Raw genomic sequence first — 113773 nt, 5'->3', positions numbered from 1 at the left:
CGCCGCCAGCGGCGACAAGCACGAAATCCTGGCGCGCTGGCACGCGGCGCTACGCGCCATGACCGAACTCAACGCCCAGGACCTGGACTACCCCAACTACGGCTTCAAGCTGCTCGGCGCCACCATCAACAGCAACTCCGCCTTTCGCACTTTTGGCGAACTGATGGGTGTGCCGGTACCAAGTTTCTCCCGCAGGCTGCAACCGGGCATCGGAAATTGCATGTTGCCGCGCGAGCGTATCGAGGCGCTGTGTTATCGCGAGCGGGCGGCGCAGGATCGGCAGCGGGTCGAAGTGACCACATGCGACCTTCCTGTCAGAACCAAACGTCTGCTCGCAGACGGGCAATCGATCACTTGACGGATGGAGCGGCGGCCGGGGCGGCTGTCTTTTTGACCACCTCGACCCTGCTCCAACTCAGCACCTGACTGGCAGGAATCAAGAAGCGCGGCTTGTGCTCATCGCTGAGCCCACCAGGCGGCGCCACATAGAAATCCGACCCCAACCGGGTCAGCACATCGACCGACGGCAGTACATACACGTTCGACGCAGGTTGCGCTCGCTCGCAGCGCGCTTCCGGCCAGGCGGCTTTGACGATCTGGCAGCCCTGCTCCGTCAATTGCAACTGCACGCTCGGCAGCATGCCGATGCCGAGCTTGCGCACGGTGACGTCTACTGTGCCAAGCAGCGCGCCGCTGTATGCCAAAACCATCAGTACCGCTGCACCTAGAACGCGAAAGCGTTTGGAAAAGTGCACACGATGCGTTGCATACACCAGCCAATGCAAAAACACGACGATGAATACTACAACTGCAAGATAGAACCAGTCTGATCCTTTAGTCGGAGGTGCCACATAACCCACGGCAAATGCAGCGAGCGGCCAGAATGCCAAGTACACCAGCAGCATCAACGAAAGGGTGCCGCGAGGCCTACGCAGTACCGGCCAGTACCGCCGCACTCGATCCACGTCCCAGACCACAGTCAATAGCGCCAGAGCAAGCGCACCAAGGCCAAAACCGAAAACAACTCCATATGCCGCGAACCGAACGAATCCCCAGTGCTCGCAAAGCAGCAAAAAAGCGTAGTACATAGCGCTAAGCAGGGCTGCTCCCGCGAACAGCCATAGGCTACCGAAGACACGCTCCCTCCGCCGACCCAATGCAAGCTGTGCGCGGCGGTAGTAAGACTTCAGCCCCTTACGCGGTGCATCGTCCTGTTTCGGCCGCAGTGGGACAACCAGCAGATGCTGATCGACCAGCAACCCTATCACCCACGCCGGCAACGCAAGCACCGCCAGGAAACCTAGCAGCGCGATCGCGCCGAACAGCGCCACGGCGCTCAACACCACGCCAAGATCGCCGAGCGACAGCGACGGCACGTAGCCGATGCGCAGGAAGTGCGCCAGCACCATGCCTCCGCCCCAACACGGCACCAGCCATTTCAGGTCCACCCCGAACGTCTGCCGCAACATGCTCCACAGCGGCACGGCCGGTGTGTTGCGCTTTTCCGACCGCTCGCCCACCTCACCGCCGCCAGCGGCGGCCTCCTCGCTCTGCTGCATCGTGGTTCCTTGGCGCTTGGCCGCACTGATTCCTTGCTGGGGCCAAGCATACGCAAGCTCCGCCGCACGGGGGCAGACACTTTCTTGGGACCGCGTGCCAACCGGCCGGATCGGCACGCCACACGCAGCAGCTAGGCCAAACGCACTATTGCGCCGCGTTCCTCAAAGCCTCTGCTTGATCACCTCATCAAGGACGCCGCGCACCGCATGCGCCGCGTCATAGATCGCTTCGCCAAGCGCAGGCAAGGTCCGGTGATCAAAATTGGCAGCACTGCCCGCGGCGATCACATCGCCATAGCGATCGTCCGCATCAGGTGATCGAGTGCGTCCACCTGCTCCAGGGTCAGGCCGAAGGCAAAGGATGGAGTGGCCATCTCACTCCCTCCCCCGTGTCGAAGCGGCCATGGGGTCACCGCCAAGATCCTGGCCCGAGAGCGGAAACTGACGCTGCGCCGGCCACGAAACCTCGCGCAGCACCATGTCCAGCTGCTCCGCGAGCAGTTCCATGCACACCGCCAGCTCGCCCGCACGCACCTTCGGGGCGGCCTCGCGCTCTTCGGCCACGCTGCGCGGCTCTGCTAGTCTTGCGAGGAACTTGATGAACTCGCTCAGCCGCACCAGCCGGAACTGGCTGTCTTCGGGCAGAAAATAGCCCGCCATTTCAAGATCGTCCGTTCTGTACTCCGACATCGTCGCCTCTCCTTCCATGAAGTGGCCGTCCGCCGCAATGGCGGACGGGAAGTCGGGAGGCTAGAAACCGCACACAGCCGGCGGGCTTATTCCCCTTGCGGGTCTTGTATTCACCGCCCTCCCGACACAGACGTTGCGTCGGTTGCACCTGCGGAAAGCATGCAGGCACAAAAAACCCACCAGTTTGTCGGAGGTGGGTACCGCTGTGTGCGGAGTTTCTAGGCTCCGTTTAGTAATTTTGCTACCACCAGTGCGACGCGTCAAGAGGTTGGGTCGAGCTCGATTCTCACAGGAAGTCAGCGCAAGTCAGCCTTGCCTCGCCGCTGATCCAAGCGGCAGCGATATGCCGCAAGGCAGCACATCTTGGCTCGGTGCTTCAGTACGCGGGGCATCAAGCCTGCAAATGGGAAGACCAAGAACCTAGGACCGAAACGGAAGACGCGCAGGCCATAGCGCATCAGTGAACACCCATGCCTCCGGATCTAGTTCTACAGGCATCCGCCCACCCCATCCAGCCCATACAATCCCCTTTACCAAAGACTTGGCCAATCGGGGGAACGGCATGACGCCAGAAATCAAGGCAAGGCAGCTCATCGACGGCAAGCTGGAAGCGGCGGGCTGGATGGTTCAGGACGCCAAGCAGGTCAACCTTGGGGCTGGCAGAGGCGTCGCGGTCCGCGAGTACCCCACCGATAGCGGCCCGGCAGACTACGTCCTGTTTGTTGACCGCGAGTCGGTCGGCGTCATCGAAGCCAAACGTGATGAAGCTGGTGAAAACCTCACCATGCATGAAGCCCAGACCGAGCGCTATGCCAATGCCACCCTGAAATGGCGCAAGAGCAAAGAGCCTCTGCGCTTCCTGTACGAAAGCACCGGCCAGATCATCCACTTCACGGACGGACGCGATCCCCATCCCCGTGCGCGCGAGCTGTTCCACTTCTTCCAGCCCCAGACCCTTGCGGATTGGGCAGCCGAAGCCGACACCCTGCGCCACCGGCTCGCCGAGCGCATGCCGGCCTTGCCCGAGGAAAACCTTCGCGACTGCCAAGTCAGCGCGGTCACGGGGCTGGAGCGCTCCTTGGCTCAGAACAGGCCGCGCGCACTGGTCCACATGGCAACCGGCGCAGGCAAGACCTTCACCGCCATCACCTCGGTCTACCGCCTGCTCAAGTTTGGCGGGGCCAGGCGTATCCTGTTCCTGGTGGACACGCGCAATCTGGGCAAACAGGCACATCAGGAATTCATGGCCTATACGCCGCCCGATGACGGCCGCAAATTCACCGAGCTGTACAACGTCCAGCGCCTGACGAGCAGCCAGATCGACCCCCATGCCCAGGTGTGCATCAGCACCATCCAGCGCATGTATTCCATCCTGTCCGGACAGCCCATCGACGAATCGGCTGAGGACGTCTCGATGGCTGAACTGCCCTCGGCGATCAAACAGCCCAGGCCGGTCGCGTATAACGCCGCCGTCCCCATCGAGACCTTCGACTTCATCGTCATCGACGAATGCCATCGCAGCATTTACAACCTGTGGAAGCAGGTACTGGATTACTACGATGCCTTCCTGATCGGCCTGACGGCCACCCCGGACAAGCGCACCTTCGGGTTTTTCAACGAAAACATCGTGGCCGAGTACAGCTACGAGCAGTCCGTCGTGGACGGCGTCAATGTCGGTTACGACGTCTACGAGATAGACACCAAGATCACCAAGGCCGGCGCCGAGCTCAAAGCCAAACAGTGGGTGGACCACCGCCATCGCGAGACCCGCAAGAAGCGCTGGGCCGAAACCGATGAAGACGTGGCCTACACCGGCAAGGAGCTCGACCGCTCGGTGGTCAACACCAGCCAGATCCGCAAGGTCGTTCAGACAATGAAGTCCGCAGTAGAGACCAGCATCTTCCCCAACCGCAAGGAAGTCCCCAAGACGCTGATCTTCGCCAAGACCGACAGCCACGCCGACGACATCATCAAGGCTGTCCGGGAGGTCTACGGCCAGGGCAACGCCTTCTGCAAGAAGGTGACCTACAAAGCCGATGAAGATCCCGATACTGTCCTGTCCAATTTCCGCAATGACTACCACCCGCGCATCGCCGTCACCGTGGACATGATCGCCACCGGTACCGATGTGAAGCCATTGGAAGTCTTATTGTTCATGCGCGATGTCCGCAGCAAGGGCTACTACGAGCAGATGAAGGGGCGCGGTGTGCGCAGCCTGGACATGGAATCGCTCAAGAAAGTCAGCAACAGCGTGGACAGCGCCAAGACCCGCTTCGTCCTGATCGACGCGGTGGGCGTGGAGAAGTCGCTGAAGACGGAAACCCGCCCGCTGGAGAAGAAGCCCGGCGTCAGCCTGGACCAGCTGCTCAAGAGCATCGCCGTTGGCGGCCAGGACGAGGACACCGTGCTTAGCCTTGGCAATCGGCTCATACGCCTGAACAAGCAGTTGGATGACAAGGCGCTGGCCCGCATCAAGCAGACCGCCAAGGGTGCCAGCCTGTCCGAACTGGCCCGTGGCCTGGTGAGCGCGGCAAACCCGGACCTGGTCCTGGCCGACGCGCTGGGTGCGGCACAGGCAGCGGGCATCACCCGCAGCGAAGAGACGATCACTCCCGAAGAACTGGACGCCGCTCGCACCAAACGCATCGCCGTCGCCTGTCGCCCCTTCGACGATCCAGCGCTGCGCGATGAGATTGAGTCGGCACGCCGTGAGCGCGAACAGCTGATCGACCATATCAACCTGGATGAGATCACCTTTAGCGGCTACAGCAAACAGGCCGAAGCCCAGGCAAAGACGACCGTCCAGGCCTTCCAGGACTACCTGCAACAGCACAAGGATGAGATCGCCGCGCTGGGCTTCTTCTACGCCCAGCCCTACCAGCGCCGGCCACTCACTTTCGCCATGATCGAGGAACTGCACGAAGCCCTGGAGCGCCCGCCGCTGATGCTGACCACCGATCGGTTGTGGTCGGCTTATGCCCGCGTGCAGGCCAGCAAGGTCACGGGCGCCAATACGCCCCGCCAGCTTACGGATCTTGTTTCGCTTGTGCGCTTTGCGCTCGGCCTGGATGATGAACTGAGCCCGTACGCCAACAGCGTTGACAAGCGCTTCCAAGCATGGATTTTCCGGCACAATGCGCGCCGCACCACGTCCTTCACGGCAGAGCAGACCGAATGGCTGCGCTTGATCAAGGACCATATCGCGTCCAGCTGTGCGATCAGCCGCGAAGCTTTCGACTACGCACAGCTGGCTGGCAAGGGTGGTCTGCAGAAGGCGTGGAATGTGTTTGGTGAGCAGCTCGATGGGCTGCTTGATGAAATGAATGAGGAGTTGGTGGCTTGAACGGTGCTGTTGTTCCGGAAGGGTGGTCGGTCGCGACCATCATGGATATTGCATCTTCTTCTGGAGGAGGAACGCCCTCAAAAGCTGATCCTTCTTATTGGACTGAAGGAACCGTACCTTGGGTATCGCCTAAGGACATGAAACTTTTTCTTATTTCAGGCAGTGAGGACAACGTCACAACCAAAGCACTAGAACACCTGACGCTCATTCCGAAAGATAGTGTCTTGTTGGTCGTGCGCTCCGGGATTCTTTCGCGAACCCTCCCAGTCGCCATCAATCAAGTTCCCGTAACCATTAACCAAGATATGCGAGCATTTTTACCTGCAAGAGGAATCAATGCGCGCTATCTAGCATTGCAACTTATTTACCGTGAACGGGAGATTCTTGATCATTGCTCCAAGGACGGAACCACAGTAGCCAGCATCGAAGGGCCTTCGCTTGCTGCTTTACCCCTAATTTTAGCGCCTTCGGTGGAGCAGGATCGGATCATCGAAAAGCTCGAAGAGCTGCTATCCGACCTCGATGCGGGCGTGGCTGAGTTGAAGGCAGCGCAGCGCAAGCTAGTACGGTATCGCCAATCGCTGCTGAAGGCTGCCGTGGAAGGCACCCTCACCGCTGACTGGCGTGCTGCGCGCGCGCAAAGTGGCGAACCGCAGAAGACAGGCGCGGAGCTACTGCAACGCATCCTCACCGAACGCCGCGCCCGCTGGGAAACCAGACAGCTCGCCAAGTTCGCCGAACAAGGAAAGATGCCGTCGAAGGACTGGAAAGGAAAGTATCCCGAACCTGTCGTGCCTAACATCAGTGACTTGCCCGCGCTACCCGAAGAATGGACATGGGCAACCGTCGATCAGATCGCTCAAGTTGGCACTGGCGTTACGCCGCTGCGCTCCAATCCCCAATATTTCGACGGCGGCACAGTGCCTTGGATAACGAGCGGAGCGCTAAACGATGAAATCATTTCTGAGGCGCTGGAATATGTAACTCCGCTAGCGATGAAAGAGTGCCGCTTGGAACTGTATCCAGCAAAATCACTACTTATTGCTATGTATGGCGAAGGTAAAACACGCGGCAAGTGCTCGGAACTATCCTTCCCGGCCACCATTAATCAGGCAATAGCCTCATTGGTTCTGGAAGGCTGCTCGGAAGCTATTCGTACCCACGTTAAAACCTTCTTGCTTGATGCTTACGAAGCAATGCGAAAAAAAGCATCTGGCGGAGTTCAGCCAAATCTGAATTTACAGATCATCAAGTCGCTAACGCTGCCTCTTCCTCCGTTAGAGGAGCAAACCGAAATCCGCGATCGGCTCGTTGAGCAGCTTATTAGGTACGATGCGCTTCAAAAGATGCTTGAGCACGGAATAAGGCAATCTGCCGCCCAACGAAAAAATATCCTCAAAGCCGCATTCACCGGCCAGCTCGTCCCCCAGGACCCGAACGATGAACCCGCCAGCGTGCTACTAGAACGCATCCGCGCCGAGCGTGTCGCAACCGGTGCGAAGCGCGTAACTAAGAATGCGCGAAAGACCAAGGAGCGCACATGAGTGACAGCCAGGGCGAACTGATCCTGTATCGCACAGAGGACGGCCAGGCTGATATCCAGCTACGGGCAGTAGACGGCACCGTGTGGCTGAATCAGGCCCAGATTGCCGAGCTGTTCGACACCACCAAGCAGAACGTCAGCCTGCATATCCGCAACGTGCTAGACGAGGGGGAGTTGACCGCCGAGGCAACTGTCAAGGAATCCTTGACAGTTCAAATCGAGGGCAAGCGACAGGTCAGCCGGGCGGTTCAGACCTACCGCCTGGAGATGATCCTGGCAGTGGGCTATCGGGTACGCTCTCCGCGCGGCGCCCAGTTCCGACGCTGGGCCAGCACGGTGCTGGCCGAGTACCTCGTCAAGGGTTTCGCTATGAACGACGCCCGTTTGAAGGACGCCGAACGGGTCGATTACTTCGAGGAACTGTTGGCGCGAATCCGCGATATCCGCAGCTCGGAGAAGCGCTTCTACCAGAAGCTGCGCGACCTATTCAAGGAAAGCAGCAGCGATTACGACGGCACGGCGCAGATGGCCAAGACCTTCTTTGCCACCATCCAGAACAAGCTGGTCTTTGCCATCACCGGCAAGACGGCCGCCGACCTGATCGTGAGCCGCGCCAATGCCGAGGCGGAGAACATGGGCCTGACCAATTGGCCGACTCCGCGCATCCGCAAAGCCGACGCCATGGTGTCCAAGAACTACCTGCACGCCGACGAGCTGGATCAGCTCAACCGACTGGTGACGCGGTTCCTGGACTTTGCCGAGGACCGTGCGCTACGCCGCATGGAAACCCGCATGGCGGACTGGATTGCACAGACTGATCGTTTCTTGGCATTCGACGAGCGCGCGATCCTGAGTAATGCGGGCCAGATCTCCCACGACCAGATGGAATCGGTCATCGGCGAACGATTCTCCGCTTTCGATAGCCGCCGGCGCGATGCAGAGCGGCTTGCCGCCGAGCAGGAGGCCGCCGCCGACTTGGCACAACTTGAATCCGAAGCAGCCAAGCTGCTTCCAGGCAAAAAAAATAAAGGCAAGGCGAAGTGATGAACAGCAATACCCTGGTCCAGAAGCTCTGGAATTTCTGTCACACGCTGCGCGATGACGGCGTTGGCTATGGCGATTACCTGGAACAGCTGACTTATCTGCTATTCCTGAAACTCGCCCACGAATACTCGCTTCCGCCCCACAGCCGGGGCACTCACATCCCGCGTAGCTGCAACTGGAACAGCCTGAGGAAACTGACCGGTGAGCCGCTGGAGGCGCACTACATCAAGGTGCTGCACAAGCTAGGCGATGAACCCGGGATGCTGGGCGCCATTTTCTTCAAGGCCCAGAACAAAATCCAGGACCCAGCCAAGCTGGCGCGCTTGGTACAGATGATCGATGCGCAGGAGTGGCTGAGCCTGGACATCGACGTCAAGGGCGAGCTGTACGAAGGCTTGCTGCAGAAGAACGCCGAAGACACCAAGAGCGGCGCCGGCCAGTACTTCACGCCGCGCCCGCTGATCCAGGCGATGGTGGAGTGCGTGCAGCCCGAGCCCAAGAAGACCGTTGCGGATCCGGCCTGTGGAACGGGCGGCTTCTTCCTTGGTGTCCACGAGTGGCTGACACGTCCGGGCAGCCGCCTGAACCCATCACAAGCGAAATTCCTGAGACACGAGACCTTCCATGGCAACGAGATCGTGCCCAGCACACGTCGCATGTGCCTGATGAATCTGTTCCTGCACAACATCGGCGAGTTGGAAGGGACTCCCTCTGTTGAGCGCTCCGATGCATTGGTGAGCGAGCCTTCGCAGCTATTCGATTATGTTTTGGCTAATCCGCCATTCGGCAAAAAGAGCAGCATGACGATCACCAACGAAGATGGTGAGGAAGATCGTGATGCTTTGACGTACGAGCGGCAGGACTTCTGGCAGACCACGTCCAACAAACAGCTGAATTTCCTGCAGCACATTGTTTCGATGCTCAAGGCGACGGGGCAAGCAGCGGTGGTGCTGCCGGACAACGTCCTGTTCGAAGGCGGGGCCGGCGAGAAGATCCGCCGGAAGCTGCTGCAGAGCTGCGACGTGCACACCTTGCTGCGCCTACCAACCGGAATTTTCTATGCGCAGGGCGTCAAGGCGAACGTACTGTTCTTCGACAACAAGCGCAAGGACGGTAAGGTTCATACCAAGGGCGTATGGATCTATGACCTGCGCACCAACAAGCATTTCACCTTGAAGACGCGCCAACTCAAACGCGAGGACCTTCAAGATTTCGTCGACTGCTACAACCCTGCCAACCGGCATGCGCGCAAGGAATCAGAGCGATTCAAGTACTTCGACTATGAAACGCTGACCAAGCGCGACAAGGCCAGCCTGGACATTTTCTGGTTGAAAGACGACAGCTTAGACAACCTTGATGATCTGCCACCACCGGATGTGCTGGCACTTGAGATCATTGACCACCTGGAAGCGGCACTACTGTCTTTCCGTGAAGTCAGTGCGGCACTCCCTCGATCAAGCTCCGAGTAGTTATCGACAGCTGGTATAAAAAAGCTCCGTTTTCGCGGAGCCTTTTGCGTTGTTGCTGTTATCTGGAACTCAGCCCTTAGGCGCCATCAACCAAGACTCAATCCAAGGCAAGCATTCGACGCACAGTTTGACGCAGGTCTGGATGCAAACAAGTCGCCTGGCAGAGCCAGCCACTCACTCGTCCCCAGCAAGGAACCAAACCGGCTTAAGCGGCATGCGGGTACGGGCGACGTCGTCGAGCTGTGCGTAGTGCGCGGTCCACAACCCCAGCAGCTTGCGCGCATCGATCAGGTTGATGCGGCGATGCGACTGCCGCGCCTCGTAGTCCGCATCCTTGGTGAAGCCGGACAGGGCCACGAACAGGCCCACGTCGCCCTCGCCTAGCACGGCCATGAAGCTGCGCAGGTCCCTCACGTCGATGCGCGGGGAGTTGGCGTTGCGCTTGACCTGCACCTTGATGCGCGGTGGGCGGGTGCCGAGCGGGTCGTTGTAAGCGATGATGTCGGTGCCGCCGTCCTTGCCGGGCGGGGCGATCCAGGCCACGTGATAGCCCATCGCCTTCAGCAGCGAGCCGACCAGTTCCTGGAAATCGTAGGGCGGCATCGCTGCCAGATAGGCCTCGATCTCGCTCCACGCCATCTCCTCGGCTTCTTCCAGGGTGATGGTGGCCGAGCCCTCGCCGATCTCTTCCTCGCCCTCTTCGCCTTCAAGGGGGTCGGGCTGGGCGCTCTTCCACTTCTTGTAGAGCTGGCCGACCGCGCGATTGAACTGCTCCGGCTCAGGATAGGCCTGCAGGGCGGCTTCGCCCTCGGGCGTCAGCGTCCAGATGCCCTTGTCCTTGACCAGCCAACCGGCCTTCACCGGCGCCACGGTGCTGAACCGCACGATCTTCTCGAAGCGGCGGCCACCGGTCTCGTAGTTCCCTTCCTCGTACTCGGTCAACGTGGCCTGCTTCGCCAATATCTCCAGCGCTTCGCTGGCCCGCATTCCCTCCGGCTGCGCCTTCAGGATCTGGAACAGCATGCGAATCAGCTCGCCCTTGCGGCGCTTGGTGATGTTGGCCATCGGCTTTTCCATGTCTCCGGTGTCTGGGGTGCGGGACGCATGCTCAATGATAGCCGCCTTCACGCTGGGGCTTACCGCCAGACTCCCGGGTTTAGCCCTTACGCGCCAAGTCCAACCGGGACTGCAGCGCCGCCAACACATCCTTTGCCTCGACATAGACGCCCGATCGGCGGGCCTTGGCGCGGGACGCCAAGCCACGCGCGACGAACGCTTCCTGCCCCTGACGCGGCGACATCTCGCCAAGCACGGACTGCTCGGCGAAGCCGGAGACAGCTTCGCCTTCATGCGACACCGACTCAGGCACTCCGCAAACCGCGGGATCGTGCCTGCGCCGTGGCTGGGAAGGCGACGTCATCGTGCTCGCCAGCATCGGCAGACAGCGCTACGCACTTCGATCCCACCGAAACCAGCCCCCTGGCGCATCAACCCATCCCGCGTTGCTTGGCTCCCTGCTCTTGCGCCAGCGCTTGGTCCTGCGCCTGGCTCTGTGCCAGCGAGCGCGCATCGAGCGCTTGCAGTTGGGCCAATGACTGTTCCACTGGCGTATTGACCGCCACCTCGGTCGGCATGTCGGCACGCAGATGCGCCGGGTTGCTCGGCTCGCCCTGCACGACGAACACGGTTGCCCCCGCCGCGGCACGCGGCGTCTGCTCGCTCAGCAGCACATGGTCGATGCGCTCCAACCCGTACTCCTTTGCCAGGTGCGCGAGGCTGGCGCTCATGCGCTCGCTGTGTTCGTCGCTGGCCCTGCCCAAGCGCGCATCCAATTGCCCGACCAGGGTGCTTGCCTGGGCGTGCAACGGGTGCGGCGCTGCCTGCTGTGCCGGCTCGATCTCCGCCCGGGGCTGCCCGCCGTGCGGCGGCGCTGCGGGCCGGCCCTCGGGGCGATGGTGTTCCGGCGGCCCTCTCCCGTCCTGCTGGGCCGGTCCTGGCCTGGCGCCTTCCTGCTGGTGTCCATGGTCGCGCTGCTGCTCCCTCACCGGACCTGGCGTCGTGCTGGTCAGCACATATTGCCACCGCGTCTGCGCAGGATTGCCCTGAACGGCTTGCATGAACGTGTCGTAGTCGTCCGCATGTATCGTCTGGCAACCAGCCGAATCGGTGCTGCCGCGCGATCCGCGGTGGATCTTGAACGTGTCGTTGAGGTCTTGCACGCCGTTGACGTCGGCCCGATCGAACCAGCCATCGGCGTTGCTGTCGCGCTGCACCATGCCACGCCCTGCCGCGATGGCGGCTTGGCTCGGCCTAAGCGCGTCTTCCAGTGCCCCGCCCGCTATGGGATTGGGATGTTGCGCCATCTGCATCTCGACCGTGCCGTCACGCAGGCGTCCCAGGTCGCGAATGCCGTCTGCGTTTACATCGTCGCCCTCGATCTTCCTGGGCCGCGCAATGTCCTCGAAACCCGGGGATGGATCCAACCTGCGGGTTTCTCGCCCACCGTCGGCAAACGGACGGTTGCCGGTACTGCCGGCGTGGTGATCGTACTGTGCGGTGGGCTCGGTGTTGGCCCGATCGGATTCGACCACGTGCGGCGTGCCGTTGGCATCTTTCCACAATACGACCAGACGGTCGTTGTAGATTCCGCCGCCACCACGCGACTCATCACGTGGCGTGGCTGGATTGTCTGCGCGCCGCTGCGCGGGATGAGCGGCATCCTGCATGGTGTCGAACGTCGAGTTTTCTTGCCGCAGGCCCAGGATGACTCTCTGCCCCGGCGTCGCCAGCGCCTGATCGGCTGCTGCATTTCCACGCGTCTGCGCGATGCTGGCATAGACGTCGTACTTTTGACCGTCGGAGAGCGTCGCAATCTCGGCATGCGCGGGGAAACGCGGCTCGCTCGTTCTGGCATTTTGCAGGCGCTGCAACACCTCTCCCGCATTGGGGCTAGGAGGCGCTGCACTATAGCCCGCAAGACTGCGCTCGGCACTGGTGCCGACATAGCGATCCAGGCTTTCCTGCACCACCTCCGGCTGCCCTTGCCGCTGCCGCTCCAGCAGTGCCAGCGCCTCAGCGGGACGATTGGCGTTGAACAGCGCAGCGACTTCGTCTGCGCGCTCCCTGATATTGAATTCTACTACCCGAGCCATCATTGCTCTCCATGCATCGACTAAGGGGTAACGAACCGATCGCCCATCTTGTCCAGTGAGCCGGAACATTCCGGCTCACCTTCAGGGACCGGACGACACGGCCAGTGCAAGCGGTCGACCTTGTCGGTCAACTCGAACCGTCGGCCTTTCCACACCAGGAAGCCGAAATGCACATAGGCCCAATCGTTGTAGTAACGGGGATCGTCGGCCAGCGGCGCATCAGGATCCAATTCGATCACCCAGCGCAGGACGGGAACCGCCCACAGGCGCGACGTATCTAGCAGCGGAACCGGTTCCGCATAGGGGTCGTAGCGGCGGATCTCTGCCTCGCTCAAGGTGGGCGCGGCAGGAAGAACCTGGTCGCTGACGTCAGCCAGCTTGCCATTTGCAGCGAAGCGGAATGCGCGCACTCCAGTGCCGCCCTGGCACTCCAGCGCATGCGCCGTGCACGCCACGCCCTGCACCAGATAGACGGTATCGCGCGGATCGGGCGCCTCGAACGAACGCACCCAGAACGTTTCGGTGGCCAACATGAAATCCGGACGTTTGCCCAAACCGGGCGAAGCAACATATGCCGCGTCGTCCAACGCCTTGAGCCGCTCCTCCTCGCTTTCGGCCAGGTCGGTTGGCGCGAGCGACAGCACGACCTTGGCCAACGGACGCGGCGCCGGCCCGAGGCACTCGTCGGCCGGCAAGAGGACGCTGCGACCAGAAGAGTTGCGTTGCGCCCGCGTCGAACACGTTGCGCCCATGGCCCGCTCCAGAACGAAACGCGTCCACGGCTGCGGCGAGGACGCCGGCACGGCCGGGTAACGGTCCTCGGCTGCAGCAGAGGCCGGCGGAGGCGGCACAGGCGCCGTTGTCGAACGCGCGCTCTCTTGGGTGCAGCCCATGGTGACCAGCAACAGCGTCCCTGCAAAAAATCCACTGGAGCCAACGCGACGCATGTACTTCCTCCGTGTGTACGCAGCACCGAAGCAAAACGACTGGGCTTGTGGCGAGCAAGACCACTGCCCTGGCACGTGGCCCTGTCACGCTGAACGGCGCGTACCTTGGCGCACTATGGGTCGGGAAAAGACCGCATTGCAAGAGCAGTTGTAGACGAAATGCGCATCGCGCACGGACTAGCGCGGTTTGCCTAGCAGCGCCCCTGCTTGGCCTTGCCCTGTATGGCAAGCAGGCCGGCATCGGCCAGCTTGGCGGGATCCTACTGCACCGCACAGGAGCCCCCGCCCGTGGCGGCGATCGGCTTACGCCCCCGACGCCATTTTGCGGCTGCCGTACAGCACGGCCAGCACGCATTGCTTCGTACGGGAGAGCAAGACACCGGCCAGACCCGATGACGGGCGATAGAGCACATGCGAGGGCTGGGCCTTGTAGTAACGGCGGTGACCTTGTTACCCAGAATGGGTTGGTCATTACCCAATTTGGGTATCAGCGCAGGCTTGCCTGGGCCAGGGAAAGGCTCCCTGGCGGCAGCCAGCCCCACTCAACCAGCAACTGCCCACCCTCACCCCTTCCGCCCCACCAACCACGCCTCGATCTGCGGCACCCGCTGCGCACGCAGCTTCACCCGCGTGCGGATGTCGGCGATGGCCGCGTCCGCATCCCGGCGCGAGGTCGCGGCGAGGTAGCGCTGCGCATACGCCTGGATCTTGTCGACCATCTTCAGGTCGACGGAGCCGGCGCCCAGGCGCGGGTAGTAGCGGGCGCGCGAGGTGGTGTCGATCAGGGTGTCCACCTGGTCGCGGTGGGCCACGGCGAAATCGAAGGCCAGGTCCGGGTGCTCGCCCGCCACCGTCGTGATCATGGAGGCGCTGTTGGTGGCGCCGGGCTCGTCGGTCAGCGCCATGTCCAGGGCGCGTTGCGCGAGGGTGGTGTCCTTGGCGGCGGCCAGCAGCAGGTAGTCCTGGTCGCGGATCATCGAGGACGTCTCCTTCTGCGCCATCCGGTGCAGCGCCTCCCAGGTGGCGGCGTCTGCATTGCGCGCGACGATGCCCAGCACGCTGTAGCGCAGTTCCGGCGACAAGGCGGTCGGGTCGGCCTGGAACGCGGCGAAACGGCGGCGCGCTTCGGCGATCACGGTGGCGTCGCCCATGTCGCCGAGCGTGTCGATCAGGTGCGCACGCAGTTGCTGGACCTGGGCGGAATCGCCTTGGCGGCCGTCCCAACCCAGCGTGGCGAATTCCGGCGCCAGCCGCGACAGCGCGTAGCGGCGCCAGGCCGCCTGCGTCTTGGGATCGCTCTTGAACATGTCGTCGATGCCGGCATAGACCTCGGACACAGTCATCCACAGGTCCGACGCCGCGCCCACCGGCACGGTGTCGGCCAGGCCGAGCAGGTCCGCTTGCGGCTGCAGGCCGACAGTGGCCAGTGCGCTGGTATCCAGCAGCACGCCGAGCTGGTCCACCACCGGCAGCGTGGCGAAGCCGGCGGTCAGCGCCTTGAACTGCGCGGGCGCGTACAGCGTGCGGTAGTAGCCCTTCTGCCCGGCGTTGACCAGCACCGGGGCGGCGCAGCCGGGCAGTTGCAGTTGCGCGCTGCCGTCCACCAGCACGCGCACGTCTTTGTCACCGCTGCGCACCGCCACCGGCACGTGCCAGCGCAACGGTTGTTTGTCGGGGCGGTCGAGGGTGTATTCGCCCTGCTCCAGGCGCACGACGGTGGTGCCGGCGTTGCAACTGGCGGCGACCTTGATCAGCGGCACGCCCGGCTGCAGGGTGAAGTCGTGCGCCACCTGCAGGAACTGCTTGCCCGGCGCGGCGGCGTCGATTTCCTGCCACAGGTCGCCGGTGACGGCGTTGCCGTAGGCGCGCTTGGCGATGTAGCGGCGCACGCCGTCGCGCCATGCGTCGGCGCCGACGTAATCCTCGAGCATGCCGATCACCGCCGAGCCCTTTTCGTAGGTGATGCCGTCGAAGGCCTGGCTGGCCTGTTCGACGGTGGCCACTTTCTGCACCACCGGGTGGGTGGTGGCGTAGGCATCGCTGCCCATGGCGGCGCGGCTGACGTAGGCCGGGCCAGTCTTGTCGATATCCCATTCCGGGTGCAGCTTGGCGGTGGTGCGGCCTTCCAGCCAGGTGGCGAAGCCTTCGTTGAGCCACAGGTCGTCCCACCAGGCCATGGTCACCAGATCGCCGAACCATTGGTGCGCGATCTCGTGCGCGGCGGTGGTGAACACGCGCTGCCGATCGGTCACGTCCGACACCGCCGGGTCCAGCAGCAGGGAATGTTCGAAGGTGAAGATGGCGCCCCAGTTCTCCATGGCGCTGAAGAACTGGCTGCCGCCGGGCGCGGCGATGTTGTCCAGCTTGGGCAGCGGATAGCGCACGCCGAAGTAGTCGTTGTATTCGCGCAGCACGTCGCGGCCGGACTCCAGCGCGAAGCGCGCCTGATCGGCCTTGCCCTGCTGGGCGATCACGCCGATCTCGGTGCCGTTGTCGCCCTTGAGCGCGGTGCGCTCGAACTCGCCCACGCCCAGGAACAGCAGGTAGGTGGACATCTTCGGCGTGGTCTGGAACGCGACGCGCTTTAAGCCATGGCCGAGGTCGGTGGTGGTGGCCACGGGCATGTTGCCGACCACCATCTGCGCGGCCGGTGCGTTCACCGTCAGGTCGAAGGTGGCCTTGAAATCGGGTTCGTCCCAGGACGGCAGGAAGCGGCGCGCGTCGGAGTTCTCGAACTGCGTGTACAGCGCGCGGCGCTGGCCGTGCGCGGTGGCGTAGTCCAGCGCGAACAGGCCGTTGGCCTGGGTGTTGATGACGCCGCTGTAATCGATGGACAGCACGTAGCTGCCCGGCGCCAGCGGCTGGTCGAACACGAAGCTGGCGGTCTGCGCGTCGGCGTCGGTGGCGACCTTGGCCACCAGAGCCGCCTTGGCCTTGCCGCCGGTCAGGGTGCTGCGGCCGAAGCGCAGGTCGGCCGCCTGCAGCACGATGCGGTCGGTGGGCTGCAGCACGTCGAGCGCGATGCGGACCTTGCCGTCGAACGTCATCGTGTCGGCGTGCGGGGTGATCTCCAGCGCGTAATGGCGCGGCCTGGCAGTGCGTGGCAATTGTGTGGTGACCACGGCGGCCGGCGCGGCGGCGACGCTGGGTGCAGGACGTTCCGGCTGGGCGAACGTGCACGGCGAGACGCTGGCCAGGGCCAGGGCGATGGCGGTCGTGAGGATCTGGCGCATGGGGGCTCTTCGAAGGGGCCGGCGCAGGATACAGACGGCACGGCGCGTTCGACGCGGCCGCCTGCAACGCAGACAGCGGGCAATCAGCTCGCGCCTCCAGACCCCACCCTGCCCACAAGAGGGCAGCGGCTAGGTCACGCCAGCTGCCTGAGTTGCGCCTCGCTGGGAAAGTCACGCACGCGAAAGCGCGGCGGATAGAAATCCGGTTCCTGCTCCATCAGTTCGGCGACCACCGCGACGGCCTTGTCCCAGTCCGCGACCACCATGTCCGCGTCGCCCTCGTCCTTCGGCACGACGAAGGCGATGCGATCTGCCTTGGGCAAGGAGGTGTCGACATCGCGGGTCCAGGTCGCCAGCGAGAACTGCCGGCCGCTGCCGTCGTTCTCCTCGAACACGCGGTAGGAGGCGACGAAGATGTCGGTCTGGTTCGCTTCGTGGATCTTTTCCAGCAGTTCCTTCTGCAGGGAATAGGCCGGCGCATCCATCATGCGCTGCAGATCGGCCTGGCGGCGCCGGTGCTCGGGCTGCGGCAGCGCGAACGGCACGATCCGGCGCGCGTCGTCGTAGGCGAAGGCCAGCGAGGAGATGCAGCGGCCGTTCGCGGCCGCGTCCAGGCTCAGTTCCAGCATGCCCGCCATCGCGGTTTCGTCGCGGTCGCCCACTACCAGCAGGCAATCGCGGGTGGGCAGCATGAACACCGGCCGCCCCTTGACCGGGACGCGCTGCAGCACGTCGGGCAGCACCACGCGGCTGGTGTCGTAGGCGTCGTGCCAGGCGCCCTGGAAGATGCCTGGGGCGACCTCGACGAAACGGTCCGGCGTGGCGTCGCGCAGGTTGTCGTGGGCGATGGCCAGGGCTTGCTCGAAGGTGATGCCCCATGCGTCCTTCGGCCCAGCGAGCAGGGTCGAGGTCGAATCGGGGCGGTCGATCGCCAGCAACTCGACGCAGTCCTCGCTCAGTTCGCGCCAGACGGTCGTGAACGGCTTCTCCCAGCCATGCGCGCGGATATGCTCCAGGCGCATTTCCTCGAACATGGCGCGATGGCGCACGACGGGCATCAGCATCGGCCGCGCCTGCTCCAACGTCTCGATCTGGTTGTCTTCGCCGCCCTCCTCCACGAACGCCGCGGCATAGCTGCGCAGCACCTCGGCGCGGCGCTGGCGATCGGCGGTGGTGTAGTCGTGGTAGGCGTTGTGCAGATTGATGATGCGCCCGCGTGGCGCGACAAGGCGGAATTCGTCCGGCCGGTACGTTAGCTCCTCCCGGTAGCCCTGCGCACGCAACGCGCCCTCGAACAACGTGGCGAACGCATCAGGACTGGGTTTGCGATTGAACAGCTTGTCGAACAGGGCTGTGAGCATCAGCGGTCTTCCTTGGTGAAGTGGCGTCATGCTTGTTGCGCGCAGAACGCTAGCACAGCTGCAGCGGCCACCAGGCTTCACCGGCAAGAAAGCCCCGCCGGAGCAGGGCGCGTCTCGGCCGCATTCCTTGTTCCGGAATGTGGAATGCCTCTCCTGCAGCTCGACACACAGACGCAAGAAAGGCCCCTTGCGGGGCCTCTCTGCACCTCAAGTCCCGGCATGCGCCGGGACGCCGGATCAGGCGAACGGATCCTGCAGCACCATCGTGTGGTCGCGGTCCGGGCCGGTGGAGACGATGGAGATCGGACAGCCGGCCAGTTCCTCCAGCGCGCGCAGGTAGGCGCGGGCGGCGGGCGGCAGTTCGTCCCACACGGTGATGCCGTGGGTGTTCTCGGTCCAGCCGGGGAACTCCAGGTACACCGGGGTGCACTCTTCCCAGCCCTGCGCGTCCAGCGGCGCGTATTCGGTGCGCTTGCCGCGGTATTCGTAGGCGATGCAGATCTTCAGCTTCTCCATGCCGTCGAGCACGTCGAGCTTGGTGATGCACAGGCCGGAGATGCCGTTGATGGCGACGGCGCGCTTGAGCGCGACGATGTCCATCCAGCCGCAGCGGCGCGGGCGGCCGGTGGAGGCGCCGTACTCGGCGCCGCGGTCGCGGATGCCCTGGCCGACTTCGTCGTCCAGTTCGGTCGGGAACGGGCCGCCGCCGACGCGGGTGGCGTAGGCCTTGGCGATGCCGAGCACGTAGTCGATCGCATCGGCGCCGACGCCGGTGCCGGCCAGCGCGCCGCCGACGGTGGTGTTGGAGCTGGTGACGTACGGATAGGTGCCGTGGTCGATGTCGAGCAGTGCGCCCTGCGCGCCTTCGAACAGCACCCGCTTGCCCTGCTTGCGCAGCTCGTGAAGGATGCCGGCCACGTCGTACTTCATCGGCTGCACGTACTCGCCGAAGGCCAGGGCCTCGTCGAAGGTCTTCTGGAAATCGACCGCTTCCACGCCCAGGTACTTGGTCAGCACGAAGTTGTGGTAGTCCAGCGCGGTGCGCAGCAGTTCTTCCAGCTGCGGCGGGTAATGCAGGTCGGCGATGCGGATGCCGCGGCGCGCCACCTTGTCTTCGTATGCCGGGCCGATGCCGCGGCCAGTGGTGCCGATGGCCTTGCCGCCGGCGGCCTTCTCGCGGGCCTGATCCAGGGCGATGTGGTACGGCATGATCAGCGGCGCGGCCGGGGAGATCTTCAGGCGCGAACGCACTTCCACGCCCGCCTCCTCCAGCTCGCTGATTTCCTTGATCAGGGCGGCCGGGGAGATCACCACGCCGTTGCCGATCAGGCACAGCGCGTCTTCGCGCAGGATGCCCGACGGGATCAGGTGCAGGACGGTCTTCTTGCCGTTGATGACGAGGGTGTGGCCGGCGTTGTGGCCGCCCTGGAAGCGCACGACGGCCCCGATTTCCTCGGTGAGCAGATCGACGATCTTGCCTTTGCCTTCATCGCCCCACTGGGCGCCGAGCACGACAACTGACTGACCCATGGCTGGGTAACTCCTGGTTTGCTGCGCAGCCATCGGGGCCGCACGGATGTGGTGGCCATGCATGGGTCTTGCCGGCGCCGGTACGGCCGCTCCATCGGGGAGCGTCCAGGCGGCGGCAGGCCCTTACACGGAAAAAGCCGGTCGAGGCGCTCGTGTGGAGCGGGCCCGGCCGGCTTTTGTGCATTATCCGGGTTTTGGGTGGCGGTCACCACCCCTTCCGCGGCCGCGTTCAGCGACGTACCCGGCTGGAGCGAACCGGATGCGGATCAGGCGCGGACCCACAGCAAGGCCAGCAGCCCCACCGCCAGGGCCACGCCGCCGGCGATGCGCAACTGCGCGGCCGGCATGGCCAGCATCTGCTGCACCAGCCGCTTCCAGGCCTCCGGCGCCACCAGCAGGACCAGGCCCTCGAAGATGACGACCAGGCACACCGCGGCGATCAGATCGTGCATGGGGGTCGCTCGGGCAAGGGGGAGGCGCGCCGCGCCGGGACTGGGGCACCGCACTGAAACCTGTGGGAGCGACTTCAGTCGCGACGGGCTTTACCGGGAAGGCCCGTCGCGACTGAAGTCGCTCCCACAACAGTCCGCAGACTGGGACTATTCGAATTGAGAATGTTCCAAGCGCCGGACCGCTAGGCCGTATGCGACCGGCAACCCGTACGTCGTCAGGAACCGGGACCCGCTTTTACGAATCCCGAATCCCGAATCCCCAATCCCGGCTCGATCAGCGCTCGCTCTTCAGGTACTGCAGGAACGGATCGTTCTTGTCCAGCACGATCACCGCGTTGCCGTCGGCCATGGCGCCGCGATAGGCCTCCAGGCTGCGGTAGAACGCGTAGAACGACGGGTCGGCGGAGCCGGCCTTGCCATAGATGCTGGCGGCCTCGGCATCGCCTTCGCCGCGCAGCTTCTGCGCGTCGCGCTCGGCCTCGGCGACCAGCACGGTGCTCTCGCGGTCGGCCTGGGCCCGGATGGTCAGCGCCTGCTCTTCGCCTTCGGCGCGCAGCTTGCTGGCTTCCTGCTTGCGCTGCGCGCGCATGCGCTCGTACACGTCGGTGATCACCTGGCTGTCGGTCGGCAGGTCGATCTGCTTGATGCGCAGGTCGGTGATCTGCATGCCCAGGGTCTTGCCGGCGGCGTTGATCGCGCTCAGCTGCTGCGCGATCAGTTCGCTGCGGTCGCCGGACACCAGCTGTTGCAAGGTGCGCGCGTTGATCTGGTTGCGCAGCGAATCGATGATGATCGGCGCCAGGCGCGCGTTGGCTACCTTCTCGTCGCCGCCGGTGGCGCGGTAGAAGGCGCGCACGTCTGAGATGTAGCCGATGGCGAAGAAGTCGACGCTGACGTCCTTCTGCTCGGCGGTGAAGTAGCGCGCCGGCGGCGTGTCCAGCACCTGGAAGCGGCGATCGAACACGCGCGTGGATTCCACCAGCGGCAGCTTGAAGTGCAGGCCCGGCTTGAGGTCGGCGCGGGCCACGCGGCCCAGGTTCAGCACCATCGCGGTCTGGTCTTCGCGCACCACGAACACCGAGCTCAGCAGCGCGAACAGCGCCACGACCGCAACGCCCGCCCACAGGGAAATTCTCATGGCTGCACCTCCTCACGGCCGTTCGGGCGCGGCGTGCGCTCCGGACTGCGGATACTCTCGGCCGGGCTGCTGGACAGCGACGGCATCAGGACTTCCTGCGGCAGCGTCGGCATGCCGCCGCTGGCGGACGGCGCCGGCGCGGCGCTGGCGCCGCTCTTGCCGCCGTCGGCCGGCATCGGCACGTAGATCAGCTGGCGGCCGTCGCCGCCGATGACCTTGCGGTTCTCCGACAGCACCTTCTGCACCGTCTCCAGCCACAGCCGCTTGCGGGTGACGTCCGGCGCGTTCTGGTACTGCTGCTGCAGCAGGGTGAAGCGCTCGGCATCGCCTTGCGCGCGGGCGATCGACGCTTCCTTGTAGCCCTCGGCGACGGTGCGGGTGCGCGCGGCCTGGCCGCGGGCTTCCGGCACCATCTTGGCGGCATAGGCCTGGGCCTCGTTGATCAGCCGCTCCTTGACCTGCTGGGCGCCGTTGACCTCGTCGAAGGCCGGCTTCACTTCTTCCGGCGGGCGCGCGTCGGGCAGGGTCAGCCCGGTCACGATCAGGCCGGTGCGGTAGGCGCTGAGCGCGGCCTGCAGGCGGTCGCGCGCGGCGGTGGCCATCGGCCCGCGGTTGTTCAGCACCACGTTGAGGTCGGCGCGGCCGACCTGTTCGCGCACCGCGCTCTGCGCCGCCTGCTCCAGCACCTGGTCGGCGTTGCGCGAGCCGAACACGTACATGCGCGGGTCGTCGATGCGGTACTGCACGTTGAGCGAGACGCTGACGATGTTCTCGTCGCGGGTCAGCACCGGCACCTGGTTGCTGAAGGTCTTGATCTCGGTGGCGTTGACCTTGCGCACCGATTCGATCGGCCACGGCAGCTTGAAGTTCGGGCCCGGCTGCAGGATCCGCGAGAACTGGCCGAAGCGCAGCACCACGCCGCGCTGCTGCTCGCCGATCAGCTGGAAGCAACTGAACAGCAGCAGCAGCACCACCGCCGCCAGCACCCAGCGGCCGATGTTGGCGCCGTCGCCGCCGAACAGGTCCTTCAACGGACCGGGCAACCCGCCCCACTTGCCGCCACCATTGCCGCCACGAGGCTTCCAGGGATTGCGCCCGTTATTGTCCGGGCCATCTCCGCCCTTGCCGCCGGGTGTATTCCAGGCCATGCATGCTCCAAGAAGGTAGGTGGCGGCGCGTCGGTCCGCGCCGGTCACCGTAAGTGAGTCGCCGATTCTACAAGATGGGGCAGATCCGACGTTTCGAAAGGGCTATCTTGGTGCATTCCTTCGCGCCGACCAAGGTTTTCGCCATGTCGCTCCCCGCCAGCTTCCCCGCCTTCCGCATCCACCAGGACGATGCCGGCTACCGCGCCGCGGTCGAACCGGTGGAGCTGGACCAGCTCAGTCCCGGCGAAGTGGTGATCCGCGGCGCCTGGTCGTCGGTGAATTTCAAGGACGCGCTGGCCGGCACCGGCCAGGGCAAGATCCTGCGCCGGTTCCCGCTGGTCGGCGGCATCGACGTGGCCGGGCACGTGGTCGCCTCCAGCGATCCGGGCTTCAAGGAAGGCGATGCGGTGCTGGTCACCGGCTGCGGCCTCAGCGAGACCCGCGACGGCGGCTACAGCCAGTACGCGCGGCTGGAGGCCAAGTGGGTGGTGCCGCTGCCGGCCGGGCTGAGCCTGCGCGAGAGTATGGTGCTGGGCACCGCCGGCTTCACCGCGGCGCTGGCGCTGCTGCGCCTGCTCGACAACCGGCAGACCCCGGACCACGGCCCGCTGTGCGTGACCGGCGCCACCGGCGGGGTCGGCTCGCTGGCGATCGACATCTTCAGCCGCGCCGGCTTCGAAGTGCATGCGGTCAGCGGCAAGGCCGACCGCGCCGAGCACCTGAAGGCGCTGGGCGCCAGCCAGGTGCTGGGCCGCGACGCGCTGCAGACCAAGCGCCCGCTGGAGTCGGTGCGCTTCGGCGGCGGCCTGGACAACGTCGGCGGGGCGATGCTGACCAGCCTGCTGGCGCAGACGGCCCCGTACGGCAACGTCGCCAGCGCCGGGCTGGCGGCGACCCCGGAGCTGGACATGACGGTGATGCCGTTCATCCTGCGCGGCGTGTCGCTGCTGGGGATCGGCTCGGCCGGCACCGCGCGCGACCTGCGCGACCTGATCTGGCAGCACCTGGGCAGCGACTGGAAACCGCGCCACCTGGACGCGATCTGCACCCGCGAAGTGGACCTGTCCGGCCTGCCCGAAGTGTTCGCGACGATGCTCGCCGGGCAGTCGTTCGGGCGCACCGTGGTGCGGCTGGATCCGGCGGCGTAGACGTGCCCGGGGGTTTGTGACGCGCACCGCTTTCCGGGTGCGCGCCGCTGCCACTACACTCGTGGCTCCAAGGGGGAAACACATGGCACGCATCCTGATCGTCGACGATTCGCCGTCGCAGTTGCTCGGCATCCAGCGCATCGTGGAGAAGCTGGGCCACGAAACGCTCACCGCCACCGACGGTGCGGCCGGCGTGGAAGCGGCCAAGGCGGCGCTGCCGGACCTGGTGCTGATGGACGTGGTGATGCCCAACCTCAACGGTTTCCAGGCCACCCGCACGCTGCGCCGCGAGCCGAGCACGCAGAACATCCCGGTGATCCTGGTCACCACCAAGGACCAGGACACCGACCGCATGTGGGGCATGCGCCAGGGCGCCCGCGCCTATATCACCAAGCCGTTCTCCGAGGACGAGCTGTCCGAGGTGATCGAGCGGGTGTTCAGCGGCGAGGATCCGCCGAAGGGCTGAGGAGCCGGGATTGGGGATGACCAGCCATTCGGCTGTGGAAGGCCGGGATTAGGGATTGGGATGCAGCCGAGGCCGGCATGCGCTCTCGCCCCGCGCTTTTTGTAGGGGGGGGCTTCAGCCCCGACGCCTTACCGGTAACGCGCCGGGGCTGAAGCCCCTCCTACAGGAAAGCACAAGCTGCGGCAGGCCTGGGAAACTCGAATCCCCAATGCCGAATCCCGAATCCCGGCTTCACACTGCCTCGCCGAACGCCTTGGCCAGACTGCGATAGGCCTTGCGCTGCGCCTCGGTCTCCGGCGCCGGTGCCAGCACTTCCAGTTCCACGATCTGGTCGCCCGCCGGCGTGCCCGGCAGGCCGCGGCCGCGCAGGCGCAGCTTGCGCCCGGCGTCGGACTCCGGCGGGATCTTCAGCTCCACCGCACCGCCCAGGGTCGGCACGCTGATGCTGGTGCCCAGCGCCGCCTGCCACGGCGTCACCGGCAGGGTGTACAGGATGTTGAGCCCGTCCACCTCGAACTGCGGGTGCGCGGCGTATTCGATCTCCAGCAGCAGGTTGCTGCCGCCGTTGCCCTGCCCGCTCAGCCGGATCACCTGGCCGGGGCGCACGCCCTTGGGCACGCGCACGTCCAGCTGCTTGCCGTTGATGGTGATGCGCACGCTGTCGCCGGCATACACCGCCTCCAGCGGCACCGCCAGCTTGGCGCGGGTGTCGCCGCGCGGCGCCGCGCCCGGGCCGGGACCGGGGCCGGCACCGCCCTGGCGCGCGCGCTGCTGGCGCGCGAACAGGCTCTCGAAGAAATCGCTGAAGCCGCCGCCGGCGCCGCCGTTGCCGAACACTTCCTCGAAGTCGTAGCCCTGCGCGCCACCGTAGTTGGGCGGGGCCTGGAACTCTTCGCCGGGCCGGTAGCCCTGCGCGCGCAGCTGGTCGTAGGCGGCGCGCTTGGGCGGATCGCGCAGCGCCTCGTAGGCCTCGTTGATGGCCTTGAACTTGTCCTCGGCGCCGGCCTCCTTGCTGACGTCGGGATGGTACTTGCGCGCCAGCCGCCGGTAGGCGGTCTTGATCTCGGCGTCGCCCGCGCTGGGCTCCACGCCCAGGGTCGCGTAGTAATCCTTGAATTCCATCCATCACCTCAAAAAGAGTCGGCCCGCCGCCTTGCGGCAACGGGCCGGTTGCATGCTGCGCACCATCGCCCGGCCATTCTACTGGCCGGCCGCGAAGGCGCGGCGACGCCGCGGCGTCGCCGGCGCGGGCGGGCGCTTACTGCACGATCGTGGCCCCGGTGTCGACCTGGATCCGGCGCGGCGTGCTCGCCGGGCGCTTGGGGATGCGCACTTCCAGCACCCCATGGTAGCCGGTGGCGGAAATGTTGTCGGGATCGGCGCTGTCGGGCAGCGCGAAGCGGCGGTGGAAGCTGCCGTAGCGGCGCTCGATGCGCGAGAAGCGCTCGCTGTCGGCGGTGGACTCGCTCTTGCGCTCGCCCTTGATCGACAGGATGCCCTTGTCCATCGACACCTCGATCTCGGCCGGGTCGATGCCGGGCAGGTCGGCGTACAGCACGAAACGCTCGGCTTCCTCCTTGATGTCCACGCGCGGCACCCACTGCGCGGTGACGACGGCCGACTCGTCGGTGCCGCCGTTGGGGTCGAAGAAGCGGTCGAACACCTGCTTGATCTCGTTCTGGAAGGCGGCCTGGGCCGGCAACGGGCGATAACGGACGATGCTCATCTCGTAGTCTCCTGCAACGTGAATGGGATAAACCCTGACGGGTGGTTCGCGGCGGCGGGCCAGGCCCGCCGCCATGCCTGCCAGATAGGAATGGCCCTGCGCTTTTCAAGGGGCCTTGACGCTGCCTTCCCATCCCGATTTCTAGACTCGATTCATCCAAGGAGCCCGACATGCCCATCCAGCCCGGCGAACGCATTCCCGAAGTGGTCCTGCAACGCATCCGCGAGGGCGTGGAGCAGGTGGACACCCGCAGTCTGTTCGACGGCCACCGCGTGCTGCTGTTCGCGGTGCCCGGCGCGTTCACCCCGACCTGCTCGGAGAAGCACCTGCCCGGCTATGTCGAGCACTTCGAGGAATTCCGCAAGCGCGGCATCGAGGTGTACTGCATGGCGGTCAACGACCCGTTCGTGATGCAGGCCTGGGGCAAGAGCCAGCTGGTGCCCGACGGCCTGCAGATGCTGTCCGACGGCAACGGCGCACTGGCCAAGGCGCTGGGCCTGGAAATGGACGCCAGCAGCTACGGCATGGGCGTGCGGGCGCGGCGCTTCGCGCTGTACGCCGAGGACGGCGTGGTGCGCGCGCTGTTCGTCGAGGCCCCGGGCGAATTCAAGGTCTCCGCTGCCGACTACGTGCTGCAGCACCTTGCCGACCCGCAGCATCTCCCCACCTAATCTTTCTTTCACCCACCACACAGGAACCGGCCAGCCATGTCCAACAAGCCAGCCAACGACGCCAAGCCGCTGCAGCACACCGCCGGCCTCACCGATACCGCCACGCTGCGCGCCAATGCACGCCAGAGCATCGAGGACGGCGCGATCACCAAGAGCTACAGCGCCGACCGCGAGGCGGTGATCAAGCTGCTCAACGATGCGCTCGCCACCGAGTACGTGTGCGTGCTGCGCTACTACCGCCACTACTTCATGGCCTCGGGCATGATCGCCGACTCGGTCAAGGCCGAGTTCCTGGAGCATGCGCAGCAGGAACAGGAACACGCGCACAAGCTGGCCGAACGCATCGTGCAGTTGGGCGGCGAGCCGGACCTCAATCCCGACACGCTGACCGCGCGCTCGCATGCCGAATACAAGGAAGGCGAAGACCTGCGCGACATGGTCAAGGAAAACCTGATCGCCGAGCGCATCGCCATCGACAGCTACCGCGAGATGATCAATTTCATCGGCGACAAGGACACCACCACCAAGCGCATCCTGGAGCACATCCTGGCCCAGGAAGAAGAGCATGCCGACGAGTTCTCCGACATGCTGGAAGGCTGGATCGGGAAGTAATCCGACCAGTCGCATGCATGACATCAGCGCCCGGCACTGCCGGGCGTTTTTTTCGCGGCAACCGCGGTGGGATTGGCCGGTAACGCGCGGCGCGGCCGGAACAGGATCGTGCGTCCGCGCGACGCGCCGAGCGCCCCGCCTCTTCGGGCGCCCTCCCCGCTCGAAAGGATGCCGCGACAATCTCCGCGACGTTCGCAGGCGCTGGCCTTTTGCAGACAACCGCAGCACACCGTGTAGGAGCGGCTTCAGCCGCGACAGGGACCTTCGGTAAGTTCATGTCGCGGCTGAAGCCGCTCCTACAGAAGGCATGAGCCCGAGGAAGCTCCTTGGAGCATCCCTTCCGATGTAGCCGCAGGGGACGCACATGTTGCGACTGTAAGCGCCAACATCGGGCGTTTCACATCCCGCGTCGCGCGCAATGCGCACTCAATGCAGCACCCGGAACCGCACCTGGGTCCACGCGCCATTGCTGGCCAGCGCCGTCAGGGTGTGGTCGCCGGCATCGGCGAAATCGCGCTGGAAGTTGCGCGCGCCTTCGGTGCGGGCGATCCAGCGGCCGTCCAGCAGCCAATCCACCGGCGCGGTGGTGCCCAGCGCACGCACCTGCAGGCGCACGCTGGGGCTGCCCGGCGCGCGCGCCAGGGTGGCGCGGTCGTTGAGCCCTTCGATGCGCAGCACGTCGTTGCCGCCGCGGCCGTCGTCGCGGCAGTCCGGCGCCAGCGCCGGCAGTTGCCCGGCCTGGCGTTCGCTGGCGTGCAGCCATGGCGTCAGCAACGCCGGCCAGCGCGCGAGTTCGCGCTGCACCGCCTGGTGCGGCCGCGCGCAATCGGGCGACAGGCGCAGGCCGCTGCGCGCGTCCACCTGCACCGTGTCGCGGCCGGCGCTCCATAGCCGCGCGTCGCGCTCGGCGAAGGTCGGCGGCACCGCGCCGTCCAGCGCGTAGGCGGAGAAGCGCCGCTGGCACAGCGCGGGCGGGGTCTGTTCGGCGGCGATGCCCAGCGGCCAGCACACGTCCAGCTGTTGCACGTTGTCCGGCATCGGCCGCGGCGCGTTGTCGCCGCGCGCGCGCGGCAGGCTGTCGATGGTCTCGAACATCAACGGCAGCGCGGTCACCGCGCCGTACTGGCCGGGCAGCGGGGTGCCGTCCGGGCGCCCGACCCAGACCCCGACCGTGTAGCGGCGGGTGCTGCCGATCGCCCAGGCGTCGCGGTAGCCGTAGCTGGTGCCGGTCTTCCACGCCACGCGCGGGCGCGTGCCGACATCGAAGGTGCCGATGCCGTAGCCGGGGCGCGGGTTGGCCTCGAGGATCTCGCGCACGATCCACGCCGCGCCGGGCGACATCAGCCGCCGGTCGATGACCTTGTCGGTGGCGGTGTAGCGCACGTGCCCGGCGATGCCGTCGCGGTTCAGCGCGGCGAAGGCGCCGACCAGTTCTTCCAGCTGCGCGCCGGTGCCGCCGAGGATCAATGCCAGGTTCGGCGTGCTGCCGCGCGGAAACTTCAGGCCGATGCCGGCATTGTTCAGGCGCGCGGCGAAGCGCGCCGGGCCGACCCGCTCAAGCAGGTCCACCGCCGGCACGTTCAACGACAGGCGCAAGGCGCTGGCCGCGCCGACCGGACCGTTGAAGGCCTCGTCGAAATTGCCCGGGCGGTAGTCGCCGAAACTCTGCGGCGCGTCCACCAGCAGGCTTTCGGAGTGGATCAGGCCGTCGTCCAGGGCCATGCCGTACAGGAACGGCTTGAGCGTGGAGCCGGGCGAGCGCCAGGCCTGGACCATGTCCACGTCGCCGAGCCGCTTGCGGTCGCCGAACATCACCGAGCCGATGTAGGCGCGCGCCTGCAGGTCGCGGTTGTCCACCACCAGCAACGCCGCGGAGGTGCGCTCGGGCAGCTGCGAGAAATACGCGCTGACCCGATCCTCCAGGGTGCGCTGCAGATCCGCATCGAGGGTGGAGACGATGTGCGCGGCGCGCGGCGCTTGCCGGCGCAGGCGCTCGGCCAGCAGCGCGGCATGCATCGGCGACTGCAGCGAACGCGCCACCACCGGCTCGATGCGCGCGTCGTCGACCTGCTCGCGCGACCACACGTGCAGGTCGACCATGCGCTCGAGCACCTTGTCGCGCGCGGCGCGCGCGGCCTCCGGATGCCGGTCCGGGCGCAGCCGGCTCGGCGCCTGCGGCAGCACCGCCAGCAGCGCCGCCTCGGCCTGCGACAGGCGCGATGCCGGCTTGCCCAGGTAGGCCCAGCTGGCCGCGTCCACGCCTTCGATGGTGCCGCCGTAGGGCGCGCGCTCCAGGTACAGCTGCAGGATCTGGCGCTTGCTCAGGTGCACTTCCAGCTGCAGCGCGCGCAACAGCTGCTGCAGCTTGCCCAGCGGGCTGCGCGTGCTGACGTCGTCCGGCATCAGGATCCGCGCCACCTGCATGGTCAGGGTGGAACCGCCGGAGACGATGCGGCGCGAGAACACCCACTGCTTGCCGGCGCGCAGCAGCGCCCACGGGTTGACCCCCGGGTGATGCCAGAACCAGCGGTCCTCGTAGTTCAGCAGCGCCTGCAGGTACAGCGGCGACACGCTCTGCGGCGTGGCCGGGTAGCGCCACACGCCGTTGCCGTCGGCGAAGGCGCGCAGCGGGGTGCCGTCGGCGGCCACCACCAGGGTCGAGGTGTCGCGCGATTTCGGCAGCGGCAGCGGGAACGCCAGGTCCAGCAGCAACAGCGTGGCCAGCAACGCCACCGTGCCCCAGCGCAACACGCGCCAATGCAGGCGGCCCCACTGCGGCCGTGGCAGCAGGCGCGTCCAGCGCCGGGTGCGCCGCGCGCGGGGCGTGGCGGCGGAGACGTCCTGTGACATGCGGGCTCCCGATGGAAGCGGCTATTTTGCCCGTTGCGGCGGCGCCGGCGCATCCGCGCGATGCACTTGCACCGCCTGCGCCAGGAACGGCGCGCACCGCGCCTGGGCCGCATCGTGCTCCACCACCAGATGGTCGATCGCCGCCACCGCGGCCACCAGATGCGGCGCATGCGCGCCGAGCTTGTCCACGGTGACTACCACCGCGGTCTCGCCGCTGGCCTCGATCATCGCGCGCTTGAACAGCGCCTCCTCGCCGTCCACGCCCCACAGCCCGCGCTCGGCATCGATCGCGCAGGCGCCGGGAAAGCACAGGTCGGCACGGACCTGGCGCAGTTGCTGCAGCGCCTGCGCGCCGACGGCCGCGCCGATCCGCGGATCGATCCGGCCGCCGATCAGCAGGATCTCGACGCCTTCGCGCGGCATCAGCAGCTGGGCGATGTCCGGCGCATTGGTGATCACGGTCAGGCGCTGCCGCGGCGGCAGCGCGGCGGCGATGGCGCTGTTGGTGGAACCGGCGTCGATCAGCAGCACCTGCCCGGGGCGCACCAGCGCGGCGGCCGCCTGCGCCAGCGCGCGCTTGCGCTCGGCATGTTCCTCGTGCCGCTGCGGCAGCGGCGCGACGTCGGGCGTCGGCGGCAGCGCGCCACCGTAGACGCGGCGGCACAGGCCCTGCGCGGCGAGGTCGCGCAGGTCGCGGCGGATCGAATCCTCCGACACCGCGAACGCCGCGGCCAGCTCCGTGGCCACGACCCGGCCGTGCTCGCGCAGGCGCTGCAGGATCGCCTGCTGGCGTTCCTGCGGCAGCGCGTCGGCGGCGGCCGTCATGCGCCCGACCCGGCGCTGCGCAGCGGCAAGCCCAGCGCGCGCAGCTCGGCACGCAGCGTAGCCGCGTCGCGGAACTGCAACGCGTGCAGTCCCTGCGCGGCGGCGGCGTGGACGTTGCGCGGCGCGTCGTCGATGAACACCGCGCGCGGCGGATCGATGCCGTAGCGCGACAGCAGCAGCGCGAAGATCGCCGGATCCGGCTTCACCAGGCGCTCCTGCCCGGACACCAGGATCCCGGCGAAGCGCTGCAGGAACGCATAGCGCTGCAGCGCGACCGGGAACGTCTCCTGCGACCAGTTGGTCAGCGCGTACAGTCGCACGCCCTGCGCGTGCAGTTCTTCCAGGATCTGCACGCTGGCGTCGAGCGGGCCGCCGAGCGTCTCTTCCCAGCGCAGGTGGTAGGCGGCGATCCGCTCGGCCTGCGCCGGATGCAGGGCGCTCAATTCGGCGACCGCCTCGCGCCACGGCCGGCCGGCGTCCTGGCGCTCGTTCCACTGCGGCGAGCACACCTCGGCGAGGAAGCGCTCCATCTCGGCCTCGTCGTCGAACAGTTGCCGGTACAGATAGCGCGGGTTCCAGTCGATCAGCACGCCGCCAAGGTCGAAGATCACGGTGTGCGGCGCGTGCGCGGGAGTGGATGGCATGGGGCGTGGTGCTCCTAGGTCGGATCAGTGCCGCAGCAGCCGCGACCCCGTCGCCACCAGCAGCAACAGCCCGGCCACCGCCAGCAACGCGGTGGGCAGGCTGCTGGCATGGGCGAGGAAGCCGATCAGCGCCGGGCCGGCGAGCAGGCCGGTATAGCCGAGCGTGGTCAGCGCGGCGATCGCCACCGCCGGCGAGGTGCCGGGCAGGCGTCCGGCCGCACCGAACAGGATCGGCACCAGGTTCGACACGCCCAGGCCAACCAGCGCGTAGCCGAGCAGGCCGCTGGCGACGCCCGGCACCTGCGTGGCCAGCAGCAGGCCGCAGGCGGCCAGCGAGGCGCCGGCCGCCAGCATTGCCGGTTGCCCGATCCGCGCGACGACCCAGTCGCCGCCGAAGCGGCCGGCCGCCATCGCCACCGAGAACAGCGCATAGCCGACGCCCGCGTAACGCGTCTCCACGCCATGGAACTCGCGCAGCAGCACCGCGCTCCAGTCGAGCATCGCGCCTTCGGCGAGCAGGCAGATGAAACACAGCGCCGCCAGCACCAGCACCACGCCGCGCGGCAGGCGCAGCGGAATGCGCTGCGCCGGGTCGCCGGCGGCGACGCGCAGCAGGCCGGAGCGCTGCCACAGCAGCAATGCCAGCAACAGCGCCGACACCGCGAGCGTGGCCGCCAGCAGCGGTGCGCCGAGCGCAAGCAGCGCGCTCATCGCCGCCGCGCCGCTCAGCCCGCCGACGCTGAACACGCCATGGAAACTGGACATCACCGGACGCCCGGCGCGTTTTTCGGTTTCCACGCCGTGCGCGTTCATCGCCACGTCCAGCGCGCCGAGCGCGGCGCCGAAATACAGCAGCGCGGCGACCACGCCCGGCAGGGTCGGCGCCAGCGCCACCAGCGGCAGGCCCAGGCACAGCGCCAGCCCGGAAGCGACCATGACCGCGCGGCTGCCGACCCGGTGGCTAAGCACGCCGGCCAGCGGCATCGCCAGGATCGAGCCGCCGCCGAAGGCGAGCAGCACCAGGCCCAGGGCGGCATCGTCCAGCGCGAAGCGCGCTTTCACGTACGGCACCATCGGCGCCCACGCGGCCATCGCGATCCCGGACAGCAGGAACACCCAGCGGGTGGCGCGGATCGCGGGCCTGGCGGCGGCGTCGGGGACGGCGGAAGTGACGCGATCCGCGGTGGCGATGGGTGGGTCGAAAGGCATGCGGCGACTGTACTGAAACACGCACAATCGTGCAACACAACGCAAAATGACGCATAGACAGGCGCGGACGAAATGCCGTGGCGAAGCCGCGCATTTGGAGACGAGCCGCGGTGCGCGCTGCTGCCCGACGCCGACCATGCAAGAAGAGACTTCAGCCCCGACGCTTCACCGGCAAGGCGTCGAGCTCGAAGAAGCACGCCACGCTTACGGAATCCCCAAGCGCCCACATACGCCTGCATGGCACCGCCCTGCCCGACCGCGCAGGGACGGCGTCTGCGACATCGCCGCCTGCGCTCCCGGACTACAGGGCCGCGCAGCCGGTGTCACTCCCCGCGGCCGTCCGCCGCCAGCGGCAGGCGCAGCGTGGCCACGCTGCCGGCGGCATCCGCGCGCGCTTCGAGGCTCAGGCTGCCGCCTTGCGCCTCCAGGATCTGCCGCGACAGCACCAGGCCGATGCCCGATCCGCCGGGCTTGGTGGTGAAGAACGGCACGAACAGGTTGTCGCTGGGCGGCAGCCCGGCGCCGCTGTCTATAACGTCGATCAACGCACTGGCGCCGTCGCTGCGCGCGCGCAACCTCACCGGCGCGCTGCCGCCGGACTCCAGCGCGTTGCGCAGCAGATTGATCAGGACTTGCTCGAGTTGGTCGGCGTCGGCATGCAACCGCAGCGACGGCTCGATCTCGACCCGCACCCGCGCATCGTCGAGCAGTCGCCGCACCCGCGCGCACAGCGGCGCCAGCTCCACGGTTGCCGGCACCGGCGCCGGCAACCTGGCCAGGCGCGCGTAGCCGCCGAGGAAGCGCTGCAGCGCCGCACTGCGCTGTTCGATCACGCCCAGGCCGTTGCGCAGGTCTTCGTGCAGCTCGGCGTCGAGCGTGTCCGGCGCGGCCGCGAGCAGGCGCCCGAGCGTATCGGCGATCGAGCCGATCGGCGCCAGCGAGTTGTTGATCTCGTGGCCGAGCACGCGCAACAGGCGGCGGAAGGCCTGCGCCTCCTCCTCGCGCAACGCGCGCTCCATCGGCTGCACCAGCAGCAGCTGTCCGGCCTGGCTGCGGCTGCGCAACGCGGCGTGGCCGATCTGCCAGCGCCCTTGCTGGCCGGCGAAGGCATGCGCGTGGATGCTGCCCGACGGCAACGCAAACAAGCCGGCCAGGCCCAGCGCCTGCGCCGACTGCCCGATCAGGTGCTCGGCGGCGGCGCCGAGCAGGCGCTCGCCGGCCGGGTTGATCAGGCGCAGGCGCTGGTCCTGTTCGAACGCGAACACCGCCCCGTCCAGCGCCGCCAGGGTCTTGCTCAGCAACTGCAGGCTCTCGTGCGAATCGCGCTGCTCGTCCTGCAGCCGCTGCGCCAAGGCATTGAAGCGCTGCAGCAGGCCCTCGGTGTCGCGATCGCGTGCGTCCTGCGCCACACGCACGCTGTAGTCGCCCTCGCGCAGCGCCTCGAGCAGGCCGCCGAGGGTGCGCAGGCGCTGGCCGGCATCGCGCTGCTGCCAGCGCCATACCGCCGCGGTCAGCGCCAGCACGCACAGCATCAGCACCGCCGCCTCGGGTGGCCGCGGCGTGCCGACCACGAGCACCAGCGCCAACGCCAGCAAGGCCGGCACCGCCAGCCACAGCGGTCGCCGCCGTTGCCGCTCAGCCGCCGTCATCGCTGCGCAGGCCGTGCTTGCCCAGGCGCCGGTACAGGCTCTGCCGGGTGATGCCGAGCTGGTCGGCGGCGCGCTGCAGATTGCCCTGCTGCTGCGCCAATGCCTGGCGCAGCAGCAGCGCCTCGGCTTCTTCGAGGGTCAGCTGGGTCGACAAGGCGGGCGCGGCGGTCGCCGCCGGCTGCAGGCGCAGGTCGTCGCTGCCCAGCGTCGCGCCATCGGCGAGCAGCGCGGCGCGTTCCATCGCATGCGCCAGTTCGCGCACGTTGCCGGGCCAGGCGTAGCCGAGCAAGGCGCGCTCGGCGTCGCGCGCCAGCGCCGGCAGCGGCCGCCGGTAGCGCGTGCAGGCGGCGGCCAGGTAATGCCGCGCCAGCGGCAGGATGTCGGCGCCGCGCTCGCGCAGCGGCGGCACCCGCAACTGGAAGGTGTTGAGGCGGTACAGCAGATCCTGGCGGAAATTCCCCGCCGCCACTTCCGCATCCAGGTCGGCATTGGTCGCCGCGACGATGCGCACGTCCACGCGCTGCGTGCGCGAGGACCCGAGCCGCTCGAACTCGCCATCCTCGATAGCGCGCAGCAGCTTGGGCTGCTGCTGCAGCGGCAGGTTGCCGATCTCGTCCAGGAACAGGGTGCCGCCGTCGGCCAGTTCGAAGCGGCCGGCGCGGTCCTGCCGCGCGTCGGTGTAGGCGCCGCGCACATGGCCGAACAGTTCGGCTTCGAACAGGGTCGGCGCCAGTCCGCCGATGTTGACCTTGACGAAGGCCTGCGCGCGGCGCGGCGACCACTGGTGCAGCAGTTGCGCGAGCAGGCTCTTGCCGGTGCCGTTCTCGCCCAGCAGCAACACGTTGGCGCCGCTGCCGGCGATGCGCAGCAGATCCTCGACCAGGCGCTGCATCGGCGCCGATTCGGCGACGAAGCCGGCGGCGCCGTCCTGCAGCAGCAAGGCCTGCGCCTCGCCGAGCCGTTGCGCGTTGCGGCGGCTGCGGTCCAGCGCGATGCGGCTGTCCAGCACCGCGAGCACGCGCGCGTTCTGCCACGGCTTCTCGATGAAATCCACCGCGCCGTCGCGCATCGCCGCCACCGCCAGTTCGATGCTGGCCCAGGCGGTCATCGCGATCACCGGCAACCCCGGCCACTGCGCGGCGATCTGCGCGATCAGCGCCAGTCCTTCCGCGCCGGAGGTGGTGTCGCGGGCGTAGTTCATGTCCACCAGCACCGCGGCGAAGTCGTCGCCGCGCAGGCACGCCAGCGCCAGCTCCGGCGACTCGGCACCGACCATGCCGTAGCCGGCACTCTTGAGCAGCATGCGCAAAGCCTCGCGCACGTCCGCCTGGTCGTCGACGACGAGGATGCGCGGCGATGGCGGCGTGCGAGTGTCGTTCATGGCGCAGAGTCTAGCGGCTGGGCACCTGCGGCATGCGCCAGTACCGCCGCGCGCACGGTGCCGATCCGTTGTGTGTGCATCGACTGCCTCATTCGGCGCGCAACGCCTGCATCGGCGGCACTCTGGCCGCACGCTGCGCCGGCGCCAGCGCCGCGAGCAGGCCGGCCGCGGCGAGCACCAGCAACACCGCGCCGATCGCCAGCGGATCGGCCACCCGCACCTCGAACAGGAAGCGCTGCAGCAGCCGCGACAGCGCCATCGCCACGCCCAGGCCCAGCAGCAGCCCGATTCCGATCTGCAGGCCGGCCTCGCGCAGCACCTGCCGCCGCAGCCGCGCCGGCGGCGCGCCGAGCGCGGCGCGCACGCCGAATTCGTGCTGGCGCGCGGCCACCGCCACCGCCATCACCGCGTACAGGCCGACCGCGGCCAGCAGCAGCGCCAGCGCCGCGAACAGGCCGACCAGCAGCAGGTTGAGCTTCTGCTCGCCGGTGGTGCTGGCGACCAGCGCCTGCATCGGCTGCAGGTCGGCGATCGGCTGCTGCGGCGCCACTTCGTCGATCGCCGCGCGCAGCGCGCGCTCGTCGGCGCCCAGCGCACCGGCATGCAGGCGCACCGCATAGGTCAACGCGCCGAAGCTGCGCATGATCTGCCACATCGGCTCGCTCATCTGCGCCAACGGCTGGTACACCATCGGCTCCGGCGCCTGCGCCGGGCCGGCGTGGCGCACGTCGCCGACCACGCCGACCACGCGCATCGGCAGGCGGTTGTTGCCGCCATCGTCGGGCACGGTGACGATCTTGCCGAGCGCATGGCCGTGCAGGTAACGCTCGGCGAAGATGGCACTGACCACGCAGACCTTCTCGGCCCCGGCCACGTCGCCCTCGGCGATGCCGCGCCCGGCCAGCAGCGGGATGCGGAACACCTGCAGGAATTGCGGCGTGGCCAGACGGTACTGGCTGTTGACGGAAGGCATGCCGTCCACCTCCACGCTCCAGCTCAGCTGCGTGGTGGCCGGCGGATTGGTCGACACACCGACGCGTTCGATGCCGGGCACCTGCTGCAGCCGCGCGACGATGCGTCGGGTCTGCTCCACCGCATCGCGCACGGTGGCGTAGCGTTCCTTCACCGGCGCCAGGGTGAACACCACCGCGGAGCGGCTGTCGAACCCCATCGGCACTTCCGCCAGCTTCTGCAGCGTGCGCGTGAACAGCGCCGCGCCGATCAGCAGCATCACGGCGATGGCCACCTGCGCGATCACCAGGGTGCGGCCGAGGCGGCCGGCCTGCAGGCTCCAGCCGCCACGGCCGCCGCCGGCCAGCTCCGCCACCAGATTGCGGCGGCGGCCGCGCACGATGCCCAGCGCTGCAGCCAGCAGCGCCGTGGCGCCGCCGGCGAGCAGCGCGAACAGCGCGCTGGCACCGGTCAGGTGCGCGGCCTCGCCGCGCATCCACAGCAACGGCACCCAACCGCCGAGCAGGCGCAGGCCGAGCCAGGCCAGGGCCAGTCCGACCAGACTGCCGAGTGCGCCGATCAGCACGCCTTCGGCCAGCGCCGGCAGGCTCAGCCGCAACCATGGCGCACCGAGCGCGGCGCGCACCGCGCTGTCGTGACTGCGGCCGAGCGCGCGCAGCAGCATCAGGCTGGTCAGGTTGATCGCCGCGATCAGCAGCACGCAGGCCGCCGCGGCGAAGAACAGCCACAGCGTGTTGCCGCTGTAGGAGGTGTACAGGCTGTCCTGCAACAGCAAGGCGTTCGGCGGCTCCCGTTGCAAGCTCCGCCACCACGATTCGTCCATGTACGGGCTGTTGCGCAGCAAGCCCTTGATCACCACCGCGGTCTGCGCGGACGCGGCGGCCACGCCAACGCCCGGCCGCAACCGCGCCACCACGATCTCGTTGGTGGACAGGTTGGTCGCCGCCAGGTCCGGCTGCATGTTGCGGATCAGGTCGAACGGCTCGGCCCAGGGAAAGTCCGCGGGCAGCACACCGACGATCTGCACCGGCTTGCCCTCGACCTGCAAGGTACGCCCAACCGCTGCCGGATCGCCGCCGACATAACGCTGCCAGAAGCGATGCGCAAGGATCACCGCCTGCGGCCCGCCGGGCCGGCTTTCCTCGGCCGTGAAGTTGCGCCCTGCCGCCATCGGCATGCCCAGCGTGCGCAGAAATCCCTCGTCGGCGCTGATCGCAGCGACCACCTCGCTGGCATCGCCGCGGGCGATGTTGGTCGGCACCGGAAACCCACGCACGATACCGACGGCCTGCATGCTCGGCATGCGCCGCAACACCGGGTAATAGCCGGGCGCGGCGACGTTGTGGCCGCCAGAGGGCAGGCCAAGGGTGACCAGACGCTGCGGCTGCGGGAACGGCAGCGGCTTCAGCAAGGCCTGGTCGAGCAACGCGAACACCGCGGTGGTGGTGGCCACGCCCAGTGCCAGGGTCAGCACCGCCAGCAGCAGGTAACCGGGCTTGCGCGCCAGCGCGCGCCAGGATTGGCGCGCCTCGGCCAGGCACATGGCGGCGCTCATCGCGCCTGCTCCGCGGCGCGCGCCGGCAACGCCACGTCCTGTTCGTGGCGCAGGCGCTCGAAGGTGTCCTCGTCGACGATGCGCCCGTCGAGCATGTGCACGATGCGCTGCGCGCGCCGCGCGAACGCCGCATCGTGGGTGACCATGCACAAGGTGGTGCCGTTGTCGTGCAGCTGTTCCAGCAGCTGCATCACCGCTTCGCCGTTGCGCGTATCGAGATTGCCGGTGGGTTCGTCGGCGAGCAGGATCGACGGGTTGCCGGCCAGCGCGCGCGCCACCGCCACACGCTGCTGCTGGCCGCCGGACAGTTGCCCCGGGTAGTGCTTGTGGCGATGGTGCATGCCGACCAGCTCCAGCACTTCGCGCACGCGCTGGCGGATCCGGCCACGCTCGGCGCCGTCGCGGTAGGTCAGGGGCAGCGCCACGTTCTCTTCCACGGTGAGGTCGGCGATCAGGTTGAAGGCCTGGAAGATGAAGCCGATCTCGGCGTTGCGGATGCGCGCGCGACCGACCGCGTCCAGCTCCGCGACGCTGCGGCCGTTGAGCCGGTACGTGCCGCCGCTGGGCGCATCGAGCAGGCCGAGGATCGACAGCAGGGTCGATTTGCCGCAGCCGGACGGCCCGGTGATGGCGACGAAATCGCCGCGCGCCACGTCCAGCGCGATCTCGGCCAACGCGTGGGTCTCCACCTCGTCGGTATGGAACACCTTGCCCAGCCCATGCAGGCGGATCAGCGGTTCGGTGGAAGGTGCGGGAATTGCGGTCATTCTGGGTCTCCTGGAGCGCTAGCGTAAGCGCAGGGTGGCGTAGGCATTCCACTGGCTGGTGTCGGACAGCACGACTTGCTCGCCGGCGCGCAGCCCGGCACGCACTTCGATGCGGTCGCTGGAGGCGGCGCCGAAGCGCACGCGGATGCGCTGCGCGCGCGCGCCGCCGTCGCGCAGCACGAACAGGCTGCCGGCGGTGTTCGGGGCGGCCAGTGCCGGGCGCGGGATGCTGACCACGTCGCGCAGGGTGCCGAGCACGATGCGCCCGTCCACCGACAGGTCCGGGCGCACGCCCGGCGGCAGCGGCGGCGCCAGGCGCACGTCGACCACCACGCTGCCGCTGCGCACCGCCGGATCGATCCGCGCCACCTGCCCGCGCACCACGCCGTTGTGCGTGTCTACCGCGACCGGCTGGTCGTCGATCACGTCCTTGGCCAGCACCTCGGCCACCTGCAGCCGCGCCAGCAGGTCGTCCGGGCGCGCGACCCGCGCCAGCTTGGCACCGACCTCGACGCGCTGGCCGGGTTCCACGTCCACCTGCTGCAGGATGCCGTCGCTGCCGGCGCGCACCTGCAGCGAGGCGGCCTGTTGCGCGGCGATGGCCAGCGCGCTGGCGGCCTGCGCGCGCCGCGCCTGGGCGGCGCGCAGCTGCGCGGCCATGTTCTGCCGGAACGCGGCCACGCGCTGGGTTTCGATGCCGGCGCGGGCGCGCTGCTGCGCCTCGACGATCTGGCTCTGGGTCAGGTCGATCGCCGAGATCGCGCCGCCGTCGTGGCCGCGCCGGTAGGCCTGCGCCTTGATCTGCGCGATCTGCAGATCGGACGCGGCCTGCGCCTGCAGCGCCTGCTGGTCCAGCAGTTGCGAGGCCAGCGCCGCATGCAGCGCGGCCAGGTCGGCGTCGGCGCCGGCCAGTGCGGCGCGGGCGCGGTCCAGGCCGGCGTCCAGTTCGGGATTGGCCAGTTGCAGGATCAGCGTGTCCGCCTGCACCCGCGCGCCGGCATCGACCAGTTGCTGCTGCACGGTGGCGGTGGCGCCGGCGGTGATCCAGCGGATCTGCCGCGGCACCAGTACGCCGTTGGCGCGGATCTCGCGGCGCATCTCGCCGCGCGTGGCCGCGTCGATCCACAGCTCGCTGCGGCTTACCTGCGGCGCGGCGCGGCCCGTACCGAACAGGACCACGCCGAGCAGCAGCACGGCCGCCACCGCCAGCGCCAGCCAGCGGCGCCGGTGGCGCCAGATCGAACGGTTGGGAGACTTCGCGATATCCATGCCTACTGCAGAGCAGGCCGCATGCCAATCGGCGAAGCGCGATAACCCATTGAAACGACTGCATGGCGCCCGCATCGGGCGCGGCCGCCGCGTCCGCAAGCGGACGATCGGCGACCGATTACGGACAGTTGCGCGGCGAACCGCGCGCGGTCAGGGCTTTTTTTCGAGCGAAGCGCGGTAGCGCAGCAGGGCTTCCGGCTCGTCGGTCTGGAACGCGCCGATCCCGTCGCGGTACAGCCGCCCCCACACCGCATCCGGATCGCGCACCGCGTCGGCGTCGCCACCGTAGCCGGCGACGAACCCTTCCCACAGCGTGTTGACCAGCAGCCGCACGTGCTGCTGCCTGGTCAACGCGGCCAGCGCCGGCAACTGCTCGGCGCGCATCCGCGGCAGTTCGATCGCGACCGGACGGACCTTGCCGCCGATCTGGGTGCGCACGGTCTGCAGCAGGTCGTCGGTGCCCGGCGGGTTGAGCAGCACCGGGGTGAAGTTGATCTGGTCGAACGGCGGCAACGACGCCAGCGGCTGGCTGTACACGCCGGCCTCGGTCTTGAGCACCACCTGGCGCTGCATGCCCGCACGCCGCACCGCGTCCGCCACCTCCGCATAGATCGGCGCCTTGACGTCGAGATTGAGCATGATCCGGCCCTTGGCCGCGGCCAGCATCTGCTCCAGGGTCACGGGATGCTGGTCGGTGAGCGGCGCATCGGCGCCGCCCTCGTCGTCGCGCAGGCGCAGCCGCGACAGCTGCGCCCAGGTCATCTCGGCGACCTTGCCGCTGCCGTCGGTGGTGCGCTCGACGGTGGCGTCGTGGAACATCACCAGGGTGCCGTCGGCGGCGCGGCGGATGTCGGTTTCCAGCATGTCCACGCCCATCGCCACGCAGCGCTCCAGGCCGGACAGCGAGTTCTCCGGCGCGTGGCCGGGGAAGCCGTGCGCGGGCGCCGGATTGTGGCAACCGCGATGGGCGACGACGAAGATGCCGCCGGCGGGATCGGCCAGGCGCGCCTGGCTGGCGGCGCTGCCGGCGGGGGCCGCGGCGACGGGGCCGGTCAGCGCGCTGCCCAGCAGCAGGAGCGGCAACAGAGTGGATTTCATGGCGATGGGCGTCCGAAGGATTGAAAGGGTTTAAAGAGAAGGCGTGAAGCGGATGCCGAACCAGTAGGTGGTCGGCACCGAGTAGGTGTCCTTCAACAGGTTCTCGCCCGGCCCGGTCACGCTGGTGATGCGGCTATGGGTGACGTTGCTGACCTGGCCGACCACGCTGACCTGCTTGTTGACCGCATAGGTCGCCGACAGGTCCAGCTGCGAGCGCGGCGCCCAGTACAGATCCTGCCAGTCGATGTTGCTGACGATGGCGCGCAGCGCCTTGCCCTGGCGGTTGTAGGCCGCGCGCAGCTCCAGCCCGCCGACGCTGTAGAACAGCGAGGCGTTGGCGGTGTAGCCGGGCTGGCCGACCAGGCGATCGACGCTGCGCTGGCGCTGGCTCACGTTCGGCGCGCTGCCGACGCTGTACGGCACGTCCATGCCGCCGTCGAGCAAGGCCAGGTTGGCGCTGGCGCCAAGCCCGGACAGCGCCGGCACGCCGGGCAGCAGGGTGTTGAGCACCGCGCTCAGTTCCAGGCCGCGGATATGCGCCTTTGACGCATTGGCCGGGGTGCTGATCAGCACGTTCGAATAGGTGGTGCCGTTGTAGCTGAACTGGTCGGTGCGCGACAGGGTGAAGATCTCGTCCTGGATGCGCTTGTCGAATACCGCCGCAGCCAACATGCCGTCGACCTCGTCGGGCAGGCGCCATTCCAGCGACAGATCCAGATTGGTCGAGATGCGCGGCTTGATGTCCGGATTGCCCACGGTCACGGTCACGCCCTGCGCGTTGGGATTGCCGGCGTCGGTGCTGTTGACGAAACCGATCGAGGTGCGCGCGGCGTAGGCGTCGTAGGGCGGACGGCCGAGCGTGCGGCTGGCGCCGGCGCGCAGGTCGAGGCGCTCGCTGAGATGGTAGGTCATGATCGCCGACGGCAACAGGTTGGCGTAATGCGAATCGGTCGGCGCATCGACGTAGACGTACTTGCCGCTGGCCGTATCCAGCTGGCGCTGGCGGCCGACAGTGGACTGGTCGGTGTCGTCGTAGTGCAGGCCTGCTTCCACGTTGAACGCCTCGGCACGGTAGCTGACCAGGCCGTAGGCGCCGAAGATCTTTTCGGTATGGGTGAAGTTGTCCTGGTTGCTGAAGGCCGACTGGTCGGTGCTGTTGAACGCGCTCAGCGGCGTGGACTGCAGCACGTGCCGGGCCTTGTCCGGATCGATGGTGATCAGGTTCAGGCCCAGATAGCGCAGCGGCGCGTTGGACTGCGCCAGCACGTCGGCGATGTTCAGTGCCGGCGCGCTGCGGTTGGGCTCGTAGTCGTCGCGGTAGATGTCGAACGACGGCTTGTCGGTGGTGTACGACACGCCGGCGCCGAAGCCCAGGCCGCGGTCCTGCTCGCCCTGGTTGAAGCCGTAGTCCAGGCGTCCGGTGAGGATGCGGTCGCGCGCGCTGCGCTTGTAGTCCGGACGCCAGTACAACAGGCTGTAGTTGTCGTAGTTGGAGTACGCCTGCGGCGCCACCGGGAAGCGCTGGTTCAACGCCGAGGTGTCGTAGGTGAAGGCGTAGTCGGCGCTGGGAACGACGGTAACGCCGGGGCCGGTCTGGCCGACCGGAACCGCCGCCGGGCGCGATGCGCCGGTGACGTACTTGAACATCTGGATCGGCTCGTCGTAGGTCGCATCCGACCACGAACCGCGTGCGGAGAACACCTGGTGGTCGTCCGGCCGCCATTCCATGCCGGCCTGGCCGAGCTTGGTGCGGGTGGTGGTGACCTGGTTGGAATAGCCGACCTCGATGTCGCCGGCCGGATAGCTGCCGGAGGTCGCGGTCTGGTTGGCGACGCGGTTGCGGTTGCGCGGATCGATGATCAGCTCGTTGCGCTGCATGTCGTCCTTGAAATAGTAGTAGCCGGCGGTGACGTAGGCCTGCAGGTCGGCGCTGGGATGCGCCTCGAACTTGCCGGTCAGGCCGTAGCGGTCGCGCTTGTCCATCACGTACCAGTACTTGTCCTGCTGCGGCACCGCCCAGCCGTTGCCGAGATTGCTGCCGCTCTGCAGCATGCCGTTGCCGTCGTAGAACCCGTAGTGCACCGTGTCGGTGGTCATGTGGGTTTCGGTGTAGCTGCTCAGCGTCTGGTAGTTGCCCGACAGGGTCAGGCCGTATTGCCGGTCGCTGCCGAAGGTGGTGCTGCCGGTGGCGCCGAGGCGGTAGCCCGGATCGTCCTGGTCGCGCGGCTTGCCGACGTCGTTGGCATGGCCCAGCGAGGCTTCGCTGGTGAAGAACGGCTTGCCGCCGTTCTCGAACGCGCTGCGCGTGCGCAGGTTGATCGCGCCGCCGGTGGCGTTGGGATCCAGGTCGGGAGTGAAGGTCTTGACCACCTGCAGCTCGCTGACCATCGACGCCGGCAGGATGTCCAGGCGCACGCCGCGGGTGATCGAGCCGAGCGTGCCGTTCGGCGTGCCCGGCGAGGCCACGGTCAGGCCGTCGATGGTGACGTTGTTGTAGGACGGGCCGAGGCCGCGCAGCACCGGCGTAGCGGCCTCGTCGCGCGGATGCTCGTTGTCGGTCGCCGGCAGCACCGACAGGCCGGGGATGCGGCGCAGCGCCTCGACGATGGTGGTGTCCGGCAGCGCGCGCACGTCGGTGGAACTGACCACGTCGGTGATGTTGGTCGCCGCGCGCTTGCTCTCCATCGCCGCGGCATTGGCCTTGCGCACGCCGGTGACGACCACGCTGTCCAGGGTCTTGGCCGCGCCCGCAGCGGCGGCGGCCGGCGGCGATGCGGCGGCCGGCGCAGCGGCGGCGATATCGGTGGTGTCGCCGTCCGCGGCGGAAGGCGGCAACGGCCTCGTGGCCTGCTGCGCGAGGGCGGCCTGGCAACTGGCGGCAAGCAGGCACACCAGCAGCGTGCGCTGGTGGCGGTGGTGCGATCGCGTCATCTCGTATCCCCTGGAAAATTTCAAAATGAATTAATAACTTCAAAGTAGTTAATTTTATCCAGGGGGCGATGACAGGCCCATGTCACCGGGTTGGCAGTTGCGAGAGCGGCGGGTTGGCTGCAGGTCCGCCGCTGCGGGCGCCAGGTGCGGGCGATGGAGTCCAGGGTGTCGAGAGCGCGGCGGAGGGGTTGGGAGTGAGGGGGACGGTGAAACCGATCGCCGGGTGTTGCCGAACGTTCAAGGCTTCGCCGTACCCTCATCCGCCCCTTCGGGGCACCTTCTCCCGCAGGGAGAAGGGAGACGCCGGCAGGTGCGGACGGCGCCGGATGCAGGGACTGCAAGCACCAAGGCCACGAAACATCCGCACAATGCGCCGCTAGCGATTGTCCAGCACGGCACGGCAGCGTCGCGACGGTGGCGCACGGCTCACGGCCGCCCAAAACGACGATAGGGCCGCAAGGGCCCTATCGTCGTCTCCGTTCTACCTGCGGCCGGCACGCTGGCGCGTGCCCGGACCGTCGCCCGCTAGGGCTGCACGACGCTGATCGTGCCCGGGTTGCTGCGCCCCACCCCGCGCAGGTCGGGACGGTACATGTCCTCGACCAGCGGCGGTGGCACCGTGTAGGTCCCCGGGGTCACCGCGCGCACCAGGTAGAACACCTGCGCCTTGCCGCCCTGCGCCAGGCTCAGCGCGGCCACGTAGCGGTCGTCGCGGAACTCCTCGTGCTTGACGTCGGCGGCGTTGGAACGGTCGCTGATCTCAATGCCGTCCACCACCACGTCGGCCCACTGCTTGGCGTCGCCCAGGTTGAAGTTCTCGATCTCCAGGCCGGCCGGCAGCAGGTCGGTCAACAGCGCGTCGGGCATGCCCACGTTGGAGGTGATGGTGACGCGCACGATCAGCGCCTCGCCTTCCTTCAGCGGCCGCGGCGTCCACGGCTTGCCGTCGGTGCCGTACCACTCGCGTTCCACCTTCAGCGTGCTCTCGTCCACCTCCGGCGCCTTGCGTGGGATGCCGGCGATTTCCAGGCTGGCGTACAGCGGCGCCTCGCCCTGCGGCACGAAGCTGACCCCGCGCGCCAGTTCGGCCTCGCCGAACTGGCGGCCGAACGCCTTGGCCGCGCCGATCGCCTCGCTGCTGTCGCCGACCGCCAACTGCCCGGACACCAGCTTGCTCTGGTTGACCAGCAAGGCCTTGCCCATCCGCGCCAGCGCCACCTGCTCCTGGGTGCTCAGCCACAGCCAGCCGCTGCGGCGGCGCGCGTCGATCTCGCGGCCCAGCGCCACCGCGCGCGCGTCGTACTCGGGCTTGGCCAGGCCGCGCTCGTGCAGCAGCGCGATCATCAGCGCATCGTCGCGGATCACGCTGCCGTAGTCGCCGAAGTAAGGCGGGCGGTCGCCGCTGTCCTTGGCGAAGCCGGCCGCGATCGCCGCTTCGCCGCGCTTCTTGTCGCCCTGCAGCGACAACGCCACGCCCAGGTGCACCAGCGACAGGCCGGTCAGCGCCTTGCCGCGGTCGTTGTCGTACAGCGCACGCAACGTGCCCAGCGGCGCACGATTGACGCGGGCCAGCACGTAGCCGGACCAGGCCTGGTTGGCGAACTTCAGGTTCTCGCGGCGGTCCTGGCCGTAGAAGTTGTTGCCGCCGGACAGCAGGTCCTCGCTGAGCCGGTTCAAGGCCTTCTGCAGCACGTTGTCGGGCACCGCGAAACCGGCGTCCTTGGCGTCGAGCAGGAACTCGGCGATGTACGGGGTCAGGCCCGGATTGACGTAGCCGTCGTCGCCCCACATCGAGAAGTGGCCGCTGGAGATCTGCATCGAGGCCAGCCGGCCGAACGCGCCTTCCATGCGCTCGCGGCGGGTCGCCGCGTCCAGGCCCTTGGCGCCGAGCAGCCTGGCGGTGGCGTCGTCGAGCAGCAGCGCGGCATAGCCCTTGCTGGTGGTCTGCTCGGCGCAACCGTACGGGTAGTTCAGCGCGCCCTGCAGCGCGCTGGCGAACGGGATCGGCGGCAACGCGCTGACCAGCATGCGCGCGTTGACCGAACCGGCCATCAGGCCTTCGGCATCGCTCATGCCCAGCGTCACTGGCGCCAGCGGATCCAGCACGCGGGTCTGCGCGCGCAGCACCGACGGCCACGCCGCGCGCACCGGCAGGTCGTAGCGGCGATCGACGCTGAAGCCGTTGCCGTCGACCCGCACCCGCACCTTGGCCACGGTATAGCCCTCCTGCGCCACCAGCGGGAAGCTGAGCGTGGCCTTGCCGTCCTTGCCGAGCTTGGCGCTGCGCGCGTTCTCGGCGATCGCCAGCGGGCCTTCGCCGTCCACCTGCACCTTGAACTCGCCCGCCTGCCCGGTGAAGTTCTGCACGTCCAGGGTGACCGTGCTGCGGTCGCCCGGCGCCATCACCCGCGGCATGCTGGCCTCGGCCACGATCGGCGCGCGCACCAGCGTCTCCACGTCGCGGTTGCCGTAGCGCTCGTCCGAATACACCAGCGCCGAGACCCGCAGCGTGCCGTTGAAGTCCGGCACCGGCAGCTGCACCCGCGCATTGCCCTTGGCGTCGAGCTTCACCGAACCGGAGAACAGGTCCACGGTCTGCACCCGCGCGGTCGGGCGCTTGGCCTGCGGCAATGCCGCCAATGCCATGTCGCCGCCGAAGCGCAGCTTGCCGGTCCCGCCCTCGAAGCTCTCGATCACCCGGCCATAGATGTCGTACGCGTCCACGCCCAGGCGCCGCTGCGCGAAGAACTGCGCGTTGGCGTCGGGCACCGGGAAGCGGGTGATGTTGAGGATGCCCACGTCCACCGCGGAAATGGTCACGTGCGCCTGCTTGCCGGCCAGTTCCGGCACGCTGACCGTCACCGGCAGCGGCTGCTCCGGACGCATCTGCTTGGGCGCGACCAGGCCCACCGCCACGCGCCGGGTCTTGCGCTCCATCGGCACGAAGGCCACGCCGACCGCACGCGCCGGGGTGATCTTGCTCGGCGCCGAACCGCCGCGGAACACCAGCGCGGTGACGTAGACGTCGTGGCGCTCCCAGTCCTTGGTCACCGGGATCTCGAAGCTGCTGCCCGGCTTCACGTCGATGTCCTGCACGTACAGCATCTTGTCGCTCTCGACCATCAGCACGCCGGGACCGGCATGCGGCGGGGTCAGGGTGACCTTGAGCGTGTCGCCGGCCTTGTAGCCGGTCTTGTCCAGCGCCAGCTTGACCTTGTCCGGGCGCGCGTCCAGGCCGCGGTTCTCGTCGTTCCAGCTCCAGCCGGCGCGGAACGGATAGCGCGTGGTCAGGCCGGTGGACGGATCGAACACGTCCACGCGGTACTCGCCCCACTCCACCGGGAAATCGAACTTGGCCGCGCCGCTGCCGGCATCGACGGTGAGGGTCTGCTTGTTCTCGAAGCGGCGGGTGAAATCGTAGTCCCAGCGGTTGTCGGCGAACGCCCAGTGGTAGTCGCGCAGCTCGCGCACCAGGGTCACCTTCAGCCCCTTGGCCGGCTGCGGCTTGCCCTGCGCGTCGACCCGCATCAGCTCGAAGCGCGCGTTGGCGTTGGCATCGGCGCCGTCCTTGTCGTCGAACAGCGGGCGCACGCCGACCAGCGCCGGCGCCGGCCACAGCACGCGCTTGAGCGTGCGGGTGACGGTGCGACCGCCGGTCTCGTACACGCTGGCCGAGACCAGCGCGGCGATGGTGCTGGTCGGCTTGGCTTCGTCCGGCAGCGCCAGGTCCTCGGCGATCTTGCCGTCGGCGCCGAATTCGGTATCGATCACGTCCTTGGCTTCGCGCGGCAGCTGCAGCGTCGAGTCGCCGAAGAAATAACCGGGCAGCGACTCGACCGGATGCTGCTCGACCGCCACCGCCAGCTTGGCGGTGAAGCGGTTGCCGTCGGCCGGCGCGCCGTACAGGTAGGCGGCGGTGGCCTGCAGCTTGAACGGCTCGCCCGGCTTGAGCGTCTTCTGCGCGCTGTCCAGGTCCAGCTTCATGCGCTCGGGCAGGAACTCCTCGATGCGCAGGGTCATGCCCTGCACCGCTTCCTTGCTGGACGGATCGGTGCGGAACTCCACCTGCCAGCGCCCGGTCGGCGCATCGGCGGGAATCAGCTGCTCGAAGCTGAAATAGCCCTGCTCGCCCGGCTGCAGGCGGGTCTCGCGGAAGATCTTGCCGTCGGGCTGCTTCAGCCGCAGGAACACCGGCTGCGCCCCCTTGCCGCTGGTCGCCACCGGCTTGCCGTCGTTGTCGCGCAGCAGCGCCGACACGCGCACCGTCTCGCCGGGGCGGTACAGGTCGCGGCCGGACCAGGCGAACACGTCGAACCAGGCGTTCTCGCGTCCGGCCACGGCGAACTCGCTCAGGTCCAGCGCCGGCTGGTTGAACGGCAGCATCGACAGGTCGGTGCCGCTGCGCGCCACCAGCACCTGGCCGGCGTCGAGGGTGTAGTTCAGCAGCGCGTTGCCGTTGGCGTCGGTCTCGCCCTTCAGGAACAGCTCGCCCTTGGCGTCGAGGATGCGCAGTTCCACCTTCTTCAACGGCTCCCCGCTCTGCAGCGAGGCGGTGTGCACGAACAGCTTGTCCTTGTAGGCGCGCGCGTGCAGGCCGATGTCGCTGACGGTGAAGAACGCGGTGTCGTATTCGTTCTCGAACCGGCCCGGGCGCTTCATCACCGCGAAGTACAGGCCCGGTTCCTGCAGTTCCTTGATGTCCTGGATCGGCAGATAGGTCAGCGCGCGCTCGTTCTTGTCGCCGCCGAGCACGAAGCGGTTGACGTAGACCGACTCGGCCAGCTGCGAGATCGGGGTGTGGTCGCTGTAGTCGCTGTCCATTTCCCAGCTGCCGCGGCGGCCGCCGCGCTGGTACTGGGCGAAGAACGCCGGCAGCGAGCCTTCCTTGACCCGCATGAATTCCACGTCCACTTCCGGCACGTTGAGCGACACCACCGGCAGGCCGCGGCTCTCGCGCGCCGGCAGCACGCTGCCCTGCGAGGCGAAGCCGACCGCCGGCTCCAGTTCGCCGGTGTAGACCTTCTGCTTGAGCGGCTTGCCCAGGCGGCTGCCGTCGGCGGCGAGCAGGTCGGCGGAGATCAGTACGGTGTAGTCCTTGGCCGCCTCCACGTACGGATAGCGCAGGGTCTTGCCGTCGTCGGACAGCGACCAGGCGCTGTCGTCGGTGCCGACTTTTTCCTCGAAGCGCAGCAGCTTGTCGAAGTCCTGGGTGCCGACCAGCGGCCGCGAGAACTCCAGCGCCAGCGACAGCCCGTCGCCCTTCTGGTCGGGATAGGCGCGGACCAGGCCGAAGCCCTTCATCGCCTCCTTCTGGCCCTTGACCGGCTCGCCGCTGGCGTCGGGCAACTGCCCGGATTCGTTGCGCTTGCAGCCGCCCAGTGCCAACGCCAGGCCCAGCAGCAGGAAGGTGCTCAACAGCCCCGCGCGCAGGAGGCGCCACTGCCGCTTCGAATCCGTGTGCATACGTTCGCTCCGTGAAAGTGGCGCGAGTATAGAACGCGGACGCGACCGCCGGAGACTCGGAATCGAGATTGCGGACGCGGCGTTCGCCGGCGCCCGGCAAGGCGGCCGGGGACGGCGGCGGGCACCCGCCGCCGGACCGTGCACGCGGCGATTTCTGTGTATGCGGTGCGGGCTCTGTGGAAGCAGCCGATGAGGCCACAGGTTACCCAGACCGGATGCAGTCGGGACTGAAGTCCCTCCCACAGTGCACCCGACCAATCGGCCGCAAGCCCTTGTAGGAGCGGCTTCAGCCGCGACGAGCGGAGCCTGGAATCGCGACGGTTCGGCCATCGGTCGGGGCTGAAGCCCCTCCTACAGTGCACCCGGTTGGATGGCCGCAAGTCCCTGGAGGAGCGGCTTCAGCCGCGACGAGCGGAACCTGGAATCGCGACGGCTCGGCCATCGGTCGGGCCTGAAGCCTCTCCTACAGTGCAGCCGGTTGGATGACCGCAAGTTCCCTGTAGGAGCGGCTTCAGCCGCGACGAGCGAAGCGGCGGACTCGCCGCCGCCTCAATGCAACAAGCGCTGCATGTACAGCGCGATCAGCCGCGGCCGGTCCAGCGCAAGGCAGACCTGGGCGTTGGCGGCGCCGGGCGCCGCATGGCCGCCATCCGGCGCGTCGTCGACGGCCACAGTGCCGCCAGTTGCCCTCGCGCCAGGCGGCACTTCCCGCGTATACCCCTGGTCGTCGACCGCGATGCGCAACGGCACGGTCGGGCACAGGCTCGGGTCAAGCAGTTGCGCCACCGGCACCACGTCGAACAGGGTCGGCGTGGCGCTGGCCCAGGGCTGGTCGGTGTCGCGCCACTGGTAGTAGAGCTGGGTCAGCGCATCGGTCAGCGGATCGCCATGCGCGAACAGCGCCACCCGCTCCGGTTCCTCCAGGGTCACCTGGGTCGCGTCCAGCGGCAGCATCACGATCGGCACGCCGGCGGCGAACACGCGCTGCGCGGCGCCGATGTCGGAGACGATGTTGTATTCCGGCGCCGGCGCGCTCGGCGGCCGGTAGCGCGACTTGCCGTAGCCCGCCCGCACCGACCCGCCCATCAGCACCACCTGCTTGAGTTGGGCGAAGCCCTGCGGGTCGCGCTGCAACGCGCGCGCCGCGTCGGTCAGCGGTCCGAGCACCAGCAAGGTGACCTGGCCGGGATGGCGCCGCGCCTGCGCCAGGATGAAGTCCGCCGCGTCCGGCGCCTTGCGCGGCCGCGTGCCCTGCGCCGCCCAGCGCGCCTGGCTGAAGGGAATCGTGGAGGGCGTGGCATGGCCGATCGCCAACGGGATCTCGCTGCGCCCGGCCTGTTGCAACAACCGCTGCAGCAACTGCGCACGCAGTGCGGTGTCGCCCCACGCCGAGGCGATGCCAAGCACGTCCAGCTCCGGGCTGCGCAGCAGCAGCGCCAGCGCGAACGCGTCGTCGATGTCGTCGCCGATGTCGGTGGACACCACCACCTTCTGTGCCGGCGGCGCCGCCGCGGCGGCAACCGATGCCAACGCCAGCAGCGCCAGCGCCGCCCACCGTTTCAGACTGCGCATGCGCGCCTCCCATAAAAAGAAACCGCCGGCATGATAGCCGGCGGTCCCTGGTTCATCGCATCGCTGGCACGCCAATCAGAAATTGGCGCGGAACTGCGCGCCGACGATGCGCGGATCGTTGATGAAGCCGGTGAGGTTGTTGAAGTCGATCGCACCGGTGGCGCGGATCTGGTTGGTGCAGTTGCGGCAGAACACCGACACCTCGTACGCGCCGGCGCCCCAGTTGTAGCCGATCTTGGCGCCGCCTTCGAGCAGCGGCTGGCCGACGAATTCGCGCGAGTCGTACAGGAAGAAGTTGATCTCGCTGCGGTAGGACCAGTCGGTGTAGAAGAAGAACTCGGCGTCGTCGCCGACCGGGATGCCGTAGCGCAGCGTGGCGTTGCCCATCCACTTGGCCGCCTGCGGCAGCACGTTGCCGTCGATGATGGCGTTGCCGGCGGCGTTGAGCGGATCGGTCACGGTGCAGGTGCGGCACACGCCGACCGACAGGGTCGGATCCTCGATGCGGGTCCAGTTGTAGGCGCCGCCGAGGGTGAAGCGCAGGTTCTGGGTGAGCAGCGCCTCGAAGTCGAACTCGGCGCCGCGCGCCTTGGACTTGTCGGCGTTGAGCAGGCGCACGTCGTTGGAGGTGCCGCCGACCGCGGTCAGCTGCTGGTTCTTCACCTGGAAATCGTAGATGTCGAAGCTGATCCGCGCGCGCTTGTCGAACAGGTCGGACTTGATGCCGATCTCGTACGAGTCCACGGTCTCCGGCGCTGCCACGGTCAGCGGCGCGGTCGCCGACGGCACGCCGAAGCTGGCGCCGCGGAAACCGCGCGCGGCGCGGGCGTAGACGTTGACGTTGTCGTTGATGGTGTAGGTCGCGCTGACGTCGCCGGTGACCTTGGAGTTGTCGGTGCTGCCGGTGGACGGCTCGAGCAGGGTGACGCGATCCAGCGCCAGCACGTCGAAGGTCTTCTTGTCGTAGGTGTAGCGGATGCCGGCGCGCAGGTTCAGGCGATCGGTGGCCGCATAGTTCAGCGAGCCGAACGCCGCCCACGAGGTGTTGCGCTGGCGGGTCAGCTGGTAGCTGCTGAGGGTGCCGCCGCCGAAGGTGTCGTAGGTGTAGTTCTCGCCTTCCACCGAATCGTGGAAGTAGTACAGGCCGGCCTGCCAGTTGAGCGGGCCGGCGTACTGCGACTCGGCGCGCAGCTCCTGCGAGTACTGGTCCAGGTTCTTGATGCCGCCGGCGGTTTCCACCGGGAACGCGATCACGCCGGGGCCGGACGGCGGCGCGAACACCGCGCCGTAGCCGCCGTCGATGTCGCCGCGGCTGTAGTACTTGCCGATGCCTTCGTAGCCGGTGATCGAGTGCAGCACGATGTCGCCCAGGTCCCAGGTCAGGTTGGCGCTGCCGCCGTAGGTCTGCAGTTCCTGGGTGTTGCCGCCGTCGATGGACACCTTGTCCGGATCGAAGCCGTCGACCAGCTTGTTGCTGCCCGGCTGGAAGATGTTGGCGCGGAACAGGCGCGCGGTGCCGTCGAGATGCCGCGCATGCGCGTTGAACAGCGCGCTGAAGTCCTCGCCCGGCTGGAACAGCAGCTGCACCCGCACCGCCGAGTCGGTGTAGCCCTCGAACGACCGGTTGTCCACGGTGTTGTCAACCCAGTCGTCGCGGCGCTGGCCCAGCGCCGACACGCGCGCGGCCCACTTGTCGCCCATGGCGATGCTCAGGCCGGTTTCCATGGTCATGGTGCCGTAGGTGCCGTAGGACAGACTGGCGTAGCCGTCGTTGGCGCCGATGCTCGGCTTGACCGAGTTGAACTTGACCACGCCGGCGGGGGTGTTGCGGCCGAACAGCGTGCCCTGCGGGCCGCGCAGCACTTCCAGGCCTTCCAGGTCGAAGATCGGGAAGCCCTTCAGGAACGCGTTCTCGGCCACCACGTCGTCGTACACCAGCGACACCGGCTGCGAGGCGTAGGTGTTGAAGTCGGTGTTGCCGTAGCCGCGGATGTAGAAGCGCGGGAACACGCGGCCGTTGGAGGATTCGACATTGAGGCTGGGCGCCTTGCCGGCCAGCACGCGTACGTCCGAGCCGCTGGTGGCGATCGCGTCCAGGTATTCCGGGCGCAGCACGCTGGCGGAGATCGGCACGTCCTTGGAGTCTTCCGAACGCCGTTCGGCGGTGACCTTGACCGTGTCCAGGCGGGCGACCCCGTCCGTGCTGTCCGCCTGCTGTGCGGCGGCGGGGAACGAGAGGGCGGAAACGACGGCTACGGCAAGTGCGCTGGTGCGCAACGACCAACTGGCGGACATGGGGACTCCGGAGTGGAATGGGCAAGAGCGAATGCGCGTCGCCGGCAAGCGATGCCGCGCCGCAACATAATTAACACAAAATACACACGCTTTGCATGTCCCGGTCACTTGAACGTGTTAAGGCTGTACGCGCGCAATGGGCTGCCACATATGCCCTGCAGGTGCACTGTCCAGACGCCCCAGGTCTATCAACATCGCACTGCGGATTTCCGGCTGGCCGGCGCCACTGCGGCCTCGGCCGTGCAACAGCGCACGCCGCTGCGCCCACCCGCCCCCTGCAGGAGCGGCTTCAGCCGCGACAGCAACTGCGGTTAGAACGTGTCGCGGCTGAAGCCGCTCCTACAGGAACAAGACCCGGATTTGCGGCGCCACAGCGATGCGGCCCCGCCGCCGGCGCTGCCGGCTCAGCAAATATCGCCCGGCACCCGCACCCAGCCGTCCATCAGCACCCGCGCGCTGCGGCTCATGATCGCCTTGGTGACGCTCCACTGGCCGTCACCCTGCTGCTGCGCTTCGGCACCGACCCGCAACGTCCCGGAGGGATGGCCGAAGCGCACCGCCTGGCGTGCGCCGCCGCCGGCCGCGCGATTCACCAGCGTGCCCGGGATCGCCGCGGCGGTGCCGATCGCCACCGCGGCGGTGCCCATCATCGCGTGGTGCAGCTTGCCCATCGACATCGCCCGCACCAGCAGGTCGATGTCGGCGGCGGCGACCGGCTTGCCGCTGGAGGCGACGTAGTCGGCCGGCGGCGCGACGAAGGCCACCTTCGGCGTGTGCTGTCGCGTCGCCGCGTCTTCCAGCCTGGCGATCAGGCCCATGCGCAGCGCGCCGTAGGCGCGGATCGTCTCGAACCTGGCCAGCGCCTGCGCATCGCCGTTGATCGCGTCCTGCAGTTCGGTGCCGCGGTAGCCCAGCGCCTGCGCGTCGAGGAAGATGGTCGGGATGCCGGCGTTGATCAGCGTCGCCTCGAACGTCCCGACGCCCGGCACCTCCAGCGTATCGACCAGGTGGCCGGTGGGAAACATCGCCCCGTCCGCGCCGTCCTCGTCCGCGGCCGGATCGAGGAAGTCGAGCTGGATCTCGGCGGCCGGGAAGGTCACCCCGTCCAGCTCGAAATCGCCGCTCTCCTGCACCGCGCCGGCCACGATCGGCACCTGCGCGAGGATGGTCTTGCCGATGTTGGCCTGCCAGATCCGCACCGTGGCCGTGCCGTCGTGCGGAATGCGCGCCGCATCGACCAGCCCGGCGGCGATCGCGAACGGCCCCACCGCCGCCGACAGGTTGCCGCAGTTGCCGCTCCAGTCGACGAACGGGCGGTCGATCGCCACCTGCCCGAACAGGTAGTCCACGTCGTGGTCCGCGCGCGCGCTCGGCGCCACGATCACCGCCTTGCTGGTGCTGGACGTGGCCCCGCCCATGCCGTCGATCTGCTTGGCGTAGGGATCGGGGCTGCCGATCACCCGCAGCAGCAGCGCATCGCGCGCGGCGCCGGGCACCTGTGCGGCAGCGGGCAGGTCCTGCAGGCGGAAGAACACGCCCTTGGAGGTGCCGCCACGCATGTAGGTGGCGGGAATGCGGAGCTGGGGAACGTGGGACATGGCGTTTTTCCGATCGACGCGCAGGCGGCGAGTAGCTCAGGGGTTGGCGGGAATCTCGGCCTCGACCAGCTGCGCCAGCAGGGTCAACGACTCCTGCCAGCCGAGATGGCAGAACTCCACGGGAATCTGCGCGGGGATGCCGTCCTGGACGATGTCCAGCTCGGTACCGCAGGCCACCGTGCGCAGCTTGACCGTCACCATCATCTCGCCGGGCAGGCCCGGGTTGTCGAAGGTGTCGGTGTGGCGGATCAACTCGCCCGGCACCAGTTCCAGATAGGTGCCGCCGAAGGATTCGCTGGTGCCGGCGCCGAAATTGCTGAAGGAGATCCTGAAGCTGCCGCCCACGCGCGCATCCAGGGCGTGCACGGTGGCGGTGTGGCCGTGCGGCGGCAGCCATTTGGCCAGCGCCGCCGGCTCCAGGAACGCGCGGTAGATGCGCTCGGCCGGCGCGCGCAGGACGCGGTGCAGGCGGACGGTACCGGTCTTGCCGTTGCTCATGATGGTGTCCTCAGCGGTGAAGGCGCGCATCAGGATGGCACGCGCCTGATGACACCGACGAACGGGTCAGGCGATTTTCGACATGTCCAGGAAATCCTGCGCGAAGCGCTGCAGCACGCCACCTGCCTCGTAGATCGCCAGTTCCTCGGCGGTGTCCAGGCGGCAGGTCACCGGCACCTCCACGCGGGTACCGTCGGCGCGGGCGATGGACAGGGTCAGCGTCGCGCCAGGGGTGCGCGCGCCGAGCACGTCGAACACCTCGCTGCCGTCGATGCCCAGGGTCTTGCGCGTGGTGCCGGGCCGGAATTCCAGCGGCAGCACGCCCATGCCGACCAGGTTGGTGCGGTGGATGCGCTCGAAGCCCTCGGCGACGATCGCCTCGACCCCGGCCAGGCGCACGCCCTTGGCCGCCCAGTCGCGCGAGGAGCCCTGCCCATAGTCCGCGCCGGCGACGATCAGCAGCGGCTGCTTGCGCGCCATATAGGTCTCGATCGCCTCCCACATGCGCACCACCTGCCCTTCCGGCTCCAGCCGGGTCAGCGAACCGCGCTGCGGCTGGCCATCGACCACGGCCATTTCGTTGAGCAGTTGCGGATTGGCGAAGGTGGCGCGTTGCGCGGTGAGGTGATCGCCGCGGTGGGTGGCGTAGGAATTGAAGTCCTCTTCCGGCACGCCCATCCGCGTCAGGTATTCGCCGGCGGCGCTGTCGGCCAGGATCGCGTTGGACGGCGACAGGTGGTCGGTGGTGATGTTGTCGCCGAGCACCGCCAGCGCGCGCATGCCGCGCAGCGTGCGTTCGCCGGCCAGCGCGCCTTCCCAGTACGGCGGGCGGCGGATGTAAGTGCTTTGCGGACGCCATGCGTACAGCGGCGCCACCTGCGCGGCGGCCAGCCCGCTGCGCGCGAACATCGGCTCGTAGACCTGGCGGAACTGCTCGGGCTTGACGCTGGCGGCGACGATCGCGTCGATCTCCGCGTCGCTGGGCCACAGGTCCTTCAGCGTCACCGGCTGGCCGTCCTTGTCCACGCCGAGCACGTCCTTCTCGATGTCGAAACGGATGGTGCCGGCGATCGCATACGCCACCACCAGCGGCGGCGAGGCCAGGAACGCCTGCTTGGCGTAGGGGTGGATGCGCCCGTCGAAATTGCGGTTGCCCGACAGCACCGCGGTGGCGTACAGGTCGCGTGCGATCACCTCCTGCTGGATCGCCGGATCCAATGCGCCGCTCATGCCGTTGCAGGTGGTGCAGGCGAAACCGACGATGCCGAAACCCAGCTGTTCCAGCTCCGGCAGCAGCCCGGATGCTTCCAGGTACAGCTGCACCGCCTTGGAGCCCGGCGCCAGCGAGGTCTTGACCCACGGCTTGCGCAGCAGCCCGCGTGCGTTGGCGTTGCGCGCCAGCAAACCGGCAGCGATCACGTTGCGCGGATTGCTGGTGTTGGTGCAGCTGGTGATCGCGGCGATGATCACCGCGCCGTCGGGCATCAGGCCTTGCGCCTGTTCGGCCTTGCCGGATGCCAACTTGGCCTCGTCGGCGATGCCGCGCGCGGCCAGCTCGCTGGTCGCCACGCGCTTGTGCGGATTGGACGGGCCGGCCATGTTGCGGGTCACGCTGGACAGGTCGAACTGCAGCACGCGTTCGTACTGCGCCGCGACCAGGTCGTCGGCCCACAGTCCTGCGGCCTTGGCATAGGTTTCCACCAGCGCGACCTGCGTGTCGTCGCGGCCGGTCAGGCGCAGGTAGTCGATGGTCTGCCGGTCGATCGCGAATATCGCCGCAGTGGCGCCGAACTCCGGGGTCATGTTGGAGATCGTGGCGCGATCGCCCAGGGTCAGCGCGGCCGCGCCTTCGCCGTGGAACTCCAGGTAGGCGCCGACCACCTTCTGCGCGCGCAGGAACTCGGTCAGCGCCAGCACCACGTCGGTGGCGGTGATGCCCGGCTGCGGCCGCCCGCGCAGCGCCACGCCGACGATGTCCGGCAGGCGCATCCACGACGCGCGCCCGAGCATCACGCTCTCCGCTTCCAGCCCGCCGACGCCGATCGCCAGCACGCCCAGCGCATCCACGTGCGGGGTGTGGCTGTCGGTGCCCACGCAGGTATCCGGGAACGCCACGCCGTCGCGCACCTGCACCACCGGCGACATCTTCTCCAGATTGATCTGGTGCATGATCCCGTTGCCCGGCGGAATCACGTCGACGTTCTCGAACGCGCGCTTGGTCCAGTCGATGAAGTGGAAGCGGTCGGCGTTGCGGCGGTCTTCCACCGCACGGTTCTTGGCGAACGCGGCCTTGTCGAAGCCGCCGAATTCCACCGCCAGCGAGTGGTCCACGATCAGCTGCGTCGGCACCACCGGATTGACCTGCGCTGGATCCCCGCCGCGCTCGGCGATCGCATCGCGCAGCCCGGCCAGGTCCACCAGCGCGGTCTGGCCGAGGATGTCGTGGCACACCACGCGCGCCGGAAACCATGGGAAATCCAGGTCGCGACGGCATTCGATCAGCTGCATCAGCGAAGCGTCCAGCGTGGCCGGATCGCAGCGCCGCACCAGGTTCTCGGCGAACACGCGCGAGGTGTACGGCAGCGCGGCATAGGCGCCGGGCCGGAGCGCATCGACCGCGGCGCGCGCGTCGAAGTAATCCAGCGAAGTGCCGGGCAGGGAGGTGCGGTAGTGGCTGTTCATGGCTGGCTACACTAGAAATAAAGCGAAGGCTGACCCTTCTCCCATCGGGAGAAGGTGCCCCGAAGGGGCGGATGAGGGTACGGGCGAAGCCTAATGCGAATGAGAGCCCACATGAGGCGGATGAGGGTACGAACGAAGCCTGGTGCGACCAAACGCCACGAGGCTGCGCCCGTACCCTCACCCCCTACCCCTCTCCCGACGGGAGAGGGGAGCAATCAACTGCGCCGGTCGATCGGCACGAACGTCTGATCCTCCGGCCCGGTGTAGTTCGCGCTGGGGCGGATGATCTTGCCGTCGATGCGCTGCTCGATGATGTGGGCGCTCCAGCCGGCGGTGCGCGCGATCACGAACAGCGGGGTGAACATCGCCGTCGGCACGCCCATCATGTGGTAGCTGACCGCGCTGAACCAATCCAGGTTCGGGAACATCTTCTTGATCTCCCACATCACCGCCTCCAGGCGCTCGGCGATGTCGTACATCTTGCGGCTGCCCTGCGCGTCGGACAGCTCGCGCGCCACGTCCTTGATCACCTGGTTGCGCGGATCGGACACGGTATACACCGGGTGGCCGAAGCCGATGATCACTTCCTTGCGCTCGACCCGCGCGCGGATGTCGGCTTCCGCCTCGTCGGGCGTGTCGTAACGCTTCTGCACTTCGAACGCGACCTCGTTGGCGCCGCCGTGCTTGGGCCCGCGCAGCGCGCCGATGCCGCCGGCGATGGCGCTGTACATGTCGCTGCCGGTGCCGGCGATGACCCGGCAGGCGAAGGTGGACGCGTTGAACTCGTGCTCGGCGTACAGGATCAGGCTGGTGTGCATCGCCTGCACCCACTCCTCGTGCGGCTTGAAGCCGTGCAGCAGATGCAGGAAATGGCCGCCGATCGAATCGTCGTCGGTCTCCACCTCGATGCGGCGGCCGTTGTGGCTGTAGTGGTACCAGTACAGCAGCATCGAGCCGAGGCTGGCCATCAGCTTGTCGGCGATGTCGCGCGCGCCGGGATGGTTGTGGTCGTCCTTCTCCGGCTGCACGCAGCCGAGCACCGACACGCCGGTGCGCATCACGTCCATCGGATGCGCCGACGGCGGCAGCTGCTCCAGCGCCGCCTTGACCGCGGCCGGCACCCCGCGCAGCGAGCGCAGCTTGGCCTTGTAGCCGCGCAGCTCGCTGTTGCTGGGCAGCTTGCCGTGCACCAGCAGGTAGGCGATCTCCTCGAACTGGCTGCTGCGCGCCAGGTCCAGGATGTCGTAGCCGCGGTAGTGCAGATCGTTGCCGCTGCGGCCCACCGTGCACAGCGCGGTGTTGCCGGCGGCGGTACCGGACAGGGCCACCGATTTCTTCGGCTTGAAGGCCGGAGCGGCCTGACTGGCGTTGGTGTCGTTCATGCGTTGTCTCCCGGGTAGCGCGGTCGTGTCATCGAGGCGGATCAGGGCGCGGGCGCGGCCGGTGGCGGGGTACCGCCGCGCTCGAGCAATTGCTGCAGCATGGCGATCTGGCGGTTCTGCAGCTCGACCAGCGTCGCCCAGTCCTGCTCGCGCAGCTGGTTGAGCTTCTCGTGCACCTGCAGGATTTCCAGCTCGGATTTGATGTTCACTTCGTAGTCGTTCTGCGCGCGCAGGCGGTCCACCGCGGCCTGGCGGTTCTGGCTCATCATGATCACCGGCGCCTGGATCGCGGCCAGGCACGACAGGCACAGGTTGAGCAGGATGTAGGGATACGGATCGAACGCGTGCGCCAGCACCAGGCTGTTGAGCGCGATCCAGGCCAGCAGCACCAGGCCGAAGCCGATGATGAAGCTCCAACTGCCGCCGATCTCGGCGACCCGGTCGGCGATGCGCTCGCCGAGCGTGCGGTCGCGGTCGGCCTGCTTGACGATGTCGCGCGCCACGTGACGCTTGGCGATGAAGCGCTCCACCACCTCGCGCTCGGCGTCGGGCAGTTTCTCCAGTTCGGTCTGCAGCAGCTGCCGCGCGGTCTGGCGGCGGTCGATGCGGCCGCGTGGCGGCATGGTGCCGACGTGGGTGTTCATGGACATGCTCGGACAGGGGAACCGGCGTGGATCATGCGCCCTTGCCGGCGAACAATGCGTCCAGGCGCTGCTCGAAGGCGTGGTAGCCGATGCGTTCGTACAGCTCCTCGCGGGTCTGCATCGTGTCCACCACGTTCTGCTGGTGGCCGTCGCGGCGGATCGCCGTGTACACCGCCTCGGCGGCCTTGTTGGCGGCGCGGAACGCCGACAGCGGGAACAGCTGGATCGCCACCCCGGCCGATGCCAGTTCCTCGCGGGTGAACAGCGGGGTCTTGCCGAATTCGGTGATGTTGGCCAGCACCGGCACCTTCACCGCGTCGACGAAACGGCGATAGGTGTCCAGGTCGTAGGCGGCCTCGGCGAAGATGCCGTCGGCGCCGGCCTCCACGCAGGCGATGGCGCGCGCGATCGCCGCGTCCACGCCATCCACCTGGATCGCGTCGGTGCGCGCGATCAGGAAGAAGGCGGCATCGGTCCTGGCATCGGCCGCGGCCTTGACCCGGTCGACCATTTCGCCCTGGCTCACGATCTCCTTGCCGGGCCGGTGGCCGCAGCGCTTGGCGCCGACCTGGTCCTCGATATGGCAGGCGGCCGCGCCGGCCTTGATCAGCGACTTGATGGTGCGCTCGATGTTGAACGCGCTCGGGCCGAAGCCGGTGTCGATGTCCACCAGCAGCGGCAGCTCGCAGACGTCGGTGATGCGGCGCACGTCGATCAGCACGTCGTCGAGGGTGTTGATGCCCAGGTCCGGCAGGCCCAGCGACCCGGCGGCGACGCCGCCGCCGGACAGGTAGATCGCCCGGTAGCCGGCGCGTTGCGCCAGCAGCGCGTGGTTGGCGTTGATCGCGCCGATCACCTGCAGCGGCGATTCGGCGGCCAGCGCGGCGCGGAAACGGGCACCGGCAGAAACGTGCGACATGGCGAACTCCTGAGCGAGGGCGGCGGCCCGCACGGCCGTTCCGCGATGGGCGCCAATCTGGCACCATCGCCCGGGCCGATCAATCTTGATTCAATGAATCAACCTATCAGCGGATCCCCATGTCCCCCGAAGCCGACCGCCACCTGATCTCCGCCGCCGAGGCCTGCGCCCTGCTCGGCATCAGCAGTGCCACGCTCTACGCCTACGTGAGCCGCGGCCTGCTCGGTTCCCGCGCCGGCGCCGACCATCGCAGCCGCGCCTACCTGCGCGCGGAAGTGGAACGGCTGGCGCAGCGCAAGCGCGTCGGCCGCGGCGCCGCGCGCGGGGCCGCGCAGAGCCTGGACCGCGGCCTGCCGGTGCTGGAGACGCGCATCTCGCTGATCCGGCCCGACAGCCCCTACTACCGCGGGCGCTCGGCGGTCGCCGCGGTGCGCGAAGGCGCCGGCCTGGAGGACATCGCGCGGCTGCTGTGGGAGTGCCTGGACGAAGACCCGTTCGCCGCGGCCCCGGTCGCGCCATGGCCGCAACGGGTGGCGCCGCTGGCCGGCGACGCCACGCTGCCGCCGCTGGAACGCGCCATGGCCTGCATTCCGCTGCTGGCCCTGGAGCTGCGCCAACCGCTCAACGCCGCGCCGACGGTGCGCCGCGAGATCGCCGCCACCTTGCTGCGGCAGAACGCCGCGCTGCTGGTCGGCACCCAGCCGGACACCCGGCCGGTGCATCGCCTGATCGCCGACCGCTGGCGCCCGGGCGATGCCGACTTCGCCGAACTGGTGCGCGCCACCCTGGTGCTGTGCGCCGATCACGAACTCAACGTCTCCGCCTTCGCCGCGCGCGTGGTCGCCTCCACCGGCGCACCGCTGCACGCCACCGTCAGCGCCGGCCTGGCCGCGCTGTCCGGCCCGCGCCATGGCGGCGCCACCGCCCGCGCCCACGCCCTGCTGCGCGATGCCCAGGACGCCGCCGACCCGGCCGCCTTCATCGCCGAACGCTGGCAGCGCGGCGACGACCTGCCCGGCTTCCACCATGCGCTCTACCCGGATGGCGACCCGCGCGCGGCCGAAGTGCTGCGCCTGCTGCGCGAGCGCTGCGGCCAGCATCCGCAGATGCGGCATGTAGAAACGGTGCTCGCCGCGGCGCAGGACTGCAGCGGCCAGGCGCCCAACATCGACGGCATGCTCGCGGCGCTCTGCCTCATCCACGACCTGCCCTCCGCACACGCCCTGGTCCTGTTCGCCGCCGCCCGGCTGTCCGGCTGGCTGGCGCATGCGCTGGAGCAGCAGGCGCTGGGCAAGCTGATCCGCCCGCGGGCGCGCTATGCCGGGGTCATGCCCGAGGGTTCGACGCCGGGCTGAGGGCGGCAGCTTGCGCGGCAACGCCGCATCGGCGGCGGCGTCCATTGCGCATGTCCTGCTGTTGCTGCGCGGCAATCCGCATCGCAGCCCGCCCCCTCGCACCGCAGAAAAAGGGCTGACCGGATTCAGTGAGCCGCGTCGCCAAACTGGCGAAGAAGGTGTACAAATGTACACCATGGACACCCTCTCCCCACAACGCGCCGCGATCCTCGCCTACGTCCACGACTGCGCCGAGCAGGCCGGACGGCCGCCGAGCCTGGCTGAGATCGCCGAGCGCTTCGGCTTCGCCTCGCGTAACGCGGCGCGCAAGCACGTGCAGGCGCTGGTCGAGGCCGGGCTGCTGGAGCATGTGCCGCAGCAGGCGCGCAGCCTGCGACCGGTGCAGGCACAGCCGCGCAGCGGGCTGCTGCGGCTGCCGGTGCTGGGCCGGGTCGCCGCCGGCGCGCCGATCGGCGCCGATATCGGCCTGGACCAGCAGCTGCGGCTGGACCGCGCCGTGTTCGCGCTGCGTCCGGACTACCTGCTGCGCGTGCAGGGCGATTCGATGATCGACGACGGCATCCTCGACGGCGACCTGGTCGGGGTGCGCCGCGCTGCCGATGCGCGCAACGGGCAGATCGTGGTGGCGCGGCTGGACGGCGAGATCACCATCAAGCGCTACCGGCACGACGGCGAACGCATCCAGTTGCTGCCGCGCAATCCGGCCTATGCGCCGATCGTGGTGCAGCCGGGCCAGGACTTCGCCATCGAAGGGCATTACTGCGGGCTGATCCGGCAAGGCTGATGGCTGCCGTCGTCGCCCTCGACCGCCTGCTGGCCGAACGCCGGGTCTGGCGCGGCCAGCCGACCGCGCTGCCGCCCAGCGCGCAGCCAACCGGCCATGCCGCGCTCGACGCCGCACTGCCGGCGCGCGGCTGGCCGGAGATGGCGCTGACCGAACTGCTGCACGCCGCCGACGGCATCGGCGAACTGCAGCTGCTGTGGCCGACGCTGGCGCGGCTGTCGCAGGGCGGCGGCCGCATCGTGCTGGTCGATCCGCCCTATCTGCCCTACCCCGGCGCCTGGCAACAGGCCGGGGTGGCGCTGCCGCAGTTGCAGATCGTGCGCGCCGGCGCGGACGCGGCCTGGGCCGCCGAGCAATGCCTGCGCTCGGGCAGCTGCGCGGCGGTGCTGTGCTGGCCGGCGCAGGCCAACGACAAGACCCTGCGCCGGCTGCAGGTGGCGGCCGAGACCGGGCGCGCACTGGGCTTCGCCTACCGGCCGCTGAAAGCCGCGGCCAATCCGTCGCCGGCCGCGCTGCGCATCGCCATCGATGCCGCACCGGCGCAGCTGCGCGTGCTCAAGTGCCGCGGCGGCATGCCGCCGGCGCGCGCCATTGCGCTGTCCGCGCTGGCCATGCCGTCGCCGGCTTCGGCTTGAGGACGCGCGCATGCGCTGGGCCTGCATCCTGCTGCCGCAACTGGCGCTCGACACGGTGCTGCGGCGCTGGCCGTCGCCGGACCAACCGCTGGCGCTGCTCGCCGGCCCGCCGCAGCGGCGCACGCTGAAGGCGGTCAACGCCGCCGCGCGCGCGCGCGGCCTGCAGCCCGGGCAATCGCTGGCCACCGCGCAGGCGCTGTGCGACCGCTTCGCCACCGCCCTGCACGATGCCGAGGAAAGCCGCCGCTGCCAGCAGTTCCTGGCGGCGTGGGCGTACCGCTTCAGTTCGCTGGTCAGCACCGACTATCCCGGCGCGCTGCTGCTGGAAATCGAGGCCAGCCTGGGCCTGTTCGGGCCCTGGCCGCGCTTCGAGGCGCGCCTGCGCGAGGAGCTGACCGCGCTGGGCTTCCGCCACCGCATCGTGGTCGCGCCGCATCCGCTGGCCGCGCGCGTGCTGGCCAACGCGCACGACGGCATCGCCCTGCTCGACAATGCCGCGCTGCACGCCGCACTGGGCCAATTGCCGATCGCCCGCGCCGGGCTGGAACCGGGCCTGGCCGACGCCTTCGCGCGGATGGGCCTGCGCACGCTGCGGCAGCTGTTCGCGCTGCCGCGCAGCGGCCTGGCGCGGCGCTATCCGCCCACACTGCTGCAGCACCTGGACGCCTTGCGCGGGCAGGCGCCGCTGCCGCTGCAGTACTACCTGCCGCCGGACCGCTTCGATGCGCGGCTGGAACTGGGCTACGCGGTGGAATCCAGCCAGGCCCTGCTGTTCCCGCTGCGCCGGCTGACTGCCGACCTGGCCGCGTTCCTGGCCGGGCGCGATGGCGGCGTGCAACGCTTCCAACTGCATCTGGAACACGAAGGCCTGGACGACAGCGTGGTGCCGGTCGGCCTGCTCGCCGCCGAGCGCGATGCGGCGATGCTGTTCGAACTGGCGCGCGGCCGCCTGCAACATGCCAGCGTGCCGGCGCCGGTGCAGGCCATGCGTCTGCGCGCCGACGAACTGCCGCCGTTCGTGCCGGCCGCGCGCGAACTGTTCGACGACCGCGCGCAGCAGGCGCTGCCCTGGGAACAGCTGCGCGAACGCCTGCGCGCCCGCCTCGGCGACGACGCGGTGCACGGCCTGCGCGCGCATGCCGACCATCGCCCCGAATGGGCGTGGCGCGCCGAATCCGGCAAGCCCGCGCAGGCAGGCAAGACCAACCAACCGAGCGCGCCCCGCGCGGCTGCGTTCACCACGCTGCCGCGCCCCGGCTGGCTGCTGACCCGGCCGATTCCGCTGCGCGAGCGCAACCCCGAACGCCTGGCCGGCCCGGAACGCATCGAAAGCGGCTGGTGGGACGACGGCGACATCCGCCGCGACTACTACATCGTGCGCACCCGCCAGGGCCAGCGCGCCTGGGTGTTCGCGCCGGCCGATGCGCCGGACGCGCTGATGCTGCACGGCTGGTTCGCATGAGCCACAGCCCGCCACGTCCGCGACTGCGTGCCGTGCCGGCGCCTGCCGCGCAACCACCTGCCGCCTTGCACGACGCCACCTCCATGTCCGCACGCACGCCGCCGCCGGACTACGCCGAACTGCACTGCCTGTCGAACTTCAGCTTCCAGCGCGGCGCCTCGCATGCGCGGGAACTGTTCGAACGCGCCGCACGGCACGGCTACCGCGCGCTGGCGATCACCGACGAATGCACCCTGGCCGGCATCGTGCGCGCCTGGCAGGCGGCCAGGGACACCGGCCTGGCGCTGATCGTCGGCAGCGAATTCCAGCTCGAACACGGCCCCAAGCTGGTGCTGCTGGCCGAGACCCTGCACGGCTACCAGTGCCTGTGCCGGCTGATCACCCTGGCCCGCCGTCGCGCCGACAAGGGCACGTACCGCGCGCTGCGCGCGGACTTCGACGGCGATCTCGACGGCCTGCTGTGCCTGTGGCTGCCGCGCGACGACGATGGCGGCGTCGCAAGCGACGGCGCCTGGCTGCAGGCGCGCTTCGCGCAACGCCTGTGGCTGGCGGTGGAACTGCTGCGCGGCCCAGACGACGACGCCCTGCTGCACGCGCGCCTGGCGCTGGCCCGGCGCCTGCACCTGCCCGCCGTCGCCAGCGGCGACGTGCACATGCACGCCCGCGGCCGCCGCGCGCTGCAGGACACGCTGACCGCGATCCGCCAGCGCCTGCCGCTGAGCGAGGCCGGCGCGCACCTGTTCGCCAACGGCGAGCGCCACCTGCGTCCGCGCGCGACCCTGGCCACGCTGTATCCGCACGCGCTGCTGGCCGAGTCGGTGCGCATCGCGCAGCGCTGCACGTTCGACCTCGGCCAACTGCGCTACCAATACCCGCACGAGCTGGTGCCGCCGGGTCGGACGCCGACGCAATGGCTGCGCACGCTCACCGAGCAAGGCGCGGCCACGCGCTGGCCGCACGGCGTGCCGGAAAAGGCGCGACGCCTGATCGAGCACGAACTGGGCGTGATCCAGCGCCTGGGCTACGAATCGTACTTCCTCACCGTCTACGACCTGGTGCGCTTCGCCAGGTCGCGCGACATCCTGTGCCAGGGCCGCGGCTCGGCGGCGAATTCGGCCGTGTGCTATGCGTTGGGCGTCACCGCGATCGACCCCGACCGCATCGGCATGCTGTTCGAGCGTTTCATCTCCGAAGAGCGCAAGGAACGGCCAGACATCGACGTCGATTTCGAGCACGACCGCCGCGAGGAGGTGATCCAGTACATCTTCAACCACTACGGCCGCGAGCGCGCCGCGTTGACCACGGTGGCGATCCAGTACCACGGCCGCAGCGCGGTACGCGACGTGGCGCGCGCGCTCGGCCTGCCCGGCGACAGCATCGACGCGCTGGCCTCCACGCTGGGCCAGTGGGACGACGACGTCCCGCCGCACGAACGCCTGCGCGAACGCGGTTTCGATCCGGACACCGCGCTGATGCGCCGGCTGCTGGCGCTGAGCGCCGAGCTGATCGGCTTCCCCCGCCACCTGTCGCAGCACCCCGGCGGCTTCGTGATCTCCGAGCACCCGCTGCACACGCTGGTGCCGGTGGAGAACGCGGCGATGGCCGAGCGCACCGTGATCCAGTGGGACAAGGACGACCTGGAACTGGTCGGGCTGATGAAGGTCGACGTGCTCGCGCTGGGCATGCTCAGCGCGCTGCGGCGCACGCTGGACCTGCTGCGTGCGCACCGCGGCCGCGATCTGGACCTGGCCAGCATTCCCGCCGAAGACGAGCAGACCTACCAGATGATCCAGCGCGCCGACACCATCGGCGTGTTCCAGATCGAATCGCGCGCGCAGATGGCGATGCTGCCGCGACTCAAACCGCGCGAGTTCTACGACCTGGTGATCCAGGTGGCGATCGTGCGCCCCGGCCCGATCCAGGGCGGCATGGTGCATCCCTACCTGCGCCGGCGCAGCGGCGAGGAACAACCCGACGACTTGCCGGAGAAATTGAAGGAGGTGTTCAAGCGCACCCTCGGGGTGCCGCTGTTCCAGGAACAGGTGATGCAGCTGGCGATCGTCGCCGCCGACTACTTACCGGGCGAGGCCGACCAGCTGCGCCGCTCGATGGCCGCCTGGAAGCGCCACGGCGGGCTGGAACCGCACCGCGAGAAACTGACCAACGGCATGCTAAAAAACGGCTACAGCGCCGAGTTCGCCGCGCGCATCTTCGAACAGATCAAGGGCTTCGGCAGCTACGGCTTCCCCGAGAGCCACGCCGCCAGTTTCGCCCTGCTCACCTACGCCAGCTGCTGGCTCAAGTGCCATGAACCGGCGGCCTTCACCTGCGCGTTGATCAACAGCTGGCCGATGGGCTTCTACAGCCCCGACCAATTGCTGCAGGACGCGCGCCGCCACGGCCTGCAGGTGCGTCCGGTGGACGTGCGCTACAGCGACTGGGATTGCGGGCTGGAAGCCTACAGCGCCGATCCGACGGTGCAGCCGGCAATCCGCCTGGGCCTGCGCCTGGTCCGCGGCCTGGCCGAAGACGCCGCGTTGCGCCTGCAGCAGGCACGCGCGCAGGCGCCGTTCCGCGACCTCGCCGACCTGTGCCAGCGCGCCGCGCTCGACGACAAGGCGCGCGACAGCCTGGCCGACGCCGGTGCGCTGAAACCGCTGGCCGGGCACCGCCACCGCGCACGCTGGGCGGTGGCCGGCGTCGAAGCGCAACGTCCACTGTTCGAGCCGCTCGCCGCCACGCCGGAACAGCAGGTGGCGCTGCCGCTGCCCAGCCTCGGCGAGGACATCCGCGCCGACTACGCGACCATCGGCACCACCCTCGGCAAACACCCGCTGACCTTGCTGCGCGCGCAACTGCGTGCGCGCCGCTATCGCCACTCCGCCGAACTGCGCGCCCTGCCCCACGCCAGCGCGGTCGCCATCGCCGGCCTGGTGACCATGCGCCAGCGCCCGCAGACCGCCAGCGGCGTCACCTTCCTCACCCTCGAAGACGAACACGGCCTGGTCAACGTCGTGGTCTGGCGACGCCTGGCCGATCGCCAGCGCCAGGCGCTGATCGAATCCAGGCTGCTGGCGGTGCGCGGCCGCCTGGAAACCGCCGACGGCGTGCGCCACCTGATCGCCGGCCACCTCGAAGACCTGACCCCGCTGCTGCTCGGACTGGACATCCGCAGCCGCGATTTCCACTGAACCGATGAGCACGACGCTGCATGCCTTGCGCGTCGAACGGGCCGGCACTGTTATTGCGCGGGCGCATCCGCTGCACGGCCGCATGCCTGCATCGCCCGCTGCACCGCATCCGCTTCGCCCAGGCGTTCGCGGTAGATGGTGGCAGCCAGCTCGCGCCTGGCCTTGCTCGACCCGATCGAACCGTGACTGGCGATGTCCGACAACGGCCCGCCCAACTGGCGATACCTGGCCACGAGCCTGGCCGTCGCGGCCATGCTGTCGCACTCCACCGGTGCCGCCTGCACCGGCGCGCACACCATCAGCAAACACGAAAAACCCAGCGCGGCGAGTGTCTTGTTCATAGCTGCTCCCAAGCGGAGACGAAGACCGCCATCCCCATGCGGCCGCGCAGGGTTGAAGCGCTGCAGCACATCGCTGCACAGCACTGCAGCGCGCGGCGCGGCATCGCCACACCACCACCGAGAGCACCGGCAAACAGGCTGCAGCGGCATCGGGCCGCGCGTATCGCCATCCGCTCAGTGTGGACAGCGCCGATGGAAGATAGCCAAGGCAACTGCCGTCGCCAGCCGTGTTGCGACGAAACCCGGCGGCAGCGGATCGAACAATCGGATCAGCGGCGCGAAGTGCGACAGCAACGTCGCCGCGCGCCGTCCATCGCGCAAGCACGGACGGTGCCCATGTCGGAGCGTGCGCGCAGCCATCCGCTGTTCGGGGCGCGTTCGGGCTGGCTGGCGCAATTCGACGGCAGAAAAGCCGCTGGCGATGCGCGGCAGACTGCAGGCACCGAACGCATGCGCGCTCGACCGTCCACCTGCCAGAAGACCTGGCTACGTCACTGCAGAACGCGACTGTGCGCAACCAGGATTTCAAGCGGGCGAACGCCCGCCTGGACTTCGTCTTCGATCAAGGCGTGCGATGCGTCGAACACACGACCGTGGTCGAGTCTTGCCGAGCATGGCGCGCACGCAGGCAGCCATGCTCTTCAGTCGAACGCCATGGACAGGCCGAATGCATCCGGTTTCTTTATCCGTCAAAACTGCGTGGATCGACTGGCAGAAACCGGCGGTGCGGCAGAGCGTGGAATTGCATCCGGCACGCTCCCCATTGCGAGGTGCCGCGCCCGCGATCAGTGGGCAGGAGCGGCCAGGCGCGCGTACTGGTCGCGGCCGATCCAACCGGTGAACGAACCATTATTGGCATTGATGAATTCGACCTGGGCCCAGCCATCCTTGAACGCCAGCACGCCCACCACATCGCCCTTGACGACATAAGCCCCCTTGGGCGTCTTGGGGCCCGGCGTTTTCTGCAGATACGCCTTGTCGGCGGACACCGTCACCAGGCCGATCCATGTGTTGCTGGCGGTCCGGGTCAGGTCCAGGCCAGTGGCGATTTCCGGCATCAACACACTGAGGCAACCGGGATGCTGACGGCCCTGCTTCACGGTCAGCGTCACGCCGTCGGACGAAGCCGCCACAGTTCCGGGATAGGCCTCGTGCGACCACGTGGTGACCGAGACCGGCGCGTTCCCCTCGGCCTTGCCCTGCAGATAGAACGAACAGCCACGGCTCACGCCCTCGCCCATCTCTTCCGAGTAGAAGCCTTCGATCCGATGCTCGGGCGTCACCGCGAGCATCAGCCCTTCGTACTTGCCCGAATGCAGCGCAGCCGTGCCCGCGAGTGCAGGCGATACGGGGCAAAGCGAGAACAAACCAATAGCCAGAAACCGGGTGATCGCCATCTTTTTCCTTCAAGTGCTTCGCAAGTTCTTTGAAGCGTTTGTCATGGCAACCATCATAACCGTCGCAGGTATGCAGCACGGCCATCAAATCGCGCTCTTGATGGCCTCGCTCCACAGCGGACGCTTGCTGCAAAGCCGGGAACGCCTTCGATCGACTATCGCCAATGGCCGCGTCGCCCACTCGGAACCGAGCGGACGATGGTCGTTGCCAGACCCGATTGCACCGCGCAGCACCGACTATGGCTTCCGGCCCAACCCCGTCAGCAGCGTCTGTACGCCTTTCCAGCCCCAGTACACCCGATGGCACGCGATCAGGCCGCGCGCATCCAGGTCCATGACTTCTACCAGGTCGACCTGATCGCCGTCCGGCGTTTCTCGCGGATATTCCCAGGCCACCTGGCGCTGCGAAGCATGCCAACGACCGCTGCGATACCAGCGGCCGAGGCCGTTTTCGGGCTGGGCGAAGGACGCCGCGAAGAACGTCCTGAGCGCTTCGCGTCCCTGCAGCCTTCCATCCTGCCGCTCTGCGGAGACCACATAGGCCAAGGGCGTTTCCAGCATCGCGTCTTCCGCGTACAACGCCATCAGCGCATCCAGATTCCGCTCGACAACGCTGTGTTGCCATTGCTCGAAGATGCGGCGGGCATCGCCCTCCGATCCGTTCGATCGCGCTTCGATTTCGCTCATGCAGGACACTCCGATACAGTGCACTGCAGTCTAGGAACATGCGCAGGCCGTCGATTCGATGCGTGCCGAAGCGTTCCGGCGAGGCGCGGTCTATGATGGCCGCGCCCGCCAGGAGTGCACACGATGCCGGTCGAACAGCCCAAGCTTGCCGCGACCGCGTTCCTCATCGCCGATCCCGCCCGCGCCGCCATGTTGATGGCGCTCATCGACGGGCGTGCACTGCCTGCCGGCGAGCTCGCCTTCGCCGGCGGCGTCACCCCGCAGACGGCCAGTTCGCACCTGGCGAAACTGCTGGACGGCGGCTTGCTGGCGGTCGAGGTCCAAGGCCGCCACCGCTACTACCGGCTGGCCGGTTCGCACGTCGCGTTCGCACTGGAGAATCTGGCGACGCTCGCCGCGCCCGCCGCACCGCGATGCCGGAAAGCGGGGCGCAAGCAACAATCGCTGACCTTGGCCAGATGCTGTTACGACCACCTGGCGGGGCGACTGGGCATCGCGGTGACCGAAGCGCTGGAGCGGCGCGCGCTGATCGTCCGACAAGACGACAAGCAATACGCGGTATCCGCCGAAGGCAGCGCATGGTTCGCGCGGATGGGCCTGGACGTTTCGCGCCTCGTCCCGACCAGGCTCGGCATCGCACGACAGTGCCTGGACTGGACCGAACGCAAGCACCACCTCGCCGGTCCGCTCGGCGTCGAATTGCTTGCGCTGCTTTGCGCCAAACACTGGCTGCGCCGCGAACAGGGCACGCGTGCGATCCACATTACCGACATCGGCTGGGCCGGCCTGCAGACCGAGCTGGGAATCGGCCGGCTTGCCGGGGACGAACTGCCGCTCGCTTCCTGAGCGGCAAACCATTCCGACGGTTGCAATGCGCTACGCAGGAGTCTCAGCATCGGATCGCGCGACAGCGAGGAGCGCCGCGGCGATCGTATAGGGATCCGAACTCACCGGCCGCGAACGACGTTTTTTTAGAAGGCTCATGCTTCGGAAGCGTCCAGCGCGTACCGGCGCTGGCAATGCTCGCAGAAGAACGCGCGCCGCTGCGCCTTGCCGAGCTGCTTGCGATAGGTCAGCAGATGGCCGTCGCGCGGACAGGTGGTCTTGGTATGCACCTGGTAGTGCTTCTTCAGCACGAAGGCCTTCTTCCAGGTGTAGAAATCGAAGCTGTACTCGCGCGCCTGCGTCACCAGTTCGGCCAGCTTGCGCGGCGGCAATGCCCCGATTTCGCTCTCCGGATGCACGCGGATGCGGAACAGCACTTCGTTCTTGATGATGTTGCCGACCCCGGCGAACACGTCCTGGTCCAGCAACGCATCGGCGGCCAGCGTGCGCGGCCGCAGGCGCAGCTTGCGCCGCGCCTGCGCCGCGTCCCAATCCGGGTTCATCACGTCCCCACGCCAGTCGTAGGCCTCGTCCAGCGCGCCCTCGATGAACTTGACCGAACACGCGTAGAAGTTCAGTTCCTCGCCCTTGGCGAAGCCCAGGCTCAGCCGCGGCGTTGCGTCCTTGCGCGCATTGATCCGGTAGCTGCCGAACAGCAGGAAATGGATGCGCACGCTGAACCCGCCGAACTCGATCAGGAAGTGCTTGCCCCAGCTGCGCAGCGACAAAATCTTGCGGTTACGGATCCGTTCCAGGTCCTGCTTGCTGTTGCCGGACACCCGCAACACCTTGCGCCCCGCGAACGCGGCCGCCTCTTCTTTCAGGATGACGATCGAAGGACCTTCGGGCATGACCGCAGTATCGATGGCGGCCGTGAGCGGTTCGTGATTCCGAAAGCGAACGCTAGTGATCTGCCGTCAGATGCGGAATCCTTCCGGGATCTTGAATGGATCGCCAGACGCCGACGGACACTCATGGAAGATCTTTTCCTTGCGGACATCAATGATTCTGTAAGCCCCGCTTGGGTTGATCAAAAGCAAATGTGCGTTGAGTACGACGCGTACGGACCCATCGTCGTATGACTTGGTCATTTCGTGAGCAAGCGATGGAACTGTCCAGTCGGCGTGAGCACTGGCGGCAGCCTCCCTGAGCGCTTGCACCACGTCCTCTTTGCTTGAACACGCCGGTAGCGTTTTGAGCTTCCCAAGCATGCGCTCGAGCGCAGCCGCGACTTCCGTTTCACTCAGGGACACTTCTTCGATCCTATGCAGCAAGGGCAGACACTGCTCGGCGATTCTTGCTACGAAAACACAGCGCGATCGCCAGCCACCGGACATGCCCGCTTCCGGCATGCGCCTGCGGCAGTCGCAGCAATCGACACGACGACGGCTAGGGCGAGCGTGCCGTACTCATCGGCAACGAAAAAGGCCACCTGCGAGGGTGGCCTTGGTCGTCTGTCGCGTGGTGGGCGGTGCAGGGTTCGAACCTGCGACCCTTGCCGTGTGAAGGCAATGCTCTACCGCTGAGCTAACCGCCCGTGTCGCGAGCCGCACATTATAGGGCTGTCGTGGCTGGCGTCAACGGTCCTACGCGGAGGCCGTGCCGGCGCGGCCGCTACATGGTCTGGGTGGGCTTGTCGGCGTTGAGGGTGCCGGCCAGCTGGGTCTCGATCTTGTTGCGGATGGTCTCGCCTTCGCTGTTGTCCGGCAGCTGCACGCCGATGCCGGCGGTGCGGTTGCCCTGCGCGCCCATCGGGGTCACCCAGATCACCTTGCCGGCCACCGGCAGGCGCTCGCTGGAATCGGGCAGGGTCAGCAGCAGAAACACTTCGTCGCCCAGGAAATAGCGCTTGGGCGTGGGCACGAAGATGCCGCCGTTCTTCACGAACGGCATATACGCGTTGTACAGCGCCGCCTTGTCCTTCACCGCCAGCGACAGGATGCCCTGGCGTCCGCTCATCGCACTCATCGTTGTCCCCCTCTCCGGACCGGGCGATCGCCATCGCGCCAGGCCAACAACAGTTCCGCGATGGCCAGGTCGCCACGGACGGTGGTGCGCAGCAGGTCGCGGGTGCGGTTGGCTGCGTCGAACCAGGTGGCCAGCTTGTGCAATCGCGCCGGGTCGGTCAAGCCGGCCTGCGAGGCCTGCGCCAGCGCCAGGTCGGCGGCATGGCCCAGGCGCTGCTCGGCGAAGCCGTCGGCGCTCCAGCGCTGTGCCGCCTCGACCGTGCCCAGCTTGCCCGCGGCGACCTGCTCCAGGTCCGCGGCCACCTGCCGGCGCAGCTTCAGGCCGTCCTCGCGCAGCCACTGCGCGGCCAGGCCGGGATGGCCGCGCGCGGCGGCCAGCGCTTCGCGCGCGGTCTTTTCCGGGAACTCCTGTGCCAGCAGCCAGGCGATCGCCTCGTCGGCCGGCGGCAGCTTGAATTCCAGGCGCTGGCAGCGGCTGCGGATCGTCGCCGGCAGCCGCGCCGGCTGCGCGCTGATCAGCCACAGGTAGCGGCCGGGCTGCGGCTCCTCCAGGGTCTTGAGCAGGGCGTTGCAGGCGGCGCGGTTGATCGCGTCGGCCGGGTCCACCACCACCACCTGGGCGACGCCGTACTGCGGGGTCAGCGACAGTTTCTGCGAGATCTCGCGCACCTGTTCGATGACGATCTCGGTGCGCAGCTTGTCGCCGGTGCGGTTGGGAATGAACGAGATCAGCTGCAGGTCGGGATGGGTGCCGGCGGCGATCAGCTGCGCGCTGCGCAGGTTGGCGGCCGGCTCGCCCTGGCCGAGCACGTGCGCGGCCAGCTTCAGCGCCACCGCGCGCTTGCCCAGGCCGTCCGGGCCGCAGATCAGCAGGCCGTGGCCGAGCCGGCCGGCGTCGAGCGCGGCCACGGTCTGCTCGTAGGCGCGCTGCTGCCAGGGCGCGAAGGGCAGCTCGCTCATGGCGTGCCCCCCTGCCGCACCCAGGCCGCCAGCGCCGCGGCCACGTCCTGCGCCACCGCCTTCGGCGGCTGGCTGGCGTCGATGGTGCGGAAGCGCTGCGGGTCCTGCGCGGCGCGCTGGCGGAAGCCGGCCCGCACGCGCTGGAAGAAATCGTCCTGCTCGCTCTCGATCCGGTCCGGCCACAGGTCGCGGCCGCTGGTGCGGGCGCGGCCGATCTGCACGTCCAGGTCCAGCAGCAGGGTCAGGCCCGGCTGCAGGCCGACCGCGCGCCGCTCCAGGTCGGCGATCCAGGCTCGGTCCAGGCCGCGGCCTTCGCCCTGGTAGGCGTAGCTGGAATCGGTGAAGCGGTCGCTGACCACGTAGGCGCCGCGCTGCAGCGCCGGACGGATCACCTCGCGCACATGCTGGGCGCGCGCGGCGAACACCAGCAGCAGTTCGGTCTCGGCGGCCAGCGGCTCGGCCGGCTGCAGCGCCGGCGCGTTGTTGAGCAGCAGCTCGCGGATGCGTTCGGCCAGCGGGGTGCCGCCGGGCTCGCGGGTCAGCACCACCTCGTGGCCCTGCGCCTGCAACCAGTCGCGGATCGCGTTGATCGCGGTGGTCTTGCCGGCGCCCTCGCCGCCTTCCAGGCTGACGAAGCGATGGTGGCGCAGCACGGCCTCGCTCATGGCGTCACCGCCGCGCCGCTGCGCGCCTGGCGCAAGCGCTGCAGATAGCGCGCCACCGCCGCGGTGTGCTCGGCATAGCTGGCGGAAAACACGTGCGCGCCGCTGCCGTCGCCGACCGCGACGAAGTACAGGCTGTCGCCGGGCGCCGGATTGGTCGCCGCGCGCAGCGCATCGCGGCCGGGCATGGCGATCGGGGTCGGCGGCAGGCCGCTGCGGGTGTAGGTGTTGTACGGGGTATCGGTTTCCAGGTCGCGTTTGCGGATGTTGCCGTCGTAGGCGCTGCCGATGCCGTAGATCACGGTCGGATCGGTCTGCAGCTTCATGCCCTGCTGCAGGCGGCGCACGAACACGCCGGCGATCTGCGGCCGCTCGGCGGCCAGACCGGTTTCCTTCTCCACGATCGAGGCCAGGGTCAGCGCCTGCTCCGGCGACTGCAGCGGCAGCCCGTCGGCGCGCGCATCCCAGGCCTCGGCCAGCGCCTTGTCCATCGCCGCATGGGCGCGCTGCAGCACGTCCAGATCGCTGTCCTCGCGCTGGTACAGGTAGGTCTCCGGCAGGAAGCGGCCTTCCGGGTGCTGCCCGGGCTGGCCGAGCTTGGCCATCAGTTCGCTGTCGCTGAGCTCGGTGGCGACGTGGCGCAGCGGCGTGGCCGCGTTCAGCGCCGCGCGCAGCTGGCGGATGTTCCAGCCTTCGACGATGGTGAAGCGGTAGTGGATCACCTGGCCCTTGCGCATGCGGATCAGCAGTTCGCGCGGCGTCAGCGCCGGCTGCAGCGCGTATTCGCCGACCTTGAGCTTGCCGGCGGCATCGAGCTGGCGCGCCAGCAGTTGCCACTGCAGGTTGCTGCCCTGTTCGACCCCGGCCGCACGCAACTTGCGCAGCACGCCGTTGAACGAATCGCCGCGTGCCACCTCCACGCTGGGCTGCGCCGCGCGCAGCGGCTGGTCGGAGAAGGCGCGATAGCCCTGCCACCACCACGCGCCGGCCGCGGCGGCCAGCAGCGCAAGCACCAGCAATGCCGCCAGCAGGGTCAGACACCCGCGTTTAGCCCAAGACACGACCACCTCGAAGCGAATTCAACGGGGTGCAGGATACCGCGCGGCCGGCATCGGCCGGTATCGCGACCGTGCCGCTCACGGTTCCAGCGCGCGCAGCAGGCCGCGCGCCTTGGCCCGGGTTTCGTCGAGTTCGCGCTCGGGCTGCGAGTCGACCACGATGCCGGCGCCGGTGCGGAAATGCGCCTGCGCGCCGTCCACTTCGGCGGTGCGGATCAGGATGTTCAGGTCCATGTCGCCGTCGCGGTTGAGCCAGCCGAACGCGCCGGTGTAGGCGCCGCGCGGAGTCTGTTCCAGCTCGGCGATGATCTGCATGCAGCGCACCTTGGGGCAGCCGGTGATGGTGCCGCCGGGGAAGGTGGCGCGGATCACGTCGCCGGGGCTGACCCCGGCGCGCAGCCGCCCGCGCACGTTGCTGACGATGTGGTGCACGTGGGCGTAGCTCTCCACCGTCATCAGCTCGTCGACCTCGACGCTGCCCGGCGCGCAGACCCGGCCCAGGTCGTTGCGCTCCAGGTCGATCAGCATCACGTGCTCGGCGCGTTCCTTGGGGTGCCCGACCAGCTCGCGGATGCGCGCGGCCTCGTCGTCGCCGGGCGCGCGCGGACGGGTGCCGGCGATCGGCCGGGTCTCGACCACGTCGCCGCGCACCGATACCAGCCGTTCCGGCGAGGAACTGACCACCGCGCGGCCGTGGCCGGCGAACAGGCCGGCGAACGGCGCCGGATTGGCGCGGCGCAGCTGCGCGTACAGCGCAGCCGGATCCAGCGCGGCGGCGAAGCGCGCCGACCAGCGCCGCGACAGGTTGACCTGGAACACGTCGCCGGCGCGCAGGTAGTCGAGGATGCGGCGCACGCCATCGACGAAGCGCTGCGGCGGGTCTTCGTCGATCGCCAGCGGCGGGGTCCAGGCCGGCAGCGGCGCGGCGGCCGGCACGGCCTGCAGATCGGCGAGCAGTTGGTCCAGCAGCCCTGCCCGTGCGGTTTCCGCCAGCGCCACGCACTCGCCGCTGGCATGGTCGCGCAGCAGCGCGGCCGGGCAGCGCAACGCCAGCGCGACCGGCGCCGCCGCCTGCCCCTGCGGCAACTGCAGCACCGGCTCGACCTGCGCCGCCAGTTCGTAGTCCAGCAGCAGCGCCCAGCCGCCGCGGAACGGCCAGCGCGGTTCGTCGCGCGCGCAGCGTTCGGCCTGCCAGTGCGCGTCCAGCGCGGCCAGGAAATCGCCCTCGACAACCGCGCCGCGCAGGTCGCGGGTGACGCCATCGCGGTCCAGGCGCAGGCCCTCGCCGCCGGCGATCAGCAACAGGTCCCAGCGGCCCTGCGCGGTCCCCGACGCCGCCGATTCCAGCAGCAACGGATAGCGCTGCGGCGCCAGGCGATGCAGCGCCAGCAGATCGGTGTCGGCCGGCAGGGGAACGGTACGCAGCATCGAAGACCCGGTGGAAGATGGAGGTGATGCGGACGCAGGCGGCGGTGCCCTGCTCCATGCGAACGATCGGCGCCTACAACCCGCTACCGCGCGAAGCGCCTGGCACTGGCGTGCTGCAGCATGCGATAGAACGAACCGGCGCCGTCACCGCAGCAAACCGCCAGGCTACACGACGCCTATCCGGCACCACCGCGACTGCAATTGACCTGGCGACGCGCGCCGCCAGAGCGCTGGCGCGTGCGGACCACGCCTCAGCGCTGCAGGCGCGTCATCGCGCGTACCGGACAACGCGCGACCCCAGAAGCATCCGCACCACCAGGCGTCTTGGCAGACCGACAAACAAACGAAGCGCGGATCGCGAGAGGAACCGGGACGGCTCCAGCTCTTGCCAATCCCGAATCCCCACTCCCCAATCCCGGCTCAATCACATCCGCTTGAACACCAAGGTCCCGTTGGTCCCGCCGAAGCCGAACCCATTGGACATCGCCACGTCGATCTTCTTCTCGCGCGCCACGTTCGGCACGTAGTCCAGGTCGCAGCCTTCGCTCGGCTCTTCCAGGTTGATCGTCGGCGGGATGATGCCGGTGTGCAGCGCCATCACCGAGAAGATCGCCTCGGCGCCGCCGGCCGCGCCGAGCAGGTGCCCGGTCATCGACTTGGTCGAGCTGACCATGGTCTTGTAGGCGTGGTCGCCCAGCGCGCGCTTCATCGCCAGGGTCTCGGCCAGATCGCCCAGCGGCGTGGAGGTGCCGTGCGCGTTGAGGTAGTCGATCTGGTCGGTGTTGAGCTTGGCGTCCTTGATCGCCGCCAGCATGCTGCGCGCGGCGCCTTCGCCGTCCTCGCTCGGGGCGGTCATGTGGAACGCGTCGGAGCTGGCGCCGAAGCCGACCAGTTCGGCATAGATTCGCGCGCCGCGCGCCTTGGCGTGTTCGTACTCTTCCAGCACCAGCACGCCGGCGCCGTCGCCGAGCACGAAGCCGTCGCGGCCCTTGTCCCACGGCCGCGAGGCGGCGGCGGGATCGTCGTTGCGGGTGGACATCGCCTTCATCGAGCAGAAGCCGCCGACCGAGGTCGGCGAGGAGCCGCGCTCGGCGCCGCCGGCCAGCATCACGTCGGCATCGCCGTGCTGGATCATGCGCAGCGCGGTGCCGATCGAATGGTTGGAGGTGGCGCAGGCCGAGACCGCCGAGAAGGTCGGGCCCTTCAGGCCCTTGATCAGGCTCACCTGCCCGGGGAGCATGTTGATGATGGTGCTGGGCACGTAGAACGGCGAGATCTTGCGCGCGCCGCCCTCGTGGAATTTGATGGTCTGCTCCTCGATGCCGAGCAGGCCGCCGATGCCCGAGCCGAGGATCGCACCGATGCGCTCGGCGTTGCTTTCGTCGATCACCAGGCCGGAATCGTCCAGCGCCATGAACGAGGCGCCGACGCCGTAGTGGATGAACGAATCCATCTTCTTGGCGTCCTTGACCGACACGAACTTGGTCGGATCGAAATCCTTGATCTCGCCGGCGATCTTGGTGGTGAACTGCGACGCATCGATCTGGGTGATCGGGCCGATGCCGGAACGCCCGTTGACGATTCCTTCCCAACTGCTGGCCAGGTCATTGCCCAACGGCGATACCAGGCCCATGCCGGTTACGACGACGCGACGGCTCATTGCGAAATCTCCTCGCCGCGATGCGCGCGGCGTTGACGCTGTAAAAACACAGGGCCGCATGCGCGGCCCCATGGGATTGTCACGCGGACCGGACCCACGCAGGCGCCGATCGCGATCGAGAACGGAGCATCAGCTCTTGACGTGCGCCTTGACGTAGTCGATGGCCTGCTGCACCGAGGTGATCTTCTCGGCTTCTTCGTCCGGAATTTCGCACTCGAACTCTTCTTCCAGCGCCATCACCAGCTCGACGGTGTCCAGCGAGTCGGCACCGAGGTCATCGACGAACGATGCGCTGTTGGTGACTTCTTCTTCCTTGACGCCGAGTTGTTCGACGACGATTTTCTTGACGCGTTCTTCGATGGTGCTCATTGGGATATCGCTCCAGATGGAGTAGTGGTGGTTCGAAACGCCATCGGGCTGCGATGGCCGCGTTGGATAGTGTAGTGGAAACCGCCCGGCGCTTGCATCGCTGCACAAACGCCCATCGATCAGCCACTTAGGCGCAGTCCTTGCGCCGCAGGCTTATGGCATGTACATCCCGCCGTTCACATGCAGGGTCTCTCCGGTGATGTAGCCGGCCCCGGGGCCGACCAGGAACGCCACCGCGTTGGCGATGTCGGCCGGCTGGCCGAGCTGGCCCAGCGCGATCTGCTCCAGCAGCGCGGTGCGCTGCGCCTCGGGCAGGGCCTTGGTCATGTCGGTGTCGATGAAGCCCGGCGCGACCACGTTGACGGTGATGCCGCGCGAGCCGATTTCCTTGGCCATCGACTTGGAGAAGGCGATGATCCCGGCCTTGGCCGCGGCGTAGTTGGCCTGGCCCGGATTGCCGGTCACGCCGACCACCGAGGCGATGTTGACGATGCGGCCCTTGCGCGCCTTCATCATGCCGCGCAGCACCGCCTTGGAGGTGCGGAACACGCTGGTCAGGTTGGTGTCGATGATCGCCTGCCAGTCCTCTTCCTTCATCCGCATCAGCAGGTTGTCGCGGGTGATGCCGGCGTTGTTGACCAGGATCGAGACCGCGCCGAATTCCTTGCCGATCGCCTCGATCAGCGCCTCGACCGCGGCCGGGTCGGTGACGTCCAGCGCGCGGCCGTGACCGCCGTTGGCGGCCATCCGCTCGCCGATCGCCTGCGCGCCGGAGGCGGAGGTGGCGGTGCCGATGACGGTGGCGCCCTGCGCGGCCAGGGTGTCGGCGATGGCCGCGCCGATGCCGCGGCTGGCGCCGGTGACCAGGGCGATCTCGCCCTGCAATGGCTTGCTCATCTGCTGTTCCTTGGGGGAAGGACGGCGCGCGAAGCGCCGCGGGAAGGGCCGCCGCCGCGGGCGCAAGCGCCCGCGCGCGGCAGCGGGATCAGGCAGCCCAGGTCTCGAGCGCGGTGGCGAAGTCGGCCGGGGTGGCCAGCGCGCGCCCGTCCAGCGACTTGTCGATGCGCTTGATCAGCCCGGTCAGCACCTTGCCCGGGCCGCATTCGGCCACGCGGGTGGCGCCGCGCGCGGCCAGCGCCTGCACGCAGCCGGTCCAGCGCACCGGCAGGTACAACTGCTCGACCAGCGCCTGGCGGATCGCATCGATGCCGTCGTGCACCTGCGCATCCACGTTCTGCACCACCGGCAGCTGCGGCGCGTGCCAGGCCATGCCGCGCATCGCCTCGGCCAGGCGGTTGGCCGCCTCGCGCATCAGCGGCGTGTGCGAGGGCACGCTGACCGCCAGCTTCACCGTCTTGCGCACGCCGCGCTCGGCCAGCAGCGCCAGCGCGCGGTCGACCGCCGCCGCGTCGCCGCCGATCACCACCTGGCCGGGCGAGTTGTAGTTGGCCGGGACCACCACCTGGCTGCCGGCGGCCTGCGCGCAGACCTCCTCGACCAGCGCGTCCTCGGCGCCGATCACCGCGGCCATCGCGCCGACCCCGGCCGGGGCCGCGTCCTGCATCAACTGGCCGCGCAGGCGCACCAGGTGCGCGCCGTCGTGCAGCGACAGCGCACCGGCCGCGACCAGCGCGCTGTATTCGCCCAGGCTGTGCCCGGCCAGCAACGCCGGCCGCGCGCCGCCCTGGGCCAGCCACAGCCGCCACAGCGCCACGCTCGCCGCCAGCAGCGCCGGCTGGGTGTATTCGGTGCGGTTGAGCATTTCCTCGGGGCCGCCCTGGGTCAGCGCCCACAGGTCGACGCCGGCGCCGTCGGAGGCCTCGACGAAGCTGTCGCGCAGCTGCGGGTGCAGTTCGGACAGTTCGGCCAGCATGCCCAGCGACTGCGAACCCTGGCCGGGGAAAACGAAGGCGAGTGTGGAATCGGTCACTGAAATGCCCAACAGCGAAAAACGAGCGGCGATGATAAGGGCGAAACCGGCCGTGCGTCTGTACCCGGGCGTATGTGCGCCTGCAGCAACGCCGGCGCCGCGCCAGGCGCGGGCGCTGCCGGAAACGCTCAATCGCGGTCGGGCGCGCCGAGCGGGAACAGGCCGCGATACGGCCGCGCCTCGTCCACGGCGCGGGCGAACGCGGCGCGCGCCAGCAAGCACGCGCGATACGCGCGGACATGCGCGAACGAGGCGGCGATGCGATGCGTCCAGTCCGCATAGAACAGGAACGGCGCCGCCGCGCAATCGGCCAGGCTGAAGTCCTCGCCGGCGGCCCAGGTCCGGCCGGCCATGGTCCGATCCAGCCACGCATACGCGGTGTCGAGCGTGGCGCGCGCATCGGCCACGCCGCGCGGATCGCGCTCGCCCTCCGGCTTCAGGCGATCGGCCACGATCTTCTGCTGCGGCGTGGCGAGGTAGTTGTCGAAGAAGCGGTCCATGAAGCGGACCTCCAGCGCCGCGCGCGGATCGGCCGGCAGCAACGGCACCGGCCCGGGATGGTGCAAGGCCAGATGCTCGATGATGATCGTCGCCTCGGCGACGCTGCGGCCGGCGTCCACCAGCAGCGGAAAGCGTTTCAGTGGCCAGCGTGCGCCCAGTTCGGCCATGGGCTGCGGGTCGCCGCCGGCCAGCTGGCGATACGCGAACGGCGTGCCGTTCTCGTACAGCGCGACCAGGACTTTCTGGCAGTAGGACGAGAATGGATGGGCATAGAGCGTCAATGACATCGTCGTACACCTCGAAGTGAAGACCGGAGCAGGCGCGGAGGCGCTGCTGTCCTGACGACGCTCGGCGGAGACGGAAATCGACATGCATGGATGGCGCACACGGCCGCGGGCACGGAACCGCGCGACCACAGCCCCGCGCCCGGCGGAGCGCCGGCCGGGCGCGCAGGTGTCTTGCAGGACAGGAGACGCGGTGGCGCGGGCGGCGGGCGCCCGCGCGACGATCAGTAGCGCAGCAGCGCCGAGCCCCAGGTGAAGCCGCCACCGAAGGCTTCCAGCAGCAGCAGCTGGCCGCGCTGCACGCGGCCGGAACGCACCGCCACGTCCAGCGCCATCGGCACCGAGGCGGACGAGGTGTTGCCGTGCATGTCCACCGTCACCACCACCTGGTCCATCGACAGTTCCAGGCGCTTGGCGGTGGCTTCGATGATGCGTAGGTTGGCCTGGTGCGGGATCAGCCAGTCCAGGTCGCCCTTGTTCAGGCCGTTGGCATCGAGGGTCTCGTCGACCACCGCGTCCAGCGCCTTGACCGCGTACTTGAACACCTCGCTGCCCTTCATCTGGATGCCGCCGGCGGAGGCGTCGCCGGTGCCGTCGCCGAGCCCGGTGGAGATGCCGACCGGATTCCACAGCAGTTCCTTCTTGCTGCCGTCGGCGTGCAGGTGGGTGCTGAGGATGCCGGTGTCTTCGTCGGCGCGCAGGACCACCGCGCCGGCACCGTCGCCGAACAGCACGCAGGTGGTGCGCTCGGTCCAGTCGACGATGCGGCTGAGGGTCTCGGTGCCGATCACCAGCACGGTCTTGGCGTCGCCGCAGCGGATGAACTTGTCGGCCACGCTGAGCGCATAGACGAAGCCCGAACAGGCGGCGTTGACGTCAAGCGCGGCGCAACCGACCGCACCCAGCCGTGCCTGGATCAGGCAGGCGGTGGACGGGAAGATCAGATCCGGGGTGGTGGTGCCGACGACGATCATGTCGAGCGCGGCGACCTCGATACCGGCCGCCTCGATCGCCTTCAACGCGGCTTCGTAGCCGAGGTCGCCGGCGGTCTGGCCCGGCGCGGCGATGTGCCGCTCGCGGATGCCGGTACGGCTGCGGATCCATTCGTCGCTGGTATCGACCATGTGCGACAGATCGTCGTTGGTCAACACTTTTTCAGGCAAATAGCTACCGGTGCCCGCGATCCTGGAATAGATCCGCTTGCTCATGCTGATTCCTGTTGCCTGTTACGCAGGCCGCCCGCACGGGCGCGGCCTGTGAAGATGGGTGACTCCGTCCGCCGCGGCGCGAGGGACGGGCACGGATCAATCTTCTTCGACCTGCGAGGTCTTGGTGGCGATCACCTTCTTGCCGCGGTAGTAGCCGTCGGCGGTGATGTGGTGGCGCAGGTGGATCTCGCCGCTGGTCGGGTCGGTCGACAGCTGCTTGGCGCTGAGGGCGTCGTGCGAACGGCGCTGGCCGCGGCGGGACGGGGTGACACGGGATTTCTGCACAGCCATGGGATTGCTCCAAACTCGGTTCGTTTACATCTGTCGTCATTACGTCGCGCAGGACGCGCGCGTCCGGCAACAACCTTCAAGGCAGCGCGCCGGCGGGCCGACCGCTACTGTTTCTTCAGCGCCGCCAACGCCGCGAACGGGTTGGCCTTGCTCACCTCTTCCTCGGTCGCCGGCCAGTCCTGTTCGACCGCCTCGCTTCCGGGCGCCACCGGCACCAGCGGAACCGCCAGCACCAACTCGTCCTCGACCAGATCGGCGGGCCGCAGCATGCCGTCGTCCGGCACCAGCAAGGCCTCGTAATCCGGCGGCAGCGCGGCCTCTTCGGCCTCGCTGCGGATCAGTCCCAGCCGCTGTACGCTGGACACCGGCAGCAGGAAGCGCTGCAGGCTGCGCTGACAGATCAGCGGCAGCTCGGTTTCGAGCGTCAGTTCGACGTAGGACACTTGCAGTACAGCGTCGCGGCCGAATTCCAGCGTGTAGCGGCATTCGCCTTCGGTATCGGCCAGGCTGCCTTGCAGACGGGTCATCGCCGAGAGCGGCAGGCGGTCTTCGAAGACCCTGCGCGCTGCGACCATCCGCCAGGCATCCAACAGTTCGGGCACGTTCGCGGACATAAGCCGCAGAATGTTAAGGACTAGGACAGGCTCTGTCAAACCGTCCTGTCCTCCTGCTTGCCCGGCCGCACGCAGCGCCGCAGACTGCCGGCCCCGGCGCCCGCGCCGCCCTGCCCGACCGCCGATGCCGCGCCTGATCCTGGCCTCCACCTCCGTCTACCGCCGCGAGCTGCTGCAGCGCCTGCGCCTGCCGTTCGACAGCGCCCGCCCGCAGGTCGAGGAGACGCCACTGCCCGGGGAAGCGCCGCTGGCGCTGGCACAGCGCCTGGCGCGGGCCAAGGCCGCGGCAGTGGCCGCCGGCGCCGCCGATGCCTGGGTGATCGGCTCCGACCAGGTCGCCGAACTCGACGGCCAGCCGCTGGGCAAGCCCGGCCATGCCGAGGCCGCGCAGGCGCAGCTGGCGGCGATGTCCGGGCGCAGCGTGCGCTTCCATACCGCGGTGTGCCTGCTGCACGGCGAGCGGGCGCTGCAGCTGTGCGACCTGACCGAAGTGCGCTTCCGCGTGCTGCAGGCCGAGGAGATCGCCCGCTACGTCGCCGCCGAGCAGCCGCTGGACTGCGCCGGCAGCTTCAAGTGCGAAGGCCTGGGCATCAGCCTGTTCAGCGCGATCCACAGCCAGGACCCGACCGCGCTGGTCGGGCTGCCGCTGATCGGCCTGGCCGGGCTGCTGCGCGAGGCCGGCTACGTGCTGCCCTAGGGCGCGCCATCGATCCCCGAGCAGATCGCGCCGCTCTTGTGGGTGCACGAGGCAAGCAAGAGCGGGAAGGTATGGAGGATGGTTTCGCCCGCGCGATGACGTAGCGCCGAAGGCGCACAAGAGCGGCCCTGCGGGTTGCGCCTGTCAGGCCGCCAGCCGGCGCCGCGCGGCTTGACCTGACCGCCAGTCAGGCGCTGCGCCACGCAGCGCCGGCTGGCGACCTGACAGACCCAACGCGACCTACTCGGGAATCGATGACACGCCCTAGCCCGGCGAGGCCGGCGTCAACGCCGGCCGACGCGGCACCACTGGTAGGGGAAGCGCGCCTGCCCGACCCAGGACTCGTGGACTGCGCAGGTGTCCAGCTGCAAGGCCAGGCCGTAGCGGGCCAGTTGCTGGTCGGCCAGGGCCAGCGCCGCGCGATCGCCCGCGGCGATGTCGATGGCCCGCTCCGGCAGGATCGTCCACTGGCAGCGGCCATCGCGCTCGGTCACCGCCGCGCGTACCGGCCGGTGCGCCAGGCGCCGCATCAGCCGGCAGTCCGGCCCCCGGTCCAGGCCCAGCCGCGCAGCCAGCGCATTGAGCCGCTGCAACCGCGCGACGTTGCGATCCACCGTCGCCGGCAACAGCGCATAGCCCTGGCCGCGTTCGGCCAGCAGCGCCTGCACGCGCTCGGCGTAGGCCGGCGATTCGGGGAAATTGGACGCCACCGACGCGTACGCCGCCTGCGCCGGCAGGAACGGGATGCGCCACGACTGCGGCACGTCGCCGACCAGCAGCACCAGGCTGCGCGCCGGCTGCGGCATGCTCGGCGCCTGCACCCGGAACGCCGCGCGCGCCCAGCGCTCGTGGCCCCAGTCGCCCCAGCCCTGTAGCGCGACCAGCGCGCAGGCGATCAGCGCCCAGCGCGCCGCCGGGGCGGCGATGCGTGCCGGCAGCAAGTGCCGCAGCCCGACCCACAGCACCAGCGGTGCCAGCAACTCCGGCACCACCAGGTAGCGCTGGATGCTGAAGACCGACTGCCAGGCCAGGTAGGCGACCACGAAGAACACCAGCAGCGCGCGCCACGCCGGCGCGACCACGTCGCTGGCCGCCGTGGGCCGGGGTGGCCGGCGCAGCGCGAACCGCAGCAGTGTGGCCAGGCCGACCAGGTACAGCAACGGCCAGACAATCTGCCGCAAGGCGACCTCGCTGACCCGGTTCGGCGCGAACGAAAAGTGCAGCGGCCAGCTCAGCCGCTGCAGCCAACCCTGCGGCAGCCAACGCGTATCGCTGAGCGCCACCGGCTGCGCCAGCGGCGCCAGGAAGTGGCTGTTGAACTGCGGGAACAGCGGGTTGCCGAAGGCCTTCCACACGCCCAGCAACCACGGCCCGGCCAGGACCGCGAAGCCGAGCACGGTGACCGCGGTCAGTACCGCGGCGCCGCCGACGCGTTGCCGCATGCGGCCGCCCGCGGCCAGCGCCGCCACGCCCAGCGCGAGCGCGAACGCCGCATTGGTCAGCTTGCAGGCCAGCGCCAGGCCCAGCAACGCACCGGCCAGCGCCCACCACGCAATCGCCACGCCCTGCCCGGCCGCCTGTTGCCGGCGCTGCGCGTGCAGCGCGGCCAGCAACGCGCCCAGCACCGGCAGCGCACTGCTGTTGTCGGCCATGGTGCCGGCGAATTCGGACAGGAACGCGGCGCTGCACATGCCGGCCAGGGCCAGCCACGGCGCCAGCCGCGCCCGGTCCAGGCGCGGATTCAGCACCTGCCAGGCGATGCCGGCCAGCAGCAGGAACGCCAGCGCGTGCAGCGCGCCCATCGCGAATCCCGCCAGCGGCGCCGGCAGGCCGGTCATCAGCGCGTAGTGCAGCATGTCCAGCAGCGGATTGAAGTAGCTCTGCAGCTGCGCCGGCGCCAGGTCCGTGCCGAGGCGGCCGTGCAGCGCGGCATAGCCGTTGTACAGGTGGTAGTTGCGCAGATCCCAGTTGGCGTCCTGGCCCAGCAGCAGCGACAGCAGGCCGCCGAGCAGCGCGACCGCGATGCCGGCGGCGATCACGTTGCCGCGGCTGTGGAAGGCGAAGCGGCGATCCAGCGCGCGCAGCAGGCGCTGGCGGCGATTCGGATGGGGCACTGCGGCGCTTGCAGCACTCATGCGGCGTCGTCTTCGGCTGCGGGAGACGCCGCCGGCGACCGCAACGGCAGCGCCGGGATCGCCAGATAAGCCAGGCGCTTGGCCTCGACCCGGCCGCGGGTCACCGTGTCCAGGATCAGCCCGCAGGCCAGCAACAGGAAGCCGAGCAGCACCAGCGCCGAGCACAGGATCGCGGTCGGGAAGCGCGGCACCAGGCCGGTGTGCGCGTAGGTGAGCACCAGCGGCACCGCCAGCCCCAGCGCCAGCAGCACGCAGGCGCCGAAGCCCAGCGAGAAGAACAGCAATGGTCGCTCAGCCTTGAACAGGCGCAGGATGGTCAGCAGGATCCGGGTGCCGTCGTGCCAGGTGCGCAGCTTGCTCTGCGAGCCTTGTGGCCGCGCGCCGTAGGCCGTGGCCACTTCCGCCACCGGCATGCGCAGCTGCAGCGCGTGCACCGCCAGTTCGGTCTCGGTCTCGAAGCCGGCGGCATGGGCGGGAAACGACTTCACGTAGCGGCGCGAGAACACCCGGTAGCCGGACAGCATGTCGTCGAAACTGCGCCCGAACAGGAAGCTCACGCAGCGGGTCAGCAGCACGTTGCCGACGCGGTGCCCGGCGCGGTAGGCGGCGGCCTCGTCGCTGCGCCGCGCGCCGACCACCATGTCCAGGCCATCGCGCAGCAGGCGCTCGATCAGCGCCGGCGCCATCGCCGCGTCGTAGGTCGCATCGCCATCGACCAGCACGTACACGTCGGCATCGACATCGGCGAACAGGCGCCGCACCACGTTGCCCTTGCCCTGCAGTGCGACTTCGCGCACCTGCGCGCCGGCCGCGCGCGCCCGCGCGATGGTGGCGTCGCTGGAATTGTTGTCGAACACGTGGATGCTCGCCGTCGGCAACTGCGCGGCGAACGCGGCGACGACCTGGCCGATCGTGGCCGCTTCGTTGTGGCAGGGAACCAGCACCGCGATCCGCGGCATGGCCGCGGCGTGGGCAGCAGAAAGACTCGGCATGGGCGGTGGGCGGTCCTGCGCGGCGGGCGTGGAAAGGCGCGCCATGCTATCAGCGGCGGCGCAGTTCGATCGGCTGCTCCCACCACTGCTCGACGCTGCCGTCGCGGCCATGCAGGCGCAGGCCGAGCCAATGCGTGCCCGGCGCCAATCCGCTGGCATCGAGTTCGGCGCGGAAGCCGACGTTGGGATGGCCCGGATCGGTGGAGATCTTCCAGAACGCGGTGATGTCGTAGTTCTCGCCGTAGCGCGCCTGCGCGGCGACCTTGCCGTCGAGCAGCACCTCGACCCGGGCGATGCCCACGCCGTCCTTGAACGCCCAGCCGGACACCGCGAAATGGGGCGCCACCTTGTCGCCCACCTCCGGCGCATTGAACCAGGCCATCGCCGGCGTCGTGCACGGACCCGGCAGGCGCTGCGCCGGCAGCGCGAACAGCAGGAAGCGCTGGCTGCCGTGATCGCTGGATACCACCTTCGGCGGCGGCAACGGGCCGACCAGCTCGCAGACCGCGTGATAGCGCTGCAGCAGCAGCCGGTATTTCATGTCGCTGGGCGACAGCACCAGCAGCCGCGGCCCATCGCGCCGGCCGTCGCTGAGCAGGCCCCACTGGCGCAGCTGCGCGCTGCGCCCGTGCTTGTCGTTCAGCGGATGCGGCAGCACCTGGATGTCGGCATCGCCCAGCTCGAAACCGAGCTCGGCGCCGACCTTGAAATTGTCGGCCAGCACCTGGGTGCCCGCCGGCATCGCCGCCAGTTCGCGGCGTACCGCCGACGCCAGCGGCTTCCAGCCGGCGAAGTTGCGCGGGTAGTACTTGTCGCCGGCGGCATGCTCGCGCACCGCCGGCACCGACACCGCCAGGTAGTAGCCGAACGCGCCGACCAGGCCCAGCCCGGTCAGCAGCCAGGTCGCGCGGCGCAGCGGCTTCGGCCAGCCGTGGAGGATCACCGGCGCGGCGATCAGCAAGGCCAGGTAGCCCGGCAACGGCCAATGGAAACTGATGCGCTCGGCATCAGTGAAGAAGCCGAGCAGGAAGATGCCCAGCGTGGACACGCCGCCGAGCAGGCCGAAATAGCGCCACTGCACGCGCGCGCCACCGCTGCCGCCGCCGCGCGTGGCCACCAGCGCCACTTTCCACATCGCCACCGCCAGCAGCGGCGTGACCAGCAGGCCCTGGATCAGCACGAAGGCGATGCCGCTGGGCTGGAAACTCCACGGATGCCGGTCGATCAGCTGGAACCTGACCCCGGCCTCGCCGTTGTCGGCGTTCCAGGCCAGCAACGGCAGCCAGGCGACGATGCCCATCGCCAGTGCCACCCACACCTGCGGATCGCGCAGCATGCGCCGGCCCTGCGGGATCAGCAGCAGCGCGATCGCGCCGACCCCGATCACCCCGGCGAAGCGGTAGTGGCTCAACGCACCCAGGGTCAGGCCCAGCGCCAGCTCCACCGCGCTCATCGCATCGATCTGGCGCAGCAGCCGCGCGCTGGCGTCCATGCACAGGATCGTCGCCAGCGCCATCGGCACGTCCGGCAGGGCGAGGATGCCGAGCGTGCCCGACAGCGGCATCAGCAAGGTCAGGCTGCCGGCGCGCCAACCGGCCACCGCACCGAACCAGCGCGTGGCGATGCGCGCGATCAGCCACGGCATCGCCGCCGACACCAGCAGGAACGGCGCGCGCAGCGCCAGCAGGTGCTCGCCGCCCAGCGCCACGCCCAGCCGCGCCAGCCAGGCGGTCAGCCCGGGCAGATCCGAATAGGCGGCGGCCAGGTGCTGGCCTTCCTGCCAATAGAACGCCTCGTCGACGAACAACGGCAGGCGCGCGGCCACCAGCAGCTTGGCTGCGGTGACCAGCATCCACAGCACCATGAAGGTGGTGCGTGCACGTTGTTCGCCTTGCATTGCCTTTAGACTCCCCTAAACCGTTGCGAGAATGCGATGCCTACTCCGCCCCGCTTGCCGGAAATGCTAACCGATACGCTGCGCGAGGCGCTCGCGCAGGCCCAGCAGCAGGTCAATTCGCTGGTCCTGGGCAAGCCACAACAGGTGCGGCTGGCGTTTGTCGCGCTGTTGTCCGGCGGACATCTGCTGATCGAGGATCTGCCCGGGCTGGGCAAGACCACGCTGGCGCATGCGCTGGCCGCGAGCCTGGGATTGAGCTTCCAGCGCGTGCAGTTCACCTCCGACCTGCTGCCGGCCGACGTGCTCGGCGTGTCGGTGTACGACGCGCAATCGCGCCAGTTCCAGTTCCATCCCGGCCCGGTGTTCGCGCACGTGCTGCTCGCCGACGAGATCAACCGCGCGCCGCCGCGCACGCAGAGTGCGCTGCTGGAAGCGATGGCCGAACAGCAGGTCACGCTGGACGGCACCACGCATCCGCTGCCGGCGCCGTTCTTCGTCATCGCCACGCAGAATCCGGTGGACCTGTCGGGCACCTTCCCGCTGCCCGATTCGCAGCTGGACCGCTTCCTGCTGCGGCTGGCGCTGGGCTATCCCAACGCCGAATCCGAACGCGCGCTGCTCAGCGGCAGCGACCGCCGCGACCTGATCGCACAGGCGCGGCCGCTGCTCAGCGACACTGACATGGCCACGCTGCGGCACAGCGCGGAACAGATCCATGCCAGCGACGCGCTGGTCGGCTACGTGCAGGCGCTGCTGGCGCGCAGCCGCCAGCATCCGGGCGTGCGCGTGGGCCTGTCGCCGCGCGCCGGCATCGCGCTGCTGCGCGCGGCCAAGGCGCACGCGCTGCTACTGGGTCGCGCGCATGCGCTGCCCGAGGACGTGCAGGCGCTGTTCGTGGCGGTCGCAGAGCACCGCCTGGTGGCCGAACAGGAATCGGCCTCCGGGCAAGCGCTGGCCAAGGCGATCCTGCACAGCGTCGCGGTGGACTGACCCGAATGCGGGCACGGCTGCGCGAGTGGCGGCAGGCACTGGCACGGCTGGCGCGGCCGCGCGATCCCGAGCCGCTGCCGGCGCGGCTGGACCGGCGCCGGATCTACATCCTGCCCACGCCGTTCGGCGGCTTCCTGGCGCTGCTGCTCGGCGCGATGCTGCTCGGCGCGCTGAACTACAACAACAACCCCGCCTTGCTGCTGGCGATGCTGCTCGGCGCGGCCGCCATCGCCAGCGCGATCGCGGCGCACCTGCAGCTGTCGGGACTGCGCCTGGACGCGCTGTCGGCCGAACCGGTCGCGGCCGGCACCCCGCTGCGGCTGCGCCTGGCGCTGGCCGCCGACGACGCCCGGCACCGCCGCGGCCTGCGCGTGGCGCATGCCGACCGGCACACCTACATCGACCTGCACGACGACGGCGCCAACGAAGCCGATCTGGAGCTGCCCACCGAACGCCGCGGCTGGCTGGACCTGCAGCGCATCCGCGTTTCCACCACCCAGCCGCTGGGCCTGCTGCGCGCCTGGGCCTGGTTCTGGCCGGACGCGCCGCTATTGGTTTACCCGCAACCGGAACACGACGGGCCGCCGCTGCCGCACGGCGACGGCACCCCGACCCAGACCCGCCTGCACGCGCTCGGCGAAGAGCTGCACCAGTTGCGCCCGTACCGCGCCGGCGATGCGCCGCGCGCGATCTCCTGGAAGCACTCGGCGCGCCGCGACACGCTGCTGGTGCGCGAATACGAACGCCCGATCGGCGTGGACGTGGTGCTGGACTGGCGCACCCTGCCGGCGCTGCCCTACGAGCGCCGCATCGCGCGGCTGGCGCGCTGGGTCAACGAGGCCGAGCGCGACGGCCGCCGCTACCGCCTGCTGCTGCCGGGGCAGCCGCCGCTGGGTCCGGGCCGCGGCCCGCAACACCGGCACCTGTGCCTGCGCGCGCTGGCGCTGCTGCCGCATGGCTGAGCCGCGCTCGCCCGCGCTGAGCGACGCCAGCCGCCACTGGGCGCTCGCCGCCGGCCTGCTGGCGCTGCTGCCGCTGCTGCTGCAGTTGCCTGGCGCGCTGGCACTGCTGTTCGCGGCGACCGCGTTGCTGATCGGTGCCAGCTCGGCATGGCGGCCGCTGCCGGCCGCGCTGCGCCTGCTGCTGGTGGCGGCGATGCTGGCGGCGATCTACTGGCAGGTCGGCATGCGCTTCGGCCGCGACACCGGCTGCGCCATGCTCGCGGCGATGCTGGCGATCAAGCCGTCGGAACTGAAGACGCTGCGCGACGCGCGCAGCCTGCTCGGCTTCGCCCTGTTCGCGCCGTTCGCCGCGTTCCTGCTGGACCAGGGACCGGTCACGATGCTGCTCGGACTGGCCGCGGTGATCGCCGCGCTGCTGTGCATGCAGCGCCTGGCCGACCAGGAAGGTCATAGCGCGGCGCCGCCGCTGCGCGGCCAGCTGCGCGGCGTCGGCCGGCTGCTGGCGCTGGGCCTGCCGCTGGCACTGGCCGCGTTCTGGCTGTTCCCGCGGCTGGGCTCGCCGCTGTGGGGCGTACCCGAGCGCGCGCTGGCGCGGCCTGGCCTGTCGGACACGATGAGTCCCGGCCAGTGGCTGGACCTGATGGCCGACGACACCCCGGCGCTGCGCGTGCAGTTCTTCGGCCGCGTGCCCGCGCCGGCGCAGCGATACTGGCGCGGGCCGGTGCTGTGGGATTTCGACGGCCGTACCTGGCGTGCGCAACGCGGCAACGACTACCTGCCGGCGCCGGCGGTGCAGACCGGCGCGAACGCATGGGACTACGAGATCGAGGTCGAGCCGACCGACCGCCGCCAGCTGGTCGCGCTGGACCTGCCGCTGCAGGCACCCGAGGGCACCAGGCTCTCCGCCGACTACGTGCTGCACAGCGAGCGCCCGCTCGGCGCGCTGAGCCGCTGGCGCCTGCGCTCGGCGCCGCCGCTGCGCTTCGAGAGCACGCTGACGCCGGCGCAGCGCCAGCGCGCGCTGGCGCTGCCGCCCGGCTACAACCCGCGCACCCTGGCGCTGGCCCGGCAATGGCGGCAACAGGCCGGCGCCGACGACGCCGCGATCGTGGCGCGCGCGCTGCAATGGATCCGCCGCGATTTCGCCTACACGCTGGAGACGCCGCTGCCCGGCCGCGACGGCGTCGACGAATTCCTGTTCCAGCAGAAGGCCGGCTTCTGCCAGCACTTCAGCTCCGCCTTCGTGGTGCTGATGCGCGGCGCCGGCATCCCCGCACGCGTGGTCACCGGCTACGCCGGCGGCACCCGCAATCCGTTCGGCGACTACTGGGTGGTGCGGCGCATGGACGCCCACGCCTGGGCCGAAGTGTGGCTGCCGCAGCGCGGCTGGGTGCGCGTGGACCCGACCGCCGCGGTCGCCCCGGAACGCATCTACGACACGTTGGAGGACCGCCTCGGCAGCGCTGCCGGCGCCCAGGGCGGCATCGCCGACTGGCAGCTGCGCGACGTCGGCGACTGGCTGCGCCGCGGCTGGAACGACCTGGTGCTGTCCTTCGACGCCAACCGCCAGCAGCGGCTGCTGAGCGAGCTGGGCATCGCCAAGCTGGAGCCGGCGCAACTGGTCGCCCTGTTCGCCGGCTTCGCCGCGTTGCTGCTGGGCTGGATGGCCTGGCTGCTGGCCCGCGGCGAACGCGAGCGCGACCCGCTGCTGCGCGCCTGGCGCCGGCTGGGCCGGCGCTACGCCCGGCTCGGCCTGGGCCGCGAGGCGCACGAACCGGCCTTGGCGTGGGCGCTGCGTGTACACCAGGTGATGGAGGCAAACGCGTTGCTTTCGCTCAGCCAACGTTTCGCTGATTCGCGCTACGCTGGCGCTGATTCGGACAGGGCTTCATTGTTGCGCGACCTGCGCAGGCACCGTCCGCACACCGGAGCATCTCGATGAAGATCCGATTGCTGTTCCCCGTCCTGGCCGTTCTCGCCCTGGGAGCCTGCGCGACCGCGCCCAAGCCGCTGCAAGGCCAATTCGCCACCGTCACCCCGCGCGACTCGGTCGCCGGCCAGCAGGTCGGTACCTCGGTGCGCTGGGGCGGCAAGATCATCCAGACCAAGCCCGGTCAGGGCCAGACCTGCTTCCAGATGCTGTCGCGGCCGTTGAGCGCCAGCGGCCGCCCGGACAGCGACTCGGCCGACGCCAGCGACGGCCGCTTCATCGCCTGCCGCTCCGGCTTCTACGACCCGGCGGTGTTCGAACCCGGTCGCGAGGTGACCTTCATCGGCCACGTCGCCGGCTACGAGAGCACCCGCATCGGCGAGTACGACTACCGCCTGCCGAAGATCGACGCCGACGTGGTTTACCTGTGGCCGGTGGTGCGCCAGGTCGACGTGGTGCCCGCCTACCCGTACGGCCCCTGGGGCCCGTGGGATCCGTGGGGTCCGCGCTGGGGCTGGGGCCGCGGCTGGTGGTAAGCCGCCCGCTGGCACGCGTTGTGCCATGATGGAGAAGAAAACGCCGCTGAAAAGCGGCGTTTTCCGTTTGCCCGGCAGCGCCGCGCGCCGGCCGCTCAGGGCGTGCCGAAGCGGCCCAGCGGCGCGCCGGCCAGCAGGTGCAGGTGCAGGTGGAACACGGTCTGCCCGGCATGCTCGCGGCAGTTCATCACCACCCGGTAGCCGTCCTCGGCCAGGCCCTGTTCGCGCGCATACGCGGCGGCGGCCAGCACCAGCTTGCCGACCAGCGGCGCCTGCTCCGGCGCCAGGTCGTCGAGGGTGGGAATCTCCACCTGCTTGGGAATGAACAGCACGTGCACCGGCGCCTGCGGCGCGATGTCCTTGAAGCCGAGCACGTCGTCGTTCTCGTACACGATGCTCGCGGGAATTTCGCGGCGGATGATCTTGCCGAAGATGGTGTCCATGGGCTGGCTCGCACAGCGGAAAGGGGCAGTCGTTATAGCCGAATTCGGCGGCACGCAGGCACTGCCGCGCGAGGCCCCCGCGTCGTCCTTGCTGGTTCTTGTCCCCGTGCGCGCGCGCAGGAGCGGTGCAACCTGACGACAGGCCCTACTCGCCTGCGCCGCCCCGCGGGACCTCGTTGCGGCTGCCGAACGCATGCGACAGCGTGCCGCGGTCCACGTATTCCAGTTCCCCGCCCAGCGGCAGGCCCTGCGCCAGCCGGCTCGGGCGTACCCCATGGCGGCGCGCCAGCTGCGCCAGATAGTGCGCGGTAGCCTCGCCTTCGACGGTGGAATTGGTGGCGATGATCAATTCGGCGATCTCGCCCTGCGCCAGCCGCGTCCCCAGCCGGTCCAGGCCGAGTTCGCGCGGGCCGACGCCGTCCAGCGGCGACAGCCGCCCCTGCAGGATGAAGTACAGCCCGCGGTAGCCGGTGGCGTGCTCGATCGCCAGGCGGTCGGCGGGCGACTCCACCGCGCACAGCTGCTGGCGGTCGCGTCCGGCGCTGGCGCAGATCGCGCACAGCTCGGTCTCGCTGAAATCGCGGCACTGCGTGCAGTGGCCGACCTTCTCCACCGCCTCGGCCAGCACGTTCGCCAGGCGCAGCCCGCCTTCGCGCTCGCGCTCGAGCACGTGATAGGCCATGCGCTGCGCCGACTTCTGGCCCACGCCCGGCAGGATCCGGAAGGCCTCGATCAGTTGTTCGAGCAGGGAAGACATGAAGTCGGGAGTCGGACGTCGGGATCCGGGATCGGGACGCAGCGGCTTCGCTCTTGCCTTGGCGAATCCCCACTCCCCATTCCCGAATCCCGGCTGCTCAGAACGGCAGCTTCATCCCCGGCGGGATCGGCATGCCGGCGGTGGCCGCGCCCATCCGCGACTTGGACTCGGCGTCGATCTTGTTGGAGGCATCGTTGAAGGCGGCGGCGATCAGATCCTCGGCCATCTCCTGGTCGGAGAGGATGCTCGGATCGATCCGCACCTTGCGGCACTCCTTGGCGCCGGTCAGGGTCACGCTGACCATGCCGCCGCCGGCGCTGCCGGTGACTTCCAGCTGGGCCAGTTCTTCCTGGGCGCGCTGCAGGTTTTCCTGCATCTTCTGCGCCTGCTGCATCAATTGGGCGATGTTCCCACGCATGCTTGATTACTCTTGGTAGGGGCGGATGGAATCGGGCACGACCCGCGCGCCCTGCTGCTGGATCAGCGCTTGCACCGCCGGGTCGTGCAGGAACGCGGTCTCGGCCGCGCTCTGGCGCTCGCCGCGCTGCCGGTGCGAGCGCTCGTGCAGGGTCTCGGCATCGACCGCGATGCCGCTTTCGATCACGATCTTCGGTCGGCTGCCCAGCGCGTCGGCCAGCGCCGCGGCCAGTTCGCCGAGCGAGCGCTCGGACTGCAGGTATTCGAAGCCCGGCGACAGCGACAGCCGCAGCACGCCGTCGGCGTGGCTGACGAAGGCCGAGTTGGCCGCGAGCTGCCGCGACGGTCCGGTCAGGCCGCAATCGGCGACCAGTTCCAGCCAGTCTTCGGCCGCGTGCAGCACGCGCGGCGCGGCGTATTCGGTCGGCGTGCGCGCAGCGACGGCCAGCGGTGGCACCATCGCCATTTCCGGCTCGGCCGCGGGCGCGGGAACCGGCGCGACCGGCGCCATGGTCGCGGCGGGCGGCGTTGCCGGTGCCGGTGCCGCGGTTTCCCACGGCGGGTCGAGCACGGCGGGCGCCGCGACCGGTGCGGGCGCCGGTGCCGGCTTGTCTGCGACCGCGGCCGCTGTCGGCGCTGGCGCCATCATCGGTGCGGCGGGTGCAGGCATCGCGGCGACGGATGGCGTGGCGACACTGGCCGCAGCGGCAGCAGGCGCCGCCGCCGGTGCGGCGGGCGCACGGCCTTCCGTCGTCGTCCCCGACCCGGATGCGGCCGGCAGCGGCGCCGCGCCCGCCGGGCGGAACGCCAGCATGCGCAGCACCGCCATCTCGAACCCGGCGCGCGGACTCGGCGCCAGGTACAGATCGCGGCGGCCGTTCAAGGCCATCTGGTACCACAGCTGCACGATTTCCGGACGCAGGCGCTCGGCGAACGGCGCCGGGTCCAGCCCGTCCAGGCCGGCCGCCGCCGCGCCCGGCACCAGCTGCCGCACCTGGATCCGGTGCAGCGCCTCGGCCAGCGCCTCCAGCACCCCGCCCCAGTCCGGCGAGAACTCGGCCAGCCCGGCGACCACCTGCAACAGGCGCTGTCCGTCGCCATCGGCCAGCGCCTCCAGCATCGCCCCGACCTGGGTGCGGTCGACCGTGCCCAGCATCGCCCGCACCACGTCGTCGCGCAGCGCGCCGCCGGCGTAGGCGATGGCCTGGTCGAGCAGCGACAGGCCGTCGCGCAGGCTGCCGTCGGCGGCCTTGGCCAGCTGCACGATCGCCGAGGCATCGACCTCGATCTGCTCGGCGGCCAGGATCCTGGTCATCTGCCCCTGGATCTGCTCCTCGTCCAGGCGCTTGAGATTGAACTGCAGGCAGCGCGACAGCACCGTCACCGGCAGCTTCTGCGGGTCGGTGGTCGCCAGCAGGAACTTGACGTGCTCCGGCGGCTCTTCCAGCGTCTTCAGCAGCGCGTTGAACGCCGCCTTGGACAGCATGTGCACTTCGTCGATCAGGTACACCTTGTACTTGCCGCGCGAGGGCATGTACTGCGCGTTCTCGATCACCTCGCGCACGTCGTCCACGCCGGTGTTGGACGCGGCGTCGATCTCCAGCAGGTCGATGTAGCGGCCGGCGTCGATGTCCAGGCACGCCGGGCACTGCCCGCACGGGTCGGCGCTGGTGCCCTGCTCGCAGTTCAGCGACTTGGCGAAGATCCGCGCGATGGTGGTCTTGCCGACGCCGCGGGTGCCGGTGAACAGGAACGCGTGGTGCACGCGCCCGCTGTCCAGCGCATTGGTGAGCGCGCGGACCACGTGCTCCTGCCCCACCAGCTCGGCAAAACGCTTGGGGCGCCACTTGCGGGCGAGAACGAGATAGGACATCAGGCAACCGTCTTCATCTGAACCGCCATTGTGCCATGTCGCGCCGCGTCGATCGTTCAGCGGCAGCCGCGACCGGCCCGCCGCCACTGGCCAGGACGGCGGCCGGCCAGCGCGCTTCCGCGACCGGCAGCCGGCACTGGCGGCGCGTCCCCGCTTCCGCAGGCAGCTCTCCTTGTTAACGGGGCCCGCGACGGCTAGAATCCCGCCCCTGCCGTCGGCTACCTCGCGCCGGCAGGTCCGGAGAGGTGTCCGAGTGGTTGAAGGAGCACGCCTGGAAAGTGTGTAAGCGTCTAAACCGCGCTTCGGGGGTTCGAATCCCCCTCTCTCCGCCAGATTCGAATTGCGCTTCCCTCGCAGGGTTCCTTCGCCGCCGGCGAAAGAACTCAAAGGGAAAGACCGCGCCACGGCGCGGTTTCGTCTCTATGGTGGCCCCGTCGGCCCCTCGCGACGCTAGGTCGAAAACTCCGCCAGGGCCGGAAGGCAGCAACGGTATCGATCGACGCGGGCGCCGAGGTCAGCCGGCGGGGTCGCCACCCTAATTCTGAAACGCAGCCGCACGGGTCGATTCGACGCCTGTACAGATGGCGTTGTCCGCGCGAGCTATGGCCATGGATCGCATGGCGGCAATCCGCTCAAGTCCTGGCCAGTCATTGGCACCGGCCGTGGCGACGGCCCGGACATTCCCGCAACGGCAGCGCTCCCTCAGCGCGGTCAGCCGGCGGGGTCGCCACCCTAATTTCGCAGCGCAGCCGCACGGGCCGATTCGACGCCGGCTTGCGCCGTTCGCGCCTGCTGGTCCGCCGCGTCGCGGCCGACACCGCAGGCGCTATGTCTCCGGGTGCAACCAGCCGGCATCGCCTTCGCGGTAGCGCTCGCGCTTCCAGATCGGCACCCGCGCCTTGACCTCGTCGATGACGTAGCGGCAGGCGCCGAAGGCGGCCTCGCGGTGCGCCGCGACCACGCCCACCCAGACCGCCAGGTCGCCAATCGCCAGGTCGCCGACGCGATGCACGCAACGCAGGTCGAGGATGTCGAAGCGGGCCAGGGCTTCGTCGGCGATGCGCCGGCCTTCGGCCTCGGCCAGCGCCGCATAGGCCTCGTAGCGCAGGCCATCGACCGCGCGGCCATCGTTGTGGTCGCGCACCCAGCCTTCGAAACTGGCGTAGGCGCCGGCCTGCGCATGCGCCAGCGGCGCGCGCAGCGCGGCGATGTCGAGGGCGCTGTCGGCAAGATGGAAGCGGTGCGCGTCGGACATCGGTCAGCCTCCCGAGACCGGCGGAATGAACACCACTTCGCTGCCCTCGCGCAGCGCGTCGTCCCAACCCACGAAGGCGCCGTCCACGGCCACGCGCAGGCGCTGCGACGGCCAGCGCAGGCCATGCCGCGCGTCGAGTTCGGCGTACAGCGCGCGCAGATCGGCGGCCGCGGTCTGCACCTGTTCGCGCTCGATGCCCGCCGCCTCGCGCAGGCTGGCGAAATACAGCACGGTCACGCGCACGCTCATGCCGCGCTCCCGACGTCGCGCTTGCCGCCGCGCTTGCCGAGCAGCCGTATCGGGCCGATCGTCATCGCGTGGGTCAGCGCCTTGCACATGTCGTAGACGGTCAGCGCGGCGACGCTGGCGCCGGTCAGCGCCTCCATCTCCACGCCGGTGCGGTGCACGGTGCGCACCGTGCATTCGATCCGCAGCACCTGCGGCGACGCCCAGTCGATCGCGAAGCGGCAGCCGTCGATCGGCAACGGATGGCAGAACGGGATCAGTTCGTGGGTGCGCTTGACCGCCATGGTGCCGGCGATCACCGCGGTGTCGACGATGCCGCCCTTGGCGCTGCGCAGCGCGTCGGCGCGCAATTGCGCGGCCACCGCCGCGGGAAAGCGTACCCGCGACTCGGCCACCGCGACGCGCGCGGTGACGGCCTTGGCCGAGACGTCCACCATCGTCGGCAGCCCCTGCGGGTCCAGATGGGTCAGCCGCTTGCTCGCCGCGACGGCGTAGTTGGCCTTTTCTTCGCTCATAGACTGCGCTGCCGCTCCCACGGCACCTTGCTCAGGCGGCGCCGGGAATCGGCGTGCCCTGGTGGAACAGCATGCGCCATTCGCCGTCGCGGCAGCGCCACAGCGAACTGCGCAGCGCATGCCGCACCGGCGCGCCGTCGCCATCGCGGCGCTCGCTGCGATAGCGCAGCTGCGCCAGATCCGGCGCCGGCAACCACGCCTGCAAATCGAACGCGCGATAGCGGACCGCGCCGGCCTCTGCCGGCAATGCCTGCAGCAGCGCCTGCCTGTCGATGCGTCGCCCGGACGCGCCGAATTCGACGAACGCCTCGTCGAGCAGCGCCGACAACCGCGCCAGCGAGGCGCGCGTCGCCGGCTCCAGCAATTCCAGTTCCAGCGCGAACAACCGCTGCTTCAGCGCCTCGTCCATTCCGCTCATCCGCCGATCAGGAACATCTCGACGTGCTTGCCGCGCGCCGCACGCGCATCGCCGCGCAGTTCGCTGTAGCGGTCGCCGCGCTGGCCCCACAGCGCCCGCACGCGCTCGGCCAGCGCGTCCTCGCCGCCGGCCAGGGCCGGCTTCAGGTCGGTGCCGGCGGCGGCGAACAGGCAGGTGTAGAGCTGGCCGTCGGCCGACACGCGCGCGCGATGGCAATCGCCGCAGAACGGCGCGCTGACCGAACTGACGAAGCCGATCTCGCCGCCGCCATCGACGAAGGCATGGCGCGCGGCGACTTCGCCGACGTAGTGCGGATCGAGCGCGCGCAACGGCCAGCGTGCGGCGATGCGCGCATGCAGTTCGGCCGAAGGCACCACCCGTTCGCGGCGCCAGGCATTGCAGGTGCCCACGTCCATGTATTCGATGAAACGCAGCACGTGGCCGCTGCCGCGGAAGTGCGCCAGCAGCGGCAGCACCTGGTCGTCGTTGATGCCGCGTTGGACCACGCAATTGATCTTCACCGGCCCCAGCCCGGCCGCCACCGCCGCGTCGATGCCGGCCAGCACCTGCGCCACCTCGCCGCGGTCGCCGGACATGCGCCGGAAGGTCGCCGCGTCGATCGCATCCAGGCTCACCGTGACCCGGCGCAATCCCGCATCGCGCAGGGCCTGCGCGTGCCGCGCCAGCAGCGAACCGTTGGTGGTCATGGCCAGGTCGTCGAGACCGGGAATGCGCGCCAGGCGCCGTACCAGTTCGGGCAGGTCGCGGCGCAGCAGCGGCTCGCCGCCGGTCAGGCGCAGCTTGCTGACGCCGTTGCGCACGAAGCCGCGCACCAGCGTCTCGAGTTGTTCGAACGACAACCGCGAGGCCGCATCGAAGCCGTAGTCGTCGGGCACCTTGTCGGCCGGCATGCAGTAGCCGCAGCGGAAATTGCAGGCCTCGATCACCGACAGGCGCAGGTCGCGCAACGGCCGCCCCAGCCGATCCAACGGCGCGATGGGCGCGAGCGGCAGCGGCGGACGCAGGACGGCGCTCATGGCGCCGGCACCTGCGGCGCGCGCGGCGTCTGCAGCGCCACGCACTCGCCCGGCCGCGCGACGCGGTGGCCGCGCGCGCGCAAGGCCTCGGCATCCTCGGCGCTGGCGTAGTGGTACAGCATCATGCGTTGCAGCAACTCGGCGGGATATTCCCGTTCCAGGTCATCCACCCCAGTATGCGACGGATTGCCGTGAAGGCCGCAGTCATGCGCGACCAGCTCGCCGTCGCCGGCATAACGGCTCAGCATTTCCGGGATCGGCCGGGTGTCGCCGCTCCACACCAGCGCACCCTGCAGGCGCAGCCCGTAGGCGGTGTCCGGCCAGTGGTGGCGTACCGGGAACACCTCCAGCCGCACCCCGTCGTGCCAGAACGCATCGCCGACCGCGATCAGCTGGAACGCGTCCCAGAAATTGGCGCCGCCCTCGGCCAGCACGTTCGGGTAGTCGCCGATCCGGCGATGCAGCAGCGGCAGCACCGGCGCCGGCACGTAGACCCGCACCTTGCCGCGCCGCGCCGAGAAATAGGCGTCCACGAACAGCCGTTCGAACCCGGCCACGTGGTCCAGATGCACATGGGTCACGAACAGCGCCTGCGGCATCGCCGCATAGTGCGCCTGGTAGGCGCTCAGGCCTTCGCCGCCGCAGTCGATGCTCAGCCACGGCGCGCCATCGCGCTCGATCGTGGCCATCGGCGACCCCAGTTCCACCGCCGACGCATTGCCGACGCCCTGGAAGCGCAGCGCCCAGGCCATCAGTAGCCCCGGTTCCAGGCCAGGTCGTAGGCGCGGCGCAGGCGCGCGTAGTCCTTGTTGACCTCGTCCACGCTGCGCTCGCCGCGCAGCTTCAGCAGCGAGCGGTGCAGGCGCTTGAGGTTGCGCTCGCGCCAGCGCGTGGCCGGGATGCGCAGCACGCCGCGGTCGAAATCGATCAGCCAGCCGCGGCCGTTGCCGTCGAACAGGATGTTGTGCGCGTTGAGATCGGCGTGATCCAGCCCGGCGCGGTGGAAGCGCGCGACCAGCCGCCCGGTCTCCTCCCACGGCGCGCCGCGCCCGGCGACATGCGCGCGGTCGGCCAGCGAGCGCACCCCTTCCAGCCTTTCCATCAGGATCGCGGCGCGGTAGCGCAGCCCCTGGCGCAGGTAGCAGGCGGCCAGCGGCCGTGGCACCGGCAGCTTGCGCGCGATCAACGCGCGCATCAGCCGGAACTCGGCGAAGCTGCGGGTACGGTCGGCGCCGGACCACAGGTAGCGATCGCGGCTGAGCTTGGCGACCAGGCCGCCGCGCCGGTACTGGCGCAGCACGCTGGCGCCGAACGGGGCATCGACGAACCAGGCGCCGCCGCGGCCGCCCTCGTCCACCGGGCGCGCGCGCTCGGCCCAGTACGCGGCGGAGAACAGCGCCGGCTCGGCTTGCCGCAGCCGTTGGCGGTCGAACAGAATGGCGCCATAGCCGCGGCCCTCGCGGTACGGCGTCAGCGCTTCGGTGGCGTCGAATGCAACCATTCAGCGAGTCTAACAACACCATGGCAGCAACGCTCCCTTCGCTGTGCCTGTTGCGCCTGTCGGCGCTGGGGGACGTGACCCATGTGGTGCCGCTGGTCCGCACCCTGCAGCGCGCCTGGCCCGCCGCGCCGCCGCTGCACTGGATCATCGACAAGGCCGGGCACAGGCTGCTCGACGGCCTGCCCGGAGTGATTTTCCACGACTACGACAAGCGCAGCGGCCTGGCCGGCATGCGCGCGCTGCGCCGCGACCTGCCGGCACAGGGCTTCGATGCGCTGCTGCAGATGCAGGTGGCGCTGCGCGCCAACGTGCTGTCCGCGTTCGTTCGCGCGCGCCGCCGCATCGGCTACGACCGCAGCCGCTCCAAGGACCTGCACGGCCTGTTCGTCAACGAACGCATCCCCGACCGCCCCGGCATCCATGTGCTCGACGCGATCGGCAGCTTCTGCGAACCGCTGGGCCTGCGCCAGACCGAGGTGCGCTGGGACCTGCCGATTCCCGAGGACGCGCACGCCTGGGCGCGGGCGCAATGGCCCGACGACGGCCGCCCGGCGCTGCTGATCTCGCCCTGCTCCAGCCACGTGCGGCGCAACTGGTACGCCGACCGCTACGCCGCGGTCGCCGACCACGCCGCCGCGCAGGGCTGGCGGGTGGTGCTGTGCGGCGGGCGCAGCGAGCTGGAGCGCAGTACCGCCGATGCCATCGTCGCGGCGATGCGCGCGCCGGTGCTGGACCTGGTCGGGCGCGACACGCTCAAGCAGCTGCCGGCGCTGCTGCAGCGCGCCGCGCTGGTGATGACTCCCGACTCCGGCCCGATGCACATCGCCAATGCCGTGGGCAGCAAGGTGCTGGGCCTGCACGCGGCGAGCAACCCGCGCCGCAGCGGCCCGTATTCGGACATCCGCTACTGCGTGGACAAGTACGACGCGGCGGCGCGCAAGTTCCTCGGCAAACCGGCCGAACACCTGAAATGGGGCAGCAAGATCGAAGTCGACGCGGTGATGGCGCTGATCGGCGTGGACGACGCGATCGCCGCGTTCGAGCGCTACCGCACCGACCAGGGCATGTAAGCCGGCTTGTGCGCGGGCCGAGCGCGGCCTTACCATGCGCGAGCGCGTTCGCCACCGTTTCGGTCTGCGGACGCCGCCGTAAGCGTTTACGTCAAGCAACGCGCCAACCGCGCCGGATTCGTCCGGGGCCGTTTCCCGTGAGCGCCCCGGCGCGTGCGGGTGGCGCCTTTGCTTCGACCGGCTTACGGAGTTCGCACCATGTCCCGTTCCCCTCGGTTTTTCCCGCGCAAGCTGCATCCCCGCCATGCCGGCTGGGTGATGCCGCTGTTGTTGTCGATCCTGATGACCTGCGTGGTCTCGATGATCAGTACCCTGCGCACGGTCGGCCTGGCGCCGGGCGTATACGCGCTGTGGCTGGGCGCCTGGGCGTTGTCGTGGCTGATCGCCTTCCCCACCCTGCTGCTGGCGTTGCCGCTGGTGCGCCGGCTGACCGCACTCCTGGTCGCCCGCGCCTGATCCACCCGTCCCTGGCCCGCACGGGCCGCACCGGGAGGCGGCGACGCCTCACGGATGCTTCGCTCAGGACGCCGCGCCGCGGTAGTCCTGGTAGGACTTCTCTTCGACGTAGCTGGAGCCCAGCGCCAGGTTGATTTCCTTCTTGATCCGCGCGCGCTCGTCGTTCTCGTAGTACACGCTGCGGGCGAGCTTGATGAATTCCTCGTCGAAGGCCTGCGCCTTCTCCTTGATCCGGATCTCGTCCTCGATCACCCACAGGCGCTCGTTGACCGCCTTCAGCTCCAGGCGCAGGCGGGCGACGTCGCCGCTGGCGGCCGGATGCGCCATCCAGGTCTTTTCCAGCGCCGACAGCTCCGCGCGCACGTTGGCCAGCTTGGCCACATCGCCGATGCGCTCGGACTTGATCTGCAGGATGGCGATCTTGTCGAGCAGTTCGCCGAAGGACACGGGGACGAGGATTTCGGACATGGGCACACCCAGGCGAGAGTTGAGAGGAAGTGTAACGAGCAGGCCTTAAAGCCATGTCGGCGCGGCGCGGCCGCAGCCGTCAAAAAACAAAAGGCCCCTGACGGGGCCTTCTGCAAAACTGGCGGGAAGGGGGGGATTCGAACCCCCGAGGCGCTATAAACGCCTGCCTGATTTCGAGTCAGGTACATTCAACCGCTCTGCCACCTTCCCGGGTGGTCCCCGGCGGACCGGGGGCGTGCATCATACGGTTCCCGCCGCGCGCGGACAAGCGCCGCGTCGCAAGGCGGCCTGGTCCCCACCCCCACACCGCCATGAACCCCGCCTGCCCCGCGACGCGGCCGGCGATTGCCTGATGTCCGCTTGGCCGCGATGATGCCGTTTGAATGACAGGAAGCCGGGCCAGCCGCGGGCACGCAATGATCGAATTCGGACACCTCACCCACGTCGGCCTGCGCCGCGAACTCAACGAGGACACCTATTACGGCGACAACGAGCTCGGCCTGTGGCTGGTCGCCGACGGCATGGGCGGCCATGCCTGCGGCGAGGTCGCCAGCGCGCTGGCGCGCGAGGCCATCGTCCGCGAGGTGCGCGGCGGCACGCCGCTGGCGCAGGCGATCCGCATCGCCGACGAAGAGATCATCCGCGCCTCGCGCCGGCGCAACGACACCTTGCCGATGGGCACCACCGTGGTCGCCGCGCGCGTGCAGGGCAACCGCTTCGAGGTGGCCTGGGTCGGCGACAGCCGCGCCTACCTGTGGCGCGACGGCAAGCTGGCCCAGCTCAGCCAGGACCACAGCTACGTGCAGGAACTGATCGCGCAGGGCGCGCTGACCGCCGAGCAGGCGCGCGCGCATCCCCACCGCAACGTGGTCACCCAGGCGCTGGGCGTGACCGATCCGCTGCACCTCAACGTGGCCACAATGACCGGCGAACTGCGCCCGGGCATGCAGTTGTTGCTGTGCAGCGACGGGCTGACCGAGGAAGTGGACGACCCCGGCATCGCCGCCACGCTCGGCCACGACGACTGCAGCGCGCAGGAATGCGTGGACACGCTGGTGGCGGCCGCGCTGGACGGCGGCGGCTCGGACAACATCACCGCGATCCTGGTGCGCTGCCACTGAGCGCAGGCAGGCGGCACGACCGGCGCCGGCCGCGAGCGCGGTAGCGGCAGGCCGGCGGCATCGATGCCGCAGCGCGTGCCATCACAAGAAGCCGCGCGCCACCGCTGCGCCAGCGCGCGCGCTCCTACCGGGTCATGTCCCGCTGCACCGACATGCCGAGATGGCCGGGCGGCGTCCCGGGTCACTGCCGCACGGACCGGCTCCGGCACCGGCGTGGCGAACCTCGCCGACGCACGCCGACAAACGCCAGCACCCGGCGCCGCGGCGACTCAGCCGGCGACAGCCTCGGCCAGCGCCGGCTCGGCGGCGTCCCACAGCGCGCGCCCGGCCTTCTTGCGCATCTTTTCCAGCCGCGCCTGGTGCGCCTCCAGCTCCGACGCGGTCGGCAGCACCCGCGGCCGCGGCAGCAACGTCGCCATGTCGAACACCGCGCGTTGACCGTCGGCGTGGTTGCCGCGCTCGTCGGCCAGGGCGAAGCCGATCTCCTCCTGCCCCGAGGTCAGCGCGATGTAGACGTCGCTGAGGATCTGCGCATCGAGCAGCGCGCCGTGCAGTTGCCGGTGCGAGTTGTCCACGCCCAAGCGCTTGCACAGCGCGTCCAGCGAATTGCGCTGGCCCGGGAAGCGCTCGCGCGCCAGCAGCAGCGTGTCGATGACCGTGGCGCGGTCGAGGATGCGCCCGTAAGAGTCGCCCAGCCGCGACAGTTCGTAGTCGAGGAAGCCCAGATCGAACGAGGCGTTGTGGATGATCAGCTCGGCGCCGTCGATGAACGCCAGGAACTCGTCCACCACCTCGTGGAATTCCGGCTTGTCGGCGAGGAACTCCAGGGTCAGGCCGGTGACTTCCTGCGCGCCGGGTTCGAAGTCGCAGTCCGGGCGCAGATAGCGGTGGAAGTTGCGCCCGCTGGGGCGGCGTTCGAGCAGTTCCACCGCGCCGATTTCGACGACGCGGTTGCCCTTCTTCCATTCCAGGCCGGTGGTTTCGGTATCGAGGATGATCTGACGCATGGGGCTCGCTGCAGGATGAGGCGTGGAAAGGATCAGGACGCGACCGCGGCGCCGCCGGCGCGCACCCGCAGCGCCTGGTTGCGCGCCAGCACGTCCACCCGCTCGTTGTCCGGATCGCCGCTGTGGCCCTTGACCCAGCGCCAATCGATGGCGTGCCGCTGCGCGGCGGCATGCAGCCGCTCCCACAGGTCGCGGTTCTTGACCGGGTCGCCGCCGGCGGTCTTCCACTGCCGCCGCACCCAGCCCGGCATCCATTCGGTGATGCCCTGGCGCACGTACTGCGAATCGGTATGCAGCACGATCTGGCACGGCTCGCTGAGCGTTTCCAGCGCCATGATCGCGGCCATCAGCTCCATGCGGTTGTTGGTGGTGTGCGCCTCGGCACCGGCGACTTCCCGCTCCAGGCCCTTGTAGCGCAGCAGCGCGGCCCAGCCGCCGGGGCCGGGATTGCCGAGGCAGGCGCCGTCGGTGTGGATATCAACAGTCTTCATGTACGTCCAGGAATCAAATGGAGGCGGTCGAACCGCGCCAGCGTACCGGCGCGCGCAACGGAATGGGGCCGATGCCGGCGGCGGTGCGCTTTTCCGCCTGCAGCAGGCACACCGCGCGCAGCGGCGCGCCGGAGGTCGCCGAGCCGACGCCGCCGCGGGTCGGCCACACCGGCCCCAGGTAGCGCAGCGGATCGGTGCACGGCAGCCCGGCCTGCTCCAGCAGCCCGCGCCAGCTGCCCGGCGGCCGCGCCACCAGGCCCTGGCGGCGCCAGCGCAGCCGGTACGGGCTCACCGCATTGAGCGCGAACAGCCAGATCCGGCCGCCCGGCAGCAGCACCCGCTCGCATTCTTCCAGCAGCGCCGCGGCGTCGGCGCCGAGCACGTGCTGCAGCACGATCGCGTTGACGCTTTCCGAAGGCAGCGGCAGCGGCAGCGTGCACACCAGGTCGCCGGCGTAGCCGCGCGCGGTGCGGTGCAGGCGCACGCCGCGCCCCGGCAGCTCGCGCGCCAGCGGCGCGAACGGCACCGGCGCCAGCCACAACCAGGGCTGCGCGGGGCGTCCGAGCAAGGCGTCGAGGATCAACGGCTGCTCGGCCTGGAGCAGCTTTTGCGCCACCGCCGTATCAAACCAGGATGAGACGGCGGCTTGACGGGGGAACGGGGTGGCAGGCATGGTGCCAATTCTATGCGACTGATCGCCCTGCCCGCATTCCAGGATAACTACATCTGGGCGATCGCCGCCGCGGATGGCCGCGCCGTGCTGGTCGACCCGGGCCAGGCCGAGCCGGTGTTCGACGCCGCCGCGCAAGGGCTGCAACCGGCCGCGGTGCTGCTGACCCACCATCACGACGACCACATCGGCGGCGTGGCGGCCCTGCGCGAGCGCTGGCCGGACCTGCCGGTGTATGCCCCGGCGGACGAGCCGCGGATCCCGTTCGCCAGCCAGCGCGTCGGCGACGGCGATGGGGTCCAGGTGCTGCAATGGGAGTTCCAGACGCTTTTCGTGCCGGGGCATACCCGCTCGCACGTGGCCTATGTCGGCCACGGCCATCTGTTCAGCGGCGATACGCTGTTCAGCCTGGGCTGTGGACGCATGTTCGAAGGTACGCCCTCCCAGATGTTGGGTTCGCTGCAACGGCTGGCCGCCCTCCCGGGCGCCACGCTGCTGTGTTGCGGACACGAATACACCCTGGCCAATGCGGCATTCGCCGTCAAGGTCGATCCCACCAACGCTGCCTTGCGGCAGCGCCATCAGGAAGTCCAGGCCATGCGTCATGCTGCCCGTCCCACTGTTCCCGTCAGTCTCGCCAGCGAAGTGGCGACCAATCCGTTCCTGCGCACCGCCTCGGCGGCGATCCAGCAGGCGGTCGGCGCCCGGCTCGGCCGCGACGCCCAGGACGAAGTGGAAGTATTCGCCGAATTGAGGCGCTGGAAAGACGATTTCCGCGCATGAGGTCGCTGCTTTTGACGGCGGCGCTGACGTTGGCGATCGCCTCGACAGCCCCCTCCGCGAGCGCGGCGGCCCCCATCGGTGCGGCGCTGGAGCAGACCGTCGCCGGACTGAACGTGTTGCCGATGGACGCCGCGGCGCTGCCGCCGGCGACCACGCGTAACGGCCACACCATCCTCGCCAGCTTCCGCGACGGCCTGGCGGACGCGCAATGCGACGGCGGCGCCACCGATGCGCGCTGGAAGCAGCAGTTCGCGCGCGCGCCGGCGCGGCTGGCCAACGAGGACGAGGACGTGCTGCCGCTGTTCGGCTACGTGGTGGACGAATTGCGCGCCGCCGACCTGCCGACCGAATTCGCGCTGATCCCGTTCGTGGAAAGCGGCTACCGCCCCGCCGCGCGCAACAGCGGCGGCCCGGCCGGCCTGTGGCAGTTCATCGCCGATACCGCCCGCAACCACGACGTGCCGGTCGAAGGCGGCTACGACGGCCGCCTGTCCGCGGTGGATTCCACCCGCGCCGCGGTGCGCTACCTGAAGACCTTGCACGGCATGTTCGGCGGCGACTGGCGCCTGGCGATCATGGCCTACAACGCCGGCGAATACCGCGTGCTGCAGTCGATGCGCCGCGCCGGCATGAACGCGCAGAACGCGCAGCCGGCCAAGTTGCCGGGGCTGTCGCCGATCACCTATGCCTACGTCGAGAAGCTGCACGCGCTGGCTTGCGTGCTGGAGCAGGCGCAGACCCGCGACGAATGGATGGCCTCGCTGGACCGCGAGGTGCCGATCCTGCAGGCGCGCACCCTGCCCGCCGGCATGGCGCTGGACGAGTGGGCGCGGCAGCAGGCGCTGCAGGGCAACCAGGTCGCGCGACTGAATCCGGCGCTGGGCAGCGTGCGCAACAAAAAGCGCGCGCTGCCGGTGCTGGCGCCGGTCGGCAGCGGCGGCAGCGCCGCCACGGCCGCTGCCGATGCCATGGCGGCGGCGGCGCAACCGCAGCAGGCCGAAGCGCCGGCGACGCGCGCCGTCGCCAGCATCGCCGAGCCCACGCCGCCGCGCATTCGTTCGCGCACGCCATCGGCGCGCCGCACCCACACGGTCCGCGACGGCGACACCGCCTGGACCATCGCCAAGCGCTACGGCATCACCGTGCAGACGCTATTGGCGAAGAACGGCCTGTCCGCGCGCAGCGTGCTGCGCCCGGGCATGGTGCTGAGCTACGAGGAATAGCCGGCCTCCCGCTGCGGCGGGGCGCGGCGAGATCGCGACAACGGCACCGGCAGCGCTGTCGATGTCGGCCAGCTCAAGCTGGCTACTTGTGGGAGCGACTTCAGTCGCGACGGGCTTCACCGGTAAAGCCTGTCGCGACTGAAGTCGCTCCTACAGCATTGCGAACTCCCGGGAGAAAAGCTGGAGGTCTCAAGCGCTCCCACATTGGCCGACGCCGCAACTGATCGCGCAACGCACCAGTGCGCATCCGACTGCCCTGCCGCCCAGAGCGCAGGATCCAGAAACGAACAAGCCCGGCAGTGCCGGGCTTGTTCGCATCATGCATTGGCCAGCGGCAGTTACAGATCCGCTTCCTGCACGCTGACCTTGTAGCGCTTGCGCATCGCGTCGATGTAAGCCTTCGCCGCGGCGGCGCCTTCGATCTGGCCCAACTGCTGCTTCAACGTCGCCTGCTGCTCCGCCGGCACCTTGCTCAGGTCGCCCGGGTTCACCTTGTTGAGCACGAACAGCGCGTAGCGCTTGGCACCGCCCGGCACGCCGTTCGCCGACAGCTCGACCTTGCCCACCGACGGCTTGCCCGCGGCCGGCAGCGGCGCGCTGAAGATCGCGCGGTTGGCTTCCGGGCTCGGCATCGGCACGGTGCGCGGCAGCCCGGGCATCGGGTTGATCTGCAGCTTCTCCGGGCCGGCCAGCGCCTGCAGCGTTTCGCCCTTGCGCAGCTTCTCCAGCAGCGCGTCGGCCTTCGCCGCGGCCGCCTTGGCGGTGCGATCGGCATGCACCGCGGCCACCACCTGCTCGCGCACCTTGGCCAGCGGCTGGGTCTGCTCGGGCAGGTGCTGGGTGACGCGGATCAGCACGCTGTGGTTCGGGCCCAGGTTGATCGGATCGCTGACCGTGCCGTCCTGCACCAGCGTGTCGGAGAACGCCGCGCGCAGCACCGCCGGCTGCGCGGCGACGCCGCTGGCGTCGGCGCGCGAGAACGGCCCAAGAGTCTGCACCGGCAAGCCAACGTCCTTGGCCGCCGGCGCCAGCGCGGTCGGGTTCTTCAGCACCAGATCGACCAGCTTGCCGCTCAGATCGCTGTAGACCTTCTCGTTGTCGGCCTGCAGCTGCTCGCCGGCCAGCTGGTCGCGCACCTGCTCGAAACTCTTGCCCTGGCCGCCCTTGATCTCGCGCAGCTGGATCACGTGGTAGCCGAACTCGCTCTTCACCGGGCCGACGATGTCGCCGGCCTTCATCGCGAACAAGGCGTCCTCGAACGGCTTGATCATCACGCCCCGTTCGACCCAGCCCAGGTCGCCGCCGGCGTTCTTGGAACCCGGGTCCTCGGAATTGGCGCGGGCCAGCGCGGCGAAATCGGCGCCGGGCTGCTTGGCTTCGGCCGCGAGCTTGGCGGCCTTTGCCTCGGCGGCCTTCTGCGACGCCGGATCCTTGCCGGCGCTGATCAGGATGTGCGAGGTCAGGCGCTGGTCGGGTTCGACGAAGCGGGCCTTCTCGTCCTCGTAGCGCTTGCGCAGCGCCGCCTCGTCGGCCGGCTTGGCCGGCGGCAGCTTGCTCGCGTCCAGCTCGACGTATTCGATCGACACCCGCTCCGGCTGCTTGAAATCGGCCTGGTGCGCGTCGTACCACTGCTGCACCTGCGCGTCGCTGACCGGGGTGGTGTCGGCCGGCTGTTCCGGCAACAGCGCCAGGTCGACGTCGCGAGTCTCGCCGAGCATCTTCAGCAGGCGCTCGGTTTCCTGCTTGGTCGCGAACGCCGATTCCATCAGCGCGGACGGGATCAACGACTGCTGCAGGCCATCGCGCACCAACTGGTCGAACATCGCCGGCGTGCGCGGCGGGGTGCCCGAGGCCAGCGCAAGGCGGTAGCGCTCCGGATCGAACTTGCCGTCGTTCTGGAACGCCGGAATGGTGGCGATGTAGTCGCGAACCGCGGCATCGCCGACCACCACGTGCGCCTGCTCGGCGGCCAGCTTCACCACCTGCTCGTCGATCAACTGGTCGAGCACCTTGCGCTTGTTGTCGGCGCTCTCGAACTCGCGCGGATCGAAGTTCTCGCCCTGCTGCTCGCGCTCCCGCTGCCGCGCTTCCTCGAAGCGCGCACGGAACTGCTCGGTGCTCACCTCGTGGTGACGCCACAGCAGCGAGGCCGGCCACCACGACGGTGCCGACGACCACCACGACGGCGGCGCCTGGATCTTGGCGACGTTGTTGGCACCGACGCCACCGAGATAACTGCTGTCGATGACGAACAGGAACGGAATCATCAACAGGCCGATGATCGCGGTGGCGATCCAGCCCGAGGTCTTTTCGCGGAGTTTCTGCAGCATTGGTTGGGAACCGAGGCCTGTTGGCGAGCCGCGCAGTTTAACCCGCTTCACGCCCTGCGGCGGAATGGCGTGCCGCGCGGCCTGCGCCCGCATGGAATCCGCGGCCCGCTTTGGGGGGTGCCGGCAACGCACTCCGGAAAAAAAGAAACCCCCGATCGCTCGGGGGTTTCGCGTACAAAACTGGCGGAGTGGACGGGACTCGAACCCGCGACCTCCGGCGTGACAGGCCAGCATTCTAACCGACTGAACTACCACTCCGCTTTTTGAACGGAGGCAGGCACGAGGCCCGCAATCTCTGCAGCATCTGCGCAGCGCAGGGCGCGGCGGATGCTTCGAGAAACGAAACCCCCGATTTCTCAGGGGCTTCGGTGCAACTGGCGGAGTGGACGGGACTCGAACCCGCGACCTCCGGCGTGACAGGCCAGCATTCTAACCGACTGAACTACCAC

Annotated in this window: 96 protein-coding genes, 4 tRNA genes and 1 other RNA gene (1 of these 101 cut by a window edge); 27 read left to right on the top strand and 74 right to left on the bottom strand. The window is 69.1% G+C overall.

The genetic code is table 11. The features are described 5' to 3' along the window. Positions 1–358 carry the 3' portion of a hypothetical protein gene (locus tag JR064_RS12950; protein ID WP_241093029.1) on the top strand. Its footprint begins 275 nt before the window's first position, so the window shows 358 of its 633 coding nt (coding positions 276–633); the start codon falls outside the window, past its left edge; its stop codon occupies positions 356–358. On the opposite strand, the gene JR064_RS12945 is transcribed toward JR064_RS12950, so the two are convergent. Together JR064_RS12945 and JR064_RS12935 are read right to left on the bottom strand one after the other, a co-directional pair. After that, complete coding sequence (locus JR064_RS12945; protein ID WP_206229966.1) at positions 351–1559, bottom strand: hypothetical protein; 1209 nt, start codon at positions 1557–1559, stop codon at positions 351–353. The genes JR064_RS12950 and JR064_RS12945 overlap by 8 nt on opposite strands. 375 nt (positions 1560–1934) lie before the next feature. Next, positions 1935–2249, bottom strand: a complete 315-nt coding sequence (locus tag JR064_RS12935) for an XAC0095 family protein (RefSeq protein ID WP_241093028.1) — start codon at positions 2247–2249, stop codon at positions 1935–1937. 562 nt (positions 2250–2811) lie between these two features. Between JR064_RS12935 and JR064_RS12930 the strand changes: the two genes are divergently transcribed. Genes JR064_RS12930 through JR064_RS12915 form a run of 4 tightly spaced genes read left to right on the top strand, consistent with a single transcriptional unit; the run spans position 2812 to position 9648 of the window. Next, positions 2812–5592, top strand: a complete 2781-nt coding sequence (locus JR064_RS12930) for a type I restriction endonuclease subunit R (RefSeq protein ID WP_206229965.1) — start codon at positions 2812–2814, stop codon at positions 5590–5592. Further along, the gene (locus JR064_RS12925) at positions 5589–7136 is read left to right on the top strand and encodes a restriction endonuclease subunit S (RefSeq protein ID WP_206229964.1); all 1548 of its coding nucleotides are present in this window, start codon (positions 5589–5591) and stop codon (positions 7134–7136) included. The genes JR064_RS12930 and JR064_RS12925 overlap by 4 nt, the downstream gene beginning before the upstream one ends. After that, on the top strand, positions 7133–8179 hold the full coding sequence (locus JR064_RS12920; RefSeq protein WP_206229963.1) for a virulence RhuM family protein: 1047 nt from the start codon (positions 7133–7135) through the stop codon (positions 8177–8179). Before JR064_RS12925 ends, JR064_RS12920 begins: the two co-directional genes overlap by 4 nt. Next, positions 8179–9648, top strand: a complete 1470-nt coding sequence (locus JR064_RS12915) for a class I SAM-dependent DNA methyltransferase (protein WP_206229962.1) — start codon at positions 8179–8181, stop codon at positions 9646–9648. The genes JR064_RS12920 and JR064_RS12915 overlap by 1 nt, the downstream gene beginning before the upstream one ends. Before the next feature lie 174 nt (positions 9649–9822). Here JR064_RS12915 and JR064_RS12910 read toward each other — a convergent pair whose 3' ends face one another. The 10 genes from JR064_RS12910 to hflK form a co-directional block, all read right to left on the bottom strand. Then, a complete protein-coding gene (locus JR064_RS12910; RefSeq protein WP_206229979.1) occupies positions 9823–10713 on the bottom strand; it encodes a restriction endonuclease in 891 nt (296 codons plus the stop codon). A 91-nt stretch (positions 10714–10804) separates the two neighbouring features. After that, positions 10805–11068 (bottom strand): hypothetical protein, encoded by a 264-nt coding sequence (locus JR064_RS12905; RefSeq protein ID WP_185820752.1) that lies wholly within the window; start codon positions 11066–11068, stop codon positions 10805–10807. A gap of 67 nt (positions 11069–11135) precedes the next feature. Further along, entirely contained in the window at positions 11136–12800 is a 1665-nt protein-coding gene (locus JR064_RS12900) for an XVIPCD domain-containing protein (RefSeq protein WP_338123888.1), read from the bottom strand. A 20-nt stretch (positions 12801–12820) separates the two neighbouring features. Continuing rightward, positions 12821–13747, bottom strand: coding sequence for a hypothetical protein (locus JR064_RS12895; protein WP_241093027.1), 927 nt, complete (start codon positions 13745–13747; stop codon positions 12821–12823). A gap of 563 nt (positions 13748–14310) precedes the next feature. Beyond that, entirely contained in the window at positions 14311–16980 is a 2670-nt protein-coding gene (locus JR064_RS12890; protein WP_206229961.1) for a M1 family metallopeptidase, read from the bottom strand. Between the two features lie 134 nt (positions 16981–17114). Then, positions 17115–18341: a DUF1444 domain-containing protein gene (locus JR064_RS12885; RefSeq protein WP_206229960.1), complete on the bottom strand. Its 1227-nt coding sequence runs from the start codon at positions 18339–18341 to the stop codon at positions 17115–17117. Positions 18342–18578: 237 nt separating this feature from the next. After that, positions 18579–19871: an adenylosuccinate synthase gene (locus JR064_RS12880; protein ID WP_179570706.1), complete on the bottom strand. Its 1293-nt coding sequence runs from the start codon at positions 19869–19871 to the stop codon at positions 18579–18581. A gap of 266 nt (positions 19872–20137) precedes the next feature. Further along, complete coding sequence (locus tag JR064_RS12875) at positions 20138–20323, bottom strand: DUF2065 domain-containing protein (RefSeq protein WP_206229959.1); 186 nt, start codon at positions 20321–20323, stop codon at positions 20138–20140. Positions 20324–20597: 274 nt separating this feature from the next. Then, complete coding sequence (hflC, locus tag JR064_RS12870; protein ID WP_179570704.1) at positions 20598–21461, bottom strand: protease modulator HflC; 864 nt, start codon at positions 21459–21461, stop codon at positions 20598–20600. After that, positions 21458–22609, bottom strand: coding sequence for an FtsH protease activity modulator HflK (hflK, locus tag JR064_RS12865; protein ID WP_206229958.1), 1152 nt, complete (start codon positions 22607–22609; stop codon positions 21458–21460). The genes hflC and hflK overlap by 4 nt, the downstream gene beginning before the upstream one ends. 143 nt (positions 22610–22752) lie before the next feature. Between hflK and JR064_RS12860 the strand changes: the two genes are divergently transcribed. After that, the gene (locus tag JR064_RS12860; protein ID WP_206229957.1) at positions 22753–23757 is read left to right on the top strand and encodes an acrylyl-CoA reductase family protein; all 1005 of its coding nucleotides are present in this window, start codon (positions 22753–22755) and stop codon (positions 23755–23757) included. An 82-nt stretch (positions 23758–23839) separates the two neighbouring features. Continuing rightward, on the top strand, positions 23840–24223 hold the full coding sequence (gene pilH, locus JR064_RS12855; protein WP_145701440.1) for a twitching motility response regulator PilH: 384 nt from the start codon (positions 23840–23842) through the stop codon (positions 24221–24223). A gap of 231 nt (positions 24224–24454) precedes the next feature. Here pilH and JR064_RS12850 read toward each other — a convergent pair whose 3' ends face one another. Both JR064_RS12850 and JR064_RS12845 read right to left on the bottom strand, forming a co-directional pair. Then, complete coding sequence (locus tag JR064_RS12850; RefSeq protein WP_179570701.1) at positions 24455–25345, bottom strand: DnaJ C-terminal domain-containing protein; 891 nt, start codon at positions 25343–25345, stop codon at positions 24455–24457. A 136-nt stretch (positions 25346–25481) separates the two neighbouring features. Then, positions 25482–25949, bottom strand: a complete 468-nt coding sequence (locus JR064_RS12845; protein WP_179570700.1) for an Hsp20/alpha crystallin family protein — start codon at positions 25947–25949, stop codon at positions 25482–25484. Between the two features lie 170 nt (positions 25950–26119). On the opposite strand from JR064_RS12845, the gene JR064_RS12840 reads away from it, so the two are divergent. Both JR064_RS12840 and JR064_RS12835 read left to right on the top strand, forming a co-directional pair. Next, a complete protein-coding gene (locus tag JR064_RS12840; protein WP_206229956.1) occupies positions 26120–26620 on the top strand; it encodes a peroxiredoxin in 501 nt (166 codons plus the stop codon). 36 nt (positions 26621–26656) lie between these two features. Next, entirely contained in the window at positions 26657–27232 is a 576-nt protein-coding gene (locus JR064_RS12835) for a ferritin-like domain-containing protein (RefSeq protein ID WP_206229955.1), read from the top strand. Positions 27233–27658: 426 nt separating this feature from the next. On the opposite strand, the gene pbpC is transcribed toward JR064_RS12835, so the two are convergent. The 20 genes from pbpC to prpB form a co-directional block, all read right to left on the bottom strand. Continuing rightward, on the bottom strand, positions 27659–30082 hold the full coding sequence (pbpC, locus tag JR064_RS12830) for a penicillin-binding protein 1C (RefSeq protein ID WP_206229954.1): 2424 nt from the start codon (positions 30080–30082) through the stop codon (positions 27659–27661). A gap of 21 nt (positions 30083–30103) precedes the next feature. Next, the gene (locus JR064_RS12825; protein ID WP_206229953.1) at positions 30104–30907 is read right to left on the bottom strand and encodes a DeoR/GlpR family DNA-binding transcription regulator; all 804 of its coding nucleotides are present in this window, start codon (positions 30905–30907) and stop codon (positions 30104–30106) included. Next, positions 30904–31551 (bottom strand): HAD family hydrolase, encoded by a 648-nt coding sequence (locus tag JR064_RS12820; protein ID WP_206229952.1) that lies wholly within the window; start codon positions 31549–31551, stop codon positions 30904–30906. Before JR064_RS12820 ends, JR064_RS12825 begins: the two co-directional genes overlap by 4 nt. A gap of 24 nt (positions 31552–31575) precedes the next feature. Beyond that, positions 31576–32760, bottom strand: a complete 1185-nt coding sequence (locus JR064_RS12815) for an MFS transporter (RefSeq protein WP_206229951.1) — start codon at positions 32758–32760, stop codon at positions 31576–31578. 323 nt (positions 32761–33083) lie between these two features. After that, a complete protein-coding gene (locus JR064_RS12810) occupies positions 33084–33590 on the bottom strand; it encodes an ATP-binding protein (protein ID WP_206229976.1) in 507 nt (168 codons plus the stop codon). Between the two features lie 805 nt (positions 33591–34395). Then, positions 34396–35790, bottom strand: coding sequence for a sigma-54-dependent transcriptional regulator (locus tag JR064_RS12805; RefSeq protein WP_206229950.1), 1395 nt, complete (start codon positions 35788–35790; stop codon positions 34396–34398). 88 nt (positions 35791–35878) lie between these two features. Next, positions 35879–38317 (bottom strand): ADOP family duplicated permease, encoded by a 2439-nt coding sequence (locus JR064_RS12800; protein ID WP_206229949.1) that lies wholly within the window; start codon positions 38315–38317, stop codon positions 35879–35881. Further along, the gene (locus tag JR064_RS12795) at positions 38314–39084 is read right to left on the bottom strand and encodes an ABC transporter ATP-binding protein (protein WP_206229948.1); all 771 of its coding nucleotides are present in this window, start codon (positions 39082–39084) and stop codon (positions 38314–38316) included. The genes JR064_RS12800 and JR064_RS12795 overlap by 4 nt, the downstream gene beginning before the upstream one ends. 18 nt (positions 39085–39102) lie before the next feature. Beyond that, entirely contained in the window at positions 39103–40353 is a 1251-nt protein-coding gene (locus JR064_RS12790) for an efflux RND transporter periplasmic adaptor subunit (protein WP_206229947.1), read from the bottom strand. Positions 40354–40503: 150 nt separating this feature from the next. Further along, positions 40504–41451 carry a glycerophosphodiester phosphodiesterase family protein gene (locus JR064_RS12785; protein WP_206229946.1) on the bottom strand — a complete coding sequence of 316 codons (948 nt, stop codon included), beginning with the start codon at positions 41449–41451 and terminating at the stop codon, positions 40504–40506. A 30-nt stretch (positions 41452–41481) separates the two neighbouring features. After that, on the bottom strand, positions 41482–44382 hold the full coding sequence (locus JR064_RS12780; protein WP_206229945.1) for a TonB-dependent receptor: 2901 nt from the start codon (positions 44380–44382) through the stop codon (positions 41482–41484). Between the two features lie 525 nt (positions 44383–44907). After that, positions 44908–49845 (bottom strand): alpha-2-macroglobulin family protein, encoded by a 4938-nt coding sequence (locus JR064_RS12775; RefSeq protein WP_241093026.1) that lies wholly within the window; start codon positions 49843–49845, stop codon positions 44908–44910. 549 nt (positions 49846–50394) lie between these two features. Continuing rightward, entirely contained in the window at positions 50395–51417 is a 1023-nt protein-coding gene (locus JR064_RS12770; protein WP_206229944.1) for a nucleoside hydrolase, read from the bottom strand. Between the two features lie 75 nt (positions 51418–51492). Next, entirely contained in the window at positions 51493–53712 is a 2220-nt protein-coding gene (locus JR064_RS12765) for a TonB-dependent receptor (RefSeq protein WP_179570685.1), read from the bottom strand. A 404-nt stretch (positions 53713–54116) separates the two neighbouring features. Continuing rightward, positions 54117–55310, bottom strand: a complete 1194-nt coding sequence (prpF, locus tag JR064_RS12760; protein WP_206229943.1) for a 2-methylaconitate cis-trans isomerase PrpF — start codon at positions 55308–55310, stop codon at positions 54117–54119. 36 nt (positions 55311–55346) lie between these two features. Further along, positions 55347–55838, bottom strand: coding sequence for an SRPBCC family protein (locus JR064_RS12755; RefSeq protein WP_406848113.1), 492 nt, complete (start codon positions 55836–55838; stop codon positions 55347–55349). A gap of 36 nt (positions 55839–55874) precedes the next feature. Beyond that, positions 55875–58490, bottom strand: coding sequence for a Fe/S-dependent 2-methylisocitrate dehydratase AcnD (gene acnD, locus JR064_RS12750; protein WP_206229942.1), 2616 nt, complete (start codon positions 58488–58490; stop codon positions 55875–55877). A 215-nt stretch (positions 58491–58705) separates the two neighbouring features. Continuing rightward, positions 58706–59872 carry a bifunctional 2-methylcitrate synthase/citrate synthase gene (gene prpC / locus JR064_RS12745; RefSeq protein ID WP_179570681.1) on the bottom strand — a complete coding sequence of 389 codons (1167 nt, stop codon included), beginning with the start codon at positions 59870–59872 and terminating at the stop codon, positions 58706–58708. A 41-nt stretch (positions 59873–59913) separates the two neighbouring features. Continuing rightward, on the bottom strand, positions 59914–60516 hold the full coding sequence (locus JR064_RS12740) for a DUF1003 domain-containing protein (protein ID WP_206229941.1): 603 nt from the start codon (positions 60514–60516) through the stop codon (positions 59914–59916). A 31-nt stretch (positions 60517–60547) separates the two neighbouring features. After that, the gene (gene prpB / locus JR064_RS12735) at positions 60548–61435 is read right to left on the bottom strand and encodes a methylisocitrate lyase (protein ID WP_179570679.1); all 888 of its coding nucleotides are present in this window, start codon (positions 61433–61435) and stop codon (positions 60548–60550) included. 119 nt (positions 61436–61554) lie between these two features. Here prpB and JR064_RS12730 point away from each other — a divergent pair, with 119 nt between their 5' ends. The 5 genes from JR064_RS12730 to JR064_RS12710 all read left to right on the top strand — a co-directional run bounded on the left by JR064_RS12730 (position 61555) and on the right by JR064_RS12710 (position 68862). Continuing rightward, positions 61555–62790, top strand: coding sequence for a citrate synthase family protein (locus tag JR064_RS12730; RefSeq protein ID WP_206229940.1), 1236 nt, complete (start codon positions 61555–61557; stop codon positions 62788–62790). Between the two features lie 175 nt (positions 62791–62965). Next, entirely contained in the window at positions 62966–63574 is a 609-nt protein-coding gene (gene lexA, locus JR064_RS12725) for a transcriptional repressor LexA (RefSeq protein WP_206229939.1), read from the top strand. Further along, complete coding sequence (gene imuA / locus JR064_RS12720) at positions 63574–64209, top strand: translesion DNA synthesis-associated protein ImuA (RefSeq protein WP_179570676.1); 636 nt, start codon at positions 63574–63576, stop codon at positions 64207–64209. The genes lexA and imuA overlap by 1 nt, the downstream gene beginning before the upstream one ends. A 10-nt stretch (positions 64210–64219) precedes the next feature. Further along, on the top strand, positions 64220–65671 hold the full coding sequence (locus JR064_RS12715; RefSeq protein WP_206229938.1) for a Y-family DNA polymerase: 1452 nt from the start codon (positions 64220–64222) through the stop codon (positions 65669–65671). Beyond that, complete coding sequence (locus JR064_RS12710) at positions 65668–68862, top strand: error-prone DNA polymerase (RefSeq protein WP_425510301.1); 3195 nt, start codon at positions 65668–65670, stop codon at positions 68860–68862. The genes JR064_RS12715 and JR064_RS12710 overlap by 4 nt, the downstream gene beginning before the upstream one ends. Positions 68863–68912: 50 nt before the next feature. Here the strand turns inward: JR064_RS12710 and JR064_RS12705 are convergent, their stop codons facing one another. From JR064_RS12705 to JR064_RS12695, 3 genes are all read right to left on the bottom strand, one after another. Further along, positions 68913–69203: a hypothetical protein gene (locus JR064_RS12705; protein WP_206229936.1), complete on the bottom strand. Its 291-nt coding sequence runs from the start codon at positions 69201–69203 to the stop codon at positions 68913–68915. Positions 69204–69988: 785 nt separating this feature from the next. Next, the gene (locus tag JR064_RS12700) at positions 69989–70600 is read right to left on the bottom strand and encodes an SH3 domain-containing protein (RefSeq protein ID WP_241093025.1); all 612 of its coding nucleotides are present in this window, start codon (positions 70598–70600) and stop codon (positions 69989–69991) included. Positions 70601–70837: 237 nt separating this feature from the next. Next, complete coding sequence (locus JR064_RS12695) at positions 70838–71287, bottom strand: nuclear transport factor 2 family protein (protein ID WP_206229935.1); 450 nt, start codon at positions 71285–71287, stop codon at positions 70838–70840. 123 nt (positions 71288–71410) lie between these two features. Here JR064_RS12695 and JR064_RS12690 point away from each other — a divergent pair, with 123 nt between their 5' ends. Continuing rightward, positions 71411–72133: an ArsR/SmtB family transcription factor gene (locus JR064_RS12690; protein ID WP_206229934.1), complete on the top strand. Its 723-nt coding sequence runs from the start codon at positions 71411–71413 to the stop codon at positions 72131–72133. Between the two features lie 134 nt (positions 72134–72267). Here JR064_RS12690 and JR064_RS12685 read toward each other — a convergent pair whose 3' ends face one another. The 16 genes from JR064_RS12685 to JR064_RS12610 all read right to left on the bottom strand — a co-directional run bounded on the left by JR064_RS12685 (position 72268) and on the right by JR064_RS12610 (position 85104). After that, positions 72268–73023 (bottom strand): DNA-formamidopyrimidine glycosylase family protein, encoded by a 756-nt coding sequence (locus JR064_RS12685; RefSeq protein WP_206229933.1) that lies wholly within the window; start codon positions 73021–73023, stop codon positions 72268–72270. A 66-nt stretch (positions 73024–73089) separates the two neighbouring features. Beyond that, positions 73090–73425: a hypothetical protein gene (locus JR064_RS12680; protein ID WP_206229932.1), complete on the bottom strand. Its 336-nt coding sequence runs from the start codon at positions 73423–73425 to the stop codon at positions 73090–73092. Between the two features lie 209 nt (positions 73426–73634). Then, positions 73635–73709, bottom strand: a tRNA-Val gene (locus JR064_RS12675). Between the two features lie 77 nt (positions 73710–73786). Next, a complete protein-coding gene (locus tag JR064_RS12670) occupies positions 73787–74140 on the bottom strand; it encodes a PilZ domain-containing protein (protein WP_003468813.1) in 354 nt (117 codons plus the stop codon). Beyond that, positions 74137–75099, bottom strand: coding sequence for a DNA polymerase III subunit delta' (locus tag JR064_RS12665; protein WP_179570669.1), 963 nt, complete (start codon positions 75097–75099; stop codon positions 74137–74139). Before JR064_RS12665 ends, JR064_RS12670 begins: the two co-directional genes overlap by 4 nt. Next, positions 75096–75764 carry a dTMP kinase gene (gene tmk, locus JR064_RS12660; RefSeq protein WP_206229931.1) on the bottom strand — a complete coding sequence of 223 codons (669 nt, stop codon included), beginning with the start codon at positions 75762–75764 and terminating at the stop codon, positions 75096–75098. Before tmk ends, JR064_RS12665 begins: the two co-directional genes overlap by 4 nt. Further along, positions 75761–76822: an endolytic transglycosylase MltG gene (mltG, locus tag JR064_RS12655; protein WP_425510300.1), complete on the bottom strand. Its 1062-nt coding sequence runs from the start codon at positions 76820–76822 to the stop codon at positions 75761–75763. The genes tmk and mltG overlap by 4 nt, the downstream gene beginning before the upstream one ends. Before the next feature lie 75 nt (positions 76823–76897). Next, complete coding sequence (locus tag JR064_RS12650; protein ID WP_206229929.1) at positions 76898–78247, bottom strand: aminodeoxychorismate synthase component I; 1350 nt, start codon at positions 78245–78247, stop codon at positions 76898–76900. Between the two features lie 424 nt (positions 78248–78671). After that, positions 78672–79907 carry a beta-ketoacyl-ACP synthase II gene (fabF, locus tag JR064_RS12645; protein WP_206229928.1) on the bottom strand — a complete coding sequence of 412 codons (1236 nt, stop codon included), beginning with the start codon at positions 79905–79907 and terminating at the stop codon, positions 78672–78674. Between the two features lie 129 nt (positions 79908–80036). Continuing rightward, positions 80037–80276, bottom strand: coding sequence for an acyl carrier protein (acpP, locus tag JR064_RS12640; protein ID WP_046981398.1), 240 nt, complete (start codon positions 80274–80276; stop codon positions 80037–80039). A 153-nt stretch (positions 80277–80429) separates the two neighbouring features. Beyond that, positions 80430–81173 carry a 3-oxoacyl-ACP reductase FabG gene (fabG, locus tag JR064_RS12635; RefSeq protein ID WP_179570664.1) on the bottom strand — a complete coding sequence of 248 codons (744 nt, stop codon included), beginning with the start codon at positions 81171–81173 and terminating at the stop codon, positions 80430–80432. An 88-nt stretch (positions 81174–81261) separates the two neighbouring features. Further along, on the bottom strand, positions 81262–82206 hold the full coding sequence (gene fabD / locus JR064_RS12630) for an ACP S-malonyltransferase (protein WP_206229927.1): 945 nt from the start codon (positions 82204–82206) through the stop codon (positions 81262–81264). Between the two features lie 128 nt (positions 82207–82334). Then, positions 82335–82994 carry a glutathione S-transferase family protein gene (locus JR064_RS12625; protein WP_206229926.1) on the bottom strand — a complete coding sequence of 220 codons (660 nt, stop codon included), beginning with the start codon at positions 82992–82994 and terminating at the stop codon, positions 82335–82337. Positions 82995–83215: 221 nt separating this feature from the next. Beyond that, complete coding sequence (locus tag JR064_RS12620; protein ID WP_179570661.1) at positions 83216–84199, bottom strand: beta-ketoacyl-ACP synthase III; 984 nt, start codon at positions 84197–84199, stop codon at positions 83216–83218. Between the two features lie 96 nt (positions 84200–84295). Continuing rightward, entirely contained in the window at positions 84296–84490 is a 195-nt protein-coding gene (gene rpmF / locus JR064_RS12615) for a 50S ribosomal protein L32 (protein ID WP_009608206.1), read from the bottom strand. A 104-nt stretch (positions 84491–84594) separates the two neighbouring features. Next, positions 84595–85104 (bottom strand): YceD family protein, encoded by a 510-nt coding sequence (locus tag JR064_RS12610; protein WP_179570660.1) that lies wholly within the window; start codon positions 85102–85104, stop codon positions 84595–84597. 124 nt (positions 85105–85228) lie between these two features. Between JR064_RS12610 and JR064_RS12605 the strand changes: the two genes are divergently transcribed. Continuing rightward, positions 85229–85801: a Maf family nucleotide pyrophosphatase gene (locus tag JR064_RS12605; protein ID WP_191825022.1), complete on the top strand. Its 573-nt coding sequence runs from the start codon at positions 85229–85231 to the stop codon at positions 85799–85801. Positions 85802–86085: 284 nt separating this feature from the next. Here the strand turns inward: JR064_RS12605 and JR064_RS12600 are convergent, their stop codons facing one another. The 3 genes from JR064_RS12600 to JR064_RS12590 are packed head-to-tail and all read right to left on the bottom strand — an operon-like array spanning position 86086 to position 90825. Further along, on the bottom strand, positions 86086–87936 hold the full coding sequence (locus JR064_RS12600) for a glycosyltransferase 87 family protein (RefSeq protein ID WP_206229925.1): 1851 nt from the start codon (positions 87934–87936) through the stop codon (positions 86086–86088). Next, positions 87933–88928, bottom strand: a complete 996-nt coding sequence (locus tag JR064_RS12595) for a glycosyltransferase family 2 protein (RefSeq protein WP_206229924.1) — start codon at positions 88926–88928, stop codon at positions 87933–87935. Before JR064_RS12595 ends, JR064_RS12600 begins: the two co-directional genes overlap by 4 nt. A gap of 49 nt (positions 88929–88977) precedes the next feature. Beyond that, entirely contained in the window at positions 88978–90825 is a 1848-nt protein-coding gene (locus JR064_RS12590; protein ID WP_206229923.1) for an ArnT family glycosyltransferase, read from the bottom strand. A 36-nt stretch (positions 90826–90861) separates the two neighbouring features. Here JR064_RS12590 and JR064_RS12585 point away from each other — a divergent pair, with 36 nt between their 5' ends. Genes JR064_RS12585 through JR064_RS12570 form a run of 4 tightly spaced genes read left to right on the top strand, consistent with a single transcriptional unit; the run spans position 90862 to position 95243 of the window. Then, on the top strand, positions 90862–91815 hold the full coding sequence (locus JR064_RS12585) for an AAA family ATPase (RefSeq protein ID WP_206229922.1): 954 nt from the start codon (positions 90862–90864) through the stop codon (positions 91813–91815). A gap of 5 nt (positions 91816–91820) precedes the next feature. Next, positions 91821–92777 (top strand): DUF58 domain-containing protein, encoded by a 957-nt coding sequence (locus JR064_RS12580; protein ID WP_206229921.1) that lies wholly within the window; start codon positions 91821–91823, stop codon positions 92775–92777. Continuing rightward, positions 92770–94719, top strand: a complete 1950-nt coding sequence (locus tag JR064_RS12575; protein WP_206229920.1) for a transglutaminase TgpA family protein — start codon at positions 92770–92772, stop codon at positions 94717–94719. The genes JR064_RS12580 and JR064_RS12575 overlap by 8 nt, the downstream gene beginning before the upstream one ends. Next, positions 94716–95243: a Slp family lipoprotein gene (locus JR064_RS12570; RefSeq protein ID WP_179570652.1), complete on the top strand. Its 528-nt coding sequence runs from the start codon at positions 94716–94718 to the stop codon at positions 95241–95243. Before JR064_RS12575 ends, JR064_RS12570 begins: the two co-directional genes overlap by 4 nt. A gap of 95 nt (positions 95244–95338) precedes the next feature. On the opposite strand, the gene JR064_RS12565 is transcribed toward JR064_RS12570, so the two are convergent. The 4 genes from JR064_RS12565 to dnaX all read right to left on the bottom strand — a co-directional run bounded on the left by JR064_RS12565 (position 95339) and on the right by dnaX (position 98733). Beyond that, positions 95339–95686 (bottom strand): histidine triad nucleotide-binding protein, encoded by a 348-nt coding sequence (locus tag JR064_RS12565; protein ID WP_003479777.1) that lies wholly within the window; start codon positions 95684–95686, stop codon positions 95339–95341. A gap of 145 nt (positions 95687–95831) precedes the next feature. Further along, positions 95832–96443: a recombination mediator RecR gene (recR, locus tag JR064_RS12560; protein ID WP_179570651.1), complete on the bottom strand. Its 612-nt coding sequence runs from the start codon at positions 96441–96443 to the stop codon at positions 95832–95834. A 97-nt stretch (positions 96444–96540) separates the two neighbouring features. After that, positions 96541–96861, bottom strand: coding sequence for a YbaB/EbfC family nucleoid-associated protein (locus JR064_RS12555; protein WP_003479775.1), 321 nt, complete (start codon positions 96859–96861; stop codon positions 96541–96543). Positions 96862–96867: 6 nt separating this feature from the next. Then, a complete protein-coding gene (gene dnaX, locus JR064_RS12550; RefSeq protein ID WP_206229919.1) occupies positions 96868–98733 on the bottom strand; it encodes a DNA polymerase III subunit gamma/tau in 1866 nt (621 codons plus the stop codon). A 239-nt stretch (positions 98734–98972) separates the two neighbouring features. On the opposite strand from dnaX, the gene JR064_RS12545 reads away from it, so the two are divergent. Then, a tRNA-Ser gene (locus JR064_RS12545) sits at positions 98973–99065 on the top strand. Between the two features lie 99 nt (positions 99066–99164). Next, positions 99165–99261, top strand: an RNA gene (ffs, locus tag JR064_RS12540) — signal recognition particle sRNA small type. Between the two features lie 298 nt (positions 99262–99559). Here the strand turns inward: ffs and JR064_RS12535 are convergent. From JR064_RS12535 to JR064_RS12505, 7 genes are read right to left on the bottom strand one after another with little or no spacing between them, the layout of a single operon-like run. Further along, positions 99560–99988: a molybdenum cofactor biosynthesis protein MoaE gene (locus JR064_RS12535; protein ID WP_206229918.1), complete on the bottom strand. Its 429-nt coding sequence runs from the start codon at positions 99986–99988 to the stop codon at positions 99560–99562. 3 nt (positions 99989–99991) lie between these two features. After that, on the bottom strand, positions 99992–100237 hold the full coding sequence (locus JR064_RS12530) for a MoaD/ThiS family protein (RefSeq protein ID WP_003468589.1): 246 nt from the start codon (positions 100235–100237) through the stop codon (positions 99992–99994). Further along, complete coding sequence (gene moaC, locus JR064_RS12525) at positions 100234–100749, bottom strand: cyclic pyranopterin monophosphate synthase MoaC (RefSeq protein WP_206229917.1); 516 nt, start codon at positions 100747–100749, stop codon at positions 100234–100236. The genes JR064_RS12530 and moaC overlap by 4 nt, the downstream gene beginning before the upstream one ends. Positions 100750–100780: 31 nt before the next feature. Then, positions 100781–101158, bottom strand: coding sequence for a nuclear transport factor 2 family protein (locus JR064_RS12520; protein ID WP_206229916.1), 378 nt, complete (start codon positions 101156–101158; stop codon positions 100781–100783). A gap of 5 nt (positions 101159–101163) precedes the next feature. Beyond that, a complete protein-coding gene (moaA, locus tag JR064_RS12515) occupies positions 101164–102204 on the bottom strand; it encodes a GTP 3',8-cyclase MoaA (protein ID WP_179570646.1) in 1041 nt (346 codons plus the stop codon). After that, positions 102201–102956 carry an MBL fold metallo-hydrolase gene (locus JR064_RS12510; protein WP_191825030.1) on the bottom strand — a complete coding sequence of 252 codons (756 nt, stop codon included), beginning with the start codon at positions 102954–102956 and terminating at the stop codon, positions 102201–102203. Before JR064_RS12510 ends, moaA begins: the two co-directional genes overlap by 4 nt. Continuing rightward, complete coding sequence (locus JR064_RS12505; protein ID WP_179570644.1) at positions 102956–103705, bottom strand: 3-deoxy-D-manno-octulosonic acid kinase; 750 nt, start codon at positions 103703–103705, stop codon at positions 102956–102958. The genes JR064_RS12510 and JR064_RS12505 overlap by 1 nt, the downstream gene beginning before the upstream one ends. Positions 103706–103725: 20 nt before the next feature. Between JR064_RS12505 and JR064_RS12500 the strand changes: the two genes are divergently transcribed. Together JR064_RS12500 and JR064_RS12495 are read left to right on the top strand one after the other, a co-directional pair. Then, complete coding sequence (locus tag JR064_RS12500) at positions 103726–104775, top strand: glycosyltransferase family 9 protein (protein WP_206229915.1); 1050 nt, start codon at positions 103726–103728, stop codon at positions 104773–104775. A 198-nt stretch (positions 104776–104973) separates the two neighbouring features. Then, on the top strand, positions 104974–105231 hold the full coding sequence (locus JR064_RS12495) for a DUF2798 domain-containing protein (protein ID WP_179570642.1): 258 nt from the start codon (positions 104974–104976) through the stop codon (positions 105229–105231). A gap of 63 nt (positions 105232–105294) precedes the next feature. Here the strand turns inward: JR064_RS12495 and JR064_RS12490 are convergent, their stop codons facing one another. Both JR064_RS12490 and JR064_RS12485 read right to left on the bottom strand, forming a co-directional pair. Continuing rightward, positions 105295–105699, bottom strand: a complete 405-nt coding sequence (locus JR064_RS12490; RefSeq protein ID WP_206229914.1) for a DUF6165 family protein — start codon at positions 105697–105699, stop codon at positions 105295–105297. A 119-nt stretch (positions 105700–105818) separates the two neighbouring features. Continuing rightward, positions 105819–105909 (bottom strand) — tRNA-Ser (locus JR064_RS12485). Positions 105910–106115: 206 nt separating this feature from the next. Here JR064_RS12485 and JR064_RS12480 point away from each other — a divergent pair. Continuing rightward, positions 106116–106820: a PP2C family protein-serine/threonine phosphatase gene (locus JR064_RS12480; protein WP_145701570.1), complete on the top strand. Its 705-nt coding sequence runs from the start codon at positions 106116–106118 to the stop codon at positions 106818–106820. Between the two features lie 269 nt (positions 106821–107089). On the opposite strand, the gene dnaQ is transcribed toward JR064_RS12480, so the two are convergent. From dnaQ to JR064_RS12465, 3 genes are read right to left on the bottom strand one after another with little or no spacing between them, the layout of a single operon-like run. Then, complete coding sequence (dnaQ, locus tag JR064_RS12475) at positions 107090–107827, bottom strand: DNA polymerase III subunit epsilon (protein ID WP_179570640.1); 738 nt, start codon at positions 107825–107827, stop codon at positions 107090–107092. A gap of 32 nt (positions 107828–107859) precedes the next feature. Beyond that, positions 107860–108318, bottom strand: coding sequence for a ribonuclease HI (rnhA, locus tag JR064_RS12470; RefSeq protein ID WP_179570639.1), 459 nt, complete (start codon positions 108316–108318; stop codon positions 107860–107862). Positions 108319–108331: 13 nt separating this feature from the next. Beyond that, positions 108332–108991 (bottom strand): class I SAM-dependent methyltransferase, encoded by a 660-nt coding sequence (locus tag JR064_RS12465; RefSeq protein WP_179570638.1) that lies wholly within the window; start codon positions 108989–108991, stop codon positions 108332–108334. A 12-nt stretch (positions 108992–109003) separates the two neighbouring features. Here JR064_RS12465 and gloB point away from each other — a divergent pair, with 12 nt between their 5' ends. Next, positions 109004–109771 carry a hydroxyacylglutathione hydrolase gene (gene gloB / locus JR064_RS12460; protein WP_206229913.1) on the top strand — a complete coding sequence of 256 codons (768 nt, stop codon included), beginning with the start codon at positions 109004–109006 and terminating at the stop codon, positions 109769–109771. Further along, complete coding sequence (locus JR064_RS12455; protein ID WP_191825034.1) at positions 109768–110994, top strand: lytic transglycosylase domain-containing protein; 1227 nt, start codon at positions 109768–109770, stop codon at positions 110992–110994. Before gloB ends, JR064_RS12455 begins: the two co-directional genes overlap by 4 nt. Positions 110995–111332: 338 nt before the next feature. On the opposite strand, the gene JR064_RS12450 is transcribed toward JR064_RS12455, so the two are convergent. Then, entirely contained in the window at positions 111333–113324 is a 1992-nt protein-coding gene (locus JR064_RS12450) for a SurA N-terminal domain-containing protein (RefSeq protein ID WP_206229912.1), read from the bottom strand. A gap of 181 nt (positions 113325–113505) precedes the next feature. Further along, positions 113506–113582 (bottom strand) — tRNA-Asp (locus JR064_RS12445). Positions 113583–113773: the final 191 nt, after the last annotated feature.

Origin of the sequence: Xanthomonas bonasiae (assembly GCF_017163705.1) — a bacterium.
Classification (GTDB): domain Bacteria; phylum Pseudomonadota; class Gammaproteobacteria; order Xanthomonadales; family Xanthomonadaceae; genus Xanthomonas_A; species Xanthomonas_A bonasiae.
Note: the sequence above shows the minus strand (reverse complement) of the source record. Positions and strands in the feature narration are given on the sequence as shown.

Excerpts from the sequence above, each read along its gene's own strand:
- imuA (WP_179570676.1), top strand. The coding sequence starts at position 63,574 with ATGGCTGCCGTCGTCGCCCTCGACCGCCTGCTGGCCGAACGCCGGGTC.
- JR064_RS12790 (WP_206229947.1), bottom strand. The coding sequence starts at position 40,353 with ATGGATATCGCGAAGTCTCCCAACCGTTCGATCTGGCGCCACCGGCGC.
- JR064_RS12600 (WP_206229925.1), bottom strand. The coding sequence starts at position 87,936 with ATGAGTGCTGCAAGCGCCGCAGTGCCCCATCCGAATCGCCGCCAGCGC.
- pilH (WP_145701440.1), top strand. The coding sequence starts at position 23,840 with ATGGCACGCATCCTGATCGTCGACGATTCGCCGTCGCAGTTGCTCGGC.
- JR064_RS12610 (WP_179570660.1), bottom strand. The coding sequence starts at position 85,104 with ATGTCCGCGAACGTGCCCGAACTGTTGGATGCCTGGCGGATGGTCGCA.
- gloB (WP_206229913.1), top strand. The coding sequence starts at position 109,004 with ATGCGACTGATCGCCCTGCCCGCATTCCAGGATAACTACATCTGGGCG.
- JR064_RS12685 (WP_206229933.1), bottom strand. The coding sequence starts at position 73,023 with ATGCCCGAAGGTCCTTCGATCGTCATCCTGAAAGAAGAGGCGGCCGCG.
- JR064_RS12815 (WP_206229951.1), bottom strand. The coding sequence starts at position 32,760 with ATGCCTTTCGACCCACCCATCGCCACCGCGGATCGCGTCACTTCCGCC.
- JR064_RS12935 (WP_241093028.1), bottom strand. The coding sequence starts at position 2,249 with ATGTCGGAGTACAGAACGGACGATCTTGAAATGGCGGGCTATTTTCTG.
- rpmF (WP_009608206.1), bottom strand. The coding sequence starts at position 84,490 with ATGGCTGTGCAGAAATCCCGTGTCACCCCGTCCCGCCGCGGCCAGCGC.
- JR064_RS12650 (WP_206229929.1), bottom strand. The coding sequence starts at position 78,247 with ATGCTGCGTACCGTTCCCCTGCCGGCCGACACCGATCTGCTGGCGCTG.
- JR064_RS12905 (WP_185820752.1), bottom strand. The coding sequence starts at position 11,068 with ATGACGTCGCCTTCCCAGCCACGGCGCAGGCACGATCCCGCGGTTTGC.
- JR064_RS12595 (WP_206229924.1), bottom strand. The coding sequence starts at position 88,928 with ATGCCGAGTCTTTCTGCTGCCCACGCCGCGGCCATGCCGCGGATCGCG.
- JR064_RS12920 (WP_206229963.1), top strand. The coding sequence starts at position 7,133 with ATGAGTGACAGCCAGGGCGAACTGATCCTGTATCGCACAGAGGACGGC.
- prpF (WP_206229943.1), bottom strand. The coding sequence starts at position 55,310 with ATGTCCCACGTTCCCCAGCTCCGCATTCCCGCCACCTACATGCGTGGC.
- JR064_RS12835 (WP_206229955.1), top strand. The coding sequence starts at position 26,657 with ATGTCCAACAAGCCAGCCAACGACGCCAAGCCGCTGCAGCACACCGCC.
- recR (WP_179570651.1), bottom strand. The coding sequence starts at position 96,443 with ATGTCTTCCCTGCTCGAACAACTGATCGAGGCCTTCCGGATCCTGCCG.
- JR064_RS12480 (WP_145701570.1), top strand. The coding sequence starts at position 106,116 with ATGATCGAATTCGGACACCTCACCCACGTCGGCCTGCGCCGCGAACTC.
- JR064_RS12740 (WP_206229941.1), bottom strand. The coding sequence starts at position 60,516 with ATGAACACCCACGTCGGCACCATGCCGCCACGCGGCCGCATCGACCGC.
- hflK (WP_206229958.1), bottom strand. The coding sequence starts at position 22,609 with ATGGCCTGGAATACACCCGGCGGCAAGGGCGGAGATGGCCCGGACAAT.
- JR064_RS12885 (WP_206229960.1), bottom strand. The coding sequence starts at position 18,341 with ATGCTCACAGCCCTGTTCGACAAGCTGTTCAATCGCAAACCCAGTCCT.
- JR064_RS12450 (WP_206229912.1), bottom strand. The coding sequence starts at position 113,324 with ATGCTGCAGAAACTCCGCGAAAAGACCTCGGGCTGGATCGCCACCGCG.
- JR064_RS12625 (WP_206229926.1), bottom strand. The coding sequence starts at position 82,994 with ATGTCATTGACGCTCTATGCCCATCCATTCTCGTCCTACTGCCAGAAA.
- JR064_RS12730 (WP_206229940.1), top strand. The coding sequence starts at position 61,555 with ATGTCCCCCGAAGCCGACCGCCACCTGATCTCCGCCGCCGAGGCCTGC.
- dnaX (WP_206229919.1), bottom strand. The coding sequence starts at position 98,733 with ATGTCCTATCTCGTTCTCGCCCGCAAGTGGCGCCCCAAGCGTTTTGCC.
- JR064_RS12850 (WP_179570701.1), bottom strand. The coding sequence starts at position 25,345 with ATGGAATTCAAGGATTACTACGCGACCCTGGGCGTGGAGCCCAGCGCG.
- rnhA (WP_179570639.1), bottom strand. The coding sequence starts at position 108,318 with ATGAAGACTGTTGATATCCACACCGACGGCGCCTGCCTCGGCAATCCC.
- JR064_RS12455 (WP_191825034.1), top strand. The coding sequence starts at position 109,768 with ATGAGGTCGCTGCTTTTGACGGCGGCGCTGACGTTGGCGATCGCCTCG.
- JR064_RS12800 (WP_206229949.1), bottom strand. The coding sequence starts at position 38,317 with ATGAGCGCCGCCATGTGCCTGGCCGAGGCGCGCCAATCCTGGCGCGCG.
- JR064_RS12945 (WP_206229966.1), bottom strand. The coding sequence starts at position 1,559 with ATGCAGCAGAGCGAGGAGGCCGCCGCTGGCGGCGGTGAGGTGGGCGAG.
- JR064_RS12510 (WP_191825030.1), bottom strand. The coding sequence starts at position 102,956 with ATGGCCTGGGCGCTGCGCTTCCAGGGCGTCGGCAATGCGTCGGCGGTG.
- JR064_RS12805 (WP_206229950.1), bottom strand. The coding sequence starts at position 35,790 with ATGAACGACACTCGCACGCCGCCATCGCCGCGCATCCTCGTCGTCGAC.
- JR064_RS12665 (WP_179570669.1), bottom strand. The coding sequence starts at position 75,099 with ATGAGCGAGCTGCCCTTCGCGCCCTGGCAGCAGCGCGCCTACGAGCAG.
- JR064_RS12505 (WP_179570644.1), bottom strand. The coding sequence starts at position 103,705 with ATGGTTGCATTCGACGCCACCGAAGCGCTGACGCCGTACCGCGAGGGC.
- hflC (WP_179570704.1), bottom strand. The coding sequence starts at position 21,461 with ATGAGAATTTCCCTGTGGGCGGGCGTTGCGGTCGTGGCGCTGTTCGCG.
- prpB (WP_179570679.1), bottom strand. The coding sequence starts at position 61,435 with ATGTCGCACGTTTCTGCCGGTGCCCGTTTCCGCGCCGCGCTGGCCGCC.
- JR064_RS12495 (WP_179570642.1), top strand. The coding sequence starts at position 104,974 with ATGTCCCGTTCCCCTCGGTTTTTCCCGCGCAAGCTGCATCCCCGCCAT.
- JR064_RS12785 (WP_206229946.1), bottom strand. The coding sequence starts at position 41,451 with ATGAAATCCACTCTGTTGCCGCTCCTGCTGCTGGGCAGCGCGCTGACC.
- JR064_RS12930 (WP_206229965.1), top strand. The coding sequence starts at position 2,812 with ATGACGCCAGAAATCAAGGCAAGGCAGCTCATCGACGGCAAGCTGGAA.
- JR064_RS12490 (WP_206229914.1), bottom strand. The coding sequence starts at position 105,699 with ATGTCCGAAATCCTCGTCCCCGTGTCCTTCGGCGAACTGCTCGACAAG.
- JR064_RS12570 (WP_179570652.1), top strand. The coding sequence starts at position 94,716 with ATGAAGATCCGATTGCTGTTCCCCGTCCTGGCCGTTCTCGCCCTGGGA.
- JR064_RS12695 (WP_206229935.1), bottom strand. The coding sequence starts at position 71,287 with ATGAGCGAAATCGAAGCGCGATCGAACGGATCGGAGGGCGATGCCCGC.
- JR064_RS12590 (WP_206229923.1), bottom strand. The coding sequence starts at position 90,825 with ATGCAAGGCGAACAACGTGCACGCACCACCTTCATGGTGCTGTGGATG.
- JR064_RS12580 (WP_206229921.1), top strand. The coding sequence starts at position 91,821 with ATGCGGGCACGGCTGCGCGAGTGGCGGCAGGCACTGGCACGGCTGGCG.
- JR064_RS12795 (WP_206229948.1), bottom strand. The coding sequence starts at position 39,084 with ATGACCGCAATTCCCGCACCTTCCACCGAACCGCTGATCCGCCTGCAT.
- JR064_RS12535 (WP_206229918.1), bottom strand. The coding sequence starts at position 99,988 with ATGTCCGACGCGCACCGCTTCCATCTTGCCGACAGCGCCCTCGACATC.
- JR064_RS12710 (WP_425510301.1), top strand. The coding sequence starts at position 65,668 with ATGAGCCACAGCCCGCCACGTCCGCGACTGCGTGCCGTGCCGGCGCCT.
- acpP (WP_046981398.1), bottom strand. The coding sequence starts at position 80,276 with ATGAGCACCATCGAAGAACGCGTCAAGAAAATCGTCGTCGAACAACTC.
- lexA (WP_206229939.1), top strand. The coding sequence starts at position 62,966 with ATGGACACCCTCTCCCCACAACGCGCCGCGATCCTCGCCTACGTCCAC.
- JR064_RS12500 (WP_206229915.1), top strand. The coding sequence starts at position 103,726 with ATGGCAGCAACGCTCCCTTCGCTGTGCCTGTTGCGCCTGTCGGCGCTG.
- JR064_RS12690 (WP_206229934.1), top strand. The coding sequence starts at position 71,411 with ATGCCGGTCGAACAGCCCAAGCTTGCCGCGACCGCGTTCCTCATCGCC.
- JR064_RS12910 (WP_206229979.1), bottom strand. The coding sequence starts at position 10,713 with ATGGCCAACATCACCAAGCGCCGCAAGGGCGAGCTGATTCGCATGCTG.
- JR064_RS12555 (WP_003479775.1), bottom strand. The coding sequence starts at position 96,861 with ATGCGTGGGAACATCGCCCAATTGATGCAGCAGGCGCAGAAGATGCAG.
- JR064_RS12575 (WP_206229920.1), top strand. The coding sequence starts at position 92,770 with ATGGCTGAGCCGCGCTCGCCCGCGCTGAGCGACGCCAGCCGCCACTGG.
- JR064_RS12770 (WP_206229944.1), bottom strand. The coding sequence starts at position 51,417 with ATGCGCAGTCTGAAACGGTGGGCGGCGCTGGCGCTGCTGGCGTTGGCA.
- moaA (WP_179570646.1), bottom strand. The coding sequence starts at position 102,204 with ATGAGCGCCGTCCTGCGTCCGCCGCTGCCGCTCGCGCCCATCGCGCCG.
- JR064_RS12820 (WP_206229952.1), bottom strand. The coding sequence starts at position 31,551 with ATGCCATCCACTCCCGCGCACGCGCCGCACACCGTGATCTTCGACCTT.
- JR064_RS12895 (WP_241093027.1), bottom strand. The coding sequence starts at position 13,747 with ATGCGTCGCGTTGGCTCCAGTGGATTTTTTGCAGGGACGCTGTTGCTG.
- JR064_RS12715 (WP_206229938.1), top strand. The coding sequence starts at position 64,220 with ATGCGCTGGGCCTGCATCCTGCTGCCGCAACTGGCGCTCGACACGGTG.
- JR064_RS12705 (WP_206229936.1), bottom strand. The coding sequence starts at position 69,203 with ATGAACAAGACACTCGCCGCGCTGGGTTTTTCGTGTTTGCTGATGGTG.
- JR064_RS12620 (WP_179570661.1), bottom strand. The coding sequence starts at position 84,199 with ATGAGCAAGCGGATCTATTCCAGGATCGCGGGCACCGGTAGCTATTTG.
- tmk (WP_206229931.1), bottom strand. The coding sequence starts at position 75,764 with ATGAGCGAGGCCGTGCTGCGCCACCATCGCTTCGTCAGCCTGGAAGGC.
- JR064_RS12605 (WP_191825022.1), top strand. The coding sequence starts at position 85,229 with ATGCCGCGCCTGATCCTGGCCTCCACCTCCGTCTACCGCCGCGAGCTG.
- JR064_RS12915 (WP_206229962.1), top strand. The coding sequence starts at position 8,179 with ATGAACAGCAATACCCTGGTCCAGAAGCTCTGGAATTTCTGTCACACG.
- JR064_RS12860 (WP_206229957.1), top strand. The coding sequence starts at position 22,753 with ATGTCGCTCCCCGCCAGCTTCCCCGCCTTCCGCATCCACCAGGACGAT.
- acnD (WP_206229942.1), bottom strand. The coding sequence starts at position 58,490 with ATGAACAGCCACTACCGCACCTCCCTGCCCGGCACTTCGCTGGATTAC.
- JR064_RS12840 (WP_206229956.1), top strand. The coding sequence starts at position 26,120 with ATGCCCATCCAGCCCGGCGAACGCATTCCCGAAGTGGTCCTGCAACGC.
- JR064_RS12765 (WP_179570685.1), bottom strand. The coding sequence starts at position 53,712 with ATGTCCGCCAGTTGGTCGTTGCGCACCAGCGCACTTGCCGTAGCCGTC.
- JR064_RS12875 (WP_206229959.1), bottom strand. The coding sequence starts at position 20,323 with ATGCACGATCTGATCGCCGCGGTGTGCCTGGTCGTCATCTTCGAGGGC.
- dnaQ (WP_179570640.1), bottom strand. The coding sequence starts at position 107,827 with ATGCGTCAGATCATCCTCGATACCGAAACCACCGGCCTGGAATGGAAG.
- JR064_RS12700 (WP_241093025.1), bottom strand. The coding sequence starts at position 70,600 with ATGGCGATCACCCGGTTTCTGGCTATTGGTTTGTTCTCGCTTTGCCCC.
- moaC (WP_206229917.1), bottom strand. The coding sequence starts at position 100,749 with ATGAGCGAAGAAAAGGCCAACTACGCCGTCGCGGCGAGCAAGCGGCTG.
- JR064_RS12670 (WP_003468813.1), bottom strand. The coding sequence starts at position 74,140 with ATGAGTGCGATGAGCGGACGCCAGGGCATCCTGTCGCTGGCGGTGAAG.
- JR064_RS12880 (WP_179570706.1), bottom strand. The coding sequence starts at position 19,871 with ATGGGTCAGTCAGTTGTCGTGCTCGGCGCCCAGTGGGGCGATGAAGGC.
- JR064_RS12890 (WP_206229961.1), bottom strand. The coding sequence starts at position 16,980 with ATGCGCCAGATCCTCACGACCGCCATCGCCCTGGCCCTGGCCAGCGTC.
- JR064_RS12585 (WP_206229922.1), top strand. The coding sequence starts at position 90,862 with ATGCCTACTCCGCCCCGCTTGCCGGAAATGCTAACCGATACGCTGCGC.
- pbpC (WP_206229954.1), bottom strand. The coding sequence starts at position 30,082 with ATGTCACAGGACGTCTCCGCCGCCACGCCCCGCGCGCGGCGCACCCGG.
- prpC (WP_179570681.1), bottom strand. The coding sequence starts at position 59,872 with ATGAACGACACCAACGCCAGTCAGGCCGCTCCGGCCTTCAAGCCGAAG.
- JR064_RS12780 (WP_206229945.1), bottom strand. The coding sequence starts at position 44,382 with ATGACGCGATCGCACCACCGCCACCAGCGCACGCTGCTGGTGTGCCTG.
- JR064_RS12565 (WP_003479777.1), bottom strand. The coding sequence starts at position 95,686 with ATGGACACCATCTTCGGCAAGATCATCCGCCGCGAAATTCCCGCGAGC.
- JR064_RS12755 (WP_406848113.1), bottom strand. The coding sequence starts at position 55,838 with ATGCGCGCCTTCACCGCTGAGGACACCATCATGAGCAACGGCAAGACC.
- JR064_RS12530 (WP_003468589.1), bottom strand. The coding sequence starts at position 100,237 with ATGAGCGTGCGCGTGACCGTGCTGTATTTCGCCAGCCTGCGCGAGGCG.
- JR064_RS12825 (WP_206229953.1), bottom strand. The coding sequence starts at position 30,907 with ATGACGGCCGCCGCCGACGCGCTGCCGCAGGAACGCCAGCAGGCGATC.
- JR064_RS12845 (WP_179570700.1), bottom strand. The coding sequence starts at position 25,949 with ATGAGCATCGTCCGTTATCGCCCGTTGCCGGCCCAGGCCGCCTTCCAG.
- JR064_RS12900 (WP_338123888.1), bottom strand. The coding sequence starts at position 12,800 with ATGGCTCGGGTAGTAGAATTCAATATCAGGGAGCGCGCAGACGAAGTC.
- JR064_RS12775 (WP_241093026.1), bottom strand. The coding sequence starts at position 49,845 with ATGCACACGGATTCGAAGCGGCAGTGGCGCCTCCTGCGCGCGGGGCTG.
- fabG (WP_179570664.1), bottom strand. The coding sequence starts at position 81,173 with ATGAGCAAGCCATTGCAGGGCGAGATCGCCCTGGTCACCGGCGCCAGC.
- fabF (WP_206229928.1), bottom strand. The coding sequence starts at position 79,907 with ATGAGCCGTCGCGTCGTCGTAACCGGCATGGGCCTGGTATCGCCGTTG.
- JR064_RS12465 (WP_179570638.1), bottom strand. The coding sequence starts at position 108,991 with ATGCCTGCCACCCCGTTCCCCCGTCAAGCCGCCGTCTCATCCTGGTTT.
- JR064_RS12520 (WP_206229916.1), bottom strand. The coding sequence starts at position 101,158 with ATGGACGAGGCGCTGAAGCAGCGGTTGTTCGCGCTGGAACTGGAATTG.